Genomic DNA, 110,019 nt, shown 5'->3' with positions numbered 1-110,019 from the left:
CAACGAGGACTTTAGAGGAGCCCGGTTGAAAGTGAAGGCCGAGCGCCGCGTCGTTAAAGCTGCCGAAGCCCTAAGGGCGCGCTGTATTGCAGCCCGTCACACAAATCTTGTCGTCGAATTCTGCGAGGAAGCGGAAAAGATCGGCGCCAAGACGACTATCCAGCCGGGACGATACGTCCTTGCCAAGATGCCGGACGGCCGCAACATCGCCGTAGTTCCCGCCGTTGGCGTCCCCGACGCGCTGCGCTACCACGAAGCGAGCGCTCGATTCCCTCAAAAGGGTCAGCTCGCGGATGAAGCGGTGCTGATCTACGATCACCGGGGAATGCTGCCGGCCTGGACGTCGTTCTTGGATTGGCTGGATGACTATCTGCCAGTACGGGGACTTCGCGTTACGGACACCGCTGCCAAGTTCGGGAGAGCGGCACCATGATGACGGTCTTCCTTTCGGCAAGCATTCCTGATCCCAACCGTCATCCTCGATACTACGGCACTGCGGACAACATCGCGATACGCGATGCAGTGCGTGCCTTGGCGACCGTAGTGTTGCCGCATGCTGCGCTTCACTGGGGCGGGCATCCTGCCATTACCCCGTTGATCAGGGTCGTAGCAGAAAGTGTCGGGCTAACCTCGTCAGACAGGGTGCAGCTTTATCAGTCAGCATGGTTCTCATCGATATTTCCGACGGATAATGCCGCTTTTGAGAAATACCATCTGACACCGAGAGGCTCGTCGCGGGAGGAGAGCCTAGCTACGATGCGCGATACCATGCTTACCTCTGTCAAATACGATGCGGGGATATTCATCGGCGGCATGGAAGGCGTCGAAGAAGAGTTCGATATGTTCCAATCGATTCACCCAAAGGCGCTCCTTCTGCCTGTTGCCACGACCGGGGCGGCAGCCCGTATCGTGTATGAAACACGCCGTCGCTTTCAGTTCCCGACGGAGCTAGCGACGGAATATGCCTACCCCTCGTTGTTCAGACGGCTGCTTAGGATTCGCAATCGGCCACGCTAGGACGCCCGAAAGGTCGCGCAGATCCTGGCGGCGGCGCTTCGACCGAGTCGGTCTGCTCTTCCTGCCTAAGCCGAGTCTGGCAGAGATCGACCGCACCGTCGACAGCGCATTAGAGCTGTACATGGCGAGCTGAGGTACAAAGCAGAAGCGTGATGCCTCTGCGCCAGCCTCCGCGGGCGTTCATCGGGCGGCTCCCGGGATGCCGGGGGGGGGCGCAGTGTCTGCTTCACGGCAGATCAGCAATGTCAGGTATTGGAGCGATGCAGACGATCACAAAATCCGGGCCTAGCTTCAGCCTCCGCCCAACTGAGCCTTCGGTTGTTAATTAGAGCAACGTGTCGCCTTAACGCAGAATTCGCCATATCTCGACCGTGTGATTGAGGGCCACAGCAATTATCTAACAAAACGAAAGGTATTCTCCTTTAATACATATAAATACGTAGCCACATCTGCGGTCAGATCAACCGCCGCAGCCACGCAACGCCAGCGACGACCCCTGCGATTTGCCACAATACTATAATTGTAAGGCAAAGGCCGCACCACCGCATCCAAAAGGCAATTTGCTTAAGATGATCCACGGGCGGATGAGCTTCGATCTGGCCGGCCAGATATTGCGCTTCGTATTCTTCGTATGCCTGAGCTTCTTTTAGTTTTTCAACTTCGTCTGCAGAGAACGTCATTTAGATCTCCGATGGAGCGACCGCTTCGCGAGCTTGCATGTGCCTGCAAGGCGGAAGGCCCTGCATGTGCACTATAGTGCGTAGCATCAAAATGCACATATCGCTCACCTCGCGCAATGGATGTGAAGCGGATCGTAGGCCAAAATGTCCGACGTTACCGATTGCAGGCGAACCTCACACAAGAGGATCTTGCGGTTAAGATGGGCGTGGATCGTGCTTATGTGAGCGGCTTGGAGACCGGGCGACGCAATCCGACTGTCGTAACGCTCTGGCACGCGGCGTTGGCACTCAACGTCAAGCCGGCCATGCTCGTCGCTGACGACACCGAAATCGCAGCGCTTAAATAAGTACCTTTGCAGGCATCTGCAATCGCTCATAGCTGAGGAATGCGGCATAAATTTGATTAATACGCATAAATATGAGTAATTATCTGAGAAATACACATATTTATTATCGGTAGATTCGATTCTGGATGATTGCGTCGTTTAAAACTCAGTGTTTACCTAAGTGCAGATTCTTCGCGCCGAGGTGCACACCATGGATTTTAAGCAGGCGACAAAAAGGGCGCAGCTCGCCAGACGGAAAATTGAAGAGGCACGCGCGAACGGTCGCCGCAAAGCGTTGCGCGATAGCGTCCGCTCGTACTTCAGAAATCCAGCCGTCAAGTATGAGGCGGCATACCGAAAGCTGGGGGTTGACGCATGCGAAGAAGTTATTGAGGCAGCCGTCGCGGGGCTGAACCTTTTTGAGGCGGATACATCGCGTATTTCGTACTGGCGAATTCCTAAACGGTCGGGAGGACACCGATCAATATGCCGCTTATCACCCCATTCTCGTATGCGTCAGGTAATACTGAAAGAAGCCCTAGAGCGCAGTTCGCAGCTTGGCTCGCATATTTATTTGGCAAAGAAGCGGGGCAGAGATCGAGAGGCGTTAGCCATTTGTTCAGCGCTCGCCTCTGGCTTTACTTTTGGGTATCAAGCGGACGTGCGGGACGCTTTTGGTAATACAAACATCCAGCAGGCGTGCCGTAATACAGCCGTCCCCGCCTCCGTATTACAAAACAATCTGCAATTTGCAGATTGGCAGTTTGATCACCGGGCAGAAAGGGAGGACGCTTACCAGGACAATGGCCATCATATACCTTCGTCTTCATCGGGAGGGCCTCGGGGTTTAATTCAAGGCGCCGCATCCTCATCCATGGTCTTCGCACTGCTGCTGAACGATTTACCGCTTAACTCCCAAGGGAACGTTCGGCTGTTCATCTATGGTGATAATCTTTTATTGCTCACCAGAAGCCGGGAAGAGCGCGCCGCGGCTCGTGCTTGCCTTGAGCACTATATGCTAGTGCATCCCGCTGGACCCTTCCGATTGACGAACGAGGACGTAGAGCTGCACCGCGGCTTCGACCGCATGGGCTATCGCTATCAACGTGGCATCACGTCTGACCGGATCGAGATATCGATAGATCGCGCACGACGATACGATTGTCTAGCGCGCCTAATAAGGCTCGCAGAAATAAATGCCCGGCACAGCCTCCCAGTGTGCATGGGATCGAGCGTTGTCTTTCGCAACCTTTTACGGGGCTGCAATGCGGTCAGTGACCCTAGAGAGATACGCGAAGATCTTCGCTTTTTCACCCGAGAGTATGCGGCAGAGTACAGGGCCGAGCTGCTCCTTGGCGTGCCGAATGCACGTCAGCCTGGGTATGATCAGCGGAATATGTCTTTCCACGGCCCGTAATCAATCTGCTGCAGGGTCGCGTTCAGCTGATCGATCCAACGGTCACTCAGCGCACCGCCGTATCGCTCCATTACCCCCTGATTCGAAGACCATCCTCCAAGCCGCCCGGCTATCTCCTCAGAAGCATTCACGTGACGGAGAGCCTGCCGAAAGGTGTGCCGAAAGGCATGAAAATCCACTCCCCGCGGATAATGAGCGGAACGCAGGTTGCGATTGAACCATTTTGAGAGCTTGCCGCTGTAATGTCCGTAGGCGGATTGTGTTACATCAGGAAATAACTTGCGCTGACCAGTGCCGCGTTGCACCTCGAAATACCGAAGCAGGCCCGCTTCGATCAATCGAGCGTGGATCGGCACTGCTTTCTTGCTAGGCGTATTTTTGAGCTGCTTGTCGTCGGCCTGGTCGTCGGCAAAGAAGTAATGCGTCCCCGACTTCGTACGGAGTATGTCACTCACGTCCAGCTGGCATATCTCGTTTTGCCGCATGCCTGTGAATAGCGCGATGCGTGGAGCCCAGAAACGAGTTGCCTCCGATAGTCCCCTCATGGGACCGGCTGCGGCGCTCATCCGATCGAGATTGCTCATGAACGGTTCGGCGAAGATCGCTTTGAGCAGATCATCGTCGTAATCAACTCTTGTGCGGGGGCGGTCTACCGCGAGCGATTTGAGCCCTTCCGCCGGGTTCCTGGAGATATGCCACTTGCCACTGGCCCATTCCATCATGCCGCGAAGTGCGCCTAGGTACGTTTCCTGTGTAGCTCTAGCGAGCGTTGGCAAACCGTCCGCCCGTGCCTCTTCCACAATCTGGTCCAGCTTTGCGCTATCTGAAAACCGCTTCGTAAGATCGCGAGGAAGCTCGGCAACGAGATCGCGAAATTGCTCGCACCACTGGGGTGTCAGAGACACAGCATCGGTGTCTGCGCCAAAATAGCGAACGATAAGGCTATGAGCAGCTGCAAGCTGAGCCTTCCGCTGAGCGCGAATGCTGCCTTTTGCGTGGTCGGCAAGCCTCATCTCCGAGAGTTTGGCTACGGTGATGCCCAATTGGCTGTTTGTGCCATCCGTGGGTCTCGCAGGCTGTGCAGCGGATCCATTCGCGATGAAGAGCTGATCCAGACCGCTTCCGGAAAAGTCCCCATCCAGGAAAGCTAGGCTGCGTCGCTCCACATCGAGCAGTGCCCGCCGCAGTCTCTCACGCGTTATTCCATGGAGGGGATCGAAGAAATTGTGGAGCTTCCCAAGTTCTGGCCGATCGAAGCTGTTCTCAGGGAACAATGCGATCGCCGTCATACGGAGCTGCTGGCGTGTGTAATCGTCGGACGGGTCTCGTAGCGCTTCGATCGTCGCTACGATCTCGCTGCGAGCCCGATCACGAGATCCCGGCTCCAGCTTCCACTTGCGAGCAGAAAGCTCGTGACGCCTTAACGCTGACTGCTGAGAGACATGTTCACGGATACGCGAGAGCAGCGCGTGGAGTTTAAGCGGGACTGGTTGCGCAGCCGGCAGCGTGTCTGCCTTGAGGCCGCTGCGCTTTTCCTCAATGAGCTGATCGTAAGTCACGTTCAGCGCATTAAGTCGGCGCTTGGCTTCGACAAAATCGCCTGTTTTCAAACTCTCTTTGAAGTGGTGGTACCCGAATGCCTCCACCAAATCCGACGGAACCCGACGTTGCAGATAATAAATACCGCTTCTGATGATCGTTCCGGGGATGCGTCGCACGTCGTCCATGCCCAATGTATACCACGTTCGTGGCCCAGGCCGACATAGAGACGTTGAATTTGCTAGATTTCTTGACCCACCAGGCGCTTAGAAGCGCCTGGTGGAGCTGAGGGCCGACGTACTGCCATCCACGCCGATCCGCCGGGGTCCGCTCGTGCCGGTTTCTCCAATATTCCGAGCATCTTAGTTTCTGCCGGCGACTTCCCTCGTCCGCGGACATGTGCCACCATCGGGAGACTAAACTAGGACGCCAAGTAGGACGCCCCATCGATGGCTTCTCGCCAGCTCAACAAACTGTCTGCGGTCCAAGTGCGCAACGCTAAGGAGCCCGGTCGCTACAGCGACGGTGGACGGCTCTATCTGGTGATCGGCAAGGACGGCTCGCGCAAATGGGTCTTCCTGTACATGTTGGGAGGACGGCAGCGCGAGATGGGGCTAGGAGCCGTCTCCGATGTCCCCCTGGCTGCCGCTCGCGATAAGGCTGCGGCACATCGCCTCACGATCGCCGCCGGCCTCGATCCCCTGGAGGCGAAGCGCGCGGAACGGGCGATCCCGACATTCGGAGAGCTCGCAGACAAGGTCGTCGAGATCGCGACAGCTTCCAGCCGCAACGAGAAGCACCAATTCCAGTGGAGGCATTCTCTCGAGGTTAAGGCCGAGGCCTTGCGCGACAAGCGAGTCGACCGAATCACGGTTGACGACGTCCTGAAGGTCCTGGAGCCCATTTGGGAGGTACAGAACGAAACCGCATCTCGCCTTCGTGGCAGGATCGAGCGCGTCCTGGACTACGCCAAAGCGCGCGGCCTGCGCTCCGGCGACAACCCCGCCGCCTGGAAAGGCAACCTCGACTCCCTGCTATCGGCACGGCGGAAGCTGACCCGCGGCCATCACGCGGCAATGCCGTTCGCCGACATCCCCACCTTCATTGCTAGCCTGAGGGAGCGACCGGCCGTATCGGCGAAGGCGCTGGAGTTCATTATTTTGACAGCGTCCCGATCGGGTGAAGTGATCGGCGCAACTTGGGCCGAGGTCGATCTGAAGGCTAAAGTCTGGACCGTGCCGGGCGAGCGGATGAAGACCGGGAAAGAGCATCGCGTGCCGCTCAGTGAGCGCGCCGTCGCCATCCTGAAAGAGATGGCGCTTCTTTCTCCCAAGGCCACCGCGGCGGACCTCGTTTTTCCTGGGCCCAAGCCCGGCAAGGCACTCTCTAATATGGCGACCTCCAGCCTGCTCGATCGAATGAAAATCGAAACGACGACGCACGGCTTCAGGTCGAGCTTCAGAGATTGGGCCGGCGAGATGACCAGCTTCCCCCGTGAAATCGCCGAGGCCGCTTTGGCGCATCAGATCGGGGATGAGGTCGAGCGCGCCTATCGACGCGGCGATGCCCTGGAGAAGCGTCGCAAGCTCATGGACGCATGGGCGGCGTTCATCGGGTCTCCCAAAAAATCGGCCGAGGTCGTCGGCATCGGTACCGGTCGTCGCAAGAAGGCGTCGGCCTGATGTCGAGCGGAGTTAAGCGTTCAAGGGAAATCGCCAGGGCCCGGGATTTGATCGAGGCCGTAATGGGAAGGCTAACATCGGAGCGCGATAGCCTTCGCGCGGCGGTAAAGGGCCGCGGTCGTCCGAAACGCGCTTTTCTTGACGACCCAGATCGGTTCGCGTTGGCGATGATATCGTGGATATTGGCCCAGAACGCAGAGGAGCCGACAGAACATAGGCAGTCGACTTATCAAGCCGCGTGGCATGCGGCCGCGCACTTGGCCCCCGGAAATCGCAGCATTGAGTGGGCTTTCCGTAGCGAGGATGGTGGCCTGGTTAAGGCCCGGCCGCTCATGTCTACCGCATCCGATCATCCCGCAGATCACGCTCATGATGATCGCGCAACTTACTTGGAGCGCAAATTCAACAAAGCTGCTGGCGTCGAGCTCTTTTGGGTTCACGCATCAGGGAAGTTCATGCGCCAAGCGGCTGAATTGCGCCAACGCCCGTATCGTGCGCGCTATGCACTGGGCATGCTGAGCCTACTTGGTTGGGATGAGTTACCCGCCGAGCGTGGGTACAAATTCCTCACTACTTTCCTTGGACCCGACAAATTGGACCCAGCGGGATCGCGATCCTGATTTAATTCCGGAAGCCCGGACAAATAACCTCGCTCATGATCGCTCCGTCAACAACAGCCGCTCGCGGCGAAAGACGGAGATCGAAATGCACAAATCCACTTCCCCCCTTCCTGAATATGCGGCCGCCACCGCGGTAGAGCAGACGATCGTCGTGTCGATCGATGAAGCGTGCGCCATCACCCGCAGCGGCCGGTCGGCGGTCTACGAATGGCTGAACGACGGCACGCTTGAAGGGATCAAGCTCGGCCGGCGCACCGTCGTCTTGTACCGGTCGATTCTCGACATGATCGCCAAGGCGCCGCGGCTGGGGGCGGGCAAGGCGGATGAGAAGGACGGCGAGCCCGCGTAGGCCGCCCCTCGCCCGCTGGCGGGGGCTTCGGTTCCCGCCGCCCGCACCCCGCGCGGAACACTTGCATGACCGACAATGATTGGACGGCCCAACAGGGCAGGCCCTCGCGCACAGCCGGCTCCTACATGGTGGTCGGACGCGATCCGGTTCCGCCCCCGGTGAGGTGGCTCGTCAAAGGCTTGATCCCCCAGGGCGGCGTTGTGGCTCTGATTGGAGCGCCAGGCTCTGGCAAGAGCGCTGTAACCGCCGCTCTGGCTATCGCCACTGCAACCGACTCTGACTGGCTTGGGCAGATCACTCGGCCCGGCGTCCCCATGATGGTGAGTTACGAGGCGGCAACTAGCACCCGGCGCCGTCTTGCGGTCGTGCTCGACGAGAGCCCGGCGCCCCCTCTGATAGTGTCCGTTGTCCCCGAGAGGACGCTCCTCGAAAAAGGAGCATATGAGGAAATCCGGGGGATGGTCCAGGATGCTGGGCGCGACTGCGGCGCGCCTGTTTCGCTCATGGTGATCGATAGCCTTCAGAGCGCGACCCGTGGCGCTGACGAAAATTCATCAAAGGAGATCGGAGCGGCTTTCGGGGTGCTGCAGCGCCTGGCGAAAGATTGCGATCTCACCATCATCGTCATCGCGCACAATGGCCGCGACGGCGGACGTCACGCCCGCGGCACAAGTTTCGTGCTGGGAGATGTAGAAGCCCAGCTCTTCGTTAAGCCGTCGGTAGGAGGCGGCACCATCGAGGTGGTGAAGTTGCGGGATGGCGAGCCAAGCCGGCCTCTGCCATTCGCACTGGTCTCCGCTGGCGGCGATCTCGTGAAGGCGGTTGCTGTCGATGGCATCCGTCCCGATCGTGTCTCGCCAGATCAAGCCGCCTTGCTGGGCCTGATCATCCAAGCCGGGGGCGCGATGCCGATCAGTGAATGGGAAAGCGGTTTCGATAACGCTCTGCTCGCAATCAAACAGCGCAACCGGCAGGCTCTCAGGACGGCCAAGTCTGCATGCAAAAAGAAGCTCCTGGAGACAGGCCGCATCGCCATCGAAGGCGATCTCGTCAGCGTTAGAAAATCGTCAGTATCCGGCGATCCTGACGCATCGCCCTCGCAAGAGGCGGACGACGCGACGGATGGAACTCAGACGCGCGTCAGCGGCGTCAGCAAGCGTCAGAATCCAGGTATTGCTGACGCCCAGAGAAGGCCAGAAGCAGCGTCAGCAGAGACCCTCCCCCCCTTTAGGGGGAGGTCTGCTAACGCGCTGACACTGGGAGCATTGGAAATTGCCCAGCGTCAGAATCCGCAGCTGCTGACAGGTGGCGGGGACGGCAGCTCCAGTTTGATCCAGCTGGCTCGCACGATGCTGCAAGCCGCCCTCCCCGCGGACGGTCGCTTCATCGATGAGGATGGGTGGGACCAGCAAGTGCGCCAGCTGATGGTGGATAGGTTTCCTGACCATACGTCTCAGGTCGGACGGGCGATCGCCTCTGCGATCAACCAACTGGATGCCGCCGGCATCACCGAGCCTGGCGTCGAGCACGGCGTCCATCTGGTCCGCCTGCTGCAGGTCGGCGATGTGGCCGGCTCCGCCCATACAAGCATCGAACAGGAGCGAGCGCCATGAGCGACACGCTTAGATTCCAGATCGGGACGGCGAACGGACATAACCTGCCGAACGGCCGGCAGTACATCCGCCTCGATATCGGCGGCCTGCGTTTAACCTTGGTGGCCGAACCCGATGACGAGCCGGTGCCCGGTGCGGTCATGAGCTACAGCGTTTGGTCATCGCCGTGTCAGAAACCCCTAGCCCGGCCACGCCGCAGGACTACACCGCAACCAGAGCCGGAGCTTGCCACGGCCCCCCCAGCCGAACCGGAGGTCCTGCGCGATCCTGCAGGGGCCGGCATCGTGCGAGGGCCGGCGAGCCTGTCTGCGAAGGCCCGAACGGAGGCCGCCGCCCTGGATATTCGGTTCTGGCACGGACCGCTCTTGGACGACGACCTGTCCGATATGACATTTGCTCAGAGCGAGTAGGGCTTTCCAAGCGTCTTGCTCAAGCCCGGAGGCCTGCCTGAGCCCTGCCCCGTTGCTGTGTCACGGTAATCGGTAATTGCGTCACGGAATACGCGAATCCTGTCACGGGCCGGGTTTCAGGGCGTGGGGCAGGTAGATCGGCCTGGTGATAGGTCGGGCCTGGCCATAGGTCGTGAGCATGTCCGATCGTTGCTGTGAGATCGAGATGCTCGGGCAGGTCTAGCCTGGCCTATGGCGGGTCAGGGCTGAGCTCTATTCCAGGTGAACCGGGGTAGCGGGTCAGTCGGGCGTGGGCGTCCTGGGCCGGGCCTGGGGCTGGGCGAGGTCGCCCAACAGGATCGTAGGGACCGTATCGGGCTCTTTTGAAGGCGAGCCGCCCCGTGGCCCCCGGTTTCGGTCCGGGCAAAGAACTCGCTTGCGGGCTTCCGGGTAGGTTTCGAAATATATTTTTGATCGAGACCGCCTCCAATTCAGATACGTACGGCCATCCATGGGTGACAACGGGCACAAGCGACTAGATACGGACAGTAATTATCTCGACTGACATAGTATTGACTCCGCTATTGCTGTCGGCAATGTTCAGTCAGTGTCAGTTGAAGGCAACATTCCGATGCATGAAATGCTTCTCAAGAGAGCTGAAGCGGCCGCGAAGCTCCGCGTTTCGCTCGCAACGCTCGATCGATTGATCCGGGCCGGCAAAATTCAGGTTCGCCGCATCGGCGGCTCGATCCGGATTGAGCCGGACGCCCTCGACGCGGTGGGCCGGTGAGGACTTTCAACCCGAACTGTCAGCGCGTCCGTCGAGCGACGCCCAACCTCGATGCTCAGACCAGGCGCGAGGCCTGGCCGGGTGGCATGTCTGAGCTGGCGCTCCGGGCCTTCGAACGTCAGGCCGGCATCGTCCCACCGCGGCCGAACGCACCTTCGACCCCCGCAGAAAGGTAATGCATATGGAGATTCTTCCCCACGATCATCCGCGAGTCATCGCATCTTCGCCGGCCATGACGCCTGGTGAACGACGGGCGATGTGGCCACGCGGTGTCCGTGCCGACGTGGTCGCGGTGTCCGAGCGGAAAATGGGCGTAAAGCCGCCCGCCCCGGCCTCCAAGCCCGCGCCGAAGCCCGCCGCCACGACGGTCGCGGCCAAGCCGACGCCCGCGCCCCCGGCTCAGGCCCCCGCTCCGGCTGCCAAGGCAGCGGCGCAGACCCCCACGCGGCAGCAGCAGCTCGACAGGGCGATGGAGAACGCGATCCGCGCGTTCAATCAAAGGAATCAACTGTGATGTTCAGCATCGACGACCAGATTTTGAACGACTATCGACGTCGTGCCGCGGCCGCCGCTGCAGCTTTGAGGGACGCCTACGACGGCTCGCAAGCGGCTCGCCAGGAGCGCGCAGAGACCCTGGCTCAGCATCACCGCAATCGCGACAACTTCGGCAGCGATCCGCATCCGGCCGATTTGGTGCGCTTGGCGAAACTCGATCGCGATCTCGAGGTCTATGCCGCCGACGAGCGGAAGCTCCGGCCCGAACTCGACTACGCCAACGCCCTGTTCGGCGTGATCCGCGACTTCGCAAAGGAAGCTGGCCATGATGTCGTCCGCTGATCTCCGCACTCGCGTTGCGGACGCCCGGCGCCGTCTTGAGGCCCTGAAGGCAGCTCGCTCTGCTGCTGAAACCGCGCCTGTCGATCGCGAGACAGCCATCACCCGCATCGACGAAATTCTCGCAAGCGCGCACGCCAATCGGGCCAACCACTTCGAATTTTTGTCGAGTCGAGCCGGCGGATTTTCACGAGACGCGTTTTCCGCGCGAGGTAGCGCCGATCTCTTGGGATTGCTGACGGTTCTGGCACCGTCGGCCATCCGCGAAACGATGATCGAAAATATCCGGCCGGGCGGTTTGACCGAAACTGAGCGCCTCGAAACGCTGGCCAAGATCGACGCGAGCACCATCGAGCTCGAGATCCAGGAAGAGCTCGACCTCCGCGATCTCGACACGACGGTCGGCCACGAGCATCGCCGGCGCGGCGCCAGCCCCGCCATACTCCTCGCGCCGATCGAGGAATTGATCGCCGCGGCGCAGCAGATGAAACCGCCGGCCCCGGCGGCTGCGCGCCGCACTGCATGAGCTTCGCGCGGGCGGATGTCGACCGTCTGCCCGCGCGAGTCCCCCCGCCGGTGATCAGCCATGGCTGGCTGGGGGGCGAACTTCCTATTCACAGCGCCAGTCCAGGCCGCCGCTGTGAGCCTCCCCTGGGGTCGTGGACAGCCCTTGGGGAGGCACCGATCGGCGCGGCATCGTGGGGGCGCCGCGCTGACAGCTCCGGGACCGTTTCTGCCCTGTGGCGGTCCCGGAGCCACTTTCCTCTCGCTGGAGATATGTGATGGCCACCACTCGACTCGCCCAGCTCATTGTCAGCTTGAAGGACGATATGTCCAAGGGCGCCAAGGCCGCTGCGGCAGGCTTGGACGGCCTCCGTGCCTCTGCCGACAAGCTGGCCGGGACCCGTAGTTTCGGCGGCCTCGAAAAGAGCCTCGACCGCTCGCGGACATCGATCCAGGCAATGGCGCGCGAACTGGCCTCGGGGACGATGGGCGGAGCCTTCAGTCGCAATCTTGAAAAGCTGAAGGTCGCACCTCGCGAATTCGACCGCGTCAGGTCGTCGTGGCGCACGCTCCAAGATGAGTTGGCCCGCGCGCCCGGTGGCAGGAAAGCCGCTTCCGTGCTCGGCGCCGAAAGCACCTGGCGTCGTCAGCAGCTTTCCGAACTGATCGCCTCCCGAGGCGAGATCGCTCGTCTCAGGGAAGAGTCTGCGCGTCCAATCAGCCTCCTCCGTCGCGGCGCGCGCTTCGCGGCGGGCGCGGCATTCGCAGGCGGCGCCGGCTACGCGGCACAGCGAGGCGCTCGTGCGACCGCCGCAGCCGGGGGGCAGGCTCTGCGGGAAGATGCGCGGGACTACCTGGCTGGCATGACGCCGGAGCAGACGGCCAAACTTCGCGAAATCTCCGATGCCCAGAGCGGCAAGTTCAAGTCGCTGACCTCGACCTCGCTGCACAATCTTTATCGTGAGACGGCGACCACTTCCCTCGGTATGGGCGGCATGGAGGCGATCGCTCCCGAGCTGGCGCAGGGCATGACCGTCCTGCAGTCGCTCAAGGGCAAGGACGCGGCCCTCGGCCAGCTCACCGGCTTCATGCGGGCGCTCGACACGCTGGGCAAGAACGTCAATCCGGCAGAGGTCCGTACACTCCTGGACGGCATGGCCAAGGCCGCTGGCGTGCAAGGCGTTGAGTATGACCCGGCCAAGATTTTCACTTTCGCGAAGCAGGCCCGATCTGCCGGCGGTGCGCTGAGCACCGACTTCCTCAACACGATCGCACCGAGCTTGATCGCCGACATGGGCCCGTCGGCGCCTGGAACGGCTCTGGCGACGTTGATGTCCTCTGTGATCGGCGGGACCCTGTCCGCGGGCAACACGCGCCAGAAGTTGATGGCACAGCGGGACCTTGGCCTGCGTGGCGCCGACAATCGCTTGAACCCGACCGATCGCGACATGCTCGCTCAGAATCCGCACCTTTACGCCTGGGACCGGATCATGCCGGCGCTGACGAAATCCGGTGTGGACGTCAAGAATGAAGGCGCCGTCGCCGAAGCGTTGAACCGGCTCTACACTCGGACGGTCGCCGATCTGTTCGCAAAGTTGATCTCTCAGAAGGACCAGTACCAGGTCACCCAACAGCGCTTGGCCAAGGCGCCTGGCCTGGCAGGGGCTGCCCCTCTGGAGAGCAAGGACCCCTATGTCGCCCTGGCCGGCGTGACGTCTCAGATCACGAACTCGGCCGCGACCATCGCCGAGCCGATCGTCGAGTCGATCCTGCCGGCGATGTCCGGGTTCTCCGCCATCTTGAGCCGGTTTACAGAGGCGAGCAAAAAGGACCCGGGGATGTCCAAGCAGCTCGGCGCCATCGGCGGCGGCGCTGTGATGGGCGGCGGCATCGTGGGTTCGATCCGTGCCCTCTCGGCGATGTGGAATGGTGGCGGCATGGCGGGCGGGATAGCCGGCCTGCTTCGCGGTGGTGTTCGTGGCGGCATCCTCGGCGGCATCGGCGGCGGTCTGTTGAGCCCGATTCTGGCTTTGCGCGACGCGGGTGAGATCAAGCGCCCCATGACCCCGACGCGCTTCAGGATGGACGCCGAAATCAGCCCCGATGCATGGGAACGATCCCGGCGCGTACGAGACGAGATGCTCCGCGATCCCGAGGGAGCGCGTGGGCGGGCACTCTCCAGGATCGGGACGGCGCCCACTCCCGACGCTATGGCACCCGAGAGCTACGGCCTCTCGCCTGCCTCGGCAGCCGGAGCAGGCCAGGAGGCGGGCTCTGCCGCTGGCCAGGGCGTCGCGTCTGGCCTTGCCGCTCAGGGCCCGGCTGTTGAAGCGCAGGCCCAGGGCATCTTGGATCGCATCAAAGCGCTCTTCGGCGCAGGCGCAACAGTGCCGGTCACGCTCAATACGGGAAGCGCCACAGCCGGCTCTCCCGCGGCAGACGGCGTGCCCTCCGCGCGCGCCTCGGGTGGCTCTGTCCATGCCGGCGGCGTCTATGCCGTCAATGAATATGGCACCGAGCTTTTCCAGCCGGCCGAGGATGGCCGGATCATCGACCCGCGCCGGAAGGGTGCCAGCCTAGGCGGCGCCAGTGCCGGGCCGACGACCTTCTCCGCTCCGATCACGATCAGCGTAAGCGGGAACGCCGATGTCCAGGCACTCGCATCCCAGGTCGCGAGCGAGCTCGAATCGACGTTTTCAGCTTTGATGCGAGGCTCTCATAGCGACTACGGCGTCGAGACCGCGTGACCCCCACCATCCGACCAGGGAGCACCTCCATGGCCCAAGAGCCCACCCAAGACGAGATCGAGGCCTTCATTCGTCAGGAGGCCTTTGCTTCCCTCACGCGCCAGTTGCACGAGGTGGAGGAGCATCACGGCATAGCGGGGGCGGTGGCGGCCGCCCTGGGCTTTACGGCCGCGATGACGCAATGGTCTGAAGATGCGACTGGCGTGACGGTTGCCGAGGCCATAGCGAGGCAGCAGAGCAGTGGCCGATCCTCTTAGGACCGGCTTGGAATAGCGCATTCATCTGCGTCAATGGGCTTTGCGCCGGGATTTGGTTCGACAACGATCGGTGTGCCCACCAAGACGGTGCTATCCATGACCGTCGTAATATCTGAGATGTCGCCTATCTCGAGAAAGATGGCATCCTCATGCAGCCCTCTCGTATCTAGGATCGCCAGCCTCCATTCACTCTGAAAAGCGAAGGCGTTTGACTTGCGAAACGGGCCGAAATGGCCGTGGTGCACCGTCATGTCGACATAATCAACGATGCCATCGCAGCGCTCCTGCCCTCGATGATGCGCAAAATACCCTCTTCGTGAGAGGTCGTTTTGGATACGGCGTTTGAATTCTTTGACGTCGCGAACGATCACGGCCTTGTCGCCTAGCCGGGCTAGGCGGGAGTCGAGCAATAGTGAGCCCTGGCCGGCATTTAAACTGCGGTCGGTCACAACGGTCATGCAGAGCAGATAGGTCATTTCATCAGTCCCGTGTCTGATCTCGACCGGCCCCGCCAGACCTTCTACTTCAATATCATCGATCTTCATGACGATGCGCTCTGGCTGGAACATGCTTGCCAGGTTTTCAAGCACATCCTGTCTGCCACCATCGTCATGGGCGTCATCACGGCGGAAGCTGGCGACGGAACCCATTCGAATGCGACCGCGCCGAAACTCTTCAACCCATTCCTCGCTGATAAACTTTACGAGGGAGAAGATTTGAGGATGCGGACCTTCTTCTATCAACACGACGGCCATCCGTGACCTCCCGGCATCGAACGTTCGCGCCGGCTCCGCGCGTCACTCTCGATCAAGGTTGTACGACGCGGCTGGATCGAAGGTCAGTGGCATTCTCTTTAGAACCTCGTGCCCCATCGCATCGTAGTCCCCCCATTCCGGCTTGTGCTCGACAAAAGACAGACCATAGACGGTGGAGAGGCCTAGCGTGACGCACATTGGCTCGCCCCATGGCCTGCGAACCATGGAGTGCCGGAGAAATTGCCAGTCGGTGTGTCTTAGCCAGCCCCGAACCACCTCAAAGCCTTCGTTCTGGGCTACCCAACGTGCTGCATTTTGGTGGCATTCTCCCAATCTGGGCTGAAAGCCGTCCAGCTCGGAAAACTGCGCAACGCGATATTCGAGCGGTTGCGCGTCGATCGCCTGCTCCATCAGACTGTGCAGATTGGCTTTAAGATCAATCACGGATTCTGGATCGATCGTTGGTGGTGATCGGGCATACGCACTACGCTCCCTTCAGAGCATATTTCCGCCCCATGGGCAGCGACGCATCCGCCCTAGGGTGGCAACTGAGAGGCTCGCGCTCGCAATGATAGAGAAACGCGTAGGAAGGCCACAGGCCGGCTTCTTTGGATCGCATGAGCCCGGAGTCGCCGAACGCGCTATCCCCGACTCAGCGGCCTTCTGTGGGCGAATTCGCGCCAATCCTTGACGGGACGATAGTCGCGGAGTCATGCTGTTGATGCGGGAGGATTCGTTCTACCGCATAAACGGAAAAACCGGAGCCCTGGCAGGCTCCGGCTTCCATCACCGCGAAAGCCCTCGAAAGCTCGCGGATCGTCGTTTCGACAGCCGCAGCATATGCGGCAGCGACTTTCTGTCAAGCTTTTGAGGGCTCCATCTTGGAGACTCAGAGCTATGACTTGCCCATCACTTAAATTCGAAGATGCCGTTGAAATCTGGCTCGCCCATTGGTCGGGCGAGATTCAGAGTCGCATTGCTGCGCGGTTCGACGTCAACCAGGGCCGCGTCAACGAGGTCCTGAAAGAGCGTCGTCACCTGGGGAGCCGCGAAGCGGCATCCCGGCGCCGCAGCGCAGCGTGAGGCCAGCTATGGCAACGAAAATCGGACGCAGCGCGATCACAGGACGCTTCACCACGAAAGCGACGGCGGCCGCAAAGCCGACAACGCACATCATCCAAACGATCAAGACTTCGAAACCCTCGAAGCGCTGATCATAATGGGGGAGCCGGCGGGTCGATCCCGGCTCCCTTTTCACGGAGCGTGCTCAACCGTCAGACGCTGGAGCCCATGTAGCGTCACCGGACCGACCGAAGCCAATGACGACGGAAAGCTCGGGCTTGTCGCGGTTTTCCACCACTGCCGGCGGATGCTTGCCGAAGCGCGAGCGTGACCTGGCACGAGGCCTTCGCCGGCCTGTGGCGGCTCCAGGTGATGATCTGGCGCTTACGATGGATGTGCGTCAGATTGGCATGGGCTAGGTTTTATTTGTCCCTGGCGCCGAACAAATAGCCGAGCGCCAAGCCGACAGGACCGAGAGCCACCGGCACGATCCGAAGCAACTGGTCCATATCTGTTTTGAGGTCTAGCCTAAATAGCGCGACGGTCATGACGGTGAAGCAAAACAGGATGACGATAATTGCAGCGTTGCCCGGCTTCTCAGAGCCTGACCCGATACATGCCCCCACCCAGCCGCGGTTGAGCTGATGCATATCCTTGGCGTGTGCAAGATTGGCCTTGAGCTCATCGATAGCCAAGGGGTCCGGGGGCCGAACTATCGGTTCAACCCCCTTTGCGTCAGCAGCAGAAACGAGCGGCCTATCGGGTAGCGAGTCCAACAAAATAATCCCTGATCATCTCGTTGGGAATGAAGGCCAGGCCATTGCTTTTAGCTATGTCCCACGGCGACCCGGGCTCATGTGTCATCGCCGAAAGATTCACAGCGGGAATGCCAATGTACTTTTCCCAAGCTATGTCCAAGGACTGATAAAGGTCGGTTCGGTTTCGATTCACCACCAGCGGCGGCTGGCCCGCGCCTTCAGGAATATAGGTCGAGACCATTCCGCCGCCATAGCCTTTAAGGTCGTGGTAGATCACACCTACGACGGGGCCGTAGGGCCAAACCTCAAAAGGCTGATCAATCGCAGGCAGACCGGTTGTCGCCAGATGCCAGCCATGTGTGTAGAAAAGCATCTTCTGCGCCTTCATAGGCGACATATCAGAGCGACCTTCGCGGAAGGCGCGCTCCAGAAGTGAATTCATCACATGGCGTGTCGAGTAAGGCACCGGCTCCCCTTTAGGGCGGGGGCGTACCGCCCAGCTACTGAGCGAATCTCGCATCAGCGGATTAACATGTGGTGCTGTTTATCCCCCTTGTCCACAGGTGCGCACGAATTGTTGTCGAACGATGTCAGCAGCGGCCGCGCTAAGAGCCTCGCTATTGCTGGCGCCCGGGCTGATCTGTGGGCAGACGATCGCGCCAGAGCTTCTCACCCCGTTCATAAACCGAATCTGGTGTGAGCTTGTTGAATGCTGCCAGAACCTTTTTTCCTACGCACAAGTTACCCGCAGCGTCAAAGTAAGCCAGCGTCTCATCCCTAAGAAAAAAAGATGAGATGCGGCTTCCTCTTGATAGAGGAAGCGTTTTGCCCGGTATTGTCCTAGCATCCACTCCGCCGCCTGCTCGGGGTTCATTTTTTTGAAGCAGTGGCAGCGTCGGGCGCGGTGTAAAGCTGCAGCACGCCTTCAATATAGGCGCCTTGGGCCGCGGTTGCGCCTTTAAACCAACGACATCCATATAAATCGCTAGTCGATCCAGGCGAGCTCGAAATCGTCATAGGTGGCCCGCCCGATTTGAGCATAACCACATCACCAATCTTGAACTTGTTCGCCATTGCCCAGCCTCTGCGCATTTACTGACGAAGCATTTCACGTTATCTCGCTGCGGGCAATGTCAACGCCGTTGGAGCCCGCAGCACGTTGCCCGCTTCATCCAATGCAGCCCCTTCGCCTTCGCTGGGCGCGCAGCGCGCTTCGTCTTCCGCTCCGGCGGTGACGGTTCCGGTTGATGCTGTCCGGCTAGACCGCCTCATCCTTCTTCACGCCCCGCGCGACCTCCAAGAGCGCACCGTCTGTTAGAGGCCGCTGCAGCTCCTTGGCCTGCTCCCACGGCGCTGTCATCCACGTCTCGATCTCTTCCGGCTCGGTCAGGATCACCGGCATCGCCTTGGGGTGAATGGAGCCGACCTCGCGATTGGGTTCGGTCGTCAGGAAGGCGAACAAGTCTGCGGTTTCCATGCCGGTCTTGATCTTGCGCACCCCAGTCCATTGAGGGGTCCAGATGCCAGCAAAGAAGGCCAGTGGCCGATCCGGCGCGAGCGCGAACCAGACGTCCTGCTTCGTGCCGTGGTCGAACTCAGAGAACGAGGTCAGCGGCACGACGCACCGGCTCCCCACGCCGAGCCATGGCTTCCAATGGCTGCTCGAGGTGTTGCGGACGTTCGTGGTTCCGCCGTCCGGCTCCATCCGCAGCAACTCGTCAAAATCAACAGGCTTGCCCTTCGCCTCGAGCTTGCCGGCGCGCTTCTTCGCCGCCTCGAAGATCGCCCGCTTCGACGACGGCATGCCCCACCGCACCATGGCGAGCTCGCGCACGCCGTCAGGGGCGCTTCTGACGATCGGGGCGGGGTAGTCAGGGAAGATACCGGGGAGAGGTGGCAAGTTGCCTGTCGTGTCCCGCATAGCCCGCGCCATAGCGATAATAGCTGCCTGGCCCTTGGTCATTGAATACAGGTTGCACATCGGCTCAGGTCTCCGGTCGCCAGAGGTCGCGAGGATCGGCCGCACTGGCGGCCTTCTCATCCTCCAGCCCTCGATGCTGTATCCGCGCTTCGATAAGGGCCGTCTCCAGGAAATAGGCGAGAGTGCCGAACCCGCGCTTGTCGGCGTCGGCTTTGACCGCCTCCAACCGCTCGATCAGATCGTCGACACGACGAAGCGGGACCAGTGGAACGACCGACATCACTCGTCCTCGCCGCCGATGCGTCGCCGACGCTCGACCGGCGCCGGTTCGGAAGGGAGCATGTCCGCCTTGCCGCCCTCGATCAAGGTGAGACCCGCCAAGCTCGGTGGCAGGTCCGGCGGGCGGGTGCTGCCCAGGTCGGGGCAGTAGCCCCCGCACGGCGTATCGCTGAGCACGACGCGACCGTTCCTCTTCTGCGGCCGATGGGGGCAGTTTCGCTGGAACATCTCGATCAGCCTGCCGACGGTCTGGGTGGCGCCGAACCGCTCCGCCAGCACGGCCAGCCTGACGTTTGAATAGACCCGGCAACGCGTGCAGGCGAACCGCAGCACGACCCAAGGATAGTGCTGCAACGTGGTATGCGTGTTCGGAGGCTCGCTCACAGCTCCTCATCGACCGCCTGCCGGCGCGCGCCCTCTGAGAACAAGCCGCGGACAAAGCCGCGCGAGACGGCTTGCTCCGCATCAGCGACAAGCGCGGCCTGGTCGTGCAGCAGCGCACGGATCGCCTCGCGCGCATCGCCCCCGAACTCGGACAGGACCTCGTCGATCTCCTCTTCCGTGACGGATGGGATGGGCGATCGAGCGACCTGGACAGCCATGGCATTGCGTTCTCCGAAACGTGAACGTAATGAGAACATCGACGCAGAGGGAGTCAAGCCGTGGCTAGTGTCGAGACGTTCTTTATCCAGCCGTTCAAGACGCATCGAAAGCGGCTGATCCCAGGCCAGCGCGTCCTGGCGAAGACCAAGCATCACGCCCTACGGGATGGTGAGCGCCTGGGCCGCACGGCGGAGGGATTGGCTGTGATCCATGTCACTGCCGACGATGAAACCGGAGAGGTCAGCGCGCTGGAGGTTCTGGCTCGGCACGGCGAAATTCCGGAGGCGTTCGAAGAGGAGATTCGGGCGCTTTAGCGCGAGCGCGGCGCGTCTGCCTTCGACCTTGCCGGACATTGCGAACGCCCGCTCAGCAGATTGTGGATCAGCACTTCCTGCCGTGCTGGTGGCCGGATCAGTAGGGGTGGCAGGCCGCTATCGGTTTACCGGTCGGGTCGATCTCCATCAACACGCCTCCAACAAATCCGAACAACCGGCGCCCCGGAAAGTCAGCCGCCACATCGGCGACAGTAACCGGAAATGGATAGGGGCCAGGAGGGGAAACGCCGAGCGCTTCCGCGTCCTTCACGGAAATTAGCCGCGCGACGCGGAGCCCCATCTTGAAGTTAAGGAAAACCCCGACCACATCGCCGCCGGTCAGCACCCATTCGTTGTGCTCAGTCGAGTGGGCGAATGTTCGATCTACTGCGAGGCTGCTCAATGGCTCGCCAAAGCCGTCTCCGTCTTCGAGAGTGCCGGCGTCCCCTGTGGACAGGCGCACGATCTCACCGACGTTACGAGGCTTCACGATGATCCCGATCTCACCGAAGGTGTCTTGATGGGTTGGCCACACCACCGAGCACGACACGGCACGAACGCCTCCCGTCGCGAGATCACGGATCGTGTCTGCCAAATCGTTCGGGTACAACGGCTTGGGCTTGAGTTCGCCGCCTCGGTTTGAACGAGCGCAATGAACGATCAAAGCCTCTTTTGAATTCAGGATGTGCAAGAGATTGGTCAAGATCATCCGCAGGGTTTCCGATTGTGACAGCTTTAGCTACGCCAAGGACCGCTAACGACCCATAGCCGTCACGGCGAGCCAGGTCTCTCGATCACAAAAATCTCGCCAGCATCTGCGGCCTCCCGCAGGCCCTTATAGGAGGCATGCCGGCGCTTCCAATCGCCCGTCGAAACCCGATCGCTGCAGGCAGGGCGGGCGTAACCCACCTCATGCCCTTCTTGGCCAAACCTGGGATGGCCGGCTTTATCGATCACCCGGCAGGGCCTTTCGTGAATCGCTCCGTCCAGCATCGAAAGCCTGCGACATTATGCCAAGGCATTCCGCTTTCAGCCGCGGATGACCACCTACATCCACCGCCAAAACTAGGACGCAGACTAGGGGAAAGGTACGCAACGGGAGAGAATTCGCATTAAGTTCAAGAACTTAATGGAAGTGCCTGGTGGAGCTGAGGGGAATCGAACCCCTGACCTCTGCAGTGCGATTGCAGCGCTCTCCCATCTGAGCTACAGCCCCAAGGCGCTGGCCTTCTAGGCCGTGCGTCGCGTGGATGTCAATCACCCGCACCACGACTTCGCGCATGACGTCGTCGCGGAGTCGGCGGAAATATCGCGCTGCCGTTCAACACTGATTCCAAGAGGAATGCCGATGCGTGCCGTTCTCGATGTGGTGATGCTCGCCTTGAACATCTACACATGGCTCCTGATCGCATCGGCTGTGCTGAGTTGGCTGATCGCCTTCAACGTCGTCAACACGCGCAACCAGTTCGTCGCGACGGTCTGGGATTCGCTCTACAAGATCACCGAGCCGGCTCTGCGGCCGATCCGCGAACGCCTGCCCAGTCTCGGCGGCATCGACATCTCGCCGATCATCCTCCTGCTGCTGATCTTCTTCATCCAGAGCGTCATCGTCCGCTACATCTACCCCGCCGTCTTCTAAAGTTAGAGACTGCGTGCCGGCTTGGCGCGAATCGCAGGCCGGCCTGCTCCTCTGCGTCAGGCTGACGCCGCGCGGCGGGCGCGATGGGCTCGACGGCATTGAGACCCTGGCCGATGGGCGCGAGGTCCTGAAGGTCAGGGTCCGCGCCGCTCCCAGTGATGGGCAGGCCAATGCGGCGCTGGTCGCGCTGCTGGCCAAGCTTATGGGCCTGCCGCGCTCGCGGGTGATGCTGGTCGCTGGCGCCTCGGCCCGCTTGAAGAGCGTGCCGCTGGAAGGCGATTCGGCAACGCTTCTGGCGCGGCTGGAGGCATTTCTCGCAGCCGGGTGACTGGTTTCTGCCCAACGCTGCGACGCAACATGCGCTTGACGAAAGCCCTCGCATCCTGTTCGAGAGAGGCATGGACAAGCCAGCGGCCCCATTCCCCGAGCGCCTGACCGAAGGCTACCGCAATTTTCTCGACGACCGCTTCGATCGCGAGAGAAGCCGTTACGAGGAACTCGCCGATAGCGGGCAGACGCCGAAGATCATGCTGATCGGCTGCTGCGATTCGCGCGTCTCGCCCGAGGTGATTTTCGATGCACGCCCGGGCGAGATGTTCGTCGCCCGCAATATCGCCAACCTCGTGCCGCCCTTTCAGCCGGACGACCAGCTCCACGGCACCTCCGCCGCGCTCGAATATGGCGTACAGGCACTCCGGGTCGAGCATATCGTTATTCTCGGCCATGGCCGTTGCGGCGGGATTCGCGCCTTTGCCGACGACGCGCAGGGGCCGTTATCCTCGGGCGATTTCATCGGCAAATGGATCACGCTGATCGGCCCCGCCGCGCAACGCACCGGCGGACGCGGCCGCAACGAGACCTTGGAAGACTATGTCGAGCGGCTCGCCTTCGCCTCGATCCAGCAGTCGATCAACAATCTGCGCACCTTCCCTTGCGTGCAAATTCTCGAAGGGAAGGGCAAGTTGCATCTGCACGGCGCTTATTTCGCGGTCGCTACCGGCGTGCTGATGCTGCTCGATCCGGCGACCGGGCAATTCGTCCCGGCTGTCGGCGAGATGCCGAAAAAGGTGCAGATGATCCGCTGCGACGAACCGGGCTGAGAGCCTCGCGCGAGTGGCCTCGCGCGGGTGAAGGAATGCAACTTCGGGTGCGATAATTTCCTCTCGCGCCCCCGATGACGGCCGGGCTGGCTTGCGCTAGATTGCTGCCTTCCGATCACCGCATTCTTGAAGCTCCATGTTCGATCGTCGCAAGCCTCCCGCTGCCCAGCCTTTCGTCACCCACGAGAATATCGAAGCCAAGGTCAAATGGTTCGACCCCGAAAAGGGGTTTGGTTTTGCGTCGCCGGCCGACGGCTCCGGCGACGTTTTTCTGCATGTTTCGGCCCTTGGCCCACTCGACCAGCAGGACCTTCAGCCCGGCGCAACGATCATCGCCGATCTCGGCGAAGGCCGGCGCGGCCTGCAGGTCGTCGCCGTTCACGAGATCGACGCCTCGACCGCGCAGCCGGCGGCGCCCCGGTCCGACCGCGCGCCGCGTCCCTTCTCGCCGCGCCCGCCGCGTGACGATTTCGGCGGTGGCGGTGGATATGGCGGCGGCGGCTACAATGATCGCGGTGGCGATCGTGGCGGCTATGGCGGTGGTGGCGGCTACAACGACCGCGGCGGTGATCGCGGCGGCTTTGCCAGCCGCGACAGCGGCCCGATGGAAGGCCCGTTCGACGGCGCCGTGAAGTTCTTCAACTCCGATCGCGGCTTTGGCTTCATCGCCCCCGACAAGGGCGGGCCGGACGTGTTCCTGCACGTTTCATCGCTCGGTCGCAGCGGCCTGCAGCCGCCGATGGACGGGCAGCGCGTCCGCTTCTCGATCCGCGCCGGCAAGAAAGGCCCCGAAGCAGCCAATGTCAGCTTCATCTGAGACGGCGACTCGATAGATATCCAAGCCCGCCGGGTCGCGCCGGCGGGCTTTTTTTGGTCCCAGGCTCAGCTGGCTCGGAACCACGTCGTCATCCCGGACAAGCGGCGAAGCCGCGCGGATCCGGGATCCATCATAGGGCATGGACGGCGCCCTATGATGGATCCCGGGACGACCTCCGGCCGCCCAGGATGACGGCGTGTTTCAGAGTATGTGTGGCGATCCTAGGAGTTGCGGCGGCGCTCAGACCCGCTCCAGCGCCCGATGCGGCTGCGCCGGCAATGTGACGCCCACCGAATCGCCGGGGCGGATCTCGCCGGCCGCCAGCACGATCCCCATGATGCCGGCCTTGCGGATGAGCTTGCCGGTCTCGTCGCGGCCGAGCACGGCGGCGAGAAGCTTTGGCCGGAACGCCTCGATCTGCGCGCAAGGATTGCGCAGGCCGGTAATCTCGACGAGCGCGTCAGGTCCCAACTGCAATCGCGCCCCGACCGGCAGGCCGAGCAGATCGAGCCCGCGCGTCAGCACGTTCTCGCCCATCTGCCCGGGCGCGACGTCGAAACCCGCCGCGTTCAATTCGTCGAGCAGTTCGGCCTGGAGCAGATGAACCTGGCGCAGATTGGGCTGCGTCGGATCGACCGCGACACGCGAGCGATGCTTTACCGTCTCGCCGCAATGGGCGTCACCCTCGACGCCGAGGCCGGCAAGCAGGCGGATCGAAGGCAGGTTCGGCTTGCTGAAGGCATGGCCCAAAGCCGCGCTCACCGCGATGACTTTCGCTGCCAAAACCTGCGCCGCCATGACCAGACCTCCGCTTGCCCTGCAATGGCCGCCTTCTGCCACGGCTCTCGTGCGCTGACGAGCCCGCAGGCCATCTGGTCAGGATCAACTGCGTCGCGCGCCGCGCAAGGCTGCCATCAATCTGCATCGACGCAGTCACCCGCCATCATTCCGGACGGAGCCCCCCGGGTCCGACCTTCGATCGGCCCAAGGATAAACTCCGCAAAGCCCCCTGCTCCAGACACGAAAACGCCGGAGCCGCATGGCGGATCCGGCGCGGGATCGAGAGGAAAGGACGAAGGCTCAGTGGCCTTCGTCGAGCCCGCCGACATGCTTCTGGGTGTAGAGTTCCAGACCGATGCGCCCGATCAGTTCGAGCTGCGTCTCCAGGAAGTCGATATGGCCTTCCTCGTCCTTCATCAGCGCCTTGAACAGTTCCTCCGACGGGTAGTCGCCGACCTCGCGGCAATACTTCGCCGCCTCCTGATAGAGCGCGCGCGCCTCGATCTCGGCCTTGAGATCGCATTCGATCAGTTCGGGAACGGTCTCGCCGATGCGCAGCGCATCCAGCGTCTGCATGTTCGGGAAGCCTTCGAGGAAGAGAATGCGGTCGACGAAGCGGTCGGCATGGACCATCTCCTCGATCGACTCCTTCTTCCAGGTCTTGGCCATCTCCTTCAGACCCCAATTGTCGAGGATCCGGTAATGCAGCCAGTACTGGTTGATCGCAGTGAGCTCCGAGCGAAGCCCCTTATTGAGATATTCGATGACCTTCTTGTCACCCTTCATGGCGGAGTTCCTCAGTACACTGGAATGATCCCAATGTAGACTGAGCTTTTACAGAAGGAAAGACCGTAAGTCGCGCAAAAAGCGCTTTTCTGCGCGCGCTCAGGCCGCGACGCGGTCGCTCGCAATCTCCAGCCCGTCCATCATCTGGCCGACGGAGATATGCACGGCGCATTCGATGTCGCGGCTTGCGCAGGAGCCGCACTGGCTCATGCAGGCGGCGCGTGCCTCGGCCAGGATCGCGCGGACCTGGCGGGCGCAGCCGCCGCAGCTCGCGCTGCAGCCAAGGCAGTCATAAGCCTGGTTCGCCGTCGCCGGGCCACTGCCATCAGGAGCGATCGTGCCCTTGATCTGCCGGCACGACAAGACGTTACAGGAGCAGACGATCACGCGTGACGGCCCCCAGTCATGCGCGTCTCGATTTCCTCGCCATCGGCGCGGCGCAGCCGGACGATGACCTCGACCGAGGAGATCTCCATGCCTTCCGGCGCCTGCGGCAGGCCGGCGACCTGGATCGTCGAGCCCGGAATGTCGACGACCGTCTCGTCGTCCTCATTGTAGAAGTGGTGGTGCTCGGAGACATTGGTGTCGAAGAAGGTCTTCGGCCCCGAGACCGAGACCTGGCGCAGCAGCCCGGCTTCCGAGAACTGGCGCAGCGTGTTGTAGACGGTGGCAAGCGAAAGCGGCTCGCGGGCGCGGATCGCCTCCTCATAGAGCATCTCGGCGCTGACATGGCGGTCGCCCTTGGCGAAAAGCAGCCAGCCCAGGGCCATGCGCTGGCGCGTCGGCCGCAGGCCCGCGGTGCGCAGGCGCGCCTTCACCGCGCTGATCGGGCAGGAGGCCGGGCTTTTCTGCGGCCACGGGATATGGTCCGCGGCAATGCGGGGCTGACCCAGGTCCTTCGCAGGCAAAACACTCATGAATAACGCCTTCCAACAATACCGGCTGACCGGCTCCGCAGTTTAGAAAACATCTAAACTACTGATATTGTTGTTATATTTGTCGGATCGATAGCCAAATGTCAATCTGAGCAGGTGCGACATGACGCCATCGTGTCTCGGCTCGCGTCATTGCGAGGAGCCTAGCGACGAGGCAATCCAGAGGCCGCGATGAGCCACGAGGGGCCGCAGAACGAACTCTCCTGAATTGCTTCGCGGAGCCTGTGCACGGGCTTGCCGAAGCAAGACCCGGGTGCTCGCAATGACGGGGTTGCGCCGCAAGTTACCGCCACGCCACCGTCAATGCCCTCCGCCGCCGCCCGCCGGCGCGACCTTGGGCGGCTTGCTCATGAACAGCGCCATCAGCACGAGCGCACCGAAGATCAGGGTCAGCCCGAGGAAGACGTCGCCGAAGGCCATGATCAGCGCCTGCTTGTGGGCGCGCTGGTTGATCAGGGCCAATGCCATCGACTGGGCGGCGTCGCCGAAATCGGAAAAACGCTGCGTCAACGCCGCGATGTTCTCCTCGGCGATCTGGCGACCCGCAGCGACCATCTCGTGCAGCCGTGTGATGTGCAGGTCGGTGCGCGTGTTCAACACCGTGTTGATCAGCGCCAGGCCGACGGCGCCGCCGAGATTGCGGGTCAGATTGTAGAGGCCCGAGGCATTCTTGAGCTGATGCGGCGACAAGGTGCCGAGCGCGAGATTGTTGATCGGCACCATGCACAGCATCAGCGAGCAGCCGCGCAGGATCTGCGGGACCAGCAACTCGTAGAAATCCCAATCCGCCGTGATCGCGGAGGCGATATAGGTGCCCAGCGCAAAACCGCCGAAGCCGATCATCATCATCACGCGCGGGTCGAGCTTGGTCGAAAGCCGCCCGGCGATCGGCGCGGTCAGGAACATGCACAGGCCGGTGACGAACATCGTCTCGCCGATCATCAGCGCGTCATAGCCGCGGATGCGCCCGAGATAGACCGGGTAGAGATAGGTCAGCCCGTACAGCCCGATGCCCATGCAGAAGGAGAACAGCGAGCCGAAGGCGAAGTTGCGGTTTGTGAAGGCGTAGAGGTCGACCAGCGGATCGTCCCGCGTCAGCGCCCGCCAGAAGAACAGGATCGCACCGGCGACCATGACGAAGGAGAAGAACACGATCTCGTGGCTCTCGAACCAGTCGAGCCGCGTGCCTTCCTCCAGCACGTATTCGAGGCTGCCGAGGAAGGAGGCCATGCCGATCAGGCCGAGCCAGTCGAAGCGCTTCAGCAAACCGGCCTGCGGCTTGTCGAAATCGATCAATGTCCAGGCCGCGATCGAGACGCAGATGCCCGGCACGACATTGACCAGGAAGAGCCAGTGCCAGGAGAAGGCATGGCTGAGATAGCCGCCGACGGTCGGTCCAATGGTCGGGGCGAGCGTCGCGACAAGGCCGATGATCGGCGAGACGATCGGCCGCTTGGACGGCGGAAAGATGGTGAAGGCCGCGGCGAACACGCCGGGGATCATGCCGCCGCCGATGAAGCCCTGGACGGCGCGCCACAGGATCATCTCGTTGATCGAGGACGACATCGCGCAGAGCACGCTCGAAATCGTGAAGCCGGCAGCCGCAATCGAGAAGAAAACCCGCGTCGAGAAGGCGCGGCTCAGATAGCCCGAGAGCGGGATCATGATCACTTCGGCGATCAGATAGGCGGTCTGGACCCAGGCGATCTCGTCCGAGGATGCGGACAGGCCGGCCTGGATCTCGGCGAGCGAGGCCGAGACGATCTGGATGTCCAGGATCGCCATGAACATGCCGAAGACCATGGCGATGAAGGCGAAGATCCGCCGCCTCGGAATGGCGTCCTCTTTCGGAGGGGCGCCGGCTGGACTGGTCAGCGTCGCGGTGGCCATGGCGGCCCGCCTTTCAATTCGCTCGGCGAGTATTGGGAACTCGAGCCCTCATCCTGAGGAGCGCCGAAGGCGCGTCCCGAATGATGTTCCAGGGGGCGCTGGACCATCCCTCGAGACACCATTTCCAGTGAAATGGCTCCTCAGGATGAGGGCTCGAGAATTTCGAACCGATGCCTCAGCGCTGCGAAGCAGGCCGCGGATCGATGCTCACCACGACCGACATGCCCGGGCGCAGCACATGCTTGCCCGCTGATTCCGGCGCAAGCGCGATGCGCACCGGCACACGCTGGACGATCTTGGTGAAGTTGCCCGTGGCATTGTCGGGCGGCAGCAGCGTGAAGACCGAGCCCGTTCCGCCGGCGATGCCGCTGACCTTGCCCTCGAAGACCTGGCCGGGCAGCGCATCGACCGTGATCGAGGCCTTGTCGCCGATCTTCAGCGGGCCGACCTGCGTCTCCTTGAAATTCGCATCGACATAGACCTGGTCGAGCGGGACGATCGACATCAGGCGCTTGCCGGCGCTGACAAGATCGCCGAGCTGGACATTGGTGTTGGCGACGAGGCCGTCGATCGGCGCGGCGATCCTGGTGAAGGTGAGGTCGCGCGCAGCCTTCTGCTCGGCCACCCTGAGTTCGTCGGCCTGGCGAGCCGCCTCGACGCTCTGCGCCTTCAGCACCTCGACATTGGCGTCGGCCTGCACGACGCCGGCCTTGGCGCTCGCCAGAGAGGCGACAGCCTGGTCGCGCGCCGCCCTGGCGCCGTCGAGCGTGGCCTGCGAACCATAGGATTTGGCGGCAAGGCTGTTGGCACGATCGAAATCGGCAGCCGTGCGGGTGACAGCCGCTTCGGCCGAAGTCTGCTGGGCGCGCGCCTGCACCAGCGCGGCGCGGCCGGCTTCGATCTGGCTGTCGATGCGCAGCAGCGTCGCGGTGGCGGTCGCGCTCTTGGCCTTGGCGCTGTCGAGCGCAAGGCGCCAGTCGCCATCGTCGAGTGCCACCAGCGGCTGGCCGGCCTTGACCTCCTGGTTCTGCACCACGGAGACCGTCGCGATATTGGCCGCGAGCTTGGCCGAGATCGTCGCCATCTCGGCGCCGACATAGGCGTCGTCGGTCGAGACGATGAAGCGGCCATTCTTCCACCAGTCGACGCCGTACCAGGCACCAACGCCCACCGCAGCCGTTGCCAGCAGCATCAGGCCGACCCGGCGCACCCCGCCGCGCTTCGCCTTCGGCGCGGCAGTCGTCTCCGCCGCGGGGGGCGCTGCCTCGCCAGTCTGGCGGGCATGGGCAGGTTGTGTGGTATCCATTGCGGGGTCGACCAGCTTCAGCCGGTCGCGACGCTGCTCGGTGATGGTCTCGGCGGACATGGAAACATCCTGGCGATATTCAATTCGAACCGGTAGGTTCGATTTCGGTTGAAATAGCGCCATCGATGACGCATATCAAGAGGAATCGAACCAGCTGGTTCGATTCTTTTTTCAGAGGCGGCCGAGAGGCGCCGGACGGGCAGTATGAGCGAAACACTTGAGCGGGCGGTTAAGCCGACATCGCGAAATCGGCGCATCGCGGGAGCAGACCCCGACAAGCGCCGCCAGATTCTCGATGGCGCGCACGAGGTCTTCACGGCGCGCGGCTTCGATGCGGCAAGCGTGAGCGACATCGCGGCCGCCGCGAATGTCTCCAAGAGCACGCTCTATGTCTATTTCGAGGATAAGGAGCATCTCTTCGTCGCGCTGATCGAGCGCGAGCGCGAGGCGCAGAAGCGCGGCCTTTACGAGATCTTGAATAGCGATCTCGATCTCGCTCATGGGCTGACGGGCTTCGGCGAGGGGCTGGCGCGCATGCTGGTCGGCGATTTCGCCGTCAGCGCCCACCGCATCGTGCTCGGCGTCGCCGAGCGCATGCCCGATCTCGGCAAGGAATTCTACGAGCGCGGCCCTGGATACGGCACCCAATGCCTGGCGGGTTACCTTGCCCGCCAGGTCGAGAAGGGCGTGCTCGACATCGACGACACCGAGCTCGCAGCCGTGCAATTCGCCGATCTCTGCCAGTCCACCCTGGTGCGCCCGCGCCTGTTCAACGCCAAGCGCAGCCCCGCCCCCGAGGCCGAGATCAAGCGCGTCGTCGCCTCGGCCGTCGCGATGTTCCTCGCCCACTATGCGCGAGACGCTGGAAAATCGAAGGCTTGAGCCCCCTCGGCCCTCATCCTGAGGAGCGCCACAGGCTTAGTCTCGAAGGATGCTCCCGATGGTTCCGGAGCCGCCAGAACCATCCTTCGAGACGCCGCTTACGCGGCTCCTCAGGATGAGGGCTGATCTTTCCAATTGTCCTTGAGCCGATTTGCCACGAGGCCTCACCGCCAGATCCCGCTTGACCCCGCAGGCCCGCACGATTTTAAGCGGTTGCAAGCCTAGCATTCCAGCGAAAGACCCCCGATGAGCGATTCCCGCGTTCTGTCAGATGCGTTCATTCCGGAACTGCCGAACCGCTACAACGGCAAGGTCCGCGAGAATTACGATCTGCCCGATGGCCGCCGCATCATCATCGCGACCGACCGCCTGAGCGCCTTCGACCTGATCCTGACCGCCATACCGTTCAAGGGGCAGGTGTTGACCCAGACGGCGCGCTACTGGTTCGAGGAAACCGCCGATATCTGCCCCAACCATGTGCTCGCCTATCCCGACCCCAATGTCGTGATCGGCACCAGGCTCGACATCCTCCCGGTCGAGATCGTCGTGCGCGGCTATCTCGCCGGGACGACCAGCACCTCGATCCTGACGAAATACAGGAACGGCGAACGCGAGATGTACGGCTTACGCCTGCCTGACGGTCTGCGCGACAATGAAAAGCTGCCCGAAGCCATCATCACCCCAACCAGCAAGGCCTTCGACGGCGGCCATGACGAGCCTTTGTCCGGCGCCGAGATTCTGTCGCAGGGGCTGTTGAGCCAGGAACAGTGGGACAGCGTCTCGCGCTATGCGCTGGCGCTGTTTGCGCGCGGCCAGGCCCGCGCCGCCGAGCGCGGCCTGATCCTCGTCGACACCAAATACGAATTCGGCACGGATAAGACCGGCGCCATCATCCTCGCCGACGAGATCCACACGCCCGACAGCAGCCGCTACTGGGTCACTGAGAGCTATGAGAAGAGCCTGACTGAGAGAACGCGACCGGTCAGCTTCGACAAGGACTTCGTCCGTGCCTGGGTCGCGGCGCGCTGCGACCCCTATAAGGACCCGATCCCGGCGATTCCCGCCGAGCTCGTCGAACAGACCTCGCGCGTCTACATCCAGGCCTATGAGATGATCACGGGCCAGAGCTTTGCACCCGATCTCTCCGGCGCAACCGTCCTGGACCGCATCCGGGCAAATCTCACACCGTATTTCACCTGACCGGCGGGCCATCCCACGGGCGCTGACATCTGCGCGGCGCCCTGGTTCGGAACCACACCGTCATTGCGAGTGCAACGAAGCAATCCAGGGGACGTAGAGCGAGCCCTCCTGGATTGCTTCGTCGCTGACGCTCCTCGCAATGACGATTCAAGCGGTGCAGTCTAACGCGCGCTCAAACGCTTCGACGGCTCGTATTGATCCTCGAGCCGGTTCGCGTGCCGGTGCAGCAGGCGCCAGCCGCCATCCTCGAACCGGAACACATGGGTGACCCGGTTCGACCATTGCGTCGGCTGCTCCATGCCGGACATTTTGACGCTGAAGGTCTCGATATCGGTCGTATAGGCAAGATCGGCCCCCACCACGGTGGTGATGTTCCTGTGGCTGACCGTGCCGCCCTTGAAGCGTTCCGCCGCCCAGTCCCAGCGCTGCGAGACCTCGTCCCAGCCCTTTTCATACCCGCCCCAACCATAGAAGCTGGTCGCGTCGTCGCGATGCGAGTAAAACGCCTTGATCGGTCCGACATCGCCATTGGCGACATGGGCGAGCGCCGTTTTCAGCGTGCCAAGGGCAGCCTCGAAAGCCTCTCTCGCCGATTGTGATGCGCTGTCCATTCCGACCTCCTGCAAGTCCGTGAGGCTAGCATGACCGGCAGGGCGTCAGGCAAGGGCGGCCATCGCGAACCCTCATCGGCAAACCGAGACGGCTGTCTTTCGGAAAATGCTGCGCTTGCATGATTCATAATATCCATTAATCTGGATATATGGAATCAGAAGCAGCCATCATTGCGCTCGGCGCCTTGGCGCAGGCGACCCGCCTCGACAGCTTCCGACTGCTGGTTCGCCATGAGCCCGCAGGCCTGGCCGCCGGCGAGATCGCCCGCCTTCTCCAGGTGCCGCAGAACACCATGTCGGCGCATCTGGCGACCCTGTCGCGCGCAGGGCTCGTCAGGTCGGAAAGGCATAGCCGCTCGATCGTCTATCGCGCCGATCTGGATGGCTTGCGCGCGCTGACCCTCTTCCTCGTCAAGGATTGCTGCGCCGGAAAGCCCGAGCTCTGCGCGCCGTTGATCGCCGAGCTGACCCCGTGCTGCTGAGTGGCCCCCCCATGAGCACCGATATCGTCATCTACCACAATCCAGCCTGCGGCACCTCGCGCAACACGCTGGCGCTGATCCGCAATGCCGGCATCGAGCCGCATGTCGTGGAATATCTGAAGACGCCCCCGGCAAGAGCGCTGCTGGTCGAGCTGATCGCCCGCGCCGGCATGGCGCCCCGCGATCTGCTGCGCGAGAAGGGCACGCCCTATGCCGAGCTTGGCCTTGGCGACATGTCCTTGCCCGGTGATGCGCTGATCGACGCGATGATGGCGCATCCCATCCTGATCAACCGGCCGCTGGTGGTCTCAGGCCTCGGCGTCAGGCTCTGCCGGCCCTCGGAAGCCGTGCTGGACCTGCTGCCCGCGGCCCAGAAGGGCGCTTTCGCCAAGGAGGACGGCGAGCGCGTCATCGACGAGACCGGAACGAGGATTTCGGAATGACGACCACGCCTGCGCCCGAAAGGCTCTCCTTCCTCGATCGTTACCTCACGCTCTGGATCTTTGCGGCGATGGCGCTCGGCATCGCCCTGGGCACGGTCTTCACCGGCCTGCCCACCGCGCTCGAGAGCCTCTCGATCGGCACGACCAACATCCCGATCGCGATCGGCCTGATCCTGATGATGTACCCGCCGCTGGCGCGCGTCCGCTATGAGGAGTTGCCGGCCGTCTTCGCCGACAAGCGCGTTTTGGCGCTGTCGCTGGTCCAGAACTGGCTGATCGGCCCCGTCCTGATGTTCGCGCTGGCGGTGATCTTCTTGCGCGACCAGCCACACTACATGACCGGGCTGATCCTGATCGGGCTCGCGCGCTGCATCGCCATGGTGCTGGTCTGGAACCAGCTCGCCAAGGGCGACAACCAATATGTCGCCGGCCTCGTCGCCTTCAACTCGCTCTTCCAGATCCTGTTCTTCAGCGTCTATGCCTGGTTCTTCCTCAGCGTCCTGCCGCCACTGTTCGGGCTGGAGGGCAGCGTCGTCGCGGTCAGCTTCTGGACGATCGCGCAAGCGGTTGCGATCTATCTCGGCATCCCCTTCCTGGCCGGTTACCTGACGCGGCGCATCCTGACCGCGCGCCGAGGCCAGGAATGGTACGAGGGCACCTTCCTGCCGCGCATCGGGCCAGTCACGCTGGCCGCGCTGCTCTTCACCATCGTCGCGATGTTCGGCCTGAAGGGCGGCGATCTGGTGCGCCTGCCTTTCGACGCGGTGCGGATCGCAATCCCGCTGGCGCTGTATTTCGTGCTGCAGTTCCTGCTCAGCTTCGCCATGGGCAAATGGATCGAGGCCGACTATCCCCGCACCACGGCCGTCGCCTTCACCGCCTCCGGCAATAATTTCGAGCTGGCGATCGCGGTTGCGATCTCCAGCTTCGGCCTCGCCTCGCCGGTTGCCTTTGCTGCCGTGATCGGCCCGCTGGTCGAGGTGCCGGTCCTCGTCCTGCTCGTCCATGTCGCGCTCTGGCTCGGCCGCCGCTGGTTTTCCGCACCGATTCCGGCGACCGACCTCCCGGCGGTCGCCGGGCCGGCAGCGCCCTGACATTGGTAGCGACGCGCGAGGTTATGTTCTGAGCCTGGCCTTGCCCGGAACCGACAGAAGCCGGTTCGACGTCGTCGCCTCCAGGATGACCATCGTCGAGGTTTCGGCGACGCAGGGGATCGATTGCAGCGCCTCGGTGATGAAACTCCTGAGCGCCTCGATATCCTTGACCCAGACTCGAACAAGATAATCGACATTGCCGGTCACCAGCAGGCATTCCGTGATCTCGGGCCGTCCCTGGATCGCAGTCAGGAACTGGCTCGCCGCATCCGGGCTTTGCTTGGCGAGGCGCACGCTGACCATCACGCAAATGCCGAAGCCGAGCGCGGCGGGGCTGATCCGCGCCGCATAGCCCTCGATCACGCCGGTTTCCTCGAGGCGCTTGATGCGCCGGCTGCACGGCGTCGGCGACAGCCCGACCTGCTCGGCCAGCTCCAGATTCGAGATCCGCCCATTGGCCTGCAGGGCGGCCAGGATTCGGCGGTCGATCTGATCCAATTCGACCATGAGGTTTTTTCGCTCTCAAAGATCGGGTTTCGAGCGATTAACGCTCTATCACCCGGCACTTGCGCGAAACATTGCACGGACTCTCTCCGATCGCGACCGCTATTGTCTGCCAAGCAGGAGCAACAGGACATGACGATCTCGAAAGGCCCGGCAGCCGGGAAACGCCCGGACTGCGCGCAATGGCTCAAGACGAGCAACAGCATCTCCCAGCAATTCCTCGCCTTTGGTGGCCGCCCCGATGTGGTGAGCCTCGCCGGCGGCCTGCCCGCGGCAGAGCTCTATCCACTCGCGGCGATCCAGTCCGCGACGCAGCGTGCGCTCGAACGGCACGGGCCGGCGGTCCTCGAATATGGTGCCATCGAGGGCTTTCCTGCCCTGCGCCGGCTGATCGCGGCGCGCATCTCGGCCGAGACCGGCGGGCATTTCACGCCTGAGAACGTGCTGCTGACCAGCGGCTCGATGCAGGGGCTCGATCTGATCGGCAAGGTGCTGGTCGATCCCGGCGATCTGATCGTTGCGCAATCGCCGACCTATCTCGGCGCGCTCGACGCCTGGCGCCCGCGCGCGCCGCTCTACCACACGCTCGACTGGGATCTGCAGGAACCCGGTTTCGACGATGCCCTCGCCCGGGCCAAATTCGCCTACGCTGTACCCAACTACTCCAACCCGACCGGGGTGCTGGTTTCACAGGAGCGCCGCGCCGCCTTGCTCGACAAGGTGCTGACTGCCGGCACATGGCTCGTCGAGGACGATCCCTACAGAACGATCCAATTGGACGGGCCGCCCGGCCAGAGCATCCTTGGCCATTATGTCGCGCGGCATTCGCGCGCCTATGACGGCCCGGTGATCTATCTCGGCACCGTCTCCAAGAGCCTGGTTCCCGGCCTGCGCGTCGGCTGGATCATCGCCGAACCCGGCATGATCCAGGCGCTGACGCTCGCGAAACAGGCGACCGATCTCAGCAGCAGCATGCTGACCCAGGCGATCACGCTCGAACTGCTCGAACAGGATTTCGACAGCGAGCATGCCAAGGCAATCGTTCCGCTTTACCGGGAGCGGCGCGACGCCTTGTGCCATGAGGCGACCCTGCGCCTGAGCGAATGGTTCGAGTGGGAGGTGCCGGTCGGCGGCATGTTCGTCTGGATGCGGGCCAGGAACCAGGCGATCGACACTGACGAGCTCTACCGCTTCGCCGTCGAGGAGAAGGTCGCCTTCGTTCCCAGCAGCGTCTTCGATTTCACCGGCCAGGACCGCTTCGCGATGCGGGTCAATTTCACCCGGAGCTCACCGGAGGTCATCACCGAGGGGGTGCGGCGCCTGGAACGCGCCATCGCCAGTTACGTCTCATCGCGCACTCAGCTTCAGCGCCGGGGTGGGCCGGAAGCCTCGATGCGTGATCAACGCATCGAGGCCTGAGCCTGCGGGGCGCCTAGAGCAGGATGCGAAAAAGTGGAACCGGTTTTCGCATTGATCCTGCTCGAACTCCTCGATGAGAGCCCTGCAGCTCCGCGTTACTTCAGGCCCTTGAGGCTATTGATGATGCTGGAGAGGTCCTTGAGATTCTCGGTCTCGCCCTCGGGCGAAGCCCAATAGGTCAGGACGAGGCCCTTGGTATCGGTCACCTGCAGCAGCGTCAGGCTGACATGCGTCGGACCATCCTCGTCCTTGCCGTTCCATTTGACCTGGACACCTTCGAGGCCGTTGATCGAGAAAGGCTTCTGCTCCTGGCTCGCCTGGTCGATGACGACATCCTTGCTCTTCAGCCATTTGACCGCGTCGGCGATCGCCTGCGCCGCATCCTTGAGCTCGGTGACCTCGACGGAGACATAGACGGTCTCGTCCTCCGAAGTAGACTGCACGCCCTTGTCGATCTCGCTCGATTCCCAACCATCCGGCAGCGTGATCACCGCGACCGGATTGGGGTCGGGGATCGAATAGGTCTTGGCCTCTGCGAATAGCGGAGACGCGACGAGGCAAGCGGCCGTCACAACGGCGCGGATGAAAGCGGATGGCATCGAGACTGTCCTTGAGAGAGGGTGCCTGCTTTTCACGCCGGCCCCGCATATTACAGGACTATACGGCCTCCGCCTAACCCAGCACCCCGCTGCGGTGACCCGCGCCCCGGAGCGAGCAGGATGCCGGAAGCGGTCCGGTCTCAGACGCTCAGCAGCCGCGCCTTGATGCGCTCGCGATGCGCGGTGTAGAGGCCTGACCCGGCGATGATCACCGCGCCGACCAGCGTCCAGATGTCGGGCAGGACGGCGAACAGGAAAAAGCCGAAGATCGCGGCCCAGAGCAATTGCATATAGGAGAACGGCGCCAGCAGCGAAGCGTCGGCGTGGCGGAAGGCCTGCACCACCAGCCAGTGGCCTACCGTCGAGGTGGTACCAACGAAGACGCCGAGCCAGAGCATCTCCGCCGTCAAAGGCTGCCAGGCGAAGGGCATCACCGCGCTGACGATCGCAAAGCCGATCAGCGCCGAATAGGCCAAGGTCGTCAGCGGGCTCTCGGTCCGGCTCATCATCCGGGTCACGATCAGCGCGAAGGCCCAGGTCGAGGCCGAGACGACCGGCAGCAGCGAGGCGAGCTGGAAGCCGGCCCCGCCCGGACGCACCACGATCAGCACGCCGAGCAGCCCGACCAGCGTCGCGGTCCAGCGCCGCCAGCCGATGGTTTCGCCCAGGATCGGGATCGACAAGGCCGTGACGAACAAGGGCGCGATGAAGCTCGTCGCCGTGGCGTCGGCGATCGGCAGATATTTGAGCCCGATCACGAACAGGATCGAGGAGGCAGTGACTCCGAGGCCGCGCAGAAATTGCAGCATCGGCTTGCGCGTCCGCAACCGCTCCAGGCCGCCGCTGCGCGCCACGATGGCGAGCATGATCACGGTGAAGACGCCGTAGCGCAGCCAGGTGATCTGCAGCGGCGGCACCGTGATGGTGAGCAGCTTCGAGACCACGTCCGACGCGGTCAGGAAGAAAGTCGACAGCAGGATCAGCCCGATGCCGCGAAAGGCATTGTCGCGACGCGGCGGCAACGCCGCCGTCACAGGCGGCAAGGGTGTCGGTTCTGGGTGGGGAGCGTTTGGCAAATCATCGACGCGCAGGATTGAAACGCGACGCTAATCGATTTGATCGGCCCCGCGTTGCGCAAAGATCGAACGGCGACCATGCATGGCCGCGCCCGGGCATGGCCACAGCCACAGGACCCATCAAGACAAAGGCGGGCTCATGGCCCGCCTCGATCAGCCGATGACTGCGCCTCGCTTCACGCCGCCTGCTTGCGCGGCTGGATCAGCTTGCGGTTGATCAGCACCTCGGCGATCTGCACCGCGTTCAGCGCCGCGCCCTTGCGCAGATTGTCGGAAACGCACCAGAAGGCGAGGCCGTTCTCGACCGTATTGTCCTCGCGGATGCGCGAGATATAGGTCGCATCCTCGCCGGCCGCCTCATGCGGGGTGATGTAGCCGCCAGGCTCGTGCTTATCGATGACGAGGATGCCGGGAGCGGTGCGCAGCACCTCGCGCGCCTCATCGGCCGTGACCGGCTTCTCGCACTCGATGTTGACGCTCTCGGAATGGCTGATGAAGACCGGCACGCGCACGCAGGTCGCGGTCAGCTTGATCTTCGGATCGAGGATCTTCTTGGTCTCCGCCATCATCTTCCACTCTTCCTTGGTGAAGCCGTCTTCCATGAAGACGTCGATCTGCGGGATGAGGTTGAAGGCGATGCGCTTGGGGAACTTCTTGGTGGTCATCTCGCCGGCGGCGAAGATCGAGCGCGTCTGGTTGAAGAGCTCGTCCATCGCCTCCTTGCCGGCGCCGGAGACCGACTGATAGGTCGAGACGACGACGCGCTTGATCACATACTTGTCGTGCAGCGGCTTCAGGGCGACGACGAGCTGGGCGGTCGAGCAGTTCGGATTGGCGATGATGTTCATCTTGGTGAAGCCTGCGGCAGCAGCGGCGTTCACCTCCGGCACGATCAGCGGCACGTCGGGATGCATGCGCCAGGCCGAGGAGTTGTCGATCACGACGCAGCCCTGCGCGCCGATCTTGGGCGACCATTCCTTGGAGACCTCGCCGCCGGCCGACATCAGGCAGATATCGGTATCGGAGAAGTCGTAATGCTCCAGCGCCTTCACCTTCAGGACCTTGTCGCCGAAGGACACCTCGGTGCCGATAGACCGGGACGAGGCGAGCGCTACGACCTCGCTGACCGGGAAAGCGCGCTCGGCCAGGATATCGAGCATCTCATGGCCCACATTACCCGTGGCGCCGACAATCGCGACCTTGAAGCTCATTGTGATGGTCCTTTTGGATGAAACCGGTTTGGTCTCCCCTGGGGTGCCGGCCCGCTCGATGATGTGAAGCAGGTTCGGCGAATATCCCCGCCGGGGGGAGAGAACCCGGAACCGAGGCGAAGGTCAGCGCGACGTAACCGTTTTACCGGTCGTCGTTTTGGTCGTGCGTTTCGTCGTCTGACGGACGTTCACAGGGCCAATCCCGAAGGGCTGAAGGCTTCGCGTCGGCGCAAGGCAGGTTTCCCCGCGCGCCTTGCGCCAAGTCAAAACACCCAAGGCGGCCAAAAGTCAACGTCCCCCGCGATTAACCCTGCTCCTTGACCTCGGGTTTACGCTGTTTCCGGATCGCCCGCCGGCGGTAACCCGGCGCTGACTCACAGCCGGCCAGTCTCCGAGCGGGTGAAGCCGAGCCGCGCACACGACGCGGCCACTAACCACTAAGGTGAGTTCCGGTCGTGTCGCGTCATCTCGCATCGCTCCTGTTCGGCAGGCTCCGCTCGTATTGGCCGGCTGTCGCAACCGCTGCCAAGGCTACCGGCCGGATCGCCTCCGCCGCGGTTGATCGCAGCAGGCCTCGCCTCGCTCGTTTCGACGGGGTCGCGACTCTGATCCGCTGCGCCGATGCGATCGAGACCGGCTTCGCCATGCTGCTGCGCGGCGCCTTCGCCGCCTTCGGCCGCCGCGGCCTCGGCCTGACCGGCGGATTGATCTGGCGCGGGCTTGCCGCCCTGACCGGCATCGGCCTGACGGCGAGCCTCATCACCGCCTTGTCCGCTGCCGGCGACAGCGAGCCGCGCCTCGCCAGCCTGACGATTCCCGCCGCCAGCGAGAGCCGACCGGTCCGCGACGTGCTCCTGGAGCCGCGCCAGCAGGCGCTCATTGGCGACAATTGGCTCAAGATCGCCCGGCCGATCGCGATGTTCGGCCTGGAATCGCCCGAGCTCGACCGCCAGCAGCCGAGCTATGAGGCGATGCGCAGCCAGGACGGCGCCCGCCGCCAGGACACGCTGAGCTTCGGCGCCTTTGATGCCGACAAGCCACATCTGCGGTTGCGCCTGCTCGTCACCCATAACAGCGAGGCGCGGCCCCAGCCCTTCGTCATAGCCTTGGTGCGCGAGGCCTCCGAGCGCGGCATGTCGATCCAGCGCAGCGGCGTTGCGACCTCGATCGAGACCCGCTTCGGCACGGTTGAAACAGCCGATACGACGCTGAGCGACGGCGACGCCAGCCGCCCTTGCATCGCCTTCCGCAAGAGTCCCGGTGACATGAAGAGCACCGGCGACCTGCCGCTCGGCCTCAGCGGCTGGTGGTGCGGCGCGCCCGGTCGCCCGGCCGACCGCCAGCAATTGGTCTGCCTGATCGACCGGATCGACCTGCTCGCCGCCGGCGAGGACAAGGCCCTGCGCTCAGCCTTTTCGCGCACCGAGCTCGCCCGCCAGCCGGCCTGCGCGCCGCCGCGCCTCTCGGCCACCGGCCGCAAGGCATCCTGGCTCGACGCCGACGGCACCGCCCCCGCGCTGAAGACCGCCGCTAGACGCTAACGCTGACCTCAGAACGCGCGAAGTCCCTATCCTGAAGAGCGGACGAAATCCGCGTCTCCAGGGGTGTTTCCGCGCTCTCTGAAACGCCCTTCGAGATGTCGTTGCGCGGCTCCTCAGGACGGGGGCTGTGTGTCCCAAAACGGCCCTTGAAATCGCTAGAAACGCAAAATCTCACTTTCACGTGCGTTGCCTCTGGCGGGCGCGAACAAAAGCGTTAACTACGAAGGTGTATCGTCGCGTCATCCCGCATCGTGACCGATGCCCCGCCGCCCGTCGCCTCAGGAGACCTTTCGTCATGCGTTCCTTCCAGCGTTTCGCCGCCGGCTTCGGCCTCTCGCTCGTGGCGCTGACCGTCGCGACGACGATCGCCGAGGCGCAGAATCGCCGCGGCCCGCTGCGCATCACCGTGCAGAAGCGCAGCTATTTCGACCTCGGCAATGTCGTGCCGGTCGGCTCGATGAATAATTACGCCAGCCAGCATTTCGCCGCCGCCCCGGTCTATGCCAGCACCGGCGAATTCTACGGCGAAGGCACCTTGCCGAGCCGCGTCGGCTCCGGCGCCAACCCCTTCGCCAACAGCTTCTCGACCCCGCGCTTCTGAGCGCGATCGTCATGGTCGGGCTTGACCCGACCATCTCGAAAACCAGCATCTTGTTGTCATGGGATTCTCGGGTCGGCGCTATGCGCCGCCCCAGAACGGCGCCTGATGCTTACGGCAGCGCCTTCAGATAGCGCACCGGCCGGCCCGGAGCCGCAGCCTGGGCGGCATGCACGATCGCATTCGCGTCGATGCCGAAATGGCGGTAGAGGTCGGCGACCGTGCCGGTCTGGCCGAAATGCTCGACGCCGAGCGCCTTCTGCTTGTGGCCATGCACGCTGCCGAGCCAGGCCAGCGTGGCGGGATGCCCGTCCAGCACCGAGACGATGCCGCAATCGCGCGACAGCTCCCCGAGCAGGCGCTCGATATGGCTCGTCGCCTGCTGGTTGCCGCGCTGGCGCGCCCGCTCGGCCGCCTGCCAGCCGGCATTGAGCCGGTCGGCCGAGGTGATCGCGAGCAGGCCGACATCCCGCCGGTCCTCGCCGAGCAACCCGACGGCCTCGATCGCCTCCGCCGCGACAGCGCCGGTATAGGCGACCACCACCGAGGCGTTGGGGCCGGGCTTGCGCAGCCAATAGGCGCCGTCGATGATCGCGTGCTCGAGCTCCGGCGTCATCGCCCGCTTCGGCTGCTCGAGCTGCAGCGTCGAGAGCCTCAGATAGACCGAGCCGCCGGTCTCGTCGCGCAGCCAGGTCCGCTCATTGGGATCGCCCTCGCCATCCCTCTGCAGATAGTCGAAGGACCAGCGCATCATTACCGAAAGCTCGTCGACGAAGGCCGGCTCGAAGGCGCACAGCCCATCCTGGCTCATTCCGATCAGGGGCGTGGCGATCGACTGATGCGCGCCGCCCTCGGGCGCGAGCGTGACGCCCGAGGGCGTCGCCACCACCATGAAGCGCGCATCCTGGTAGCAGGCATAGTTCAGCGCATCCAAGCCGCGCGAGATGAACGGGTCGTAGAGCGTGCCGATCGGGATCAGGCGCTCGCCGAAGATCGAATGCGACAGCCCCAGCGCCGAGAGATTGATGAACAGGTTCATCTCGGCGATGCCCAGCTCGATATGCTGGCCCTTGGGCGAGAACTCCCATTTCTGCATCGAGGGGATGCGCTCGTCCTTGAAAGTGTCGGCCATCTCCGCCCTGGCGAACAGGCCGCGCCGGTTGACCCATGGCCCGAGATTGGTCGAAACGGTGACGTCGGGCGCGGTCGTGACGATGCGGTCGGCCAAGGGCCCGCCGCGCTTGGCGAGATCGTCCAGGATCTTGCCGAAGCCCATCTGGGTCGACATCGTTGCCTGGATGCCGGCCTCCAGCGTCTCGGGCACCGGCAATTTCGGCGCGCTCTTGCGGCGCCGGCCCTCTGCGAAGAACGGCACCTTGTCGAGGAAGGTGCGGATCTGGTTCTCGGGCAGGTTCAGCCCCTCGAACAGATCCCATTCATGGCCGGGCCGGACCGTATTGGCGGTCTTGAAGCCCTCCATCTGGTCCTTGGTCATCAGCCCGGCATGGTTGTCCTTGTGCCCGGCCAGCGGCAGCCCGAAACCCTTGACGGTGTAGGCCAGGAAACAGACCGGCCGGTCATGGTCGATCGCCTCGAAGGCTTCCAGGATCGAGGGCAGGTCATGGCCGCCGAGATTGCACATCAGCCTGGACAATTCGGCATCGGAGCGGCTCTCGATCAGCTTGGTGACCGGCCCCTGATCGCCGAGATCGTCCATCAGCCGCTTGCGCCAGGCCGCCCCGCCCTGGAAGGTCAGGGCGGAATAAAGCTGGTTCGGGCAGGAATCGATCCAGGCCTTCAGCCGCTCGCCGCCCTTCTCCTTGAAGGCGGCCTGCTGCAGCGAGCCGTATTTCAGCGTGACGACATCCCAGCCGAAATTCCTGAACATCTGCTCGAAGCGGTCATAAAGCCCTTCGCGGATGACGGCGTCGAGCGACTGGCGGTTATAGTCTATCACCCACCAGGTGTTGCGCAGGCCGTGCTTCCAGCCCTCCATCAGGGCCTCGAAGATGTTGCCTTCGTCGAGCTCGGCATCGCCGATCAGCGCGACCATGCGGCCGTCCTGGCGCTTCTCGCCCCAGCCATGCGCCTTGACGTAGTCCTGCACCAGCGAGGAAAACAGCGTCTGCGCGACGCCCAGACCAACCGAGCCGGTGGAGAAATCGACATCGTCGATGTCCTTGGTGCGTGAGGGATAGCTCTGCGCGCCCTTGTAGCCGCGGAAATTCTCCAGCTTCTCGCGCGTCTGCAGCCCCATCAGATAGTTGATGGCGTGGAAGATCGGCGAGGCATGCGGCTTCACCGCGACCCGGTCCTGCGGCCTCAGCGCCGCCATGTAGAGCGCCGTCATGATCGTGCAGAGCGAGGCCGAGGAGGCCTGATGCCCGCCGACCTTCATGCCGTCCTCGCTGGCGCGGAGGTGATTGGCGTTGTGGATCGTCCAGGAGGCGAGCCAGAGAATCTTCTTTTCCAGCTCGGCGAGAATGGGCAGGCGCGGGTCGGACATGCATGTGCCTCCAAAAGAGGCCGTGATCATGCATGGTTTCCGCAGCGTTGGCAGCTAAAGACGTGAGCCGCACCTTCCTCAATTGGTGGTTTCCGCTAATCCTGGGCAGGAACGCGAGAGACTATGCCAGAGCACAGATTAGACGACATCGACCGCCGCATCGCCCCCCCCTCCAGGCCGACGGGCGCATCAGCATTCAGGATCTCGCGGGCAAGGCCGGACTCTCACCAATCACTTGGGCGGCGGCGTCGGGCCCGGCCGCTGCAGGAGCCAGCTCGTGAAGTCCTCGGCGAAATTTCCCGTCAGCCGATCGATCGGATCGGGCAGGAAGGCCGCGTCGACGAACGTGCCGCCGATCCCCTCGCCGGCGCGTGCGATCGCCCGCAACCCTGGGTGGGACAGGATCGGCCTGCCGCTCTTCGCGTCGACGACCGTTACGCCCGCCGTCATCTCATGAGGTCCACCGACCAGGATTCGCTGGATGATTGAAGTCACGCGGAGATTGCGCAAAGTCACCATGACCTTGACGGGCTGTTGGCCGGCGAGCGCCGGCTTGAGCTCGCGTTCAAGCGCAGCGGCAATCTTACCCTCTGCGGCCTTGGCGATGAAGGCGCGTGCCTCCGGCGTCTTCGACAAGGCTTCCGACTCCGTTTCCGGCAGACCCTTGCTGCGGGCATAGGCCCGGTCGCCATCGCCCCACCACAAGGTCGCTGCCGGATCGACCTCGACGGCGACGGAGGCTAGCCGCAGCGCCTCGCGCTGTTCCTGCGTCAGCGGGTTCGACACGGTGACGCAGCCAGCGAGCCCGACTGCGAAAAACGTTGCGACAATGAGACGGACGAGCATGTGGCCTCCCCGGAAACAGAGAGACCGCCGGTAGTTGAGCCGCCCGCTTTCAACAACCTGCACTCACAGCGGCAAAGCCGAGTTCCTGCAACTGTTGCGGGAAAGCGACAGCCTTCGCACCCGAGGCAATGAAACGTGGAGGCGATGCCGCGCAAGAGCAGGATGCGAAAAAATGGGCACCGGTTTTTCGTATTGATCCTGCTCTCACTCCTGGATGAGAGACGGATTCAGATGTCAGACGGAGTCACTTTGTGACACCGTCTGACATCATCCGGCTCTAGCGGCTCGTGCTATCACCGGGCCGGAAACAGCGAACCATGCCAGATCATAAGCTCGACGACATCGACCGCCGCATCGTCCAGGCTCTCCAGGCCGACGGGCGCATGAGCATTCAGGATCTCGCCGGCAAGGTCGGGCTCTCGCCAAGCCCTTGTGCGCGGCGCGTCCGGCTGCTGGAGGAGGCCGGCGTGATCAAGGGCTATGTCGCGGTCGTCGACCAGGACAAGCTCGGCCTGCCGGTCTCGGTCTTCGCCTCGATCAAGCTCGAGCGCCAGCGCGAGGAGGAGCTCGACCGCTTCGCCGCCATCGTCGCCCGTTGGCCCGAGGTCGCCGATTGCTATCTGATGACCGGGCCGCGCGATTACCTGCTGCGCATCATCGTCAGCGACCTCGCCGCCTATGAGCGCTTCCTCAAGGACAAGCTGACCCGACTCGACAATGTCGCCTCGATCGAGTCGAGCTTCGCGCTCGGGCAGGTGAAGCGCTCCTTCTCGGTGCCAGTGGAATTGGGCAAGGGCGCCTGAGGTAAAGATGCCTGAGGCACTTGAGGACGGAGCGGCCATCGGCAATGAAGTAATGCAGAGACAGCATATCAGCGCAATTATATGACGACAGACATGCGTTCAGCGCATTGATTGCCAATCGGCTTTCCGCTATGGCCGCCAGCTTCCCAAGCTCGCTCATCGAAAGCCGTCCCGTGTCGTCCCCCGTTGCCGCTCCCGCCAATTCGCCGGCCCGCATCCTCTTCGCCAGCCTCATCGGCACGACGATCGAGTTCTTCGACTTCTACATCTACGCCACCGCCGCCGTGCTGGTGTTCCCAAAGCTGTTCTTCCCCGGCGGGGACGCGACCTCGGCGATGCTGCAATCGCTGGCGACCTTCGCGATCGCCTTCTTCGCGCGGCCGATCGGCGCGGCGATCTTCGGGCATTTCGGCGACAGGATCGGGCGCAAGGCCACGCTCGTCGCCGCCCTGATGACGATGGGCCTCTCGACGGTCGTGATCGGCTTGCTGCCGACCTATGCCAGCGTCGGCGTCCTCGCTCCACTGCTGCTGGCGCTGTGCCGTCTCGGCCAGGGCCTCGGGCTCGGCGGCGAATGGGGCGGAGCCGTGCTGCTCGCCACCGAGAACGCCCCTCCCGGCAAGCAGGCCTGGTACGGCATGTTCCCGCAGCTCGGCGCGCCGATCGGCTTCATCTGCGCCACCGGCAGCTTCCTTTTGCTGACCGACCTGCTCAGCGACGCGCAGTTCTATTCCTTCGGCTGGCGCATTCCCTTCCTGGCCAGCGCGCTTCTGGTCTTCGTCGGGCTCTATGTCCGGCTGCGCCTGACCGAGACGCCCGAATTCCAGAAGGCGATCGACAAGCATGAGCGCGTCCGCATGCCGATCGTCGCGGTGGTGTCGCAGCACAAGGCCCATCTCCTGCTCGGCACCATCGCGGCGCTGGCGACCTTCGTGCTGTTCTATCTGATGACGGTGTTCTCGCTGAGCTGGGGCACCACGGCGCTGGGCTATGCGCGCGGGCAGTTCCTGCCGGTGCAGATGATCGGCGTCGTCTTCTTCGGGCTGGCGATCCCGCTTTCGGCCCTGCTCGCCGACCGCTTCGGCAATCGCCGGGTGCTGTTCTGGACCACGCTGGCGATCGCGGCCTACGGCTTCCTGTTCACGCCGCTGTTTATTCCCGGCAACCTGACCGCGATCACGCTGTTCTTCGTGCTCGGCTTCGGCTTGATGGGCTTCACCTACGGCCCGCTCGGCACCGCGCTGGCCGAGCTCTTCCCCACCGCCGTGCGCTATACCGGCGCCTCGCTGACCTTCAATCTCGGCGGCATCGTCGGCGCGTCGCTGGCGCCCTATATCGCGACCTGGCTCGCCAGCAATTACGGGCTGTCGGCCGTCGGCTGGTATCTCACGCTCGGCGCCCTGCTTACCGCCGCCGCGCTTGCGGCGATCGGCGCCGTGGTGCGCGCCCGGCTGCCGGCTGCGGCAAAGATGGCCTGACGGTGCGCTCCACTTGGAGCGTTTTCCACACAGCTTGAAACGTCGTTGCGAGGAGCAAAGCGACGAAGCAATCCAGGAGGACTCGCTCAGCGGCCCCTGGATTGCTTCGCTGCGCTCGCAATGACGGGTGACTTGGATGGAAAGCGCTTACCGCCGCTCGAAATCCCTGTGCACGTCATGCGCCACGATTCCGGCGCCGTCGGGCGGGATCGTCAGCCAGTCCTTGCGGGTCAGCGTCTGCTTGGTGTCCTCATAGCCTGACTTCCAGTGTTCCTGCATCGAGGTGCGCGAGAACTCGTAATCCTTGGCATGGCCCTCATAGGATTTCTGCTGGTAGATCAATTGCAGGATGGTGTGTTCGGGCATCAATGCGAGCTCGTCGCGCAGCGTCCGCTCCTCCTCGCTCAGGCTGTCATCGGGCACTTTCGAGAGCGCCTGATGTGTCTTCTTCTTCCAGTTCTGGATCAGCGCGAACAGATCGGTCGTCAGGCGCGTGCGCGAGGAATAGGTGATGTCCTTCTGCCGGCCCATCACATCCTGCAGCGTGCGCGGCAGCGGACCACGTGCCGAGAACAGGTCGACCTGGAAGATCAGCGAGTTCAGCGTGTCCTCCTGCGCCAGGAGATGCTGCAGCGGCGTGTTGGAGACGATGCCGCCATCCCAGTAATGCTCGGTGCCGATCTGCACGGTCGGGAAGGCCGGCGGCAGCGCACCAGACGCCATGACATGCTCGGGCGCGATCGCCTCCTGGGCGTTGTCGAAATAGACGAAATTGCCCGAGGCGGCATTGACCGCCCCGACCGAGAACCTGACCGCCTTGCGGTTGATCAGATCGAAATCGACCAGCTCCAGCAGCGTCTCGCGCAAGGGCGAGGTGTCGTAGAAGCTGGTGGCGTCGGTCGCGCCGGCTGCCGCGAAGAGCGGGCTCGTCCGGCGTGGCTCGAAGAAGCCGGGCTGGCCCAGCAGAGTGGTGAAGAAGGACGAGGTCGCGTTGCGCGCCTGGCGGTAGATGTCGCCCTCGGGCGTGAACCACCAGACCTTGCGATCGGTGATGCGGTCCCAGAACGCCCTGAGGCGCTCCAGCCGGCGCTCGCGCGGATTGCCGGCGATCAAGGCTGAATTGATTGCGCCGATCGAGACGCCCGAGACCCAGTCCGGCTCGATATCGGCCTCGTGCAGCGCCTGATAGACCCCCGCCTGATAGGCGCCGAGCGCGCCGCCGCCCTGAAGCACGAGTGCGACGCGGTCGCAGCGCTCGGGCCGCCAGCCAAGATAGCGGCTATCCGAGAGGGAGACGGAGGGAGGAGCGTTCATGGCGCGGATGTCCTCAGGCTGATCGCACTGCAACAATGATAATGCCGATGTCGCCCAGGAGACAGCGATATCAGGTGACAGCGATATGACGCCAAGACACCGTCATCATCCCGCAAGCCGCTGTCATCGTCCCGTCAGGCAAGCTTCATCGCCGCGTCAGCTTCCCCCGCCACGCCTCAGGCACGGATTTTGCGGCGCAGCATGCGCCGGCGGACCGATCCGGACTTTGGAGGGAGAGAGCAGCATGCTGAAGGGCAAGACCGCCGTCGTCACCGGCTCGACCTCCGGAATCGGCCTCGCCATCGCCCGCGCCTATGCGGCTGAGGGCGCCAACATCGTCATCAACGGTTTCGGCGCGCCAGACGCCATCGAGAAGGAGCGCGCCGGCATCGAGACCGATTTCGGCGTCGCCGCACGCTATTCCCCCGCCGACATGGCCCATGGCGGCGCCATCGCCGCGATGATCACTGATGCCGAAAGCGAATTCGGCTCGGTCGACATCCTGGTCAACAATGCCGGCATCCAGTTCGTCTCGCCGATCGAGGACTTCCCCGTCGAGAAATGGGACGCGATCATCGCGATCAACCTCTCGGCCGCCTTCCACGCCATCCGCGCCGCCCTGCCCGGCATGAAGGCGCGCAAATGGGGCCGCATCATCAACACGGCCTCGGCCCACGCGCTCGTCGCCTCCCCGTTCAAATCGGCTTATGTCGCGGCCAAGCACGGCATCGCCGGCCTGACCAAGACGGTCGCGCTCGAGGCCGCGACCTTCGGCGTCACGGCGAACGCGATCTGCCCGGGCTATGTCTGGACGCCGCTGGTCGAGAAGCAGATACCGGAGACCATGGCGGCGCGCGGTCTCACCAAGGAACAGGTCATCAACGACGTGCTGCTGCACGCCCAGCCGACCAAGCAGTTTGTCACCAGCGAGGAGGTTGCCGCGCTTGCCGTCTTCCTCGCCTCGGACGCCGCGAAATCGATCACCGGCGTCATCCTCCCGATCGATGGCGGCTGGACCGCTGAATAGGCCAGAGCATTGCGCGAAAAACAGGGACCGGTTTTTCGCGTGCGCAATGATCAAAACCTCCAAGGGGCGACATCGTCATGAATCGCAAGGACATCCTCGATCTGCCCTCGATGCCGCTGGCCGGGCCGAGCTACCCGGCCGGGCCCTACCGCTTCGTCGACCGCGAATACATGGTCATCAGCTACGAGACCGACCCCGAGGCGATCCGCCATCAATTGCCCGAGCCCTTGATGCCGTTGGCGACGCCGATCGTCAGCTATGAATGGATCAAGATGCCCGATTCCTCCGGTTTCGGCAGCTACACCGAGAGCGGCATCGTCATCCCCTGCAAGTTCGGCGAGGAGGAGGTCTCCTTCGTCTCGCAGATGTATCTTGACGACGAGCCGCCGATCGCGGCCGGCCGCGAGATCTGGGGCTTTCCCAAGAAATACGCCCATCCCAAGCTGGAGGTGGTCAAGGACACGCTCACCGGCACGCTCGAATATGCCGGCCAGCAGGTCGCCATGGGCACGATGGGCTACAAGCATGAGAGCCTGGCCGGCAATGGCGTCAGGACGACAGCGATGCTGACGAAGACGCAGGTCAACCTCAAGATCATCCCCGGCGTCGATGGCGAGCCCGAAATCTGCCAGCTCGTGGCGCTGAACCTCACCGACATCACGGTGAAGGGCTCCTGGATCGGCCCCGGCCGCCTCCATCTGATCCCGCATGTCAACGCGCCGGTCGCCGACCTGCCGGTGCGAAAGGTGATCGGCGCGCACCATTTCATCGCCGACCTGACCTTGCCCTTCGGCCGGAAGATCCATGACTACATGAAGGGGTAAGTGGGCAGATCAGGCCACTTACCCCGGCAGGAACGCGACCCGCCCATCCGCGCCCCGCACGGTCTCGATCGCGACCCCGTAGAGTTCAGCCAATCGTTCCGGCGTCAGCATCGCGGCGGCTTCGCCCGTCGCGATCGCCTGCCCCTCGCGCAGCAGCAGCACCCGGTCGGCATCGGCCAGCGCCTGGTTGGGATCATGCGTGGTGAAGAGCACGCCGAGCCCCTCAGCCGCGAGCCGCCTGATCTGGCCCATCACCTTGCCCTGATTGCCGAAATCGAGGCTCGCCGTCGGCTCGTCCAGGATGACATAGGCCGGCTCCTGCGCCAGCGCGCGGGCGATCAGGACGAGCTGGCGTTCCCCGCCCGAGATCTGCGTATAGGGGCGCTGCGCCAGCTTCGCGATGCCGAGCCGCTCCAGCATGGCCTGCGCGACCTCGCGGTCATGGCGGGACGGCGCGGCAAACAGCCCGCCATGCGCGGTGCGCCCCATCAGCACCACCGAAAACACCGTGAAGGCGAAGGTGCCGGCATGGGCCTGGGGCACATAGCCCAGCGCCCGCGCCCGCTGGTTGACCGAGAGCGCCGCCAGCGGACGGCCGTCGAGCGTCAGCGTTCCGCCTTGCGGCGGCAGGAGGCCGAGCAGGGTCTTGAGCAGCGTCGTCTTGCCGCCGCCATTGGGGCCGAGCAGCGCCAGGACCTCGCCGGCTTTCAGATCGAGCCCGATGCCGCTGCCGATCCGGCGCTCAGGGTAGCCATAGGCGAGATCGGCCGCGCTCAGGCTCACGACCAGCCTCCGCGCGCCGAGGCCAGCAGCCAGATGAAGAAGGGCGTGCCGATGACGGCGGTGAGGATGCCGAGCGGCGTTTCGACCGGGGCTGCGGTGCGCGCCAGCGTGTCGATGATCAGGAGATAGCCGCCGCCGAGGATAGCCGCCGTCGGCAGGAGCTTGCCGAAATCGGGACCGACCAGGAAGCGCGCCAGATGCGGCACGACGAGCCCGACCCAGCCGATGATGCCGGCTGCCGCGACGCTCGCCGCCGTAACCAGCGTCGCCGCCGCCACGATCGCGATGCGCAAGGGGCCGGTGTTGAGCCCGAGCGCGCGCGCCTCTTCTTCCGGCAGCGACATCACATTCATCCGCCAGCGCAAGGCGACGAGCACGGCCGTGCCCAGCAGCACCGGGCCGAGCAGCGGAACGAGGTCCGGCTTGGCCGTGCCGGCGAGGCTGCCGAGCAGCCAGAAGGTCATGGCGGGCAGTTGGTTGTAAGGATCGGCCCAGTATTTCACCAGCCCGATGCCCGCCCCCAGCAGCGAGCCGACGACGACGCCGGTCAGCACCAGAACCAGCACCGGGTCGCCGCGCCGGATCGTCGAGCCGATCGCATAGACCGCGCCGACCGCGACCAGCCCGCCCGCGAAGGCCGCGAACTGGATCGCGAACAGCCCGAGCGAAAAATAGATGCCCACGACCGCCCCGAGCGCCGCGCCCGAGGACGCACCCAGGATATCGGGCGAGACCAACGGGTTGCGGAACAGCCCCTGGAAGGCCGTGCCCGCGACCGCCAGCGCCGCCCCGCAAAGCACGGCAGCGACCACGCGCGGCCCGCGAATGTTCCAGATCACGGCCTCGATCTGCGGCGACAGACCCGAGGGCTGACCGCTCAGGACCGCCCAGACGAGCCGCGCCAGATCGGCAGGTCCGACGGGAAAGCGCCCGAGCCCGAAAGCGAGCAGGACCGCGACGCCGAGCAGGCCAAGCGCAAAGGCGTTTCCGCGAAGGGAGGATGGCGGCATGGCGTCAGCGCATTCGGTATGGAAACGCGCCGTCATCCCGGGCGCAGCGAAGCGGAGACCCGGGATCCATTCCTGAACCTTGTCCGGATAGGCTCGGGAATGGATCCCGGATCGGCGCCGCTTCGCGACTTGTCCGGGATGACGGCGCGGGGAATAGAATGTTGGAACCGATGGCGGAAGAGTGCACGCCGTCACCCCCGCCCCGACAGGATCAGGTCGAGCTGCGCCTCGCTCGGCGTGACCTGATAGAACAGGGTGTGGAAGTCCCGCGCGATGGCCCGGATATCCTCGGGAAACTGGGCCGGGTAAAGCAGCTTCGCCAGCCACCACAAACCGACCATGCGGTTGACCGAGGGCGGGAAATCGACCCAGCCGAAGGGCAATTTCGGCGAGAGATGCACCCGCCCCGCCTTCACCGCCCGGATGCTTGACCAGGCCAGATCAGCGCGCACACTTTCGGCAAAACCGAGATCGATGGTGACGATCACCTCCGGATCCCAGGCCATGACCTGTTCGAGCGAGACTTGCGCCAGGCCCGAGACTTGCGCCAGGCCATTGCCGGGCTGCTCGGCTGCGACATTGCGCGCGCCCAGAAAGCTCAGCGTCTCCACATTGATCGAACCGCCCAGGCCGGTCTCGAGCCCGCGCGGCCCGCGCGCGTAATAGACCGAGGGGCGCTGTTCCGGAGGAATCGTCGCGATGCGGCCCTTGATCGCCGTCATGGCACTCTCGCACCAGCGCGCCAGCGCCTCGGCCCGCTCCGCGCGCCCGGTGAGCTGGCCGAGGATGCGGTAGCTTGCAGGGATAGCCTCGAAGCGCCCGTCGAGCAGCGCATAGGGAATGCCGGTCTGGCCCTGCACGCGTTCGGCCAGCTCGACATAGTTGCGCCCGGTCGAGCCGGCATCGACGATGAGGTCGGGCTTCAGCGTCAGCACCGCCTCCAGATTGGCGCTGTTGCCGCGCCCGGTGATACGGCCGATCTCGGGCTTGTCGCCGATGCCCGGCAGCAGGAAGGGCAATTCCTCGGGCCGGTTGGCGCGCGGCCAGCCCAGCAGCAGGTCCGGCGCCAGCGTGTAGAGCTGGATCGCAGCCGGCGGCCCGGCGGGGAAGACGCGCTCGACCTTGGCCGGTACAGCGATCTCGCGGCCGGCCCCGTCGCGGATGGCGGCTGCCCAGGCCCCGCGCGGCACCGCGAGCGTGGCAAGCCCGGCCAGAACCAGGCGCCGGTCAGGATGCGGCATGGCGATGCTCCTGCGCTGGCGACTGGGCGCAGCGATTCGGCTTAACATCGAGCAGGGGCGTGCCGTCCAAACAGTCGAGCCCGCGCACGATCAGCGCGCCCTCCTCGACGCGCAGCAGCCGCACCCGCGACAGCGCGATCGGATTGGGCCGCACCGGCGAGCGCAGGGCGAAGGTGCCGAGCGGCTCGGCCCCGCGCGGCGTCTGGGTCACGAGATCGCGCCGCGCCTGATGCATCCAGTAGAGCAGATCGAGATGGGCGAAGGCCGCGATCCCCATCAAGGCCGCATGCCAGGGCGCGTCGATCTCGACACGGCATTCCGGACCGTTCTCGCTGTCGCCCTGGCGCGGGCACTGGTCGCGCGTCGCGAAAGGCGTAGCTATCCGGCCGATGAAGACGAGATGCGCATCCTGCCTCTCGGGCAAGGAAGCGGATGTTTCGCCCGGTCGCGTCGCCTGCCAATCCATCCGCGCTTGCTCCGTTCAGTTCGTGTCGCGCGGCAGGGTCGGCGCGGCGAAGCCATGCTTCGCCAGGATCTCCTGCCCGGCTCGCGAGAGGATGAACATGGCGAGCCGCCCGGCATTTGGCGAGGCCTCGGCCATTACGGTCAGGCCATAATCGGCCCCGACCGACAACGCGGCCGGCAAGCGCACCAGCCTGAGGCCGGGCTGTTCCCGCGCGATCGCCTCGGCATTGGTGCGATAGGCCAGGAACAGATCGGCCGCCCCCGTCGCCAGCTTGTGTCCGTAGACATTGACGCCGGAGGGGGCCGCGATGCTCGCCGGCCCGCCGGTCAGTTGCAGCGCCTTGGCCTCCAGCGCCGCCCTCGCTCCGGCTTGCAAGGCCTCCGCCCGGGCGAAAACCTGGAAGGCGTAGTCGCCGGAGGGGTCGGCCTTCGGTGTCGAGGTGCCGAGCTTGATCGCCGGATCGAGCATGCGCGCCAGCAGGGTCTCAGGAGAAACCGCAACCTCCGGCCGCGCGAAGGCGCAAAGCTCGTTGCGCGCGAACAGCACGACCGGCCCGGCCAGCCCCGCTTTCGCCAAAGCTTCGGGGTTGCCGAGATCGGCCGAGGCGAAGAGATCGGCCGCCTCGCCCTGGGCGATCCGCGCCTTCAGCAGGCCCGACGCGCCGCAGATCAGTTCGACCGCCTGTCCGGTCTTGGCTTCAAACGCCGCCGCGACTTCGCCGAGCGCCGCGCGCAGGCTGCCCGCGGCCAGGAGCCGGATCGGCGCGGGGACCGCGGCCATCACCGTCAACTGCCCTCGCGCGGCGCGGTCGGTGCGGTGAAGCCGTGCTTGGCAAGGATGCGCTGCCCCTCGGGCGACAGGATGAACATCGCCAATCGGTAGGCATTGGTCGAAGCGCCGTTCATCACGGTCATCCCGTAATCGGCGCCCACGGCAAGCGCCGGCGGCAGCCTGACCATGCGCTGGCCCGGCTGTTCGCGCGCGATCGGCAAGGCATTGGTGCAATAACCCAGGAAGAGATCAGCCGCCCCGGTCGCCAGCAGATGGCCCGTGCCGTTCCTGTCGGCCGGGGTCGGCGCGCTATTGGGACCGCCGACGAGCTGGAGCGCCTTGGCCTCCAGGGTCGCCTTGGCGCCGGGCTGCAACGCCTCGGCGTTGGCGAAGATCTGCCAGGCATAGTCCCCGGACGGATCGGCCTTCGGCGTCGAGGTGCCGAGCTTGACCGCCGGGTCGAGCATGCGCGCCAGCAGCGTCTGCGTCGTCACCTCCAGCCCCGCGCGGGCAAAGGCGCAGGTGTCGTTGCGGGCGAAGAGCACGACGGGACCGGCCTTGCCCTCCTGCGTCAGGGCAAGCGGGTGGCTCATATTGGCGGAAGCGAAGACCTCGGCCGCCTCGCCCCTGGACAGGTTTTCGCGCAACAGGCCCGACGGTCCGAAGCTGGTCTTGACCGGCAGCTTGCTCGTCGCCTCGAAGGCCTGGGCGACCTCGGTCAGCGCATTGCGCAGGCTGCCCGCAGCATGAAGCAGCACGGGCTGTTCAGCCTGCGCGGCGGAGCAGGAGAGCCCGAAGAGGGCGGCAAGGATCAGACGGCGCATCGATTCAGGCTCCCGCCTGCGTCGCATTCGGGAAGAATAGCTGCTGCCCGTCGATCTTGTACTCGGCGATCGCCTTCTGGCCTTCCGGGCTGACGAGCCAGTTCACGAAGGCCTGGCCGTCATTGACCTTCACATGCGGATGCTTGGCCGGGTTCACCGCCATGACGCCATACTGGTTGAACAGGCGCCGGTCACCCTCGACCGCAATCGTGAGATCGCCGCGGTTCTTGAACGAGATCCAGGTGCCGCGATCGGAGAGCACATAGGCGCCCATCCCGCCCGCCGTGTTGAGCGCAGCCCCCATGCCCTGGCCGACATCGCGATACCAGGAGCCCTTCTTCTGATCGAGATCGATGCCCGCGACCTTCCAGAGCGCCAGTTCGGCGGAGTGAGTGCCGGATTTGTCGCCGCGCGAGACGAAGGGCGCAGCCTTCTCCTGGATCGCCTTCAGCGCCGCGACGATGTCCTTCGTGCCGGCGACGCCGGCCGGGTCGCTCTTCGGGCCGATCAGGACGAAGTCGTTATACATCACCGGCTTGCGCTCGAGCGCGAAGCCCTCAGCCAGGAACTTCTCCTCCTGCGCCTTGGCATGGACGAAGACGACATCGGCATCGCCGCGCCGCCCGGTGTCGAGCGCCTGGCCGGTGCCTTGCGACACCACCCGTACCTCGATGCCCGTCTTGGCCTGGAACAACGGCAGGATATGCCCGAACAGCCCGGAATCCTGCGTCGAGGTCGTCGAGGAAACGATGATGAAGCGCGTGCCCGCCACTGCCGGGGCCGCTGCCGCCGGCGGCGCGACCGTGGTCGTCTGGGCGAGCGCGAGGCCGGCAAAAGCGGCCGAGAAGCCGGCAGCGAGCAAGAGGCGTCTGGTCCTGATCATGGTCGTCTCCTCATCATGGTCGTCTCCTGGAGTTTCTGGTTTTGGGAGCGATCGGTTTCTCGGAAAGAGCGTCTCACCAGATCAAGTCCCCGGCGAGGAAAGCGCGGGCCTCGATCGTCTGCGGCTCCGCGAAGAAGTACTCGGCTAGCGAATCCTCGATCAGCCGGCCCCGATGCAGGAACAGCACGCGATCAGCCAGCCGCTTCGCCTGGCCGAGATCATGCGTCGACATCAAGACCGTGATGCCCTCCGCCACGAGACCGGTCAGCAACTCCTCGATCTGCCGCGTCGCGGCGGGGTCGAGCTGCGAGGTCGGCTCGTCCAGAAAGAGCAGTTCGGGCCGCAAGCTCCAGGCGCGAGCGATGGCGAGGCGCTGCTGCTCGCCGCCCGAGAGCAACCGCGCCGGCTGCGTCGCGCGCTCGGACAGGCCGAAGCGCTGCAGCGCGGCCTGGGCCCGTTCGCGCCGCTGCGCGCGCGCGACGCCCGCCGCCGCCAGTGCATGATCGATATTGGCTTGGACCGAGCGGCGCAGCATGATCGGCTTCTGGAACACCATGGCATGGCGTTTCGCACGCCCGGTCGCGCTGGCTGCCCAGTGCACGCGGCCTTCGCTCGGCGTCAGCAGGCCGTGGCAGAGCCTGAGCATCAGCGATTTGCCGGCGCCATTGGGCCCGAGCAGCACGGTGACCCCGCCCGCAGGCACGACGAGGCTGACCGCATCGACCAGTTTGCGCCCCGCCCCGAGGAAGGAGACGGTCTCGAGGCTGAGCGGCAGGATCGAGGTCACGTCACGCATCATCTTCATCCGGCATAGCGGGCGCCGATGCGGCTCGCCCCGAAGGCGACCGCATTGATCGCCAGCGTCAGCGCGATCAGCACGAGCCCGAGCCCCAGCGCCAGCGGCAGGTCGCCCTTGGAGGTCTCCAGCGTGATCGTCGTCGTCATGGTGCGGGTGTAGCCGGCGATGTTGCCGCCGACGATCAGCACCGCGCCGACCTCGGCGCTCGCCCGGCCGAAGCCGGCGAGCAGCGCGGTCGCCAGCGCAAAGCGCCCATCGAAGAGCAGGGTCGGGATCGCGCGCATCCCCTGCAGCCCGACCGAACGCAGATGGTCGCGATACTCGCTCCACAGGTCCTCGACCGTCTGGCGTGTCAGCGCGATCACGATCGGCAGGACCAGGATCACCTGAGCCGCGATCATCGCGCTCGGCGTGAACAACAGCCCGAGCGGGCCGAGCGGGCCCGAGCGCGAGAGCAGCAGGAAGACGAAAAGCCCGGCCACGACCGGCGGCAGGCCCATCAGCGCATTCAAGCAGACGATGACGACCGAGCGGCCGGGAAAGCGCGCCAGCGCCAGGGCCGCCCCGAGCGGCAGGCCGATCAGCCCCGCGATCAGCACGGCGGTCAGCGTCACCTTGAGCGACAGGCCCACGATCGCCAGGAAACCGGGATCGAGCCCGACCACCAGCGCGAAGGCCGCCTTGAAGATCGCCGCGAAGTCCACCGTCCGTCGCGCTCCCCGAAGCCCAGATCTGCCTGAAAGCTCAAGCCTGCGGACACAAGACCTGCAGACACTTGTGATTTCTAGAGTTCAATGCGACCAATTGCCAATCTCGGAACAAAGACATCTCAGCACAGCCTAATGCAGGACCGAATTTATCTGACCACTGAGGAGGCCGCCGCCTATCTGCGGCTCAAGGAGCGCAAGCTCTACGAGCTCGTTGCCCATAGTGCCGTGCCCTGCACCAAGGTCAGCGGCAAATGGCTGTTTCCGCGTGCAGCGCTCGACCGCTGGCTCGAGGCCGGGCTGGCGCGGCCCGAGGGCATGCAGCCCACAAACCCGCCACCGATCATCGGCGGCAGCCAGGATTCGCTGCTCGAGGTCGCCGTGCGTGATTCCGGCTGCGGGCTGGCGCTGTTGGCGGAAGGCTCGCAGGCCGGGCTCGACCGGCTGACGCGCGGCGAGGTCGCCATCGCCGCGATCCATCTCCATGCGACGCCCGATGATGACGCGGCCAATCCGGCCGCGATCCGGGCGGAGCCCGGCCTGTTCGACGCGGTGGTGATCGGTTTCGCCCGGCGCGAGCAGGGCCTGCTGACGGCGCCCGGCAATCCGCTCGCCCTTGCCGGCATCGCGTCGGCTGTCGAGCGACGCGCCCGCTTTGCCCGCCGCCAGCAAGGCGCCGGCGCGCAATTGCTGCTGACGAGCCTGATGGCGCGCGACGGCGTCTCCGACGGCCGCATGGTCATGGCCGAGGGCGTCTGCGCCACGGGCCAGGACCTGGCCCTGGCGATCCGCACCGGCCGCGCCGATTGCGGCATTGCCTCACGCGCCATCGCTGCCGCCTTCGGCCTCGATTTCCTGCCGCTGGTCTGGGAGCATGTCGATCTGGTGATGCGCCGCCGGACCTATTTCGAACCGGCGACGCAAACCCTGCTCGCCTGGATGCGCAGGCCCGACATGGCGGCAAGGGCGCGTGAACTCGGCGGCTATGACCTGGCGCAGAGCGGCGAGGTCAGGCTGAACCGCTGAGCGAGGGCGGGCAGGGGCCGGCGGAACTTTCGGTATGGACGGTCACGGTAAAGCGCGGGGAACCCCTCTCCTGTAAGGAGAGGGGCAGGGGTGAGGTGTAGGCCCCTGGACCAGTTACGTGAAAACCTCACAGCGAGGCAGCGATGAGGTCACGGCCAAAGCGTCAAACGGCCGACCCCTCACCCTGCCCTCTCCCTACGGGAGAGGGTTCCCCGCGCTAGCCAGTTTTCACACAGAACCACCAAAATTCCGCCAGGCGCAGACCCGGTGCACCGCCTCCCGGTCCCCGCCGATCTCCCCGAACGGCGAGACCGGCCAGTCCCAGCTCTCATCCGGCTCGGGCAGTGCGACGCCGCGCATCAGATCGAGCCGCTCGATCACCGCCCCGCCCCTGTCGCGCTCGACCATCTCGACATCGCTGAGCAGGACGACGCGCCCCTGAAAGCGCGCGAGATCGTCGAGATGCCAGGCGATGCAGCGCGCCGGCAGATCGACTGGGAAAGCGGCGGCCCGCTCCGGATTCTCCTCAAGCCAGTCCTCCACCGGCCAGGCGAGCTGCGAGAGCATATTGGCCGAAACTACGAGATCGATGCTCGCATCCGCAAGCAGGTCGGCGAGCGGGTCGATCCGTTCCTCGCTCTGCCCGGCGAGCCAGCCCATCACGCCGCTGAGATCGCGCGTCATCAGCGTGACCTTGCGGCGAAAGGCCATGCGCAGCCTGACCGGCGGCAAGTGCACCGCGTCGACCAAAAGCACGCGCGCAAAGCCTGCGCAGAGCAGGTCGAGCGGCACATCACGCACCAACCCCGAGCCGAGCACGACGGCGCAGCGTCGGGATGGCAACGCCGCGACCACATCCGCCACCACGGCATGGCAGCGCCCATGATGCGCGGCCCAGGCTTTGCGATGGCGAAGGCCGCGCGCCCATAGGGCCGTGCTCTCCGACAGCAGGCCCAGCCGCCGCGTCATCCGCCCGGCCGGTGTGATCAGCCTGAGCGCGAGTTCGGCGAGCATCGCTTGCGCCGGGATGGCTTCAGGTCAGCGCGCCGCGCGCCGCCACCGGCCAGAGCGCCTCTACATGGGCGTCCGGCCCGTGCATTCCGCGCACGCAGACATACCAGTCGTGCAGGTTCACCGTCGGGTCGCAATGGCCCGGCACGAGCAGGATATGCTCGCCGCGATGCGGCAGCGCGATCGGGTCGCCGGTCAGCACGCCATGCTCGTCGGAGGGCTTCGTGTAGACGGCCCCCTCGCGTCGGAACGGCATCGGCATGCCGGAATCGATCGCCGCCGCCTTGTGGCCGGCATCGACGACCGCGCGGTCGGGCACCGGCTTGCTCATCACCCCGGTCAGGATGAAGAGCGCATGCTCGAAGGCACGGAACGGCGTGCCGTCGGCCTGCCGGTTGCGGGCATAATCGGCGTCCATGAAGATGTAGGAGCCGGCCTGGATCTCGTTCCAGATGCCCGAGGCGGTCTCGATCTCATAGGTGCCGGTGCCGGCCCCGCTGACGACGCCGCAGCTCAGGCCGGCCTGGGCCAGGCGTTCGACCGTGTTGCGGGCCGAGAGGCCGGCGCGCTCGATCGCCTCGCGCCGCTCGTCGATCGAGCGCATATGCTGGGCCGTGCCGTGATAAGCCTGCAGGCCGCCGAAGCGCAAAGTGTTGCTGCGCGAGACCGCCTCGGCGATCCTGACTGCCGCCTCCCCGGGCGCGACGCCGCAGCGCCGCCCACCGACGTCGATCTCGACCAGCACATCGAACACGACATCATGGCGCGCGGCGGCTTCCGCGGCCTCGCGCACGCCGTCGAGATGGTCGACGCAGAGGCTGATCTTGGCGCTGCGAGCGAGCTGCGCCAGCCGGTCGAGCTTGGCGGCGCCCGCGACCTCGTTGGAAACCAGCACGTCCTGCACACCGCCCGCGACCAGGATCTCGGCCTCCGAGACCTTCTGGCAGCATTGCCCGACGGCGCCATGGGCGATCTGGCGCAAGGCGATCTCGGGGCTCTTATGCGTCTTGGCATGCGGCCTCAGGCGAATGCCATGGGCCTGCGTATAGGCCGCCATGGCGACGAGGTTGCGTTCGAAGGCATCGAGGTCGAGCACCAGGGCAGGCGTGTCGATCTCGCTGAATCTCTGGCCGGCTTGGGCCGGCGGATGCAAGGGCATGGGCTGTCGCAATCTCCTGAATCGGTTGTGGCTATCGGACGCCAGCTTCGTGTCTGGAGCAAGACCTCGCTGCGCGTGCCTACCTTCCGCGCTGCGCGTGCCTGCCTTGCGAAGGCTCGAATCCTTCGGAAACACGAAGCCCGGTAGCGCTTGCGCCAGCGTCGTGATAGGCCCCGCGCCATGAAGATCGGCCGCGTTACCGACGACACTTTCGCGCTTTTCGCCCGCGTCTGGCGCGAGCAGGGCAAGACCTACCTGCCACAGATGGCGATGATCATGGGCCTCGTGGTCGTGATCGCCGCGACGACGAGCTTCTATCCACTGCTGATCAAGGCGGCGTTCGACGCCTTCGCCGACCCGCTCAGCGCCGAGGCGACCGGCTTCGTGCGCCGGATGGAGCGCCTCGTCTCGAAATCGATCGACATCGAGATCGGCGTCGTCAACGCCGTCGCGATCGTCGTCGTCATCGTCACCGCGATCAAGGGCTTCTCCCTGCTGACGCAGACCGTGATGACCAACAGCGTCGTCAGCCGCATCGAGGCCGACATGCAGACGCAGCTCTACGCGCATCTGATCGACGCCGACCTCGCCCAGCTGCAAAAAGAGAACCCCGCCTCCCTCACGCAGCGCTTCACCACCGACTTTACCTTCGTCAAGGAGGCGCTGACGCGCCTGGTCAACATCGCCGTGCGCGACGTGCTGACCGCGATCGCGCTCGTCGGCGCCCTGCTCTGGATCGACTGGCAGATGACCCTGGTCGTGCTGCTGATCGCGCCGATCGTGGCGCGGCCGATCGGCCGCATCGGCAAGAAGCTGCGCCGCATGGCGGTGTCGCAGCAGGAACAGACCGGTGTGATGGCGAGCCTCGTCACCGAGAGCCTGCAGGGTGCGCGCGCCGCCAAGACCGATTCGCTCGAGCCCTATCTCAAGGCGCGCGCGGCGGCCGCCTTCGAATCGATCCGCGCCGTCAAGATGAAGTCGGCCAATGCGCGCGGCCGGCTCGACCCGCTGCTCGAGGTTGCGGGCGGCATGGCGGTCGCAGGCGTGCTCGCCGCGATCGGCGTGCGCATCACCTCGGGCAACTCGACGGTCGGCGATTTCACCGGCTATGTCTCGGCGCTGCTGCTGGCGGCGCAGCCGATGCGCTCGCTCGGCAACCTCAACGCCATCGTCCAGGAGGCCGGCGCCTCGCTGAAGCGCTATTACGCCCTGATCGATGAAAAGCCGGTGATCACGCAGCGCCCCGACGCCAAGCCGCTCGCGGTCGGGGCCGGCGAGATCGCCTTCAAGGGCCTGCGCTTCCGCTATCGCGACGATGCCCGCGCGCTGGAGGGTATCGACCTCACTGTCCAGGGCGGCAAGATGACGGCGCTGGTCGGCCGCTCCGGCTCCGGCAAATCGACCTTGCTCGCCTTGGTGCCGCGGCTCTACGACCCCAGCGAAGGCCGCGTCGAGATCGACGGGCAGGATCTGCGCGACCTCACGCTCGCCAGCCTGCGCAGCCAGATCGGCGTGGTCAGCCAGGACGTCGTGCTGTTCGACGATACGGTGCGCGCCAATATCAGCTTCGGCCGGCCCGACGCGACCGAAGACGAGATCGTCGCCGCCGCCAAGGGCGCCGCCGCGCATGACTTCATCATGGCGATGCCGGAGGGCTATGACAGCCAGGTCGGCGAGCGCGGCTCGAAGCTCTCGGGCGGCGAGCGCCAGCGCATCGCCATCGCCCGCGCCATCCTGAAGGACGCGCCGATCCTGCTGCTCGACGAGGCGACCAGCGCGCTCGACACCGAATCCGAGCGGCTCGTCCAGCAGGCGCTGGCCCGCTTGATGCAGAACCGCACCACGCTGGTGATCGCCCACCGTCTCTCGACCGTGCGCGAGGCTGACCTCATCGTCGTGCTCGACGAAGGCAAGATCGTTGAGACCGGCAGCCACGACGCCCTGCTGGCGCGCGACGGCAGCTATGCCCGGCTGCACCGGCTGCAATTCGTCGAGAGCTGAGGCGCTCGAAAAACCAGGTTAGCGCGAAACCGCGCCGTCATCCTGGACAAGCCGCGCAGCGGCGCTGCTCCGGAACTCTACGATGGATCCCGGGCCGACCTTCGGTCGCCCAGGATGACGCGACGGTTCCTTGCGAAGCGATTCGCGCTCAAGGCTCCCTTGCCAGCGCATCGGCCGCCGCCTGGAAGCCGCGGAAGGAGAACGGCAGTATCACCGGCCGGTTCGCCGCGTCCTGGAAGCGCAATTGCCCGCCTTCCGAATAGCCGCGCCAGCGCTTCAGCATATCCTCGCTCATCGACACCTCGGCGAAGCAGCCGCCGGGAATGCAGCGTGAATACGCAGCCAGCGTACCCTCATCCTTTTCGCCCAGCGCGACGCGCACGCCGGCATTGGGACCCAGCGTCACATTCGGCGCGACCTGCACGACGAGCTTATAGGGTTCGGTCTTGACCGGCCGGCCGACCGCGACGAGCGCCACCGGACCCTGCTGCCCCTGGACCTGCAAGGTCTGCACGACCTCGCAGATGCGGGTGCCGACGCCCTGCTGGCAGCGATGCGTCCAGTCGCCATAGGTCGCGGTGGTGTTGTCGGGCTGCGAAACGCCGCCGGGAGCGGGAGCCGCCGCCGCCGCCGCCGGGCGCTGTTGCCCTTGGGCCGCCGCCGGGCTGCGTTGCGCCTGGGCGAAGGCCGAGCCGGCGCAGATCAGGGCCAGCAACACGGTCGGGGAAGTGAGGTTCTTCATGTCGCGGCGTTTCCAGAGATTTCGTTGGAAACACTATTGCCGCGACGCCGTGCCCTTAGGCAAGGGCCGCCGCCCTCTTGGGAACGGCGGTTCGCAATTCTGTCAACGAACAGCCATCACGGCCGCCAACCCGTCTCCTCGACAGGGGCGTTCTCGCGCGCCTCGTCCTTGCGCGCCTCATCGACGATCGCAAACAGCGCCCGCAGCGCCGCCTCGACGCCCTCGCCCGAAGCCGAGGACAGGATGATCGGCATGCGCTTGCAGGCCCGCTTCAACCGCGCCACCTGCTCCTTGAGCAGTTCGGGACTGAGCGCATCGACCTTGGACAGCGCCACGATCTCGGGCTTCTCGTCCAGGCCTTCGCCATAGAGGCTGAGCTCCTGCCGCACGGTCTTGTAGGCCTTGCCCGCATGTTCGCTGGTGCCCTCGACAAGATGCAGCAACACGCGGCAACGCTCGACATGGCCGAGGAACCGGTCGCCCAGGCCATGGCCTTCATGCGCGCCCTCGATCAGGCCGGGAATATCGGCAAGCACCATCTCGCGCCCGTCGACCCGCACCACGCCAAGGCCCGGATGCAGGGTGGTGAACGGATAATCGGCGATCTTGGGCTTGGCCGCCGTCACTGTGGCGAGGAAGGTCGATTTGCCGGCGTTCGGCAGCCCGATCAGCCCGGCATCGGCGATCAGCTTCAGCCGCAGCCAGACCCAGCGCTCCTCGCCGATCAGGCCCGGATTGGCATGGCGCGGGGCCTGGTTGGTCGCGGTCTTGAAATAGGCGTTGCCGAAGCCGCCATTGCCGCCCTTGCACAGAACGAAGCGCTGCCCGGCCTGCGTCAGGTCGGCGATCAAGGTTTCGCCATCCTCGTCGAAGATCTGCGTGCCCGGCGGCACCTTCAGCACCTTCACTTCGCCATTGGCGCCATGCCGGTCGGCGCCCATGCCGTGCCCGCCGATCTTGGCCTTGAAGTGCTGCTGGAAGCGGAAGTCGATCAGCGTGTTGAGGCCTTGCACGCATTCGATCACGACATCGCCGCCGCGCCCGCCATCGCCGCCATTGGGCCCGCCGAACTCGATGAATTTTTCGCGCCGGAAGGAGACGCAGCCCGCGCCGCCATCGCCCGCCTTCACATAGATTTTTGCTTGGTCGAGGAATTTCATAGCGCTTCAGTAGTGGGACGGGCGCGGAAGGGCAATGCGGCTCTCTTCCCTTCTCCCCTCGCGGGAGAAGGGAAGGCGCTCACGCCGCCAGCCGCGGTGCGGCCATTTCGTCGCGCAGCGCGTCGGCAAAACGCCTTGCCGCGAGCCCCGGCTGCGGCCCGATGATCAGGCCGACCGAGAGATCGAACAAAGCAGGCAGGCCCTCCGCCGGGCCCAGGCGTCGCAGGCTCGGCGGAATCGCGCTCTCGGTCAGGGCGGTGACGCAAAACCCCGCCTCAACAGCCGAAAGCATGCCCGAGGTATGCGAGCAGGAGAACACCAGCCGGTGCGCCTTACCCGCCGCGCCCAGCGCCTGGAGGATGCGCGGGCGCGCCCGGCAGCCCTCCGAGAACAGCGCCAGCGGCAGCACCTCCTGCAGTTCCGGGCGATGGCCGCGCCCCGCGACCCAGATCATCGCCTCGCGCCGCAAGACCTCGCCGATCGGCCGGTTGGGATCCTGCGTCACCACGGCGAGGTCGAATTCGCCGGCCGCCAGCGCCGGCTCGATCCGCTTCGAGAGATCGCAGCGCAATTCGAGCTCGACCTTGGGGTGCTCGGCCGCGAAACGCGCGATCAGCGGGCGCAAGTATGCGTCCATGTAGTCATCGGGAATGCCGATGCGCAGCCGCCCCGAGGCCGACGCGCCGCCGAGATCGGCCAGCGCCTCGCGCTCGATCGCCAGAAGCCGGCGTGCATGCGCGATCAGTCGCTCGCCCGCATCGGTCGGCGTCACGCCCCGGCGCGAACGCTCGAGCAGGCGATGGCCGACCTGGCTCTCGAGATCCTGGATGCGCACCGAGATCGCCGATTGCGTGCGGCCGAGCCGGGTGCTTGCGGCGGTGAAGCCGCCGGTCTCGGCGACCGCGACCAGCATGTCGAGCGCGGCGAGATCGAAATGCGCCGTCATGAGGCACTCTCCATCGATCGATTTTAAGAATGGTTAAATCAGAATAATCCGTTTTTCCGATTGATGGAAGTTGACTATATCGCGGGCGATTGCTCAGGAAGTCGCCAGATGTCCACGCCCGCCCTCGTCATGCCCCGCCCCGCCGCCCCAGCACTGGCGATGTTCGTCGCGCTGCTCACCGGCGCGACCTGCATCGGCTTTTCCGGCGTGTTCATGCGCCTTGCCGATGTCGGCCCGGCCGCCGGCGGCTTCTGGCGCATGCTGTTCGCACTTCCGGTGCTGGCGCTCTGGACGGCGCTGGAACAGCGCAAGGCGGTCTCGGGCGTAGTCCGTCCCGGCGCTCTCATCCCGATTGCAATCGCCGGCCTCACCTTCGCGATCGATGTGGTGCTCTACAATGCAGCGCTCGGCCACACCACCATCGCCAACGCCTCGCTGCTCGGCAATCTCTCGCCCGTCGCGGTCGTGCTCGGCGGCTGGCTCCTGCTCGGGGAGAAGCCGACGCAGCGCATCCTCGGCGCGCTTGCGCTCGCGCTTGGCGGCGCGCTGATGCTGGTGCTGCCGAAATTCATCGGCGCCCCCGGCGCCGCCCCGCCCGGCGGGCTCTTCGGCGACATGCTGGCGACCGGCGCAGCCTTCTCCTATGCCGGCTACATCCTCGCCGTGCGCCGCGCCCGCGAGCGGGCCGATGCCGGCCGGATCGGCCTGATCTCCAGCGCGCTCTGCGCCGTCTTCTGCCTCGCAGCGGCGCTCGCGCTCGGCGAGACCATCATCCCGGCAAGCCTGCAGGGCTGGCTCGCGGTGATCGCGCTCGGCCTGGTCTCGCATGCGCTCGGCCAGGGCCTGATCACGCTCTCGCTCGGCAGCTACGGCGCCAGCGCCGCCTCCCTCGTCATGGTCTGGCCGGCGCTGGTCAGCGTGCTCGCAGCCTGGGCGATCTTCGGCGAGCAGCCCTCGCCGGCGCAGGCCTTTGGCGGCGTCGCGATCCTGGCGGCGGTGCTGCTGGTGCGGCGCGGCTGAGCCGCGCCCGCTTCGCCGCTCAGCTGCTCAAGAAGCCTTCCGAACCGGCGGGTCATAGGCCTGGATCGGCGGCAGGTTGCCGTCGAAGCGCTCGACCTGGACGGTGGTCAATTGTCCCGTGCAGCCCTGCGCCAGCGCCGAGGTGCCGACATCCCGGGTCAGGACGTTGGGATTGCCGTGGACGCAGAGCGGCTTGTCCTCCTCGGGGTCGACAGGATCGTACCAGGCGCCGGTCGGTAGCTGGACCACGCCCTGGCGGATGCCGTCGGTGACATGGACGCCGGCCAGGCAGGCGCCGCGCTCGTTGAAGATGCGGATGATGTCGCCATCAGCGATGCCGCGCTCGGCCGCGTCCGCGGGATGCATGCGCGCGACCTCGCGGCCGCGATGCTTGGCCCCGCTGCTGTGGCCGCCGAAGTCGAACTGGCTGTGCAGCCGCGTGCGCGGCTGGTTGGCGACGAGGACGAAGGGCGAGGCCGCGTCGGGCACATTGGTCTCCCCCAGCCAGGTCGGATGGCCGGGGCAGTCCGCCTCGCCGAAGCTCGCGATCGTCTGCGAGAAGATCTCCAGCTTGCCGCTCGGCGTCGGCAAGGGATGCGCGGCCGGGTCGGTGCGAAAAGCCCGCAGGCGCCCGCCATCATCGTCCTGCTGGGGCATGTCGTAGCCCTCGCTCGCCTGGAACTCGGCAAAGCTCGGCGCCGGCAGGCCAGCCTCGGCGAGCGCGGCCCGCGTCGGCTCATAGAGATGCTCGAGCCATTGCCGGACCGTACGGCCCTCGGTGAAGGCCTGTGCCGTGCCCAGCCGCTCGGCGAGATCGGCGAAGATCGCGTAGTCGTCGCGCGCCTCGCCATAGGGGGCGATCACGGGCCGCATCGGCACGAGCAGCGGATCGTTGGCATTGCCGCCGATGTCCTCGCGCTCCAGCGTCATCGTGCAGGGCAGGACGATGTCGGCGTGGCGGGCCGTCGCCGTCCAGGCCAGCTCGTGGACGACGAGCGTGTCGAGCCTGGCGAAAGCCTGCTTCAGCCGGTTCAGGTCCTGGTGATGGTGAAACGGATTGCCGCCGGCCCAGTAGACCAGCTTGATCCCAGGATAGGTCCGGGTCTGGCCGTTATAGCGGTAGCTCGTGCCGGGGTTCAGCAGCATGTCCGAGATGCGCGCCACCGGAATGAAGTCGGTGACGGCGTTGCGCCCCTGCGGCAGGGTCGGCATCGGCACGGCGTTGTAGCGCCGGCCGTAATAGCCGATCGCACCCAGCGCATAGCCATAGCCGCCGCCCGGCAGGCCGATCTGGCCGAGCGCGGCCGCCAGCACCATGCCCATCCAGACCGGCTGCTCGCCATGCTCGGCCCGCTGCAGCGCATGCGCCACCACGACCAGCGCGCGTTTGCCGTGCAGCCGCCTGGCCAGCGCCGTGATCGCCTGCGCCGGCACGCCGGTGATCGCGGCTGCCCAGGCGGCATCCTTGGGCTGCCCGTCGGTCTCCCCCAGCAAATAGCGCTCGAAGACCGGCCAGCCGACGGTGTAGCGCTCCAGGAAATCGCGGTCGTGCAGCCCGGCGACGACGAGGCTGTGGACCAGCGCCATCATCAGCGCCGTGTCGGTACCCGGGATGCTGGAGAGCCATTCGGCGCCGGCTTCCTCCGGCAGATCGCCGCGCAGGGGACCGACCAGCACGAAGTCGCAGCCGCGCTGATGGGCGCGCTGCATCGCGCCGCGCTCGACATGCTTGCTGCTGCCGCCGCCGGTGACCATGCTGTTCTTCAGCGCCATGCCGCCAAAGGCGAGCACGATCTCGCTGTGCTCGGCGATCTGCTCCCAGGAGACGTTGCGCTTCACCAGATCCTCGTAGTCGCCGATGATATGCGGCACGAGGACGGAGGAGGCGCCCGAGGAGTAGCTATTGACCGATTTCACATAGCCGCCGGTCGAGGTGTTGAGGAACCGATGGACCTGGCTTTGCGCATGGTGGAAGCGCCCGGCGCTGGACCAGCCATAGGATCCGCCGAAGATCGCGCCCGGGCCGAAATCGTCGCGCACCCGCCTGAGTTCGCCCGCGAGCTTGTCGAGCACGGCGCTCCACGACATCGGCACATACTCGTCGCGGCCGCGGCGCTCATCGGGTCCCGGCCCGTTCTCCAGCCAGCCCCGGCGCACCATCGGCTGCGCGATGCGGGCGCGGTGGCGCAGCGCGCCCGGAAAATTCTGGATGATCTCGTTGGGATCGGGATCGCCGGCATGGGGCCTGACCTCCAGCTCGCCATCCTTCATCCGCGCCGAGAACACGCCCCAATGCGAGGTGTGCGGCCGGAACCCCTCGTCCAGCGGAGCCTCGGAGATCGGAGCGGTCAACGTCGTCATCGTGGTGCTTCCAGCTGCCGGACAGGTGACGGGAGCCTAGGACATCTTCGCTGGGAGAACGAGAGCCGTGGCGAAAGGGGGGAATGCGTCCCGCGGTGGTCTGGGCGCGCGGTCATTCACTACTGCCACGCCGCCTCTTCCCTTATCCCCTCGCGGGAGAAGGGTTTTCTGCGCCATTCGCGTCATGGTCGGGCTTGTCCCGACCATCCACGTCTTCCTTCGACCCGACCGGGCACAGCTCTCGAAAGCGCTCCCACCACCATCAGCGTCGCAAGACGTGGATGCTCGCCACAAGGGCGAGCATGACGGGAGAGGCCTTCAATCGAGGCGCTTTGCGCCGCAAGCGCCTCGACGAAGGCGGAGAGCGAATGGCCCAATTCTACCCGAATCTAGGCATCTGCAGCATCGCGCCATGCCGTAGCGGGCCTACAGGCTAAGCCCACGCGATCGACGGAACCGGCACGAGAACCGCGCACGAAGTCGGATGGCGGCCAACCCGGCTACAATCGAGACCTCGATATCGACACGCGGCCAAGGCCTGCCCCCCAAATACGAAGTCCTCTTTGGGAGATTCGGCGCTATAGAATTAGTACTTCCGTCGGGCTCAGATCGAGCTACAATTAACTCTGAATGATGGCCTGAGCGCAGGTTTCCGGATGGACACAATCACCATCGCATTCGCCCGGCAATACGCTGAAAATTCTGAATAAATAGGTCGATGAACTCAGGGTCGCCTTTGGCGAAGCCTGCTCGGATAAGCGACGTTTTCATCGGCTCTGTCTGTATCTCTGCAAACAGCTTATCGGCATTGGAACTATGCCAGCCGGCACGGCCGACTGGCATAAATGCCCAGCTGTTGTGCGCGCTGCCCGCCAATGCCTGCTGAACAGTCGCCTTGTCATTCCGCTCTAAGTGAGCGAGTGAGCCAAGCATCTCAAAGCGCTCGAACATCAGTTCGAAATCAGGTGTCAGCCCAGCAAAGCGCTTGCTCCATTCAGACAGTAAACTGAGAAGATGGTCGCTCAGCGGCGTCTTGCGTTGCTCCAAGCCCTCAATCTGCTTCCAAGCATCGTTTTCTGTACCCTTCCACGCCCACAAGAACAGAGTTTCGATCGCGCGGACAGGTTCCCTATGCAGCCGGTCAACGGCGAAGTCGAAAAGCTGGTGAAGTACCTCCCAACGGCCGGCACGCGTTAGGCCCAACCCGTACGCTGTGAAGACAAGAACGGCTGGGTAGGAGCGGATATTGAGATAGACGGTGAGGCCGTTGCCGATTCTTTCCGCCTGCGCGTGAAGACTCCGGATCATGTCGAATACGAGCGGTAGCTCGCTTCCATCTCCCCACCTGCCGAGCACGCCACACATAGTGGCAAGCGCCTCGGACGCAGCTTCGTACTTCCGGACACGAGCCCTAAAGGCAGCTTGGTCCCATTGGGATTGCAGGGCAAATTCTGCGCCATCGAGCTGCGCGATCAGGCGGTCCGTTTCCTGAGTGAATAGCTCGTCAAGCTGAATCCGGTATTCTGGTTTTGCTAGGAAACGCTTCGTGCTGTTGACGAGCAACTCGATACTAAGCGGGTTCGGGCGCTGACTTTGCTCAAGGGTCTCAACACGCACCTTTAATGCCGCGAAGAATCTGTCGGCGTCGGTGATCGGAATAAGTCGCGCTTGCCGATGCTCCAGAAGCTCCTGAGCACCGCTTCCGAGATTCCCGCGTGCGGCCCAGAACACCGAGTAGCGGCGGTTAGGGGCGCGGAGGAAGGCTGCCCGAAGAGCATGGTCCCATTCCCCTGACCAGCCAGCAACGATCAGCCCGTGCTCGTCGAAGATCCGGTCGAGCAGCGTGTCGTACTGTGCGGGATAGCCACTTAGCTCCGCCTCTGTATTGAGAATTCGGGCGTCTTTGTAATCTCCGTGAAGCTTCAGAATGTAGCAGGCGCTGTGGGTAAGCGGCTCCGCGCCGGCAAGCGCGTCGACAGAAGAAACAATTGTCGGTTCGATGCCCCGCTCGCGTAGCGCATTCTCCATCAAACGGTCGAAGTTCGTCGTGACTATCACGCGGATATAGCCGCCGCGCACGAGATCAGCGATCGCATGATGCGCCGCTGTCGGAACTTTCCGGCCTTCCTGCCTGTCCTCTTCAGTCGGCTCGATATAGCTATGCAGGATAGAGCGGCGCTCCTCCGGCGAGGAAGCCAGCTCCTCAAGAAGGCCAGAGTAGCTCGGCTCCTCACCGGTCTTTTCCCGATACCAGGCCGCCCAATCAGGTTGTTCCTCGACGCCTTGTGTCAGAGCGACTCGGCGGACAAGATCGAGCGTAATTTCCCAGCCGGTCGGAATTCCCGCTGAGCGTGAGAGCCCCGAGCCAAGCAAGACGGCAAAGACGCCCTTACTTTCGTAAACCGAAAAGGCGAGCTGAGTTAGAGGATCGTTTATCAAGAGACTTACGGGCACTTCAATACTTCTCACAAATCTTGTTAATGAAAGCAGTGTTGGCGAACGGTATCCGTTCGGTCAATAGCACCAACTGAGTATCGGATCATCTATGGCTTGAGTTTTCACGAAAGGGCTTTGCTTGAGGCTGTGAGACCGCGAATTGTCCCACCGCCTATCTTATCCCTCACTCCGCCGCCACCTCCGCACTCGCCCGCCCCCCACATTCGCCACATCCCGGGATTGCGATAAGCCGCGCCAGCCTTCATCCTTGCAGCCCCTACCCGCCGAGGCGAGCATGATGCGTGGAGTTCTCCTGGCTTCGACCCTGCTGCTTGCGCCGATGGCGCAGGCTGCAGGGCCCTATGGCAAGGTCGTCGTCGGAAACTGGTCGGGCGGCGCCTTCACCAACGACGCGACAGGCGCCTTCTCGCATTGCGCCGTGAATGCCGCCTACAAGAACGGCACGCGCATGCTCACCTCGATCACGGCCGACTTCAAATGGCTGATCGGGTTCTCGCACGCCAATTGGAAGCTCAAGCCGGGCGAGAGACTGGCGCTGCAGCTCGTCTTCGATCGCACCTCGCGCATCGACGTCACCGCGGACGTCAAGACGCCGGTCCTGATGACGATCGCGATGCCGGCGGATTCGCAATTGATCAACGCCTTTCGCCATGGTGGCTATCTGGAGCTGGTCGCAAACGACCGGCGCCTGGCCTTCGCCCTGACCTCGACCGCGGAGATGTTGCCCGCGCTGGTCGAATGCGCCCGCCAGAGCGCCAGCATTCGCGGGCCGGTCAGCTCCTCACCTGGCCAGACCGCGCCCCGGCCAGCGGAGGCCGATGCGCAGGCTAGGGCGGAGAAGAAGGCGGTTCTCGAAAAGACTCGCGATCTGATCCGCGCCAGGGCGCTGGCCTGCATCGGGCGGGAAGGCGGCCCGATGCTGCTGACCGACGAGAAGGCCGAGGTCGTCGCCAAGGCCGCGATGATCTTCTGCAAGGCGGATGTCGATGCGCTGGTGCAGGCGACCATCGAGATCATCGAGCTCGACGGCGCCCGCCCGACGGACAGGGAAGCCGTCCGCCGCGCCGCCGAGCAGCGCGTTCAGGATGTCGTCATGGCGCAGATCATCCGCTCGCGCGGCGAGATGCTCAATCGCCGGAACCAGCCGCCGCCGGCGCCCTCCAGCGGGCCGTCGCCCTCCATTTCGCCGACGCTATAGGGCGGGCAATCTTATTCTCGGAACCACGCGTCATCCTGGACAAGCCGCGTAAGCGGCGCAGCTCCGGGATCCATCGAAGGGCTCTGGAACTCTACGATGGATCCCGGGACTTCGCTGCGCGAAGCCCAGGATGACGGCGTGGTTCCGAGCCAGGGCAACACAGGGCGTTGGCCGCGAGGTCCGGCGCCCCTTACTCCGCCGCCAGCCGCGGCGGCGGCAGCTTGGCCATCGCCCTGGCGCTCGCTTCGCCCGGCGTAGCGTGCTCGTCGATCGTCTCCCAGGCGCTCTCATCCTCGGGCTTGCTGAAGAAACGGCCGAAGATCCAAGCGGTCAGGCGCGAGAGGTCGTCCATCACCGCGTAGAAGGACGGAACGAAGACGAGCGAGAGCACGGTCGAGACGATCAGGCCGCCGATCACCGCGATCGCCATCGGCGCGCGGAATTCGCCGCCGTCGCCGACGCCATAGGCCGAGGGCATCATGCCCGCCGCCATCGCGATCGTCGTCATCACGATCGGCCGGGCGCGCTTGCGGCCGGCCTCGAGCAGAGCGGTGCGTCGGTCCTTGCCGCGCGCCATCTCCTCGACCGCGAAATCGACCAGCATGATCGCGTTCTTGGTGACGATGCCCATCAGCATGAGCAGGCCGATATAGACCGGCATCGAGACCGGCTTGTCGGTGGCAAGCAGGGCGATGACGACGCCGCCGAAGGAAAGCGGCAGCGAGAGCAGGATCGTGATCGGCTGGAAGACCGAGCCGAAGAGCAGGATCAGCACCGCCAGCACCAGCATCAGGCCGGTTGTCATCGCGGTGATGAAGCCCTGCACCACCTCGCCCTGGATCTCGGCGTCGCCGGTCGTGGCGATGCGCACGCCCGCGGGCAGGCCGACCTCCTTGACGATCTGCAGGAAGGTGTCCTGCGCCGTGCCGAGCTCGAAGCCGCGCTTGAGATCGGCGCCGATCGCGGCCCGGCGGACGCGGTCATAGCGGTCGATCGAGCTCGGCCCCTCGCCGAAGCCGATCTCGGCCACCGCCGTCAGCGGGATCGAGACGCCATTGCCATTGGTGACGCGCAGGGCCGCGATGTTGCGGATATCGGCGCGGGCCGCCTCGTCGAGCTGGACGCGGATCGGCACCAATCGGTCGCCGGCGTTGAACTTGGCGAGATTGGCCCCGACATCGCCGATGGTGGCGACGCGCACCGCCTCCGAAATCGATTCCGGGGTGACGCCGAGATTTGCGGCCTGTTCGAGCTTGGGCGTGACGCGCAGTTCCGGCCGGCTGAGCGAGCCCGAAGTCGCGACATTGAGATAGCCGTCGATCTTGCGCATGCGGCTTTCGATCCGCGCCACCGCCTCATCCAACGCCGCCCCGTCCTTGGACAGGATCGAGAAGGCCATCTCACGCTCGCCGCGCTCATTGACATACCAGGCGCGGGTGTCGGGCACGCCGGCGAGCTTCTGGGCGATGACGACCTTGAGATCCTTCTGGCGCGCCTTGCGCTCGGCCTTGGGCAGGAGCTTGATCGTCACCGCGGCGCGGCGGACCTCGCGCTGGCCGGTCGGCGAGGAGCCGCCGAGCACGAAGACCTGCGTTACCTCGGGGATCGTGCGCAGGCGATCGACGATCAGATCGGTCGCGACGCGGGTATCCTCCAGCGTCGAGCCCGGCGGCAGTTCGACCGAGGCTACGACACGCGAGGTGTCCTCATCGGGAATGAAACCGGTCGGCAGCAGCGACGTCGCCTGGATCGAGGCGAAGAGGAAGCCGAAGCCGATCAGCAGCGTGACATAGGCCATGTTGAGCGGCAGCTTGCGCCACCGGCCAGAACCGTCGAAGCGCGGCAATAGCGGGATTTCGCGCCGCGCCAGCGTGCCGCGCAGCAGGCCGACATAGGCCCCCATCACGACGCCGTCCTTGGCGTCGGCATGCTTCACCGGCTTCATCAGATAGGCCGCCATCATCGGCGTGATCAGCCGCGCGACCAGCAGCGAAAACAGCACCGCGACCGCGACGGTGAGGCCGAACTGGCGGAAATACTGGCCGGCCACGCCGCCCATGAAGGAGACCGGTGCGAAGATCGCCACGATCGTCAGCGTGATCGCGATGACGGCGAGCCCGATCTCGTCGGCAGCCTCCATCGCGGCGCGATAGGGCGATTTGCCCATCTTCATATGCCGGACGATGTTCTCGATCTCGACGATGGCGTCATCGACCAGGATGCCGGTGACCAGCGTGATGCCGAGCAGGCTGACGAGGTTGAGCGAAAAGCCCATCAGCTCCATCGCCCAGAAGGTCGGGATGGCCGAGAGCGGCAGCGCGATCGCCGTGATCAGCGTGGCGCGCCAGTTGCGCAGGAACAGGAAGACGACGAGCACGGCCAGCGCCGCGCCCTCGATCAGCGTCTCCATCGCCGCCTTGTAGTTGCCGTAGGTATAGGCGACAGCGTCGTCGATCGGCTTGATCACGATGTCTGGGTAGCGCTTGTTGAGCTCGGCGATGCGCGCCGCGACGACATCCTTGACCGATAATTCGCTCGAACCCTTCGAGCGGAACACCGCGAAGGAGACGACCGGGACCTTGTCGAGCCGGCCGAAGGAGCGCGGCTCGGAATTCGAATCCTCGACGCGGCCAAGCTCCTTCAAGCGCACCTCGCGGCCGCCGGTCAGCGTGATCTTGGATTCGGCGAGCTCCGCCACCGTGCGCGCGCTGGCGAGCGTGCGGATCGCCTGCTCTTGCCCGCCGACCTCGCCGCGCCCGCCGGCGAGATCGACATTGGTGGCGCGGATCTGGCGGTTGACCTCGCCTGCCGTGGTGCCCAGCGCCAGCAAGCGGTCGGGATCGAGCGAGATGCGAATCTCGCGATCGACGCCGCCGAAGCGGTCGATCCGGCCGACGCCCTTGAGGCCCTGCAATTCGCGCGCGACGACATCGTCGACATGCCAGGAGATCTGCTCCAGCGTCATGCCCGGCGAAGACGCGCCGAAGGTCATGATCGACTGGCCCTCGACATCGATGCGCTGGATGATCGGCTCATCGATGGTGCGCGGCAGATCCGCCCTGATCTTGGCGATGGCGTCCTTGACGTCGTTGACGGCGCGGTCGGTGTTGGTTTCGAGCCGGAACTCGATCACCGAAACCGAGGAGCCGTCGGTCAGCGTCGACATCACATGCTTGACGCCGGTGATGTTGGCGACCGCGTCCTCGACGCGCTTGCTGACCTGGCTCTCCAGCTCGGCAGGCGCGGCGCCCGACTGGGTCACCGTGACCGAGACCAGCGGCACGTCGATATTGGGAAAGCGCGTCACCGGCAGCTTCGAGAAGGAAAGCAGCCCGAGCACGCAGAGCACGACGAAGAGCAGGATCGCGGGAACCGGCTTTCGGATCGACCAGGCGGAGAAATTGATGTCCACGATCGTCTCCGTCAGTTCGTCGCGACCGGCGTGATGACGTCGCCGTCACGCACGAAGGTGCCGGCCCGGGCCACGACGCTCTCGCCCTCAGCAATGCCGGAGACGATCTCGGCGCGGCCATCGCCGGCCAGGCCGAGCTGGACCTTCTTGGTCGTCACCTTGCCGTCGCTGACGCTCTGCACCGTCGCGCCCGAGCGGGCATAGGTGATCGCCGACAGAGGCAGCGTCACCGCGTTCTTGCGGCCGGTCTCGATCAAGCCGCGTGCAAAGGAGCCGATCGCGACGGGCGGATTGCCCTTGAGCGCGACGCGCACGCGGCCGAGCCGCGACTGCTTGTCGACCTCGGGCGCGATCAGCCGGATTTCGCCCGCCAGCGCCACGCTTGCGCCCGCCGGCGTCACCGCGACAGGCTGGCCAAGCTTGAGGCCCGGCAATTCGACCTCGGCGACATCCGCCTGAAGCTCGATCGCACCATCGGCGATGATGCGGAACAGCGGGTCGGCCGCGGCCATCGCCACCATCGCGCCGAGCCTTGCATAGCGCTTGCTGATGAGGCCCGCCGTCGGCGCCCTGATCTCGGTGCGGCCCAGCTTGACCTCGATGTCGCGCCCCTGAGCCTTCGCCAGCGCGAGATCGGCTGTCGAGATCGCCAGCGCCTGCCGGGACGAGTTCAACCGCGCGCTGGCCGAACGGGCGGCCGCGTCGCGCTGGTCATAAGTCTCGTTGCTGGCATTGCCGCTCTCGCGCAGGGTCTTGGTGCGGTCGAAGGCGTTGCGGGCCTGGACGAGATTGGCCTCGGCCTCGACGATCTGCGCATTGGACTGGGCGATCGCCGCCTCGGCGCGCGCGATCTGCGCGTCGTTCTGGGCCTTCTGCACCTCCAGCGTCGTCCGCGACAGGCGCGCCAGAACCTGGCCGGCCGCGACCTTGTCGCCTTCCTCGGCCACCAGCTCGACGACCTGCACGCCGTCGAGTTCCGGCGAGACCAGGACCTCGTCGCGCGCGATCATCGAGCCGGACACGACGACGCTCTGCACGATCTCGCTGATCTTCGCCTTGGTGATCGTGACGGACGGTCCGGCGCCAGGCGCCGGCTGGGCCGAAGTCTGTGCCTGTGCCTGCAGCGGCGCAGCCCAGCCGAGAGCGAGCGCCAGCAGCGAAACGGAGAGAAGACGGGACATCGGGCGGACTTTCGCAGCGGAAACGGGTTTGATCATGGCGGAGATGGCAGTCATGGCCGGGCCTCGTCCGGCTCGGGCAGCAGCAGCACCTGCGCCAGGCCGCGCATGGCGGCAAACAGGGTCTCCGCCCCCGCAGCAGCATCGAATTGCGGATCGACGGCGCGCCGGCAGAAGAAGCCGTCGGCCATCATGAAGATCGCCTGCAGGAAACGGGCATCGTCGAGATTGGCTGGCAATTCGCCGCTCGCCTTGGCCCCAGTGATGGCGGCGACGAGCCCGCCGATCACCGTCTCGTCGATATCGGCGCACATGCTGGCCATTGCCGGATTGCGCGCGGCCTCGGCCCAGATCTGCAGGGCGATGACCGCCTTTTCGCGCGGCTTCTCGGTCATATGGCGCCGGCCGAGCGCCTCGAGCTGGTCGAGCACCGCACCCTTGGCCGGGTCGAGCTGAGTGAAGTCGGCCGCGATCTGGGCTCGGTCGCGCTCGGCCATGCCGGCGATGATCGCGTCCTTGGATACGAAGTAACGGTAGAGATTGCCCGGGCTCATCCCGGCTTCGGCCGCAACGTCATGCATCGTCGCGGCATGGAAGCCCGCGCGCGCAAAAACGCTCTCGGCAGCGTCGAGAATACGGATATGGCGCTCCGAGAGAGCGTCAATCGGCGGTGGGGCAGCGATTGATGTCACGGTATGTCGATCAAATGAGAATGAACGTTCATTCTCATTTGCCTAACGGCACCCGCAATGTCAAGCCCATTTACATTGGCGGCTGGAAAGGGCCCGCGTCATGCCCTGATCGCCACTGCCGCATACCAGCCATGCCCATGCCAGGCATGGCTTACAATTTGCTTGCCTCGTCCCGATTGGAACCGCATTCTCCGGATATGGCATGGCGATGCGCATATCTTCCTTCCCTGACCGCGCGCCAGCGACCGAAAACCTCGCGATGAACGATCAGTCCCTTCGTTTCCGTGCCGCCCGCCCCACACGCTCGCCGCTCGCAGCCCGACGCACCCTGCCGGCTCCCAAACCGGTCCTCATCGTGCTGCATCAGGAGCATTCGACGCCCGGTCGCGTCGGCCGCCTGCTGCAGGCGCGCGGCCATGCGCTCGACATCCGCAAGCCGCGCTATGGCGACCCGCTGCCGCAAACGATGCGCGACCATGCCGGCGCGGTGATTTTTGGCGGGCCGATGGGGGCCAATGATTCCGACGATTTCGTCAAGACCGAGATCGACTGGATCGGCACCTGCCTGAAGGAAGATGCGCCCTTCCTCGGCATCTGCCTTGGCGCCCAGATGATGGCGCGCCATCTCGGGGCCAGGGTCTATACCCATGGCGAGGGTCGCGCCGAAGTAGGCTATTACCGGCTCGACCAGACGCCGGCCGGGCGCTGCCATGCGAATGAGGCCGGCTTTGCCTGGCCTGGAACCGTCTATCAATGGCACCGCGACGGCTTCGATTGTCCCAGCGGGGCGGAATGCCTCGCCACCGGCGGCGATTTCCCGGTGCAGGCGATCCGGGCCGGGAGCAAGGTCTACGGCATCCAGTTCCACCCCGAGGTCACCCCGGCGATGATGTGCCGCTGGTCGATCCGCGGCCATGAGCGCACGCTGATGCCCGGCGCACAATTGCGCCATCTGCATCTCGAAGGCTGGTATCAGTACGACCCCGCCATCCGGGCCTGGCTCGACGGCTTCCTCGACCATTGGCTGAAACAGCCAGCAGAGACGGCGCCAAACCTGTCATGAATCGGAATGTCATCGTCCTCGGCGCCGGCATGGTCGGCGTCTCCTGCGCGCTCGCCTTGCAGAAGCGTGGCTTCACCGTGACGCTGCTCGACCGGCGCGCGCCCGGCCAGGAGACCTCCTACGGCAATGCCGGGGTGCTGGCGCGCTCCTCGATCGTGCCGCTCAACAATCCCGGCCTCTGGTCGAAGCTGGCGAGCTATCTCGGTAACAGCCATCCGGCGCTCAATCTCGACTGGCGCCGCGCGCTGACACGGCCCGGCTGGCTCCTGCGCTTCCTCTGGGAATCCAGGCCCTCGCAGGCCGCCGCCCGCATCGCCGCCTTGGATTCGCTGACGGCGAGCACTGTCACCCGCCATCGCGAATTGATGGCGGCGGCGGGCGTCTCGCACCGCCTGCGCGAGACCGGCACGCTGAAACTCTGGCGCGGCGAGGACGGCCACGCCGCGGCCTTGGCCGAGCAGGATTTCCTCAAGCAACACGGCATCGCCTCGGAGGTGCTCGACCGCCAGGGCATCTCGGCGCTGGAGCCCGCGCTGAAGCCGATCTTCCCGGCCGGGCTCTTGACCCCCTCCAACGCTTCGGTCGATTCGCCCGGCGCCGTGACCGCCGCCTATGCCGCGCTCTTCGCGCAGCGCGGCGGCAGGATCGAGCAGGCCGAGATCCGCGCGCTCACGCGCAAGAGCGATGGTTGGCAGGTCGAGACCGACAAGGGAGCCTATGAGGCCGCCCTCGCCATCGTCGCGCTCGGGCCCTGGAGCGGCGACCTGCTCGCACCGCTTGGGCTGAACCCCAGGCTCGATGTCGAGCGCGGCTATCACCGCCATCTGCGGCCCGAGGCGGGCGCCGCCCTGTCGCGGCCGGTCTTTGATGTCGATGGAGCCTATTTCATGGCGCCGATGGAGCAGGGCTACCGCGTCACCAGCGGCGTCGATCTCAGCCTGCGCGACGCGCCCGACAATCACCGCCAGATCGACCAGGCGACCGCGAGCGCCCGCGAGGCTTTTCCGTTTGAGGAGGTCGTCGGCGAGACCTGGCGCGGCTGCCGGCCGACGCTGCCGGATTCACTGCCGATGATCGGCGAAGCGCCGCGCCATCCCGGCCTCTGGCTCGCCTTCGGCAACCAGCATATCGGCTTCTCCACCGGACCGATCACGGGCGAGATCATAGCCGCCCTGATCTGCAGCGAGACGCCGCCGGCGGATCCCAAGCCGTTTGCGCCGGGGCGGTATATTCGCTGATCGTCATTGCGAGCGCAGCGAAGCAATCCAGGAACCGTCGAGCGAGCCCTTCTGGATTGCTTCGCTGCGCTCGCAATGACGGGAATGTCGGCTCCAACATCAAAATGACGCCCGCGGCTGAGGCGAGCGCGAATGCGCTGGCGTGAGTCGGCTGGCGTGGCGGCCGAGAACCGGAGCGGAGCGTACATCGGTACGTGAGCACCGGAAGCGCAGGCCGTCGCGTCAGACGGCCGCGCCAGTAGCATTCGCGCCGGCTCAGACCTGGCGCGCCACCATCATCTTCTTCACTTCCGCAATCGCCTTGGCCGGGTTCAGGCCCTTCGGGCAGGCATTGGCGCAGTTCATGATGGTGTGGCAGCGATAGAGCCGGAAGGGGTCTTCGAGATTGTCGAGGCGCTCGCCGGTCGATTCGTCGCGCGAGTCGATCAGCCAGCGATAGGCCTGCAGCAGGGCGGCGGGGCCAAGATAGCGGTCGCCATTCCACCAATAGCTCGGGCAGGAGGTCGAGCAGCAGGCGCAGAGGATGCACTCATAGAGCCCGTCGAGCTTCTCGCGGTCGTCCTTGGCCTGCTTCCACTCCTTCTCCGGCGCCGGCGTCGTCGTCTTGAGCCAGGGCTCGATCGAGGCGTGCTGGGCGTAGAAGCGGGTCAGGTCAGGGACGAGGTCCTTGATCACGGGCATATGCGGCAGCGGGTAGATCGCGACCTTGCCCGCGCTCTTGCCATGCCCGGCGCATTCATCGATGCCGGTGGTGCAGGCGAGGCCGTTCTTGCCGTCCATGTTCATGGCGCAGGAGCCGCAGATGCCCTCGCGGCAGGAGCGCCGGAAGGTCAGCGTCGGGTCGATCTTGGACTTGATCCAGATCAGCGCGTCCAGAACCATCGGCCCGCAATCCTCGCGGTCGACGAAATAGGTGTCGGTGCGCGGGTTCTCGCCGGTGTCGGGGTTCCAGCGATAGACCTTGAACTCGGTCAGCTTCGCGGCCCCGGCCGGCTTCGGCCAGGCCTTGCCCTCGGTCAGGCGGGAATTTTGGGGAAGATTGAATTCGGCCATAGGATTTCAGTGCCTCATATCGCGCGGGCGAGTTTTACGCTGGCGAAGCCGGTGACAAAACTGGTGCCGATCAGCGCGATCACCGCACCGAAGGCGAGTTCCTGGGGCGACTGTGCGGGCGAGAGCCGAGCCAACACCGCGGGTAGCGTCAGCAGCATGACACCACCCCCGCTGAGCGCCAGCAGCAGGAAGGCAAGCCATAACGGCATCACGCCGAAAAAGGCTCCGACCAGAAACATCAGCAGCGCCAGCAGCATCGCTCCGCCGAAGATGAAAGCCCGATAGTCGATGCTCGCTCCGTGCCGGCTGGCGCTGCGGGCAAGCGGATTGGAGGCGAAGTTCAACGAAAAGATATCCGCCACCCACGTTGCGAGCGAGCCCGACTTGCCGAAGGACGTCACCAGGTCGCCGGCGACACGGCCCATCGCCTGCAATCCCACCCCGTAATTGCTGACATCGCCACCGAGCGCGCTCGGTACGAAAAGCAACGGCGCGGCGAAGACATAGGCGCCGCCCGCCAGCAGGAAGAGGGCAAACTTCAACATCGCGGATCGCTTCGAGGCGGCTCAATACACCCGCGCCTTGGGCTTGATGTACTCGATGTCGTTCGAGAGCGTGTAGGTGTGCACCGGGCGGTCGTCGAGCGTGACGGAGCGCTTCTCGTCGTCGATCCAGGACAGGGTGTGCTTCATCCAGTCCTTGTCGTCGCGGTTCGGATAATCCTCGCGGGCATGTGCGCCGCGGCTTTCCGGACGGTTCAGCGCCGAATCCATGGTGACGACCGCCTGAGTGATCAGATTGTCGAATTCCAGCGTCTCGACGAGGTCGGAATTCCAGATCAGCGAACGGTCGGTGGTGGCGATGTCGGTGATGCCGCCCCAGACCTCATGGATCAGCTTGTGGCCCTCTTCCAGCGTCTCGCCGGTGCGGTAGACCGCGCAGTTGTCCTGCATGGTCTTCTGCATGCGCCCGCGCAGTTCGGCGGTCGAGGTGCCGCCCGAGGCGTTGCGGTACTTGTCCAGGCGGATCAGCGCGAGATCGGCCGAGTTCTTCGGCAATTCCGGCTGCTTCTCGCCAGCCGTCACGGTTTCGGCGCAGCGCAGGCCCGCGGCGCGGCCGAAGACGACGAGGTCGATCAGCGAGTTGGAGCCAAGACGGTTGGCGCCGTGCACGGAGACGCAGGCCGCCTCGCCGATCGCCATCAGGCCCGGCACCACCGTATCGGGATTGCCGTCGACCTTGGTCAGAACCTCGCCGTGGAAGTTCGTCGGGATGCCGCCCATGTTGTAATGCACCGTCGGCAGAACCGGGATCGGCTCGCGCGTCACATCCACGCCCGCGAAGATCTTGGCGCTCTCGGAAATGCCCGGCAGGCGCTCATGCAGGATCTTCGGGTCGAGATGGTCGAGATGCAGGTAGATGTGGTCCTTGTTCTTGCCCACGCCGCGCCCGCCACGGATCTCCATGGTCATCGAGCGTGAGACGACGTCGCGCGAGGCGAGGTCCTTGGCGCTAGGTGCATAGCGCTCCATGAAGCGCTCGCCCTCGGAATTGGTCAGGTAGCCGCCCTCGCCGCGCGCGCCCTCGGTGATCAGGCAGCCCGCGCCATAGATGCCGGTCGGGTGGAACTGCACGAACTCCATGTCCTGCAGCGGCAGGCCGGCGCGCAGCACCATGCCGCCGCCGTCGCCGGTGCAGGTATGGGCCGAGGTTGCCGAGAAATAGGCGCGGCCATAGCCGCCCGTCGCCAGGATCGTCTGCTGCGAGCGGAAGCGATGGATCGTGCCGTCATCGAGCTTCAGCGCGATCACGCCCCGGCAATGGCCGTCCTCGTCCATGATCAGGTCGATGGCGAAATATTCGATGAAGAACTCGGTGTTGTAGCGCAGCGCCTGGCCATAAAGCGTGTGCAGCATGGCGTGGCCGGTGCGGTCGGCGGCGGCGCAGGTGCGCTGGGCCGGCGGGCCCTCGCCGAATTCGGTGGTCATGCCGCCGAAAGGCCGCTGATAGATCTTGCCGCTCTCGGTGCGCGAGAACGGGACGCCCCAATGCTCGAGCTCATAGACGGCGGCCGGCGCATTGCGCACGAGATATTCGATGGCGTCCTGGTCGCCGAGCCAGTCCGACCCCTTGACGGTGTCGTACATGTGCCACTGCCAGGTGTCCTTGCCCATATTGCCGAGCGAGGCGGCGACGCCGCCCTGAGCCGCGACGGTGTGCGAGCGCGTCGGGAACACTTTTGAGATGCAGGCCGTGCGCAGGCCGGCCTGCGAGCAGCCGACGGTGGCGCGAAGGCCGGCGCCGCCGGCGCCCACCACGACGACGTCGAAGGTGTGGTCGGTGATCGGATAGGCCTGACCGGCATAGGTCGCGGTTGAACGGGCTCTGGTGATCGCCATCGGATCAGCCTCCAAACGAGAGCTTCAGCACCGCGAAGACGCAAGCGGCGCCGATCGCGATCGCGAAGAAGGTGTTGGCCATCACGGCGGCGATCTTGAGGCCCTCGCCATGGATGTAATCCTCGATGACGACCTGCATGCCGATCCGCATATGCACCACGCCCGAGACGACGAAGAGCAGCATCAGGATCGCGACGAGCGGATGCGACAGCGTCGCCATCGCAGCCGGATAGGGCTTGCCGAAGAGCGAGATCACGATGCCGAGGAAGATCACCGTCAGCACGACATTGGCCACCGCGGTGACGCGCTGGAGCCAGAAATGCCCGGTGCCGGATTTGGCGGAACCCAGACCGCGAACGCGGCCGAGCGGCGTACGCATGGAGGAGTTGGACTGCATGGTGATGCTCCTCAGCGCAGGGCGTAGGCGAGGATCCAGACGAGCAGAGTGAGCCCGCCCGAAACGACAACGCTGTATTTCGCCATGTTCATCCGGGTCTGCGGCTCATAGCCATAGCCCATGTCCCAGACGAAATGCCTGAGGCCCCCGACCATGTGGTGCAGCAGCGCGAAGGAATAGCCGAACAGCACCAGCCGTCCGAGGATCGAACCCGCAATCCATTGGGCGGTCTCGAAGGCGGCAGGCCCCGAAGCGGCGGCGACCAACCAGGCCGCGATCAGCACGGTGCCGGCATAGAGCGCACAGCCGGTGACGCGATGCGCGATCGACATCGCCATGGTCCAGGACCAGCGGTAAATCTGCAGATGCGGCGAAAGCGGGCGCGCCGCCTGTTTGACCTCGGCCAAATTCACTCTCCGACTCTGCCGCCCATCAGCGGGCGTTTATCCATTTGGGATCGTTCTAGAGTGATTGGCTCTGTAACGAAACCGGTCCCGCGCTGCAATGCGGCATGCGGGATACGAAGTTACAGAAATCGAAATCTGTAACTTTTTGTTCGTCGCGACGCGCCGCGACACGCCTAGCTCTCATTGCGGCGGGCCGTAAAGCCTACGCCCGGGATGCCCGCATTGATGCGGGCCTCAGCGCGGCAGCAGCGCCCAATAATCGAAATCGAGGATGATGCCGTCATCATACTGGTCGCCATGCTTGAGCGGAAACTCGCCGCAGGGCCGGTTCTTCGTCGCGATCAAACGCAGCCGGAGCGCGCCGACATCGCTGCGCCCGGGCAATTCGGCGGCTTCCAGCACCTGGCTCCAGGCGAAGACCGTGTCTCCAGCGAAGAGCGGCGAGACATGACGCCCGCCATTGATCGCAGCGATGTGGAAGGCGTTGCCCAGGCCGTTGAAGGACAGGGCCCGCGCCAGGCTGATGACATGGCCGCCATAGATCAATCGCTTGCCGAAGCGGCTCTCGCGCGCGCCATAGGCGTCGAAATGCACCTTCGCGGTATTCTGGTAGAGCCTGGTCGCGATCTGGTGCTCGGCCTCCTCCACCGTCACGCCGTCGACATGGTCGATCTGCTCGCCGGCCGCATAAGCGCCCCAGCGGAAGGGCGAGCCCGCCAGCGCGTCGTCATAGGCCGTAAGCTCGATCGCCGGGCAGCCCTGGCCGAGCTCCTCCGGCAACACCGCCTTGGGCAGCTCCGGCACCTGCTCGGCATGAGCCGGCGTGCCCGGCTGGCGCTTACGCACCAAGACCCAGCGCGCATAGCTCAGCACGATTTCGGCCCTCTGGTTGCGGCCGATGGAGCGGACATAGACGATGCCGGCGTCGCCGGCCGAGGTCTGCTTCAGCCCGATCACCTCCGAGGTGGTCGAGAGCGTGTCGCCGGGAAAGACCGGCCTCAGGAAGCGCCCATCGGCATAGCCGAGATTGGCGATCGCGTTCAGCGAGATGTCGGGCACCGTCTTGCCGAAGACGATGTGGAAGACGAGCAGATCGTCGATCGGAGCGGCAGGATAGCCCAGCGCCTTGGCGAAGGCGTCAGAGGATTGCACCGCGAAACGCGGGCCGTAAAGCGCCGTGTAGAGCGAGACGTCGCCTGTTGTAACCGTGCGCGGCGTTGCATGCACGATGGTCTCGCCGAGGTTGAAATCCTCGAAGAAGCGGCCGGGATTGGTTTTCGCGACGGGCTCTGACATGGGGCTCACGCTTGAATGGGCTTGGCGGAGTGTGCGCTGCCGCATGGCGAGCCGTCCAGTCCCTGGCGAGTCCCAACGAAGAACAATGAGGTGCGGGGAACCCTCTCCCGAAGGGAGAGGGCAGGGTGAGGGGTCGGCCGTTTGACCCGTTAGCTGGAGCCCAACCGCAACTTCTACTGGAGCTTGGCTGGTCCAGGGACCGACACCTCACCCCTGCCCCTCTCCTTACAGGAGAGGGGTTCCCCGCGCCCTGTTCATCAACCGACAAGCCCAGCTAGCTTCCCCAGATCGACATTCGCCCCGCAGACCAGCACGCCGAGCCGCTCGCCCGGCGCAGGCTTGTAGGCCCCACAGAGCAGCGCGCCCAGCGCCGCCGCCCCACCGGGCTCCACCGCCAGCCGGAAATCGCGCCAGAGCGTGCCCTGCGCCTGGGTGATCGCCTCATCGGGCACCAGCACGACATGGTCGACCGTATCCTTGCAGATCTCATAGACCAGCGGGCCGACATTGCGCGCGCCCAACGAATCGGCTGCGACCGAGGCGACGTTGACCTCGACCGGCCCCTTCGCCTCCAGCGCCGCCTGCAAGGCACGCGAGCCGGCGGGCTCGACACCCACGACCTTGACCTTGCTCCCGGCGAACCAGGCAGCGATGCCCGAAATCAAGCCGCCGCCGCCGACCGCGACCAGGACGGTGTCGAGATCGGGCTCCTGGAGCTGCCATTCGCGCCCGAGCGTGCCCTGGCCGGCGACCGTTTCCTTCGCCGCGAAGGGATGGATCTTGAGCGCGCCGGTTTCCGCGACGAAGCGATCGCAGGCTGCCTGCGCATCGTCATATTGCGCGCCACCGATGACGACCTCGGCGCCAAAGCGGCGAATCGCCTCGATCTTGGCGGCAGGCGAGATCTCGGGCACAAAAATCGTCGCCTTGACGCCGCGCTCGCGCGCCGCATAGGCGACCGCCGCCCCGTGATTGCCGCCAGAGGCGGCAGCGACGCCCGCCGCCGGCACCGGCAGCGAGAGCAGGTTGTTGAAGGCGCCGCGCGTCTTGAACGAGCCGGCATGCTGCAGGCATTCGAGCTTCAGCGAGATCGCCGCCGGCGAGCCGAAAGCGCCGGCCCCGAGCCGCATCACCGGTGTGACGCGGGCATGGCCGGCAATGCGTTCTGCAGCCGCCTCGATCATCGGGCGCGGCACGGGTCGTTGGGTCATGACGGTGTCCTATGAAGGCAGGCGCTCGGGCGCAAAGGTCCAGATCGCGATGGGAAGCCCATGGCTATCGCGTCCCGGCGGATCGGGAAAGGGCGCTCCACGCCCGGCCAGGATGTGCTGGGCGACGACCAAAGCGGCAAGCGCGTCGAGCGCGTCATCGGCGGCGGCACCTTTCGGCGGCCGGGCCTCGACGATCGCAGCCGGCAGCCCTGCCGCGATCAGGAGCGCCCGGCGCTCGGCCATGCCAAGGGGATTGATCGCGCCCTTGATCTTCTTGGGCTGCGTCAGCGCCGCGCCGCGCATGGTGCGGAAGGCGAGCTCGGGATGGACCTCGAAGATGCGCTCCCGAAGCGTGGGCTCCGTCCTGAGCAGGGTGTCGATCTCGCGGATCCTCGGAAACAGATGGAAGCCCTGCTTGGAGACCTTTCGCGGCGGCTCGGAGGTTTCGAGCGCCAACCGGCAGGCCTCGCGATAATCCGCGCAATAGACGGCGGACCGCGCCGGGATCGAGAACACCGAGGATTGCCGCTCGCCCAGGAGCGGCCTGACCAGGCGCTCGGGCCCACGCCCCACGCCGGAAACCCGGTCCGGCAGCCCAATCGGCATGTCCACGGCCAGGATCGCCGGCGGGTTTTCGCTGGCAAGCAGATCGGCCAGCTTCGGGACCACGCGCAGCGAGGGCGGCTCTTGGGCGGCAGTATCGACAAGCGCCGCAATCCAGCCCGCCCTGCAGCCATCCACCCCCGCGATCCACGCCATCCGCGCGCCCTCCCGCATCCGCCTTTTGCAGAACTGACGTTGCATGTGCGTCGCGTCTAGTGTGCAGTGCAGCGAAGAGCGGCAGCGATGCCGCCCGAGCTGGATGCGAAACAGCGATAACCGGCCTTTCGCGTGAGTCCCGCGTTAGATTTGAGAGATTGCCATGACCACAATCCGCCCCCGCCGCAGCGTCCTCTACATGCCCGGCTCCAACGCCCGCGCGCTCGAGAAGGCCCGCGAGATCGCCGCCGACGCCCTGATCCTCGACCTTGAGGACGCCGTCGCGCCCGATGCCAAAGAGACCGCCCGCGCCCAGGTCTGTGCCGCCGTGAAGGCCGGCGGCTATGGCCGGCGCGAGCTCGTGATCCGCACCAACGGCCTCGACACGCCCTGGTTCGCAGCCGACCTCGCCGCCGCCGCAGAGGCCAGGCCCGACGCCATCCTGATCCCGAAAGTCTCCTCGCCCGAAACCTTGCAGCAGGTCGGCACCTTGCTCGACGGTCTCTGGGCCGCCCCCGAGATCCGAATCTGGGCGATGATCGAGACGCCGCTCGCCATCCTCGACGCCGAACGCATCGCACGCGCGGTGCAGGACCGCCGGACGCGGCTGGCCTGTTTCGTGATGGGCACCAACGACCTCGCCAAGGAGACACGCGCCCGCTTCGTGCCCGGCCGCGCGCCGATGCTGCCCTGGCTGACGACGGCGATCCTCGCCGCCCGCGCCTATGGCATCGACATCGTCGACGGCGTCTATAACGACCTCAAGGACGAGGCCGGCTTCACGGCGGAATGCGAGCAGGGCCGCGATCTCGGCTTCGACGGCAAGACGCTGATCCACCCCGGGCAGGTCGCGACCGCCAACGCGGTCTTCGCGCCCGACGACGCCGAGCTCTCGCGGGCGAGGGCGATCATCGCCGCCTTCGACCAGCCGGAGAACACCGACAAGGGCGCGATCCAGCTCGAGGGCCGCATGGTTGAGCGACTGCATGCCGAGATGGCCAAGCGCGTGGTGGCGCTGGGTGAGGCGATCGGGGCTTAAAGCCTGCTGTGTATGCTCGCAAACACGCCGTCATCCTGGGCGACCGCAGGTCGTCCCGGGATCCATCGTAGGGAACTGCACTCTACGGTGGATCCCGGATCTGCGCGGCTTCACCGCTTGTCCAGGATGACGCGGTGGTTCCGAGGATGAGCGGTATGCGAGCCCCTTCTCCCACCGATGTCGGATGTTTCCGACATGGGCATGAGCTTTGCCAAGATCGGGCAAGCCCTATCTTGGTGGGGAGAAGGGTTCAGGTGGGGAGAAGGGTTCAGCCCTTCTTCGCCGCCTTGGCGCGATCCATCGCCTCGAGGATGAGCTGCTTGGCCTTGGCGGCGTCGCCCCAGCCGGTGAGCTTCACCCATTTGCCGGGCTCGAGATCCTTGTAGTGCTCGAAGAAGTGCTGGATCTGGTCGAGCGTGATCTTCGGCAGATCGGTGTAGTTGTGCACGTTCTCATAGCGCTTGGTCAGCTTGGGCACCGGCACGGCGATGATCTTCTCGTCGCCGCCGCCCTCGTCCTCCATCATCATCACGCCGATCGGCCGCACGGCGATGTAGGAGCCGGGGATCAGCGGACGGGTGTTGGCGACCAGCACGTCGCAAGGATCGCCATCCTCGGACAATGTATGCGGGATGAAGCCGTAATTCCCGGGATAGCGCATCGGCGTATAGAGGAAGCGGTCGACAAAGAGCGTGCCGGCCTCCTTGTCCATCTCGTATTTGATCGGCTCCCCGCCGATCGCCACTTCGATGACGACATTGACTTCGTCGGGAGGATTCTTGCCGATGGAAATGGCGTCGAGGCGCATAAGTCTTGACCTGTGGAGATGGAAACTGGCGGGTCTTATGCGGGTTTGGACGCAAAAGTCCAAGTTAAGATTAAAAGCCGGGCCCGGCTCAGCTCACCTTGAGGCCGAGTTCGGCCAGCATCTGCCCGGCCTGCTGCCGTGAAATCGTCGCGCCCCGGAACAAGGCGGCATCGCCGAGCCGCAAGCCGCCGAGATCCGCGCCGCGCAGATCGGCCCCCTCAAAACGGGCGCCGGTCAGGTTGGCGTCGCGCAGGCTGCAATCCTCCAGAACCGCTTCGCGAAAATCGGCTTTCCTGAGATCGGCCTGGCTGAAATCGAGCCGCTGCAGCCGCATCTTCCGGAAGGAGAAACCCGGCAGCTTCGCGGCAACCAGCAGCGTCTCCTCGAAGCTCGCGCCCAATGTCTTGGCCTCGGACAGATCCGCTCCCGTCAGCTTGCAGCTCCGGAAAACCGCGGAGGCCAGCAGCGAGCGCCGAAAGCTCGCATTGTTGAAGTCGCCAGCTTGAAAGACCGCTTCGGTCAGGGTGCTGCCGCTGAAATCGGCGAAAGCGCCCCGACAGCCCGACCAGCGCGAGCCTTCGAGGCGAGCGCCCTTGAAGCTGGTCCGGCGCAGCAGGCAGCGCTCAAACGCCCAGCCGGCCAGGCTGAGGCCAGCGAGATCGGCGCCCTCGATGTCGCAACCGACGAGCAGCGCGCGCCCTTCCGCCGCCAGCGCCTCGACGGCCGGACGGGTCAGCGTCACCTCGGTGATCGATCGCGTGGGGGAGGGTGTGACCATCGCCCCATCCCTAGATCAGGATGCGAAAAAGTGGGAACCAGTTTTCGGAACAGGCCGATGCAAAATCAAGGCGCAACTGCCGCTGCGCCCGATGCGCCCAAGGCTCGCTCGCGGCGATCCGCAGCCGAACCGCATGTCGCTGCGGATCCGCAAATTTGCACCGCGCGCCCGGCACTGGTATCGGGCGCGCTATGACCTTGGATCAGACCAGCTCCCGCGAGACCCGTCCTTGCTGAACCGCCTGCGCCCCGACGAGGACCGCTATGCGCGCCGCATGGCCCGCATCGCGCGCTGGGACCGGCCGATCGGCGGCAAGGCCGACCGCCTGCGCGCCTGGGCCAATATGCTGCTGGTCGATCACGGCATCTTCCGGCTCGCCTATCTCAACGCCCATCGCGTCACGCCACAGCTCTGGCGCGCGGCCCAGCCCGCGCCGGGCCAGATCGCGAAATTCGCCCGCGAAGGCGTCAAGACCATCGTCAATCTGCGCGGCGGGCGCGAGCACGGCTCCTGGCCATTGCAGCGCGAGGCCTGCGAGCGCCACGGGATCACCCTCGTCGACTTCGTCCTGCGCTCGCGCGGCGCGCCCGAACGCGAAACCATCCTGGGCGCCAAGGCTTTCTTCGCTGGGCTGACGGAGCCCGCGCTGGTGCACTGTAAATCGGGCGCCGACCGCGCCGGCTTCTTCGCGGCGCTTTATCTGCTGATCCATGAGGAGCGGCCGCTCGAGGAGGCAACCCGCCAGCTTTCGCTGCGCTACGGTCATTTCCGCTTCGCCAAGACCGGGATTCTCGACGCTTTCTTTGAGACCTATCGCCGCGAGGGCCACGCCAAGGGCACGCCCTTCCTCGACTGGGTCGCGAAAGACTACGACCCCGAGCGGCTGGAGCGCGAATTCAAGCCGGGCTTCCTGTCCTCGCTGATCGCCGACAGGCTGATCCGGCGGGAATAGAACGCCTGGAGCATTTTCGAGCGAAGTGGACACCGGTTCGCGTGAAGAAAATGCGATAAAACAAGAAGATAGACCACTTGCGAAAAAAGGCAGGTACTGCTTTTTCCGCGAGGAGCAATGCTCTCAACTCCTGGAAGCGATCATCCCCGTGCGACGGCAAACCCGTCCACGCCGAAGCGCGTCCAGGCGAACTGGACATGCGCCAGCATCCGCGCCAGCGAGACCAGGCCGATCGCCCCGAGCAGCGCCAGCGACAAGGTGCCGAACCAGGCCATGACGAGCCCCGCAGTCAGGAGCGCGACCGCGTTGGTGAGGACCTGGCGGCGCGGATAGCGCGAGAGCGAGGCGATCTCGTGCAAGGGCGTGACCAGCGCGATGCCACCATAGAACAGCGCCATGATCGCAACGGTCTCGCCGACGCCTTCCCATTGCGTGCCGTCCAGCAGCACCGCATCGGCGCCCATGGCGACGAGCGCGATAGCGGCAAACAGCGCCGCCGCCGCGGCCATCAGGCCAAGCGTCACGAAACGGACCCAGGATTGCCGGCTCTCGGCGGCGCGCGCACGCAGGCTCGACAGCACGAGCGGCACCGAGACCGCGGAGAACATCTGGGTCGGCACCTCGAGCAGGCGCATCGCCAGCGCGACATGGGCCGCCAGCAACGGGTTGCTCGCATAGGGCAAGGCGAGCAGCGGCGCCACCATGAAGCCGAAGGAGAGCAGCGCGGAGGGTAGCAGGAAACGCGGCGCGGTGCGCCAGCGGCTCGCCGATTCGCTCAGCTCGAGCCGCGACCAGGCCGCGCGCCGCACCAGACCTGCCAGCGCCGCGCGCCGGCGCCAGACCAGATAGCACGCCGAGACGACATGGCCGATCGCGTCGGCTGCGAATAGCGCGACCGAGGTCGCGCCCAGCGGCCAGATCAGCAGGACCATCATGCCGGGCTGGACCAGCGCCTGGACGACATTGCTGTTGCCGATCGCGGCGAAATCCCCCTCCGCTGTCGCCTCCGAGGAGACCAGCCGGATCACCGCCCGCCCGGCGAGCGAGACCAGGAACAAGGCCCCATAGGTCGCGACCACCCAGCCGGCCGCGCCCGCCACGGCGATGGCCAGCGCGGCCACAGTGAGGAAGGTCCCCCCTGCCGCAAGCGCCAGCCGGAACGCCCGCGCCAGCCTGTCCTGGTCGCTGCTCTGGAAGAACACCGCCTCGAAACGCAGCAGCGTCGCGATCGAGATGAAATTGGCGAGCGCCGAAAACAGCGCGAAATCGGCGAAAACCTGCGCCGGGCACAAGGCCGCGGCCGCAAGCAGGCCCCAGACGGAGAGAAAGCGCGCCTGAACGAAGCGCAGGGCCAGCATCAGCCCCGAGGCCAATCCGGCCCGGGAGGCGGCGGAGCCTTCGGCCGCGATCTCCTCGGCAAGCGCAACCGGCGCCGACGGCGCGACGCCGACCGGAAACGCCGTCCGCTCGAGGATCAGGTGCGTGGCCATATCCACATCCATGCTCGGGATATCGGACAGGTCATCGCCGCTGGCTTCCCGGAGGTCACGACGAGAGGACGCAGCCGCCAACGGATCAGTGGGCCTGATCACGAAACACAGCTCTGCCCGAGACACGGTGCGCCTTCATGGTTAACGAATTCTTATGCAGGCGAATGACCACGGAGCACGCCCCAGAGAGAACAGGGCTCTCGGTCAAGTCCATGGCCAAAAAATGGCGCAATTTGACGCAAGGTCAGACAGAATTGCCTTCTTTTGTTTGGAAAACCTCCAAAAAATGAGCATTTTCAGACAAAATTTGGCAAAGCCTCCCCTAACGTCATCATCGCCAGGAAACAGAGCGACGGGGTCTGCCACCGTCTCCAGGACCAACTCCGAAAACCTCCTTCCTCCCCGGCTTTCGGGGCCGATTTAATCGATGCGATCGCGCTCACCGGCACGAATCGGCACGACAAGACGGTTCTCGTGAGGCGAGAGCGGACAGACCCAGGCTTCCGAATAGGCACAGGACGGGTAGTAGGCGAAATTGAAATCGAGGATCAGCCGACCGTCCGGCGTCGCGCCGAGATCGGCGCTCTTGATCGTGTCGAGCAAATAGCGGCCACCGGCGAATGTGTCGCAGCCATTGCTCGCATCGCCGAAGGGCAGAAAGGTGCCGCCGCCATAGCCGGCGATCCAGTACAACGTCAGTTCCCGGCCGAGCGGCCCCGCCAAACCGTCGCTCAACGCATAGGGAACGAGCGTCATCAGCCCATCCTTGCCGGCCTCGACCGGAATCGTCTGGCGATCGACGGCAGGCACGAGGCCAACCTCGAAACGCAGGGCCGGATCGTAGGGAAAGCAGGCGATGCCGGTGAATTCGGCTCGCCTCTCCGGCGCCAAAGGCGATTGCGGGTGCTCGCGAAACAGTCCGTCGCGCGCCGCCCGCCAGCGCTGCCAGCCGGCCTGCGGCGGCAGCGCCCTCACCTCCGCGTAAACATCGGCGATCTGCCGGCGCCAATCCTGCAGCGTGCTGAAGCGCGCGAAATCGGCCACGGGAGCCGTGGGAGTGGACAAGGCCATGGCGCGTATAGTCATCGCAAATCCTCGCGGGCTTCGCGTCTCCTGCAGGCAACGCCGAGACGGCGCGCCCGTTCCATGAGACGGCTCTGAGCGAGGTCTAGCCCCTGGCGCTGCCAGAACCTGTCAGCGGGCGGGGTGGGGTGTCGCTTGCCGCCCAAGACGGCTGTCACGAATCCGCGAGGCGGGCGCATTCGCGCCGTCGAGTCCGCCTTGATCGCGCGGCGCCATCATTTTAAGCTTAAAATATTGGAGCTCTGGAATCGGGACTGAGATCATGTCGGAGACGGCTCGCAGACTGTCTTATGGCAGCTATCTCCAGGTCGACCGGCTGCTCTCCTGCCAGGAGCCGGAGAGCCTGAAGGCCGGCGCGCCGGCTCATGACGAGATGCTCTTCATCATCGTCCACCAGGCCTATGAGCTGTGGTTCCGGCAGATCCTGCACGAGCTTGACCGGATCCAGGCCGATTTCGCGGCGGGCGCGGTCGCCGACGAGCATCTCGGCCGCATCAATGCCGGGCTCAGCCGCATCCACGAGATCCTGAAGCTGTTGGTCGGGCAGCTCGACGTGTTGGAAACGATGACGCCGGCGGGCTTCCTCGAGTTCAGGGACCTGCTGACACCGGCCTCCGGCTTCCAGTCCGTGCAGTTCCGATTGATCGAGGCGCGGCTCGGCCTGCATGACGACGCCCGCATTCGCATCGACGAGCAGAGCATGCGCGAGCGGCTCGCGCCGGAAGACCGCGACAAGCTGAGCGCGGACACAAATCCCTCGCTGCTCTCCCAGCTCGACGCCTGGCTGGCGCGCACGCCCTTCGTGGCGCTGGGCGACTACAGCTTTCGCGAGAGCTACCGGGCCGCAGTGGTCGCCGCATTGCAGCGCGACGCCACCAGCATCAGCGCAGACCCCGCCTTGCCCGAGCCGCAGCGGCAGGCCGACGCGGCCGCGATCGAGCAGGCTCTCGCCCGCTTCCGAGCCCTGTTCGAGCCCGACGCCACGACATCGACCTGGCGGATGTCGGCCCGCGCCATCGAAGCGGCCCTGTTCATCTCGCTCTATCGCGACATGCCGGTGCTGCAACTGCCCTTCCGGCTGCTGCAGGCGCTGATGGACATCGACGAGAGCCTGACGCTCTGGCGCCTGCGCCATGCCTTGATGGTCGAGCGCATGATCGGCGTCAGGCCCGGCACCGGCGGCTCATCGGGCTCCGGCTATCTCAAGGCGACGGCGGAGAAGCACCGCATCTTCATCGATCTCTTCCACCTCTCGACCTATCTGCTCGGCCCACGCGACCTGCCGGCCCTGCCCGACGCCTTGCGCCGGCGCATGGGCTTCAGCTACGGGGCGGCCTGATGGCCGGGGCCGGGGACTGGACGCAGCATTTCCGGCGCTTTCGCGGCGCTGCTCCTGAACGCATCAACCTCGCCGCGCACAGCCATCATGATTGGCCCGACGCCACCTTCGCAGCGCAGGGGATGGCATGGCTGGATGCGGCCGGGCGCGCCGGCGACAAATGGGATGTCGTCTTCGGCGAGGTCATTCCGGCAGTCCAGGCCGGCATCGCCCGGCATCTCGCTTTGCCCGATCCGGCGACGATCGCCTTTGCGCCCAATACGCATGAATTCCTGCGCCGCCTGCTCTCCTGCCTGCCCACGGCTAGGCCGCCCTGCGTCTTGACCACCGCAGCGGAGTTTCACACCGCAAGGCGGCAGCTCTCGCGGCTGGCCGAAGACGGGCTGATCGTGCTGGAGGAGGTCGCGGCCGAACCCTTGGCGAGCCTGCATGAGCGGCTCAAGGCGGCGATCGCGGCCGGCGGGCACGACCTGATCTATCTCAGCCAGGTCCTGTTCAATTCCGGCGCGACCAGCGGCGATCTCGCCGCTCTCGTCGATGCCGTGCCCTCGCCTGAGACCTTCATCGCCATCGACGGCTATCACGGCTATCTCGCTTTGCCGACAAACCTCGCCGCCATCGCTGAGCGCGCCTTCTACATCGCGGGCGGCTATAAATACGCCATGGCCGGCGAGGGTAGTTGCTTCATGCACTGCCCGCCGGGCTTTGGCCCGCGCCCGCGCGACACCGGCTGGTTTGCAGCCTTCGGAGCGCTTGCAGCACCGGCCGGCAGCACCGTCGGCTACCCCACCGATGGCGGGCGCTTCCTCGGCGCGACCTTCGACCCCTCCGGCCTCTATCGCATGCGCGCCGTGCTCGACTGGATGCAGGCGCAGGCTCTCGACGCCGCGCGCATCCATGAGCATGCGATTGCCCTGATGCAGCGCTTCCTCGCCGGGCTCGATGCGCTGGACTTGCCCGGGCTCACCCGCGACGCCGTCATCACGCCGCTGCAAGACCCCGCCGGTCACGGCAATTTCCTGGCCTTCAGGACACCCGCCGCCGGCGCCTTTGAGGCCGCATTGGCGAAGCTCGATATCGCCACCGACCATCGCGGCGACGTGCTGCGTTTCGGCTTCGGCCTGGCGCTCTCGGAAAGCGACATCGACGCCGCTCTGGAGCGGATGAAGGCGCTGCGGAGCTAACCGGGCAATTCACCCGCGATTCATCCTGAATCCAGGCTTCACCATATCGTTCAACCGCTGATTCACCGGCGCCGCGCGAGATCTGCCGCAACCTGGATTGCGGGAGGTTCAATCGTGACCAGACGCCATACTCCGATCGCCCTGCTTTTTGCCGCGGCGATGCCGCTGCTCTTCATCGCCTTCGCCAGCCGGCCGGCGCTGGCGCGCGAGCTCGTCGAGGCGCCCGATGCGCGCTACCTGCCCGGCACGATCGTGATCCGCACGGCCGAGCGCCGGCTCTATTTCGTCAACGCGCCGGGCACCGCGATCCGCTACCAGATTGCCGTCGGCAAGGCCGGCAAGCAATGGCGCGGCGTCAAATATGTCGAGGAATTGCAGGTCGATCCGGCCTGGAGCCCGCCCGCCTCGGTCAAGCGCGACAACCCGAACCTGCCCGACGTCATCCCCGGCGGCTCGCCGCGCAACCCGATGGGGGCGCGCGTCATCGGGCTCGGGCCGGGCGGCGAATATGCGATCCACGGCACCAATATGCCCAGGACGATCGGCACCTTCGCCTCCTATGGCTGCTTTCGCATGCATAATGAGGATGTCGTCGATCTCTACCAGCGCGTCCGCATGGGCACGCCGGTCGTCGTCCTGCCGTAGATCCCCAAAACTGGGAGCACTGCTCCCAGGCGCCTTAGAGACCATTAGGCAACTCCGCGAGCCCTCATCCTGAGGAGCGCTCCGCAGGAGCGTGTCTCGAAGGATGCTTCAGGAGGCTCCCGAACTATCTGGAGCATCCTTCGAGACGCCGCTACGCGGCTCCTCAGGATGAGGGCTCATATGTCCAAACCTGCTCTTGGCTCTTACAGCGCGACCGGCGAGAGCAGCGGCTTGCCCGCGAAATAGGCCTCCAGATTGCCGACCAGCAGATCCTGCTGGGCAAGCTGCGCCGATTCCGCATTGGCGGCGATATGCGGCGTCAGCACGACGTTCTCGAGCAGCTTGAGCCGCTCGGGCACCTGCGGCTCGTGCTCGTAGACATCCAGCGCCGCACCCGCGATCAGCTTCGTCTCCAGGGCCTCGCACAAGGCCTCCTCATCGACCGCAATGCCGCGCGAGATGTTGATGAGATGGCCCTCCGGTCCGAGCGCGCGCAGCACCTGCGTATTGATGGCGTGGCGGGTCTCGATGCTGGCGCGCACCGCCACGATCAGCACATCGGCCCAGTCCGCGAGCCCGAGCAGGCTATCGTGATAGAGATAGGGCAGCTCCGGCCGCGGCGAGCGGTTGTGATAGCCGATCGTCATGTCGAAGGCGGCCGCGCGGCTGGCGATGCGGGCGCCGATGGCTCCCAGCCCGTAGATCCCGAGCTTGCGCCCCGCCAAACCCGGCACATTGGGCATGCGCTCGACCGAATTGCCCTGCCAGCGCCCGGCCCGCACGAAACGCTCGGCGGCGCCGATCTGGCGGGCGGAGGCCAGCAGCAGACCCATGGCGAATTCGGCGACGCTCGTCGCATTGGCGTCGGCGGCATTGCACAGCTTGATGCCGCGCGCCCTCGCACAGGCCTGGTCCACGCCCTCGATGCCGGTGCCGTAGCAGGAGATCAGTCCGAGCTTCGGCAGCGCATTGATCAGCGCGGCGTCGGTCTTCAGCGATCCCATGGTGAGCAGCGCCTGCGCGGCCTCGGCGCCCTCCGGCAGGGCGTCAGGCGTGGAACGCTCCATCGGGCCCAGCAGCACATAACGCTCCTGCAAGCGCTCGACGAGGCGCGCGGGCATGCGCGGCGCCATCAGGATCGTCGGCTTCATCGGTCTGCAATCTCCAGTTCATTCGCATTGCATCGCAGCATTCCGGGAGCCGCACCTCAACCCGTCCTGGAGCGACAACGGACATATCGCCCACGCAGAACGAGAGGCCCATGATTGATGCGGCGCAACATGGAAAAAGCCCCGTCACGGCTTTTTCGGCCCTCGCCTGCGACAAAAAAGCGCGTTAACGTTTGCCCGCTCGACATCAGACACACGCCAAGCGCGCAAGCGCCGGGCTCACAAGGGGCTACAGATGGATCATCTCGCTGACGTCAAGAAATTCGCCAAGAAGCCGCTGAATGAGGCGGCGTTTGCCGGAATGTCGAAATCCTACGCCCTCGTCATGGGCAAGGCCGACACGCGCTACGTCGCCTGCTCCGACCCCGCCGAGCTGGATCGCGTTCGCGAGAATTTCCTGAAGAAGAAGCTCGGCCTGAAGACCGCCGATCTCGACGCCTCGATCAAGGCGGCATGCGAGCATATGAAGGCCGACAAGACCAAGTCGCGACTGACCTTCTACTACCTGCTGGCCGAGCATTACGGAAAGCTGGATCTCTTCGTGAAGAAATAACGCGCCGGGCGCGTCGCGGCCGGCCTCGAGCCGGCCAATTCACGACGAGACAAGCGACGGGGAGATGGCCGGCCCAAGACCGGCCATGATCTCAAGACCGGCCATGATCTCAGCCTGCCCGCGAATACAGATCCTCACGTGTCAGCGGCAGGCCCGAGGCGCCCTTGCGGCGCTTGGAGACCAGCGTCTGGTTGACCAGCGCGCCGCCGCGCTCGAACGCCAGCGAGCAGCCGGCGAGATAAAGCAGCCACATCCGGGTGCGCTCGGGGCCGATCTCGGCCTCGGCCTCGGCCTTGCGAGCTTCCAGCCGCTCCCACCAGAGCCGCGTCGTGCGCTGGTAATGCTCGCGCCAACCCTCGACATCATGCACCTCGAAGCCGTTTCGCTCGAGATTGGCGATCGACATGCCGAGATGGTCGAGCTCGCCGCCGGGGAAGATGTAGCGCACCAGAGCGCGGTATTCCGCCGGCATCTTGTTGAAGGCCTTCTCGGTCTTCTTGGCACGGCGCGAGATCGTGTGGTGCAGATATAAGCCGCGCGGGCGCAAGAGCCGGTTCACCGCCTTGAAATAGGCCGGGTGGTTGGCGATGCCGACATGCTCGAACATGCCGATCGACGAGATCTTGTCGAACTCGCCCTCCATCTGGGTGAAATCCTTGAGATGGAGCGTGACCTTCCCCTCGAGGCCGAGCCGCGCCACCTTCTCGCGCGCCAGGGCCAGTTGCTCCTCGGCCAGCGTCACGCCATGCGCCTCGACGCCGTAATGCTGCGCGGCATGGCAGATCAGCGCGCCCCAGCCGCAGCCGATATCGAGGAGACGGTCGCCGGGTTTCAGCCGCAGCTTGCGGCAGATCATATCGAGCTTGTCGCGCTGGGCGCGGTCGAGATCGCCATGATCCTCCGTGAAATAAGCGCAGGTGTAGACCATCTCCTCATCGAGGAAGAGCCGGTAGAAGGCGTTCGAGACGTCGTAGTGATAGGCGATATTGGCCTTGTTGGTGGCGGGCGCGCCATCGCGGGCGATCTCGTCGCCCTTGATATGGGCCACGGCGCTCGGTGCTTCGCCCGGCGCAAACAGGAAGCGGCGGACCACATCGAAGGCGGCCGTCTTCGAAATGCCGCGCGCCAGCCTGCCGACCTTGCCCTCCGGCCGCGCAGCGGCGAGATCGAAGATCGAGCCGTTGAGCAGCGAAATCCGGTCGGTGACGTGGAGGTTCAAAAGCGTGTCGAGCTTGGGCTTGCGCAGCAGCGCGGCGACGACGCCGGGGTCGCGGATGGCGATGCCCAGCCCGCTCTGCGGCCAGTCGGCCGGCACATGCGAGCCGTCCCAGAGCCGGAAGCCGAGCTTGAGCCCGAGTTTCTGATGCGCCTCGGTCAAAAGCCGCCGCAACGCGGCGAGGCGCTTGTCGTCGCTGTTCATCCGAGAAATCCGTGACATATGGACTTCGTCTTTGGCCGCAGCAGCGCGAATTGGCAACTACGCGTCACCGAGGATGCGTTCTGGCGCATCCTCAGAAATCACTCGCGATCCCCTTCACCTCCCAATCATTGTAGCGCGCCGGCTCCAGACCGCCGCGGCCATTGATCTCCTTGTCCTTGGCGACCTCGGCCGCGTGGGCGTCGATCTCGGCGCGCCGCGCCTGCGCCTCCGTAAGGGCGCGCTGCGCCGCCGGCGAAAGCGGCTTGGCAGGCGCGGCTTCCTGCGCGGCGGAGGGGAGCTGCTCGACGGGCTTTTCGGTCATTGGCGGCATCATCTCTTACGGCATCAACTCTTGCAGGATCGGCATCCACTTCACCACATAAGACGGAAATCCGCATCGCGGGAGGGGCGCAGCGCCTCCGGCCCGCATGATCTGCAAGGGAGCCATGATGAACTACGTCCGCACCTTCATGCTGATGGCTGGCCTCACCGCGCTCTTCGCCGTGGTCGGCTATCTGCTGGGCGGCCCGGGCGGCATGCTGGTGGCGCTCGCCATCGCGGCTGCGACCAATCTCTTCAGCTACTGGAATTCCGACAGGCTGGCGCTCGCCGCCCATAATGCGCAGGAAGTCGATGAAGCGAGCGCGCCCGAGCTCTATGGCATGGTCCGCGACCTCGCCGCCCGCGCCAACATGCCGATGCCGCGCGTCTATCTGATCCAGGAGGACCAGCCCAACGCCTTCGCCACCGGCCGCAACCCGCAGAACGCCGCCGTCGCCGCGACGGCGGGCATCCTGCGCACGCTCACTTATGAGGAGCTGGCCGGCGTGATGGCCCATGAGCTCGCCCACATCAAGAACCACGACACGCTGACCATGACGATCACCGCGACCATGGCCGGCGCGATCTCCTCGCTCACCACCTTCGGCATGTTCTTCGGCTCGCGCGAGAACCGCCCCGGGCTCATCGTCCAGATCCTGATTTCGGTGCTCGCGCCGCTTGCCGCCATGGTGATCCAGATGGCGATCTCGCGGTCGCGCGAATACGAAGCCGACCGGCTCGGCGGCGAAATTGCCGGCAATCCGGTCTGGCTGGCGGACGCTCTGGCCAAGATCGCGGGCGGCGTCGCGCATATTCCCAACGAGACGGCGGAGGCGAAGCCTGCTACGGCGCACATGTTCATCATCAATCCCCTGAGCGGACGCGGCATGGATTCCCTGTTTTCGACCCACCCCGACACCGGCAATCGCATCGCCGCACTGATGGAGCAGGCCCGCGCCAAAGGCCTCGGCACAATGGGCGTCGGCGCCGGCAGCGGCTTCACCAGCCAGGCCAGCCAGAGCCCCTGGAACAGCGACCGCACACCCGGTCCCTGGGGCTGACATGGTCAAGCAAGCAGATCTGAACCCGGAACTGAACGAGACCGCGGCGCAGACAGGCGAATCCGTGCCGGGCCTGCCGGCGCGCCGCCTTGCCGCGACGCTGATCGACGAGGTGCTCAAGGCCCGGCTCGCGCTGGACGAGACCTATGAGCGGCTCGCGCCGACATTCGGGCTCGATGCCGCCGACGCCGCGTTGGCGCGCGCCATCGCGATCACCGCCTTCCGCCGTTTGGGCACGATCCAGCACGCGATCAATGCCAGGCTCGAACGCGGCAGCCCGCGCAATTCGGGCCCCTTCGAGCCGATCCTCGTCGCTGCGGCAGCCCAGATCCTCTTCCTCGACGTGCCCGACCATGCCGCCGTCGATCTCGCCATCCGCCATCTCCATGAGGATGCGCGCTCCTCGCGCTATGTCTCGCTCGGCAATGCGTTGCTGCGCCGGCTTGCCCGCGAACGCGACGCCATCCTCAGCGAGGCGCTCGACCCCTTCCTCGACACGCCGGAATGGCTCGCCGAGAGCTGGATCGAGAGCTATGGCGAAGAGACCGCCGCGACCATCGCCGCCAGCCATCGCGACGAACCGCCGCTCGACATCAGCGTCAAGGACGACGCGGCTGGCTGGGCCGAGAAGCTCGACGGGCTCCTGCTGCCGACCGGCTCGGTCCGTCTGCGCGAACGCCAGAGCATCACCGGCCTGCCCGGCTTCGACGAAGGCGCCTGGTGGGTGCAGGATGCTGCAGCCGCCCTGCCGGTTCGCCTGCTGGCGCCAAGGCCCGGCGAGCGCATCGCCGATCTCTGCGCCGCGCCTGGCGGCAAGACCGCCCAGCTCGCCGCGGCAGGAGCCCATGTCACCGCCGTCGATCGTTCGGGGCCACGCCTGCGCCGCCTCAGGGCCAATCTGGAGCGGCTCGGGCTCTCCGCCGAGATCGTCACCAAGGACGCGGCACTCTGGCAGGCGGAGCCCTTCGACGCCGTCCTGCTCGATGCCCCCTGCAGCGCCACCGGCACGATCCGCCGCCATCCCGACGTCGCCTGGACCAAGACGCCGGAAGACCGCGACAAGCTTGCCGCCCTGCAGGCGCGCCTGCTGGAAGCCGCCGCGCGCCTGACCAGGCCCGGCGGACGCCTGATCTACTGCACCTGCTCGCTCGAACCGCAGGAAGGCGAAGAGCAGATCGAGGTTTTCCTGGCGGAAAATCCCGATTTCAAGCGCTCGCCCATCACGGCCGACGAGATCGGCGGTGTGGAAGGCGCGATCGACCGCCACGGCGATCTGCGGACCCTGCCGCACCAGCTGAAACATGACGGTCCACGTCTGTCGGGATGGGCGGGATTTTACGCATGCCGCCTGATCAGGCGAGAGCGGGACGACATCAAATAGAAATGCCTGGCGTTTCTATTTGATGTCTGAATCCGCCTCTTATCAAAAGCTTAGAGCATGACGCCGGCCGAAAGCCGGTTTCCACTTTTCAACATCATGCTCTATGACGAAGCCGGGATTCGCATGGTGGGACGCCATGCGCGGGTACGGGGCGTGCGTGGGCATTGAGCGGCTGGTCTGAGCGACGAGGACTTGCCCGGGCTGCGATCGGACGGGCGGCGCGGCGGACCCGTGGCCATCTCGTCGGCGTGGCGCGCAAGGCTTGGCCGTTCGGCAGAGCCCCGGCGACGCGGCTTTTGTTTGCGCCGCATGATTTGCGCACTGCCGACCCGACGACGGCAGGCGACATCTATTCCGGCTATTACGCCTTCGCCGGCCGCACCTTACGCACCCATGGCGAATCGCCCTTCGACAGCGCCCCGCCGAGCGATGCCTGGGCCGAGGCGCTGCACGGCTTCGGCTGGCTGCGTCATATGCGCTCCGCCGACACCGCGATCGCACGCGCCAATGCGCGCGCTTTGGTCGAGGATTTCATTGCCAGGAAGCGCGACCGCAACGAGGTCTCGCGCCGTCCCCATGTCGCGGCGAGACGATTGATTTCCTTCCTGTCGCATTCGCCGCTGCTGCTCGAAGGCGCCGACCACGCCTTCTATGAGCGCTTCCTGCGCCATATCTCGCGCCTGACCGACCGGCTGACTTTGGCCCTGGCCGGCGCGGTCGATGGGGTGGCCAGGCTGCAATGCCTGACCGCGGTCTCCTTCGCCACGATCTGCCTGGATGGGCAGGATGCGCGCCGCCGGCGCTATGATCTGGCGCTCTCCGACGAACTCGACCATCAGATTCTGCCCGATGGCGGGCATCTCAGCCGCAATCCCCGGCAATTGATCGAACTTCTGCTCGATCTCCTGCCGCTGCGCGAGACCTTCGCGGCGCGCGGGCTGGAGCCGCCGCGCGGCGTGCTGATGGCGATCGAGCGGATGATGCCGCATCTCAGGCTGTTCCGGCATGGCGACGGCGCGCTCGCTTTGTTCAACGGCATGGGCACGACGCCGCCCGATCTGATGGCGACCCTTGCCGCCTATGACGACGCCCGCGCCCGGCCGATCGAGCAGGCGGCCTATTCCGGCTACAGCCGGCTGTCGGGAGACCGCAGCATCGTCGTGGTCGATGCCGGTGCGGCGCCACGCGGCGCGCAGTCGATCGAGGCGCATGCCGGCTGTCTCGCCTTCGAATTCTCCAGCGCCGGCCAGCGCATCGTCGTCAATTGCGGCACCAGCCGCTTCGGCCCGCCGGAATTGCGCCTTGCCATGCGCAGCACCGCGGCGCATTCGACGCTCACCCTCGACGAGCGCTCCAGCGCGACCTTCGGGCTGGTGCTCGGCGAACGGCGGATCATCGCCGGCCCGCAGGATGTGCGGGTCGCGCGCCAGGACACACAAGCCGGGCCGGAATGGGTCGCAAGCCATGACGGCTATCGCCGCAGCCTGGGCGCCGTGCATACGCGCCGGTTGATGCTCGCCAAGGACGGCGCATCGCTCACCGGCGAGGACGAGATCGCCTTGTCCATCGAACGCGACACGCTGCCGGCAGTAGTGCGCTTCCATCTCCACCCCGGCGTCAAGCCGAGCCTGATCCGCGAGGGCGAGGGCGCGCTGCTGGCGCTGCCCTCCGGCGAGGTCTGGGCCTTCGACGCCGGCGGCCTGCGCGTGACGATCGAGGAGAGCATCTTCCTCGCCTCGGCCGATGGCGGGCGCCGCACCGAACAACTCTGCATCGATTTCGACGCCGTGGCGACGCCGCAGATCATCTGGCGTTTCAGCCGCGTCAGCGCCGCCCCGCCGCGCAGCGCCCGCCTCCGCAGCGAGCCGGCTCCGGTCGAATTGCCGCTCGACCCGCCGGCCGAGGCCTGAGCCTTAGAGCAGGATGCGAAAGAGTGGGCACCGGTTTTTCGCATTGATCCTGCTCTGACTTTTAGATGAGAGCGGCGACGAACTTTGCTTTGCGCGCTGCAGCATGATAGCTCGCGCGCAACAGTTTTTAAGCCAGCACCGGACTCAACCCAGATGCCGACAGAGCTTCGCCGCGTCGAACGCGCCCTCCTTTCCGTCTCCGACAAAAGCGGGCTGATCGATTTCGCCCGCGCCCTGCACCGCCTCGGCATCGCCCTGGTCTCGACCGGCGGCACCGCCAAGGCGATCGCCGAAGCCGGCCTGCCCGTGACCGATGTCTCGGACCTGACCGGCTTTCCCGAGATGATGGACGGGCGCGTCAAGACGCTGCACCCGAAGGTGCATGGCGGCCTGCTCGCCATTCGCTCCCATCCCGAGCACCAGGCCTCGATGCTCGGCCACGGCATCGCGCCGATCGACCTGCTCGTCGTCAATCTCTACCCCTTCGAGGCGACGGTTGCGGCCGGCAAACCCTATGACGACTGCATCGAGAACATCGATATCGGCGGTCCGGCGATGATCCGCGCCGCCGCCAAGAACCACAACGACGTCGCTGTGGTGGTCGAGCCGGCCGATTACGCCGCCGTACTGAGTGACCTTGAGGCGCATAAGGGCGCGACCACGCTGACGCTGCGCCGCAAGCTCGCCCAGAAGGCCTATGCCCGCACCGGCGCCTATGATGCGGCGATCTCGAACTGGTTCGCCAATGAGCTCGGCGACACGGCGCCGGCCTATCGCGCGCTCGGCGGCGCGCTTGCCGAGACGATGCGCTATGGCGAGAACCCGCATCAATGGGCGGCGTTCTACCGCACCCCGGAACAACGTCCCGGTGTCGCGACCGCGCGCCAGCTCCAGGGCAAGCAGCTCTCCTACAACAACATCAACGACACCGACGCTGCCTTCGAATGCGTCTCGGAATTCGACCCGGCGATCTCGGCCGCCTGCGCCATCATCAAGCACGCCAACCCTTGCGGCGTCGCGACCGGCGCCACGCTCGGCGAGGCCTATGCCCGCGCTCTGGCCTGCGACCCGGTCTCGGCCTTTGGCGGGATCATCGCCTTCAATCGCAAACTGGACGGGGCGACCGCCCGCGAGATCGTTAAGATCCTCACTGAAGTGATCATCGCCCCCGACGCCGATGAGGAGGCGATCGCGGTCATCGCCGGGAAGAAGAACCTGCGCTTGCTGGTGACGGGCGGCTTGTCGAACCCGCGAGCCGCCGGCCTGTCCCTGCGCACCGTCTCGGGCGGCTTCCTCGCCCAGGCTCGCGACAATGCCGTCGTCGACGACATGGAACTCAAGGTCGTCACCAAGCGCCAGCCGAGCGAGGCCGAACTCGCCGATCTGCGCTTCGCCTTCCGCGTCGCCAAGCATGTCAAGTCGAACGCCATCGTCTACGTCAAGGACGGCGCGACCGTCGGCATCGGCGCCGGCCAGATGAGCCGGGTCGATTCCTCGCGCATCGCGGCCTGGAAGGCCGGCGAGGCCGCCAAGGCGCTGGGTTCGAGCGAGAGCCTGGCCAAGGGCTCGGTCGTCGCCTCCGACGCCTTCTTCCCCTTCGCCGACGGCCTGCTGGCGGCAGCCGAAGCCGGCGCGACCGCGGTGATCCAGCCCGGCGGCTCGCTGCGCGATGACGAGGTCATCAAGGCCGCCGATGAGGCCGGCCTCGCCATGGTCTTCACCGGACACCGCCACTTCCGGCACTGAAGCCGCCCACCCGCTTCTCGCTCCACGTCATTCCGGGATGACCTACGGTCGCCCCGGGATGACGGAGCGTTCTCGACGAGGGGGTCGACGTCGTCCCCGACAGGGCCTTACTCTACCGCGAGGGGATGAGGGCAGCATGACGCAGGACCGAGGGGGACGGACGCTGCTGCGCGAACGCGTCGCGCATCAGCACAACAAGGTCTCGTTCGTCGAGCTGTTCTTCGATCTCGTCTTCGTCTTCGCGATCACCCAGATCTCGCACACGCTGCTGGAGCATTTTTCGCCGCTCGGCCTCGCCCAGGCGGTGCTGCTGCTCGGCGCGGTCTGGTGGGTCTGGGTCTATACGAGCTGGGTGACCAACTGGCTCGACCCCGAGACGACGCCGGTGCGGTTGATGCTGTTCGCATTGATGTTCGCCGGCCTGATTCTCTCGACCTCCCTGCCGGAAGCGTTCGAGGGGCGCGGCCTGATCTTCGCCTGCGCCTATGTGGCGACGCAGCTGGGGCGCAGCATCTTCGCCATGCTGAGCCTGAGAGCCCATAGCCCGGCGAATTTCCGCAATTTTCAGCGCATCACGCTCTGGCTCGCCTTGTCCGGGCTGTTCTGGATCACTGGGGGATTGGCTGAAGGCGAGGCGCGCTTCGGGCTTTGGGCGTTGGCGCTGGCTATCGAGTATGCCGGCCCCGCGCTCGGCTTCCGCATTCCCGGCCTCGGCCGTTCGACGACCAGCGACTGGAATGTCGAGGGAGCCCATCTGGCCGAGCGCTGCGCGCTGTTCATCATCATCGCGCTCGGGGAATCCATTCTGGTGACCGGCGCGACCGCGGCGAAGCTCGCCGCCACCCCGGCCAACATGCTGGCCTTCGCCAACGCCTTTCTGAGCTCGATCGCGATGTGGTGGATCTATTTCCATATCGGCGCCGAGCGCGGCAGCGAACGGATCGCCCATTCCGACGATCCAGGCGCGATCGCCCGCATCGCCTACACCTATATCCATCTGCTGCTGGTCGCCGGCATCATCCTGGTCGCCGTCGGCGACGAGTTCGTGCTGGCCTATCCCGGCGGGCACACCGAAGCGAAGGTCGCTATTGCCGTCATCGGCGGGCCCGGCTTCTACCTGCTCGGCAATCTGCTGTTCAAGAAGGTCACGGCCGGCTGGTATCCGCTCTCGCATATGGTCGGGCTCGGCCTGCTCGCCCTGCTGGCGCTGTTCCCGGGCGTTCTGCCGCCGCTGGCCTTCAGCCTCACGGCGACCGCCATTCTCGTGCTCGTCGCGGCCTGGGAAGCACTGTCCCTGCGACCGAAGGAGGCCTGAGCCCATGCATACCATCAAGGTCATTGCCGGCGGCTTCGCCCTGCTCGGCTTCCTGCTCTTCCTGGCGCCGCGGCTCGGCATCGCCGGGGGCAATCCGATCGCTTTCGCGGTCAAGCTGTTCATCCCGCTCTGGTTCGTCGCCGCGCTGGTCAATCTCTGGATCGGCGTCAATCGCGCCGGCTACAGCGTGATGGAGGAGTTGCCGATCGGGCTCGTCGTCTTCGGCGTGCCGGCGCTGGCGGCTCTGGTCATCGCCTGGATGTTCGGTAGGATGATGGGATGAGCCTCGCTTCCGTCCGCGCCTTCTTTTCCGAGCACGCCCCCGACATCGCCATCATCGAGACGCCGCAGAGCAGCGCGACGGTCGCGCTCGCGGCGGCGGCGCATGGCGTCGAGCCCGCCCGTATCGCCAAGACCTTGTCGCTGCGCATCGGCGAGCGCGTCGTGCTCGTCGTCGCGCGCGGCGACGCCAGGCTCGACAACAAGAAGGTCAAGGCCGCGCTTGGCGGCAAGCCGCGCATGCTCGAGGCCGAGGAGGTCGTGGCGATCACCGGCCATCCCGTCGGCGGCGTCTGCCCCTTCGGCCTGGCGACGCCGCTGCCGGTCTATTGCGACCTCTCGCTCAAGGCCTTCGACGAGGTCGTGCCGGCGGCGGGCTCGCCCCAGAGCGCCCTGCGGATCAATCCGGAGCGGATGGCGGCCCTGACCCAGGCGCAATGGGTCGATGTCTGCCAGGACATCGCCTGAGGCCAAATATCCTGAGGCCAAGCGTCCTGAGGCCGAGCGTCAGTCCTTCGCACCGACGCGCTCGATCAGCGCCATTGCGGCGGCGGGATTGCGGACCTTGTCGCCGCTGATGACATAGAGAAAGACGTCGCGCGGCGCAGCCGCCGGCCCAACTGAGGCGACCGCCTGCAGATCCGCCGGCGCCGCGCCACCGGCCCAGTCGCGTGCCCGCTTAGCCCAGGCATCGAGATCGTTTTCGGAATAGCCCTTCGGCTGCGCCTCCTTCGTGCCCATGATCCGGGCATAGACGAAGGGCGCGGTCACATCCGCGATCTGGGTGTAATCGGAATCGCCCGCCACCACGACGGCGACCTTGTATTCGCGCAGCAGGGCGATGAAATCGGGCGAGCGGAAGCTGTCATGCCGGACCTCGACGGCATGCCGGATCGCCTGGCCGTCGACCTGATGCGGCAAGAGCTTCAGGAAAGCCTCGAAATCGGCCGGATCGAAGCGCTTCGTCGGCATGAACTGCCAGTTGATCGGCCCGAGCTTCTCCTTCAGCTCGAGCACGCCGCCGGTGATGAACTTCTCGATCGAGGGCGCCGCTTCCGCGAGGATGCGTCGGTTGGTGATATAGCGCGAACCCTTGAGGGAGAAGACGAAGCCGTCGGGCGTTTCCGCACGCCATTTGGCAAAGCTCTCAGGCTTCTGCGAGCCGTAATAGGTGCCGTTGATCTCGATCGAGGTCAGCTTGCTGCCGGCATATTCGAGCTCGCGCTTCTGCGACAAGCCGTCGGGATAGAACGCGCCGCGCCAAGGCTCGAACACCCAACCGCCCGTGCCGATATGGATCTTGCCTGAATTGGAAGCCAGATCTTGATTGGGAGCCATGTCTTGATTGGGAGCCATGTCTTGTCCTCGCAGTTCTTGTCCTCGCGGTTGCGAGCGGCGCGCGGTTTCAAACCGGCTCGCCGACGTGGATTATTCCCGGTCGGGGCGGCGGGAGCCACCCGTTTCCGCGCCGCGTCGGGCGCATCCTGTCAATGGCGGAGGAGAGCGCCGAGTTGTGTCAGGAGCGCGACCGGGACGGATGTAGCCAAGCCATCGTGGATGTGAGCCCTGAACGCAAAAAGCCGCCCTTTGGGGGCGGCTGGAATATGTTCTGATTTTGGTTGCGGGGGCTGGATTTGAACCAACGACCTTCAGGTTATGAGCCTGACGAGCTACCGGGCTGCTCCACCCCGCGATAAGGCGTGTTTGGA

113 protein-coding genes and 2 tRNA genes (1 of these 115 only partly in view) are annotated in these 110,019 nt (G+C 65.2%); 50 read left to right on the top strand and 65 right to left on the bottom strand.

The features are described 5' to 3' along the window. Both J2Y55_RS22710 and J2Y55_RS22705 read left to right on the top strand, forming a co-directional pair. On the top strand, positions 1–433 hold the end of the coding sequence (locus J2Y55_RS22710) for a toll/interleukin-1 receptor domain-containing protein (RefSeq protein WP_310158208.1). 722 nt of this gene lie to the left of the window's left edge; only the last 433 of its 1,155 coding nucleotides appear in the window; the start codon falls outside the window, past its left edge; it ends in the stop codon at positions 431–433. Continuing rightward, positions 430–1,017 (top strand): SLOG domain-containing protein, encoded by a 588-nt coding sequence (locus J2Y55_RS22705; protein ID WP_310158207.1) that lies wholly within the window; start codon positions 430–432, stop codon positions 1,015–1,017. The genes J2Y55_RS22710 and J2Y55_RS22705 overlap by 4 nt, the downstream gene beginning before the upstream one ends. Before the next feature lie 455 nt (positions 1,018–1,472). Here the strand turns inward: J2Y55_RS22705 and J2Y55_RS22700 are convergent, their stop codons facing one another. After that, positions 1,473–1,697, bottom strand: coding sequence for a hypothetical protein (locus J2Y55_RS22700; protein ID WP_310158206.1), 225 nt, complete (start codon positions 1,695–1,697; stop codon positions 1,473–1,475). A 116-nt stretch (positions 1,698–1,813) separates the two neighbouring features. On the opposite strand from J2Y55_RS22700, the gene J2Y55_RS22695 reads away from it, so the two are divergent. Together J2Y55_RS22695 and J2Y55_RS22690 are read left to right on the top strand one after the other, a co-directional pair. Beyond that, a complete protein-coding gene (locus J2Y55_RS22695; protein ID WP_310158205.1) occupies positions 1,814–2,044 on the top strand; it encodes a helix-turn-helix domain-containing protein in 231 nt (76 codons plus the stop codon). Positions 2,045–2,234: 190 nt separating this feature from the next. Continuing rightward, the gene (locus J2Y55_RS22690; protein WP_310158204.1) at positions 2,235–3,440 is read left to right on the top strand and encodes a hypothetical protein; all 1,206 of its coding nucleotides are present in this window, start codon (positions 2,235–2,237) and stop codon (positions 3,438–3,440) included. Here J2Y55_RS22690 and J2Y55_RS22685 read toward each other — a convergent pair. Continuing rightward, positions 3,410–5,167 (bottom strand): DUF6538 domain-containing protein, encoded by a 1,758-nt coding sequence (locus tag J2Y55_RS22685; protein WP_310158203.1) that lies wholly within the window; start codon positions 5,165–5,167, stop codon positions 3,410–3,412. The two genes, J2Y55_RS22690 and J2Y55_RS22685, sit on opposite strands and share 31 nt — an antisense overlap. Before the next feature lie 261 nt (positions 5,168–5,428). Here J2Y55_RS22685 and J2Y55_RS22680 point away from each other — a divergent pair, with 261 nt between their 5' ends. The 10 genes from J2Y55_RS22680 to J2Y55_RS22635 all read left to right on the top strand — a co-directional run bounded on the left by J2Y55_RS22680 (position 5,429) and on the right by J2Y55_RS22635 (position 14,764). After that, positions 5,429–6,661, top strand: a complete 1,233-nt coding sequence (locus tag J2Y55_RS22680) for a tyrosine-type recombinase/integrase (protein ID WP_310158202.1) — start codon at positions 5,429–5,431, stop codon at positions 6,659–6,661. A 705-nt stretch (positions 6,662–7,366) separates the two neighbouring features. Further along, entirely contained in the window at positions 7,367–7,630 is a 264-nt protein-coding gene (locus tag J2Y55_RS22675; protein ID WP_310158200.1) for a helix-turn-helix domain-containing protein, read from the top strand. 65 nt (positions 7,631–7,695) lie between these two features. Continuing rightward, on the top strand, positions 7,696–9,243 hold the full coding sequence (locus tag J2Y55_RS22670) for an AAA family ATPase (RefSeq protein WP_310158199.1): 1,548 nt from the start codon (positions 7,696–7,698) through the stop codon (positions 9,241–9,243). Continuing rightward, positions 9,240–9,653, top strand: a complete 414-nt coding sequence (locus tag J2Y55_RS22665; protein ID WP_310158198.1) for a hypothetical protein — start codon at positions 9,240–9,242, stop codon at positions 9,651–9,653. Before J2Y55_RS22670 ends, J2Y55_RS22665 begins: the two co-directional genes overlap by 4 nt. A gap of 610 nt (positions 9,654–10,263) precedes the next feature. Further along, on the top strand, positions 10,264–10,422 hold the full coding sequence (locus J2Y55_RS22660; protein ID WP_310158197.1) for a helix-turn-helix domain-containing protein: 159 nt from the start codon (positions 10,264–10,266) through the stop codon (positions 10,420–10,422). A 175-nt stretch (positions 10,423–10,597) separates the two neighbouring features. After that, positions 10,598–10,936 (top strand): hypothetical protein, encoded by a 339-nt coding sequence (locus J2Y55_RS22655; protein ID WP_310158195.1) that lies wholly within the window; start codon positions 10,598–10,600, stop codon positions 10,934–10,936. Beyond that, a complete protein-coding gene (locus tag J2Y55_RS22650; protein WP_310158193.1) occupies positions 10,936–11,259 on the top strand; it encodes a hypothetical protein in 324 nt (107 codons plus the stop codon). Before J2Y55_RS22655 ends, J2Y55_RS22650 begins: the two co-directional genes overlap by 1 nt. After that, positions 11,243–11,782, top strand: coding sequence for a hypothetical protein (locus J2Y55_RS22645; protein ID WP_310158192.1), 540 nt, complete (start codon positions 11,243–11,245; stop codon positions 11,780–11,782). The genes J2Y55_RS22650 and J2Y55_RS22645 overlap by 17 nt, the downstream gene beginning before the upstream one ends. 256 nt (positions 11,783–12,038) lie before the next feature. Beyond that, a complete protein-coding gene (locus J2Y55_RS22640; protein WP_310158191.1) occupies positions 12,039–14,507 on the top strand; it encodes a hypothetical protein in 2,469 nt (822 codons plus the stop codon). A gap of 29 nt (positions 14,508–14,536) precedes the next feature. Continuing rightward, positions 14,537–14,764 carry a hypothetical protein gene (locus J2Y55_RS22635; RefSeq protein WP_310158190.1) on the top strand — a complete coding sequence of 76 codons (228 nt, stop codon included), beginning with the start codon at positions 14,537–14,539 and terminating at the stop codon, positions 14,762–14,764. Here J2Y55_RS22635 and J2Y55_RS22630 read toward each other — a convergent pair. From J2Y55_RS22630 to J2Y55_RS22590, 11 genes are all read right to left on the bottom strand, one after another. Then, positions 14,761–15,519, bottom strand: a complete 759-nt coding sequence (locus J2Y55_RS22630; RefSeq protein WP_310158189.1) for a hypothetical protein — start codon at positions 15,517–15,519, stop codon at positions 14,761–14,763. The genes J2Y55_RS22635 and J2Y55_RS22630 overlap by 4 nt on opposite strands. 42 nt (positions 15,520–15,561) lie before the next feature. Continuing rightward, positions 15,562–15,963: a hypothetical protein gene (locus tag J2Y55_RS22625; protein ID WP_310158188.1), complete on the bottom strand. Its 402-nt coding sequence runs from the start codon at positions 15,961–15,963 to the stop codon at positions 15,562–15,564. Between the two features lie 1,040 nt (positions 15,964–17,003). Beyond that, complete coding sequence (locus J2Y55_RS22620; protein WP_310158187.1) at positions 17,004–17,276, bottom strand: hypothetical protein; 273 nt, start codon at positions 17,274–17,276, stop codon at positions 17,004–17,006. A 61-nt stretch (positions 17,277–17,337) separates the two neighbouring features. After that, positions 17,338–17,781: a Panacea domain-containing protein gene (locus J2Y55_RS22615; protein ID WP_310158186.1), complete on the bottom strand. Its 444-nt coding sequence runs from the start codon at positions 17,779–17,781 to the stop codon at positions 17,338–17,340. A gap of 175 nt (positions 17,782–17,956) precedes the next feature. Further along, positions 17,957–18,079 (bottom strand): hypothetical protein, encoded by a 123-nt coding sequence (locus tag J2Y55_RS30140; RefSeq protein ID WP_404979008.1) that lies wholly within the window; start codon positions 18,077–18,079, stop codon positions 17,957–17,959. Beyond that, entirely contained in the window at positions 18,070–18,186 is a 117-nt protein-coding gene (locus tag J2Y55_RS30135) for a hypothetical protein (protein ID WP_404979015.1), read from the bottom strand. Before J2Y55_RS30135 ends, J2Y55_RS30140 begins: the two co-directional genes overlap by 10 nt. A 23-nt stretch (positions 18,187–18,209) precedes the next feature. Further along, a complete protein-coding gene (locus J2Y55_RS22610) occupies positions 18,210–18,413 on the bottom strand; it encodes a YodC family protein (protein ID WP_310158185.1) in 204 nt (67 codons plus the stop codon). A 184-nt stretch (positions 18,414–18,597) separates the two neighbouring features. Continuing rightward, positions 18,598–19,320 carry an SOS response-associated peptidase gene (locus tag J2Y55_RS22605; protein WP_310158184.1) on the bottom strand — a complete coding sequence of 241 codons (723 nt, stop codon included), beginning with the start codon at positions 19,318–19,320 and terminating at the stop codon, positions 18,598–18,600. A 4-nt stretch (positions 19,321–19,324) separates the two neighbouring features. Further along, positions 19,325–19,540 carry a hypothetical protein gene (locus J2Y55_RS22600; protein WP_310158183.1) on the bottom strand — a complete coding sequence of 72 codons (216 nt, stop codon included), beginning with the start codon at positions 19,538–19,540 and terminating at the stop codon, positions 19,325–19,327. After that, positions 19,540–19,923 carry a hypothetical protein gene (locus J2Y55_RS22595; protein ID WP_310158182.1) on the bottom strand — a complete coding sequence of 128 codons (384 nt, stop codon included), beginning with the start codon at positions 19,921–19,923 and terminating at the stop codon, positions 19,540–19,542. Before J2Y55_RS22595 ends, J2Y55_RS22600 begins: the two co-directional genes overlap by 1 nt. Next, positions 19,920–20,141: a hypothetical protein gene (locus J2Y55_RS22590; RefSeq protein ID WP_310158181.1), complete on the bottom strand. Its 222-nt coding sequence runs from the start codon at positions 20,139–20,141 to the stop codon at positions 19,920–19,922. The genes J2Y55_RS22595 and J2Y55_RS22590 overlap by 4 nt, the downstream gene beginning before the upstream one ends. Before the next feature lie 60 nt (positions 20,142–20,201). Between J2Y55_RS22590 and J2Y55_RS22585 the strand changes: the two genes are divergently transcribed. Next, positions 20,202–20,456 (top strand): hypothetical protein, encoded by a 255-nt coding sequence (locus tag J2Y55_RS22585; RefSeq protein WP_310158180.1) that lies wholly within the window; start codon positions 20,202–20,204, stop codon positions 20,454–20,456. Positions 20,457–20,553: 97 nt separating this feature from the next. Here the strand turns inward: J2Y55_RS22585 and J2Y55_RS22580 are convergent, their stop codons facing one another. Both J2Y55_RS22580 and J2Y55_RS22575 read right to left on the bottom strand, forming a co-directional pair. Continuing rightward, positions 20,554–21,165: a hypothetical protein gene (locus J2Y55_RS22580; RefSeq protein WP_310158179.1), complete on the bottom strand. Its 612-nt coding sequence runs from the start codon at positions 21,163–21,165 to the stop codon at positions 20,554–20,556. A 431-nt stretch (positions 21,166–21,596) separates the two neighbouring features. Further along, a tRNA-Ala gene (locus J2Y55_RS22575) sits at positions 21,597–21,672 on the bottom strand. Positions 21,673–21,804: 132 nt separating this feature from the next. Between J2Y55_RS22575 and J2Y55_RS22570 the strand changes: the two genes are divergently transcribed. From J2Y55_RS22570 to J2Y55_RS22555, 4 genes are all read left to right on the top strand, one after another. Beyond that, the gene (locus J2Y55_RS22570; RefSeq protein ID WP_310158177.1) at positions 21,805–22,095 is read left to right on the top strand and encodes a YggT family protein; all 291 of its coding nucleotides are present in this window, start codon (positions 21,805–21,807) and stop codon (positions 22,093–22,095) included. Between the two features lie 13 nt (positions 22,096–22,108). Continuing rightward, on the top strand, positions 22,109–22,423 hold the full coding sequence (locus tag J2Y55_RS22565; RefSeq protein WP_310158176.1) for a DUF167 family protein: 315 nt from the start codon (positions 22,109–22,111) through the stop codon (positions 22,421–22,423). Between the two features lie 70 nt (positions 22,424–22,493). After that, on the top strand, positions 22,494–23,195 hold the full coding sequence (locus J2Y55_RS22560; RefSeq protein WP_310158174.1) for a carbonic anhydrase: 702 nt from the start codon (positions 22,494–22,496) through the stop codon (positions 23,193–23,195). A 136-nt stretch (positions 23,196–23,331) separates the two neighbouring features. After that, positions 23,332–24,012: a cold-shock protein gene (locus J2Y55_RS22555; protein ID WP_310158173.1), complete on the top strand. Its 681-nt coding sequence runs from the start codon at positions 23,332–23,334 to the stop codon at positions 24,010–24,012. 240 nt (positions 24,013–24,252) lie between these two features. Here the strand turns inward: J2Y55_RS22555 and J2Y55_RS22550 are convergent, their stop codons facing one another. The 6 genes from J2Y55_RS22550 to J2Y55_RS22525 all read right to left on the bottom strand — a co-directional run bounded on the left by J2Y55_RS22550 (position 24,253) and on the right by J2Y55_RS22525 (position 29,769). Continuing rightward, the gene (locus J2Y55_RS22550) at positions 24,253–24,810 is read right to left on the bottom strand and encodes an MOSC domain-containing protein (protein ID WP_310158172.1); all 558 of its coding nucleotides are present in this window, start codon (positions 24,808–24,810) and stop codon (positions 24,253–24,255) included. 282 nt (positions 24,811–25,092) lie between these two features. Then, on the bottom strand, positions 25,093–25,578 hold the full coding sequence (gene bfr, locus J2Y55_RS22545; protein WP_310158170.1) for a bacterioferritin: 486 nt from the start codon (positions 25,576–25,578) through the stop codon (positions 25,093–25,095). 99 nt (positions 25,579–25,677) lie between these two features. Continuing rightward, entirely contained in the window at positions 25,678–25,965 is a 288-nt protein-coding gene (locus J2Y55_RS22540; protein ID WP_310158168.1) for a (2Fe-2S)-binding protein, read from the bottom strand. Continuing rightward, the gene (gene irrA / locus J2Y55_RS22535; protein ID WP_310158167.1) at positions 25,962–26,495 is read right to left on the bottom strand and encodes an iron response transcriptional regulator IrrA; all 534 of its coding nucleotides are present in this window, start codon (positions 26,493–26,495) and stop codon (positions 25,962–25,964) included. The genes J2Y55_RS22540 and irrA overlap by 4 nt, the downstream gene beginning before the upstream one ends. 318 nt (positions 26,496–26,813) lie before the next feature. Beyond that, positions 26,814–28,403 carry a DHA2 family efflux MFS transporter permease subunit gene (locus J2Y55_RS22530; protein ID WP_310158166.1) on the bottom strand — a complete coding sequence of 530 codons (1,590 nt, stop codon included), beginning with the start codon at positions 28,401–28,403 and terminating at the stop codon, positions 26,814–26,816. Between the two features lie 175 nt (positions 28,404–28,578). After that, a complete protein-coding gene (locus J2Y55_RS22525) occupies positions 28,579–29,769 on the bottom strand; it encodes an HlyD family secretion protein (protein ID WP_310158165.1) in 1,191 nt (396 codons plus the stop codon). A gap of 144 nt (positions 29,770–29,913) precedes the next feature. Here J2Y55_RS22525 and J2Y55_RS22520 point away from each other — a divergent pair, with 144 nt between their 5' ends. Next, positions 29,914–30,591, top strand: a complete 678-nt coding sequence (locus J2Y55_RS22520; RefSeq protein ID WP_310158164.1) for a TetR/AcrR family transcriptional regulator — start codon at positions 29,914–29,916, stop codon at positions 30,589–30,591. A 246-nt stretch (positions 30,592–30,837) separates the two neighbouring features. Further along, positions 30,838–31,791, top strand: a complete 954-nt coding sequence (locus J2Y55_RS22515; RefSeq protein WP_310158163.1) for a phosphoribosylaminoimidazolesuccinocarboxamide synthase — start codon at positions 30,838–30,840, stop codon at positions 31,789–31,791. 161 nt (positions 31,792–31,952) lie between these two features. On the opposite strand, the gene J2Y55_RS22510 is transcribed toward J2Y55_RS22515, so the two are convergent. Beyond that, positions 31,953–32,402, bottom strand: coding sequence for a YybH family protein (locus J2Y55_RS22510; RefSeq protein ID WP_310158162.1), 450 nt, complete (start codon positions 32,400–32,402; stop codon positions 31,953–31,955). Between the two features lie 149 nt (positions 32,403–32,551). Here J2Y55_RS22510 and J2Y55_RS22505 point away from each other — a divergent pair, with 149 nt between their 5' ends. The 3 genes from J2Y55_RS22505 to arsB are packed head-to-tail and all read left to right on the top strand — an operon-like array spanning position 32,552 to position 34,421. Further along, positions 32,552–32,884, top strand: a complete 333-nt coding sequence (locus tag J2Y55_RS22505; RefSeq protein ID WP_310158161.1) for an ArsR/SmtB family transcription factor — start codon at positions 32,552–32,554, stop codon at positions 32,882–32,884. 11 nt (positions 32,885–32,895) lie between these two features. Further along, entirely contained in the window at positions 32,896–33,327 is a 432-nt protein-coding gene (gene arsC, locus J2Y55_RS22500) for an arsenate reductase (glutaredoxin) (RefSeq protein ID WP_310158160.1), read from the top strand. Further along, the gene (arsB, locus tag J2Y55_RS22495; protein WP_310158159.1) at positions 33,324–34,421 is read left to right on the top strand and encodes an ACR3 family arsenite efflux transporter; all 1,098 of its coding nucleotides are present in this window, start codon (positions 33,324–33,326) and stop codon (positions 34,419–34,421) included. Before arsC ends, arsB begins: the two co-directional genes overlap by 4 nt. A gap of 21 nt (positions 34,422–34,442) precedes the next feature. Here arsB and J2Y55_RS22490 read toward each other — a convergent pair whose 3' ends face one another. Continuing rightward, a complete protein-coding gene (locus J2Y55_RS22490) occupies positions 34,443–34,928 on the bottom strand; it encodes an Lrp/AsnC family transcriptional regulator (protein ID WP_310158158.1) in 486 nt (161 codons plus the stop codon). A 129-nt stretch (positions 34,929–35,057) separates the two neighbouring features. Here J2Y55_RS22490 and J2Y55_RS22485 point away from each other — a divergent pair, with 129 nt between their 5' ends. Further along, positions 35,058–36,344 carry an aminotransferase-like domain-containing protein gene (locus tag J2Y55_RS22485; protein ID WP_310158157.1) on the top strand — a complete coding sequence of 429 codons (1,287 nt, stop codon included), beginning with the start codon at positions 35,058–35,060 and terminating at the stop codon, positions 36,342–36,344. Positions 36,345–36,439: 95 nt separating this feature from the next. On the opposite strand, the gene J2Y55_RS22480 is transcribed toward J2Y55_RS22485, so the two are convergent. The 3 genes from J2Y55_RS22480 to J2Y55_RS22470 all read right to left on the bottom strand — a co-directional run bounded on the left by J2Y55_RS22480 (position 36,440) and on the right by J2Y55_RS22470 (position 39,230). Then, positions 36,440–36,943 (bottom strand): hypothetical protein, encoded by a 504-nt coding sequence (locus J2Y55_RS22480; protein WP_310158156.1) that lies wholly within the window; start codon positions 36,941–36,943, stop codon positions 36,440–36,442. A gap of 140 nt (positions 36,944–37,083) precedes the next feature. Next, positions 37,084–37,977: a DMT family transporter gene (locus J2Y55_RS22475; protein ID WP_310158381.1), complete on the bottom strand. Its 894-nt coding sequence runs from the start codon at positions 37,975–37,977 to the stop codon at positions 37,084–37,086. A gap of 218 nt (positions 37,978–38,195) precedes the next feature. Further along, positions 38,196–39,230: an aspartate-semialdehyde dehydrogenase gene (locus J2Y55_RS22470; protein ID WP_069688946.1), complete on the bottom strand. Its 1,035-nt coding sequence runs from the start codon at positions 39,228–39,230 to the stop codon at positions 38,196–38,198. Positions 39,231–39,685: 455 nt separating this feature from the next. Between J2Y55_RS22470 and J2Y55_RS22465 the strand changes: the two genes are divergently transcribed. Next, a complete protein-coding gene (locus J2Y55_RS22465) occupies positions 39,686–40,771 on the top strand; it encodes a hypothetical protein (protein WP_310158155.1) in 1,086 nt (361 codons plus the stop codon). Between the two features lie 295 nt (positions 40,772–41,066). Continuing rightward, on the top strand, positions 41,067–41,372 hold the full coding sequence (locus J2Y55_RS22460; RefSeq protein ID WP_310158153.1) for a hypothetical protein: 306 nt from the start codon (positions 41,067–41,069) through the stop codon (positions 41,370–41,372). A 109-nt stretch (positions 41,373–41,481) separates the two neighbouring features. On the opposite strand, the gene J2Y55_RS22455 is transcribed toward J2Y55_RS22460, so the two are convergent. Both J2Y55_RS22455 and J2Y55_RS22450 read right to left on the bottom strand, forming a co-directional pair. Beyond that, positions 41,482–43,875 carry a transketolase-like TK C-terminal-containing protein gene (locus J2Y55_RS22455; RefSeq protein WP_310158151.1) on the bottom strand — a complete coding sequence of 798 codons (2,394 nt, stop codon included), beginning with the start codon at positions 43,873–43,875 and terminating at the stop codon, positions 41,482–41,484. 231 nt (positions 43,876–44,106) lie between these two features. Then, the gene (locus tag J2Y55_RS22450; RefSeq protein WP_310158149.1) at positions 44,107–44,721 is read right to left on the bottom strand and encodes a hypothetical protein; all 615 of its coding nucleotides are present in this window, start codon (positions 44,719–44,721) and stop codon (positions 44,107–44,109) included. Positions 44,722–45,038: 317 nt separating this feature from the next. Between J2Y55_RS22450 and J2Y55_RS22445 the strand changes: the two genes are divergently transcribed. Together J2Y55_RS22445 and J2Y55_RS22440 are read left to right on the top strand one after the other, a co-directional pair. Beyond that, on the top strand, positions 45,039–45,524 hold the full coding sequence (locus J2Y55_RS22445; protein WP_310158147.1) for an Lrp/AsnC family transcriptional regulator: 486 nt from the start codon (positions 45,039–45,041) through the stop codon (positions 45,522–45,524). A 131-nt stretch (positions 45,525–45,655) separates the two neighbouring features. Then, positions 45,656–47,002: an MFS transporter gene (locus J2Y55_RS22440; RefSeq protein ID WP_310158145.1), complete on the top strand. Its 1,347-nt coding sequence runs from the start codon at positions 45,656–45,658 to the stop codon at positions 47,000–47,002. Positions 47,003–47,149: 147 nt separating this feature from the next. On the opposite strand, the gene J2Y55_RS22435 is transcribed toward J2Y55_RS22440, so the two are convergent. Further along, positions 47,150–48,316 (bottom strand): patatin-like phospholipase family protein, encoded by a 1,167-nt coding sequence (locus tag J2Y55_RS22435; protein ID WP_310158144.1) that lies wholly within the window; start codon positions 48,314–48,316, stop codon positions 47,150–47,152. Between the two features lie 244 nt (positions 48,317–48,560). On the opposite strand from J2Y55_RS22435, the gene J2Y55_RS22430 reads away from it, so the two are divergent. Then, the gene (locus J2Y55_RS22430) at positions 48,561–49,343 is read left to right on the top strand and encodes a 3-hydroxybutyrate dehydrogenase (protein WP_310158142.1); all 783 of its coding nucleotides are present in this window, start codon (positions 48,561–48,563) and stop codon (positions 49,341–49,343) included. Between the two features lie 77 nt (positions 49,344–49,420). Then, positions 49,421–50,167, top strand: coding sequence for an acetoacetate decarboxylase (locus J2Y55_RS22425; RefSeq protein WP_310158140.1), 747 nt, complete (start codon positions 49,421–49,423; stop codon positions 50,165–50,167). A gap of 18 nt (positions 50,168–50,185) precedes the next feature. Here the strand turns inward: J2Y55_RS22425 and J2Y55_RS22420 are convergent, their stop codons facing one another. The 9 genes from J2Y55_RS22420 to J2Y55_RS22380 all read right to left on the bottom strand — a co-directional run bounded on the left by J2Y55_RS22420 (position 50,186) and on the right by J2Y55_RS22380 (position 57,648). Continuing rightward, the gene (locus tag J2Y55_RS22420; RefSeq protein ID WP_310158139.1) at positions 50,186–50,950 is read right to left on the bottom strand and encodes an ABC transporter ATP-binding protein; all 765 of its coding nucleotides are present in this window, start codon (positions 50,948–50,950) and stop codon (positions 50,186–50,188) included. Then, entirely contained in the window at positions 50,947–51,960 is a 1,014-nt protein-coding gene (locus tag J2Y55_RS22415) for a FecCD family ABC transporter permease (RefSeq protein WP_310158137.1), read from the bottom strand. Before J2Y55_RS22415 ends, J2Y55_RS22420 begins: the two co-directional genes overlap by 4 nt. A 191-nt stretch (positions 51,961–52,151) precedes the next feature. Beyond that, positions 52,152–53,201, bottom strand: coding sequence for an iron ABC transporter substrate-binding protein (locus J2Y55_RS22410; protein WP_310158136.1), 1,050 nt, complete (start codon positions 53,199–53,201; stop codon positions 52,152–52,154). Next, positions 53,188–53,667: a tRNA (N6-threonylcarbamoyladenosine(37)-N6)-methyltransferase TrmO gene (gene tsaA, locus J2Y55_RS22405; protein WP_310158134.1), complete on the bottom strand. Its 480-nt coding sequence runs from the start codon at positions 53,665–53,667 to the stop codon at positions 53,188–53,190. The genes J2Y55_RS22410 and tsaA overlap by 14 nt, the downstream gene beginning before the upstream one ends. A 15-nt stretch (positions 53,668–53,682) precedes the next feature. Continuing rightward, complete coding sequence (locus J2Y55_RS22400; RefSeq protein WP_310158132.1) at positions 53,683–54,447, bottom strand: molybdate ABC transporter substrate-binding protein; 765 nt, start codon at positions 54,445–54,447, stop codon at positions 53,683–53,685. A gap of 5 nt (positions 54,448–54,452) precedes the next feature. Further along, positions 54,453–55,262, bottom strand: coding sequence for a molybdate ABC transporter substrate-binding protein (locus J2Y55_RS22395; protein ID WP_310158131.1), 810 nt, complete (start codon positions 55,260–55,262; stop codon positions 54,453–54,455). A gap of 4 nt (positions 55,263–55,266) precedes the next feature. Continuing rightward, positions 55,267–56,145, bottom strand: coding sequence for an ABC transporter substrate-binding protein (locus J2Y55_RS22390; RefSeq protein WP_310158130.1), 879 nt, complete (start codon positions 56,143–56,145; stop codon positions 55,267–55,269). 73 nt (positions 56,146–56,218) lie between these two features. Then, positions 56,219–56,941 (bottom strand): ATP-binding cassette domain-containing protein, encoded by a 723-nt coding sequence (locus J2Y55_RS22385; RefSeq protein ID WP_310158129.1) that lies wholly within the window; start codon positions 56,939–56,941, stop codon positions 56,219–56,221. 5 nt (positions 56,942–56,946) lie between these two features. Continuing rightward, positions 56,947–57,648 (bottom strand): ABC transporter permease, encoded by a 702-nt coding sequence (locus J2Y55_RS22380; protein ID WP_404979007.1) that lies wholly within the window; start codon positions 57,646–57,648, stop codon positions 56,947–56,949. 138 nt (positions 57,649–57,786) lie between these two features. Between J2Y55_RS22380 and J2Y55_RS22375 the strand changes: the two genes are divergently transcribed. After that, entirely contained in the window at positions 57,787–58,677 is an 891-nt protein-coding gene (locus J2Y55_RS22375) for a substrate-binding domain-containing protein (protein WP_310158127.1), read from the top strand. Between the two features lie 228 nt (positions 58,678–58,905). Here the strand turns inward: J2Y55_RS22375 and J2Y55_RS22370 are convergent, their stop codons facing one another. Both J2Y55_RS22370 and J2Y55_RS22365 read right to left on the bottom strand, forming a co-directional pair. Then, positions 58,906–59,691 carry a hypothetical protein gene (locus J2Y55_RS22370; RefSeq protein WP_310158125.1) on the bottom strand — a complete coding sequence of 262 codons (786 nt, stop codon included), beginning with the start codon at positions 59,689–59,691 and terminating at the stop codon, positions 58,906–58,908. A 19-nt stretch (positions 59,692–59,710) separates the two neighbouring features. Next, complete coding sequence (locus J2Y55_RS22365; RefSeq protein ID WP_310158124.1) at positions 59,711–60,847, bottom strand: DSD1 family PLP-dependent enzyme; 1,137 nt, start codon at positions 60,845–60,847, stop codon at positions 59,711–59,713. Between the two features lie 180 nt (positions 60,848–61,027). On the opposite strand from J2Y55_RS22365, the gene J2Y55_RS22360 reads away from it, so the two are divergent. Beyond that, a complete protein-coding gene (locus J2Y55_RS22360; RefSeq protein WP_310158123.1) occupies positions 61,028–62,848 on the top strand; it encodes an ABC transporter ATP-binding protein in 1,821 nt (606 codons plus the stop codon). A gap of 148 nt (positions 62,849–62,996) precedes the next feature. On the opposite strand, the gene J2Y55_RS22355 is transcribed toward J2Y55_RS22360, so the two are convergent. From J2Y55_RS22355 to J2Y55_RS22345, 3 genes are all read right to left on the bottom strand, one after another. Next, positions 62,997–63,590, bottom strand: a complete 594-nt coding sequence (locus J2Y55_RS22355) for an invasion associated locus B family protein (RefSeq protein ID WP_310158122.1) — start codon at positions 63,588–63,590, stop codon at positions 62,997–62,999. A 116-nt stretch (positions 63,591–63,706) separates the two neighbouring features. Beyond that, positions 63,707–64,750, bottom strand: a complete 1,044-nt coding sequence (gene obgE / locus J2Y55_RS22350; RefSeq protein ID WP_092172299.1) for a GTPase ObgE — start codon at positions 64,748–64,750, stop codon at positions 63,707–63,709. 79 nt (positions 64,751–64,829) lie between these two features. Continuing rightward, positions 64,830–65,696 carry a LysR family transcriptional regulator gene (locus J2Y55_RS22345; protein WP_310158119.1) on the bottom strand — a complete coding sequence of 289 codons (867 nt, stop codon included), beginning with the start codon at positions 65,694–65,696 and terminating at the stop codon, positions 64,830–64,832. A gap of 108 nt (positions 65,697–65,804) precedes the next feature. Here J2Y55_RS22345 and J2Y55_RS22340 point away from each other — a divergent pair, with 108 nt between their 5' ends. Next, positions 65,805–66,716, top strand: coding sequence for a DMT family transporter (locus J2Y55_RS22340; RefSeq protein WP_310158118.1), 912 nt, complete (start codon positions 65,805–65,807; stop codon positions 66,714–66,716). A 27-nt stretch (positions 66,717–66,743) separates the two neighbouring features. Here J2Y55_RS22340 and J2Y55_RS22335 read toward each other — a convergent pair whose 3' ends face one another. Next, on the bottom strand, positions 66,744–69,077 hold the full coding sequence (locus J2Y55_RS22335; RefSeq protein WP_310158116.1) for a molybdopterin guanine dinucleotide-containing S/N-oxide reductase: 2,334 nt from the start codon (positions 69,075–69,077) through the stop codon (positions 66,744–66,746). A gap of 666 nt (positions 69,078–69,743) precedes the next feature. Next, positions 69,744–71,531: an SIR2 family protein gene (locus J2Y55_RS22330; RefSeq protein WP_310158114.1), complete on the bottom strand. Its 1,788-nt coding sequence runs from the start codon at positions 71,529–71,531 to the stop codon at positions 69,744–69,746. 280 nt (positions 71,532–71,811) lie between these two features. On the opposite strand from J2Y55_RS22330, the gene J2Y55_RS22325 reads away from it, so the two are divergent. Then, positions 71,812–72,732 carry a hypothetical protein gene (locus tag J2Y55_RS22325; protein WP_310158112.1) on the top strand — a complete coding sequence of 307 codons (921 nt, stop codon included), beginning with the start codon at positions 71,812–71,814 and terminating at the stop codon, positions 72,730–72,732. 190 nt (positions 72,733–72,922) lie between these two features. Here the strand turns inward: J2Y55_RS22325 and J2Y55_RS22320 are convergent, their stop codons facing one another. The 3 genes from J2Y55_RS22320 to J2Y55_RS22310 are packed head-to-tail and all read right to left on the bottom strand — an operon-like array spanning position 72,923 to position 78,014. Then, a complete protein-coding gene (locus tag J2Y55_RS22320; RefSeq protein ID WP_310158111.1) occupies positions 72,923–76,144 on the bottom strand; it encodes an efflux RND transporter permease subunit in 3,222 nt (1,073 codons plus the stop codon). Positions 76,145–76,155: 11 nt separating this feature from the next. Beyond that, entirely contained in the window at positions 76,156–77,379 is a 1,224-nt protein-coding gene (locus J2Y55_RS22315) for an efflux RND transporter periplasmic adaptor subunit (RefSeq protein WP_310158109.1), read from the bottom strand. Further along, entirely contained in the window at positions 77,376–78,014 is a 639-nt protein-coding gene (locus J2Y55_RS22310) for a TetR/AcrR family transcriptional regulator (RefSeq protein WP_310158107.1), read from the bottom strand. Before J2Y55_RS22310 ends, J2Y55_RS22315 begins: the two co-directional genes overlap by 4 nt. A gap of 259 nt (positions 78,015–78,273) precedes the next feature. Between J2Y55_RS22310 and J2Y55_RS22305 the strand changes: the two genes are divergently transcribed. After that, positions 78,274–79,077 (top strand): glutamine amidotransferase, encoded by an 804-nt coding sequence (locus tag J2Y55_RS22305; protein WP_310158105.1) that lies wholly within the window; start codon positions 78,274–78,276, stop codon positions 79,075–79,077. Further along, complete coding sequence (locus J2Y55_RS22300) at positions 79,074–80,315, top strand: NAD(P)/FAD-dependent oxidoreductase (protein WP_310158103.1); 1,242 nt, start codon at positions 79,074–79,076, stop codon at positions 80,313–80,315. Before J2Y55_RS22305 ends, J2Y55_RS22300 begins: the two co-directional genes overlap by 4 nt. Positions 80,316–80,570: 255 nt before the next feature. Here the strand turns inward: J2Y55_RS22300 and J2Y55_RS22295 are convergent, their stop codons facing one another. From J2Y55_RS22295 to J2Y55_RS22260, 8 genes are all read right to left on the bottom strand, one after another. Further along, entirely contained in the window at positions 80,571–81,368 is a 798-nt protein-coding gene (locus J2Y55_RS22295) for a succinate dehydrogenase iron-sulfur subunit (protein WP_310158102.1), read from the bottom strand. Between the two features lie 14 nt (positions 81,369–81,382). Continuing rightward, entirely contained in the window at positions 81,383–81,913 is a 531-nt protein-coding gene (locus tag J2Y55_RS22290) for a hypothetical protein (protein ID WP_310158100.1), read from the bottom strand. Between the two features lie 21 nt (positions 81,914–81,934). Further along, positions 81,935–83,767, bottom strand: a complete 1,833-nt coding sequence (gene sdhA / locus J2Y55_RS22285; protein WP_310158099.1) for a succinate dehydrogenase flavoprotein subunit — start codon at positions 83,765–83,767, stop codon at positions 81,935–81,937. 4 nt (positions 83,768–83,771) lie between these two features. Further along, entirely contained in the window at positions 83,772–84,164 is a 393-nt protein-coding gene (sdhD, locus tag J2Y55_RS22280) for a succinate dehydrogenase, hydrophobic membrane anchor protein (protein WP_310158098.1), read from the bottom strand. Between the two features lie 11 nt (positions 84,165–84,175). Beyond that, positions 84,176–84,577 carry a succinate dehydrogenase, cytochrome b556 subunit gene (gene sdhC / locus J2Y55_RS22275; RefSeq protein ID WP_404979006.1) on the bottom strand — a complete coding sequence of 134 codons (402 nt, stop codon included), beginning with the start codon at positions 84,575–84,577 and terminating at the stop codon, positions 84,176–84,178. A 228-nt stretch (positions 84,578–84,805) separates the two neighbouring features. Beyond that, on the bottom strand, positions 84,806–85,867 hold the full coding sequence (locus J2Y55_RS22270) for a MaoC family dehydratase (protein ID WP_310158094.1): 1,062 nt from the start codon (positions 85,865–85,867) through the stop codon (positions 84,806–84,808). 257 nt (positions 85,868–86,124) lie between these two features. Next, positions 86,125–87,078: a threonine/serine dehydratase gene (locus tag J2Y55_RS22265; protein WP_310158092.1), complete on the bottom strand. Its 954-nt coding sequence runs from the start codon at positions 87,076–87,078 to the stop codon at positions 86,125–86,127. 9 nt (positions 87,079–87,087) lie between these two features. After that, positions 87,088–87,837, bottom strand: coding sequence for a DUF429 domain-containing protein (locus J2Y55_RS22260; RefSeq protein ID WP_310158091.1), 750 nt, complete (start codon positions 87,835–87,837; stop codon positions 87,088–87,090). Between the two features lie 163 nt (positions 87,838–88,000). On the opposite strand from J2Y55_RS22260, the gene J2Y55_RS22255 reads away from it, so the two are divergent. Then, positions 88,001–88,876: an HpcH/HpaI aldolase/citrate lyase family protein gene (locus J2Y55_RS22255; RefSeq protein WP_310158090.1), complete on the top strand. Its 876-nt coding sequence runs from the start codon at positions 88,001–88,003 to the stop codon at positions 88,874–88,876. A gap of 268 nt (positions 88,877–89,144) precedes the next feature. Here J2Y55_RS22255 and ppa read toward each other — a convergent pair whose 3' ends face one another. Next, a complete protein-coding gene (ppa, locus tag J2Y55_RS22250) occupies positions 89,145–89,684 on the bottom strand; it encodes an inorganic diphosphatase (protein WP_310158089.1) in 540 nt (179 codons plus the stop codon). Positions 89,685–89,772: 88 nt separating this feature from the next. Then, entirely contained in the window at positions 89,773–90,462 is a 690-nt protein-coding gene (locus J2Y55_RS22245) for a pentapeptide repeat-containing protein (protein WP_310158088.1), read from the bottom strand. A gap of 229 nt (positions 90,463–90,691) precedes the next feature. On the opposite strand from J2Y55_RS22245, the gene J2Y55_RS22240 reads away from it, so the two are divergent. Continuing rightward, on the top strand, positions 90,692–91,414 hold the full coding sequence (locus J2Y55_RS22240; RefSeq protein ID WP_310158087.1) for a fused DSP-PTPase phosphatase/NAD kinase-like protein: 723 nt from the start codon (positions 90,692–90,694) through the stop codon (positions 91,412–91,414). Between the two features lie 140 nt (positions 91,415–91,554). On the opposite strand, the gene J2Y55_RS22235 is transcribed toward J2Y55_RS22240, so the two are convergent. Continuing rightward, positions 91,555–92,904 (bottom strand): hypothetical protein, encoded by a 1,350-nt coding sequence (locus J2Y55_RS22235; RefSeq protein ID WP_310158085.1) that lies wholly within the window; start codon positions 92,902–92,904, stop codon positions 91,555–91,557. A 420-nt stretch (positions 92,905–93,324) separates the two neighbouring features. Next, the gene (locus J2Y55_RS22230; RefSeq protein WP_310158083.1) at positions 93,325–93,990 is read right to left on the bottom strand and encodes a DUF1684 domain-containing protein; all 666 of its coding nucleotides are present in this window, start codon (positions 93,988–93,990) and stop codon (positions 93,325–93,327) included. Positions 93,991–94,249: 259 nt separating this feature from the next. Between J2Y55_RS22230 and J2Y55_RS22225 the strand changes: the two genes are divergently transcribed. The 3 genes from J2Y55_RS22225 to J2Y55_RS22215 all read left to right on the top strand — a co-directional run bounded on the left by J2Y55_RS22225 (position 94,250) and on the right by J2Y55_RS22215 (position 97,155). Continuing rightward, a complete protein-coding gene (locus J2Y55_RS22225; RefSeq protein WP_310158082.1) occupies positions 94,250–95,326 on the top strand; it encodes a tryptophan 2,3-dioxygenase family protein in 1,077 nt (358 codons plus the stop codon). Beyond that, positions 95,326–96,510, top strand: coding sequence for an aminotransferase class V-fold PLP-dependent enzyme (locus tag J2Y55_RS22220; protein WP_310158080.1), 1,185 nt, complete (start codon positions 95,326–95,328; stop codon positions 96,508–96,510). Before J2Y55_RS22225 ends, J2Y55_RS22220 begins: the two co-directional genes overlap by 1 nt. A 159-nt stretch (positions 96,511–96,669) precedes the next feature. Next, entirely contained in the window at positions 96,670–97,155 is a 486-nt protein-coding gene (locus J2Y55_RS22215; protein WP_310158378.1) for a L,D-transpeptidase, read from the top strand. A gap of 203 nt (positions 97,156–97,358) precedes the next feature. Here the strand turns inward: J2Y55_RS22215 and J2Y55_RS22210 are convergent, their stop codons facing one another. Continuing rightward, positions 97,359–98,306, bottom strand: coding sequence for a 2-hydroxyacid dehydrogenase (locus J2Y55_RS22210; RefSeq protein WP_310158079.1), 948 nt, complete (start codon positions 98,304–98,306; stop codon positions 97,359–97,361). A gap of 253 nt (positions 98,307–98,559) precedes the next feature. On the opposite strand from J2Y55_RS22210, the gene J2Y55_RS22205 reads away from it, so the two are divergent. Beyond that, the gene (locus J2Y55_RS22205; RefSeq protein ID WP_069688997.1) at positions 98,560–98,877 is read left to right on the top strand and encodes a DUF2853 family protein; all 318 of its coding nucleotides are present in this window, start codon (positions 98,560–98,562) and stop codon (positions 98,875–98,877) included. A 109-nt stretch (positions 98,878–98,986) separates the two neighbouring features. Here the strand turns inward: J2Y55_RS22205 and J2Y55_RS22200 are convergent, their stop codons facing one another. Further along, positions 98,987–100,297 carry a class I SAM-dependent methyltransferase gene (locus J2Y55_RS22200; protein ID WP_310158075.1) on the bottom strand — a complete coding sequence of 437 codons (1,311 nt, stop codon included), beginning with the start codon at positions 100,295–100,297 and terminating at the stop codon, positions 98,987–98,989. Positions 100,298–100,388: 91 nt separating this feature from the next. After that, on the bottom strand, positions 100,389–100,619 hold the full coding sequence (locus J2Y55_RS22195; RefSeq protein ID WP_310158074.1) for a DUF1674 domain-containing protein: 231 nt from the start codon (positions 100,617–100,619) through the stop codon (positions 100,389–100,391). 127 nt (positions 100,620–100,746) lie between these two features. Between J2Y55_RS22195 and htpX the strand changes: the two genes are divergently transcribed. From htpX to J2Y55_RS22160, 7 genes are all read left to right on the top strand, one after another. After that, the gene (htpX, locus tag J2Y55_RS22190) at positions 100,747–101,679 is read left to right on the top strand and encodes a zinc metalloprotease HtpX (RefSeq protein WP_310158073.1); all 933 of its coding nucleotides are present in this window, start codon (positions 100,747–100,749) and stop codon (positions 101,677–101,679) included. Between the two features lies 1 nt (position 101,680). Continuing rightward, positions 101,681–103,060 carry an RsmB/NOP family class I SAM-dependent RNA methyltransferase gene (locus tag J2Y55_RS22185; protein ID WP_310158071.1) on the top strand — a complete coding sequence of 460 codons (1,380 nt, stop codon included), beginning with the start codon at positions 101,681–101,683 and terminating at the stop codon, positions 103,058–103,060. Between the two features lie 164 nt (positions 103,061–103,224). After that, the gene (locus tag J2Y55_RS22180) at positions 103,225–104,970 is read left to right on the top strand and encodes a heparinase II/III family protein (protein ID WP_310158069.1); all 1,746 of its coding nucleotides are present in this window, start codon (positions 103,225–103,227) and stop codon (positions 104,968–104,970) included. Positions 104,971–105,123: 153 nt separating this feature from the next. Further along, on the top strand, positions 105,124–106,716 hold the full coding sequence (gene purH / locus J2Y55_RS22175) for a bifunctional phosphoribosylaminoimidazolecarboxamide formyltransferase/IMP cyclohydrolase (RefSeq protein ID WP_310158067.1): 1,593 nt from the start codon (positions 105,124–105,126) through the stop codon (positions 106,714–106,716). Between the two features lie 136 nt (positions 106,717–106,852). Continuing rightward, the gene (locus tag J2Y55_RS22170; protein WP_310158066.1) at positions 106,853–108,031 is read left to right on the top strand and encodes a low temperature requirement protein A; all 1,179 of its coding nucleotides are present in this window, start codon (positions 106,853–106,855) and stop codon (positions 108,029–108,031) included. Positions 108,032–108,035: 4 nt separating this feature from the next. Beyond that, positions 108,036–108,314: a hypothetical protein gene (locus J2Y55_RS22165; protein WP_310158065.1), complete on the top strand. Its 279-nt coding sequence runs from the start codon at positions 108,036–108,038 to the stop codon at positions 108,312–108,314. Beyond that, positions 108,311–108,778 (top strand): YbaK/EbsC family protein, encoded by a 468-nt coding sequence (locus tag J2Y55_RS22160; RefSeq protein ID WP_310158063.1) that lies wholly within the window; start codon positions 108,311–108,313, stop codon positions 108,776–108,778. The genes J2Y55_RS22165 and J2Y55_RS22160 overlap by 4 nt, the downstream gene beginning before the upstream one ends. A gap of 39 nt (positions 108,779–108,817) precedes the next feature. Here J2Y55_RS22160 and J2Y55_RS22155 read toward each other — a convergent pair whose 3' ends face one another. Then, positions 108,818–109,666 (bottom strand): DUF72 domain-containing protein, encoded by an 849-nt coding sequence (locus J2Y55_RS22155; protein WP_404979005.1) that lies wholly within the window; start codon positions 109,664–109,666, stop codon positions 108,818–108,820. A 260-nt stretch (positions 109,667–109,926) separates the two neighbouring features. Beyond that, a tRNA-Met gene (locus J2Y55_RS22150) sits at positions 109,927–110,003 on the bottom strand. Between the last annotated feature and the right edge of the window lie 16 nt (positions 110,004–110,019).

This window comes from Allobosea sp. BE125, from assembly GCF_031456075.1.
In the GTDB taxonomy this organism is placed as follows: domain Bacteria; phylum Pseudomonadota; class Alphaproteobacteria; order Rhizobiales; family Beijerinckiaceae; genus Allobosea.
Note: the sequence above shows the minus strand (reverse complement) of the source record. Positions and strands in the feature narration are given on the sequence as shown.

What these genes read in the sequence shown, in the direction of transcription:
- J2Y55_RS22705 (WP_310158207.1), top strand. Translation starts at nt 430, where the DNA reads ATGATGACGGTCTTCCTTTCGGCAAGCATTCCTGATCCCAACCGTCAT.
- J2Y55_RS22700 (WP_310158206.1), bottom strand. Translation starts at nt 1,697, where the DNA reads ATGACGTTCTCTGCAGACGAAGTTGAAAAACTAAAAGAAGCTCAGGCA.
- J2Y55_RS22695 (WP_310158205.1), top strand. Translation starts at nt 1,814, where the DNA reads ATGGATGTGAAGCGGATCGTAGGCCAAAATGTCCGACGTTACCGATTG.
- J2Y55_RS22690 (WP_310158204.1), top strand. Translation starts at nt 2,235, where the DNA reads ATGGATTTTAAGCAGGCGACAAAAAGGGCGCAGCTCGCCAGACGGAAA.
- J2Y55_RS22685 (WP_310158203.1), bottom strand. Translation starts at nt 5,167, where the DNA reads ATGGACGACGTGCGACGCATCCCCGGAACGATCATCAGAAGCGGTATT.
- J2Y55_RS22680 (WP_310158202.1), top strand. Translation starts at nt 5,429, where the DNA reads ATGGCTTCTCGCCAGCTCAACAAACTGTCTGCGGTCCAAGTGCGCAAC.
- J2Y55_RS22675 (WP_310158200.1), top strand. Translation starts at nt 7,367, where the DNA reads ATGCACAAATCCACTTCCCCCCTTCCTGAATATGCGGCCGCCACCGCG.
- J2Y55_RS22670 (WP_310158199.1), top strand. Translation starts at nt 7,696, where the DNA reads ATGACCGACAATGATTGGACGGCCCAACAGGGCAGGCCCTCGCGCACA.
- J2Y55_RS22665 (WP_310158198.1), top strand. Translation starts at nt 9,240, where the DNA reads ATGAGCGACACGCTTAGATTCCAGATCGGGACGGCGAACGGACATAAC.
- J2Y55_RS22660 (WP_310158197.1), top strand. Translation starts at nt 10,264, where the DNA reads ATGCATGAAATGCTTCTCAAGAGAGCTGAAGCGGCCGCGAAGCTCCGC.
- J2Y55_RS22655 (WP_310158195.1), top strand. Translation starts at nt 10,598, where the DNA reads ATGCATATGGAGATTCTTCCCCACGATCATCCGCGAGTCATCGCATCT.
- J2Y55_RS22650 (WP_310158193.1), top strand. Translation starts at nt 10,936, where the DNA reads ATGTTCAGCATCGACGACCAGATTTTGAACGACTATCGACGTCGTGCC.
- J2Y55_RS22645 (WP_310158192.1), top strand. Translation starts at nt 11,243, where the DNA reads ATGATGTCGTCCGCTGATCTCCGCACTCGCGTTGCGGACGCCCGGCGC.
- J2Y55_RS22640 (WP_310158191.1), top strand. Translation starts at nt 12,039, where the DNA reads ATGGCCACCACTCGACTCGCCCAGCTCATTGTCAGCTTGAAGGACGAT.
- J2Y55_RS22635 (WP_310158190.1), top strand. Translation starts at nt 14,537, where the DNA reads ATGGCCCAAGAGCCCACCCAAGACGAGATCGAGGCCTTCATTCGTCAG.
- J2Y55_RS22630 (WP_310158189.1), bottom strand. Translation starts at nt 15,519, where the DNA reads ATGGCCGTCGTGTTGATAGAAGAAGGTCCGCATCCTCAAATCTTCTCC.
- J2Y55_RS22615 (WP_310158186.1), bottom strand. Translation starts at nt 17,781, where the DNA reads ATGAATTCACTTCTGGAGCGCGCCTTCCGCGAAGGTCGCTCTGATATG.
- J2Y55_RS30135 (WP_404979015.1), bottom strand. Translation starts at nt 18,186, where the DNA reads ATGCTAGGACAATACCGGGCAAAACGCTTCCTCTATCAAGAGGAAGCC.
- J2Y55_RS22610 (WP_310158185.1), bottom strand. Translation starts at nt 18,413, where the DNA reads ATGGCGAACAAGTTCAAGATTGGTGATGTGGTTATGCTCAAATCGGGC.
- J2Y55_RS22605 (WP_310158184.1), bottom strand. Translation starts at nt 19,320, where the DNA reads ATGTGCAACCTGTATTCAATGACCAAGGGCCAGGCAGCTATTATCGCT.
- J2Y55_RS22600 (WP_310158183.1), bottom strand. Translation starts at nt 19,540, where the DNA reads ATGTCGGTCGTTCCACTGGTCCCGCTTCGTCGTGTCGACGATCTGATC.
- J2Y55_RS22590 (WP_310158181.1), bottom strand. Translation starts at nt 20,141, where the DNA reads ATGGCTGTCCAGGTCGCTCGATCGCCCATCCCATCCGTCACGGAAGAG.
- J2Y55_RS22580 (WP_310158179.1), bottom strand. Translation starts at nt 21,165, where the DNA reads ATGATCTTGACCAATCTCTTGCACATCCTGAATTCAAAAGAGGCTTTG.
- J2Y55_RS22570 (WP_310158177.1), top strand. Translation starts at nt 21,805, where the DNA reads ATGCGTGCCGTTCTCGATGTGGTGATGCTCGCCTTGAACATCTACACA.
- J2Y55_RS22560 (WP_310158174.1), top strand. Translation starts at nt 22,494, where the DNA reads ATGGACAAGCCAGCGGCCCCATTCCCCGAGCGCCTGACCGAAGGCTAC.
- J2Y55_RS22555 (WP_310158173.1), top strand. Translation starts at nt 23,332, where the DNA reads ATGTTCGATCGTCGCAAGCCTCCCGCTGCCCAGCCTTTCGTCACCCAC.
- J2Y55_RS22550 (WP_310158172.1), bottom strand. Translation starts at nt 24,810, where the DNA reads ATGGCGGCGCAGGTTTTGGCAGCGAAAGTCATCGCGGTGAGCGCGGCT.
- bfr (WP_310158170.1), bottom strand. Translation starts at nt 25,578, where the DNA reads ATGAAGGGTGACAAGAAGGTCATCGAATATCTCAATAAGGGGCTTCGC.
- irrA (WP_310158167.1), bottom strand. Translation starts at nt 26,495, where the DNA reads ATGAGTGTTTTGCCTGCGAAGGACCTGGGTCAGCCCCGCATTGCCGCG.
- J2Y55_RS22530 (WP_310158166.1), bottom strand. Translation starts at nt 28,403, where the DNA reads ATGGCCACCGCGACGCTGACCAGTCCAGCCGGCGCCCCTCCGAAAGAG.
- J2Y55_RS22525 (WP_310158165.1), bottom strand. Translation starts at nt 29,769, where the DNA reads ATGTCCGCCGAGACCATCACCGAGCAGCGTCGCGACCGGCTGAAGCTG.
- J2Y55_RS22520 (WP_310158164.1), top strand. Translation starts at nt 29,914, where the DNA reads ATGAGCGAAACACTTGAGCGGGCGGTTAAGCCGACATCGCGAAATCGG.
- J2Y55_RS22515 (WP_310158163.1), top strand. Translation starts at nt 30,838, where the DNA reads ATGAGCGATTCCCGCGTTCTGTCAGATGCGTTCATTCCGGAACTGCCG.
- J2Y55_RS22510 (WP_310158162.1), bottom strand. Translation starts at nt 32,402, where the DNA reads ATGGACAGCGCATCACAATCGGCGAGAGAGGCTTTCGAGGCTGCCCTT.
- J2Y55_RS22505 (WP_310158161.1), top strand. Translation starts at nt 32,552, where the DNA reads ATGGAATCAGAAGCAGCCATCATTGCGCTCGGCGCCTTGGCGCAGGCG.
- arsC (WP_310158160.1), top strand. Translation starts at nt 32,896, where the DNA reads ATGAGCACCGATATCGTCATCTACCACAATCCAGCCTGCGGCACCTCG.
- arsB (WP_310158159.1), top strand. Translation starts at nt 33,324, where the DNA reads ATGACGACCACGCCTGCGCCCGAAAGGCTCTCCTTCCTCGATCGTTAC.
- J2Y55_RS22490 (WP_310158158.1), bottom strand. Translation starts at nt 34,928, where the DNA reads ATGGTCGAATTGGATCAGATCGACCGCCGAATCCTGGCCGCCCTGCAG.
- J2Y55_RS22485 (WP_310158157.1), top strand. Translation starts at nt 35,058, where the DNA reads ATGACGATCTCGAAAGGCCCGGCAGCCGGGAAACGCCCGGACTGCGCG.
- J2Y55_RS22480 (WP_310158156.1), bottom strand. Translation starts at nt 36,943, where the DNA reads ATGCCATCCGCTTTCATCCGCGCCGTTGTGACGGCCGCTTGCCTCGTC.
- J2Y55_RS22470 (WP_069688946.1), bottom strand. Translation starts at nt 39,230, where the DNA reads ATGAGCTTCAAGGTCGCGATTGTCGGCGCCACGGGTAATGTGGGCCAT.
- J2Y55_RS22460 (WP_310158153.1), top strand. Translation starts at nt 41,067, where the DNA reads ATGCGTTCCTTCCAGCGTTTCGCCGCCGGCTTCGGCCTCTCGCTCGTG.
- J2Y55_RS22455 (WP_310158151.1), bottom strand. Translation starts at nt 43,875, where the DNA reads ATGTCCGACCCGCGCCTGCCCATTCTCGCCGAGCTGGAAAAGAAGATT.
- J2Y55_RS22450 (WP_310158149.1), bottom strand. Translation starts at nt 44,721, where the DNA reads ATGCTCGTCCGTCTCATTGTCGCAACGTTTTTCGCAGTCGGGCTCGCT.
- J2Y55_RS22445 (WP_310158147.1), top strand. Translation starts at nt 45,039, where the DNA reads ATGCCAGATCATAAGCTCGACGACATCGACCGCCGCATCGTCCAGGCT.
- J2Y55_RS22440 (WP_310158145.1), top strand. Translation starts at nt 45,656, where the DNA reads ATGGCCGCCAGCTTCCCAAGCTCGCTCATCGAAAGCCGTCCCGTGTCG.
- J2Y55_RS22435 (WP_310158144.1), bottom strand. Translation starts at nt 48,316, where the DNA reads ATGAACGCTCCTCCCTCCGTCTCCCTCTCGGATAGCCGCTATCTTGGC.
- J2Y55_RS22430 (WP_310158142.1), top strand. Translation starts at nt 48,561, where the DNA reads ATGCTGAAGGGCAAGACCGCCGTCGTCACCGGCTCGACCTCCGGAATC.
- J2Y55_RS22425 (WP_310158140.1), top strand. Translation starts at nt 49,421, where the DNA reads ATGAATCGCAAGGACATCCTCGATCTGCCCTCGATGCCGCTGGCCGGG.
- J2Y55_RS22415 (WP_310158137.1), bottom strand. Translation starts at nt 51,960, where the DNA reads ATGCCGCCATCCTCCCTTCGCGGAAACGCCTTTGCGCTTGGCCTGCTC.
- J2Y55_RS22410 (WP_310158136.1), bottom strand. Translation starts at nt 53,201, where the DNA reads ATGCCGCATCCTGACCGGCGCCTGGTTCTGGCCGGGCTTGCCACGCTC.
- tsaA (WP_310158134.1), bottom strand. Translation starts at nt 53,667, where the DNA reads ATGGATTGGCAGGCGACGCGACCGGGCGAAACATCCGCTTCCTTGCCC.
- J2Y55_RS22400 (WP_310158132.1), bottom strand. Translation starts at nt 54,447, where the DNA reads ATGGCCGCGGTCCCCGCGCCGATCCGGCTCCTGGCCGCGGGCAGCCTG.
- J2Y55_RS22395 (WP_310158131.1), bottom strand. Translation starts at nt 55,262, where the DNA reads ATGCGCCGTCTGATCCTTGCCGCCCTCTTCGGGCTCTCCTGCTCCGCC.
- J2Y55_RS22390 (WP_310158130.1), bottom strand. Translation starts at nt 56,145, where the DNA reads ATGATCAGGACCAGACGCCTCTTGCTCGCTGCCGGCTTCTCGGCCGCT.
- J2Y55_RS22385 (WP_310158129.1), bottom strand. Translation starts at nt 56,941, where the DNA reads ATGCGTGACGTGACCTCGATCCTGCCGCTCAGCCTCGAGACCGTCTCC.
- J2Y55_RS22375 (WP_310158127.1), top strand. Translation starts at nt 57,787, where the DNA reads ATGCAGGACCGAATTTATCTGACCACTGAGGAGGCCGCCGCCTATCTG.
- J2Y55_RS22370 (WP_310158125.1), bottom strand. Translation starts at nt 59,691, where the DNA reads ATGCTCGCCGAACTCGCGCTCAGGCTGATCACACCGGCCGGGCGGATG.
- J2Y55_RS22365 (WP_310158124.1), bottom strand. Translation starts at nt 60,847, where the DNA reads ATGCCCTTGCATCCGCCGGCCCAAGCCGGCCAGAGATTCAGCGAGATC.
- J2Y55_RS22360 (WP_310158123.1), top strand. Translation starts at nt 61,028, where the DNA reads ATGAAGATCGGCCGCGTTACCGACGACACTTTCGCGCTTTTCGCCCGC.
- J2Y55_RS22355 (WP_310158122.1), bottom strand. Translation starts at nt 63,590, where the DNA reads ATGAAGAACCTCACTTCCCCGACCGTGTTGCTGGCCCTGATCTGCGCC.
- obgE (WP_092172299.1), bottom strand. Translation starts at nt 64,750, where the DNA reads ATGAAATTCCTCGACCAAGCAAAAATCTATGTGAAGGCGGGCGATGGC.
- J2Y55_RS22345 (WP_310158119.1), bottom strand. Translation starts at nt 65,696, where the DNA reads ATGACGGCGCATTTCGATCTCGCCGCGCTCGACATGCTGGTCGCGGTC.
- J2Y55_RS22340 (WP_310158118.1), top strand. Translation starts at nt 65,805, where the DNA reads ATGTCCACGCCCGCCCTCGTCATGCCCCGCCCCGCCGCCCCAGCACTG.
- J2Y55_RS22335 (WP_310158116.1), bottom strand. Translation starts at nt 69,077, where the DNA reads ATGACGACGTTGACCGCTCCGATCTCCGAGGCTCCGCTGGACGAGGGG.
- J2Y55_RS22325 (WP_310158112.1), top strand. Translation starts at nt 71,812, where the DNA reads ATGCGTGGAGTTCTCCTGGCTTCGACCCTGCTGCTTGCGCCGATGGCG.
- J2Y55_RS22315 (WP_310158109.1), bottom strand. Translation starts at nt 77,379, where the DNA reads ATGACTGCCATCTCCGCCATGATCAAACCCGTTTCCGCTGCGAAAGTC.
- J2Y55_RS22305 (WP_310158105.1), top strand. Translation starts at nt 78,274, where the DNA reads ATGAACGATCAGTCCCTTCGTTTCCGTGCCGCCCGCCCCACACGCTCG.
- J2Y55_RS22300 (WP_310158103.1), top strand. Translation starts at nt 79,074, where the DNA reads ATGAATCGGAATGTCATCGTCCTCGGCGCCGGCATGGTCGGCGTCTCC.
- J2Y55_RS22295 (WP_310158102.1), bottom strand. Translation starts at nt 81,368, where the DNA reads ATGGCCGAATTCAATCTTCCCCAAAATTCCCGCCTGACCGAGGGCAAG.
- J2Y55_RS22290 (WP_310158100.1), bottom strand. Translation starts at nt 81,913, where the DNA reads ATGTTGAAGTTTGCCCTCTTCCTGCTGGCGGGCGGCGCCTATGTCTTC.
- sdhA (WP_310158099.1), bottom strand. Translation starts at nt 83,767, where the DNA reads ATGGCGATCACCAGAGCCCGTTCAACCGCGACCTATGCCGGTCAGGCC.
- sdhD (WP_310158098.1), bottom strand. Translation starts at nt 84,164, where the DNA reads ATGCAGTCCAACTCCTCCATGCGTACGCCGCTCGGCCGCGTTCGCGGT.
- J2Y55_RS22270 (WP_310158094.1), bottom strand. Translation starts at nt 85,867, where the DNA reads ATGTCAGAGCCCGTCGCGAAAACCAATCCCGGCCGCTTCTTCGAGGAT.
- J2Y55_RS22265 (WP_310158092.1), bottom strand. Translation starts at nt 87,078, where the DNA reads ATGACCCAACGACCCGTGCCGCGCCCGATGATCGAGGCGGCTGCAGAA.
- J2Y55_RS22260 (WP_310158091.1), bottom strand. Translation starts at nt 87,837, where the DNA reads ATGGCGTGGATCGCGGGGGTGGATGGCTGCAGGGCGGGCTGGATTGCG.
- J2Y55_RS22255 (WP_310158090.1), top strand. Translation starts at nt 88,001, where the DNA reads ATGACCACAATCCGCCCCCGCCGCAGCGTCCTCTACATGCCCGGCTCC.
- ppa (WP_310158089.1), bottom strand. Translation starts at nt 89,684, where the DNA reads ATGCGCCTCGACGCCATTTCCATCGGCAAGAATCCTCCCGACGAAGTC.
- J2Y55_RS22245 (WP_310158088.1), bottom strand. Translation starts at nt 90,462, where the DNA reads ATGGTCACACCCTCCCCCACGCGATCGATCACCGAGGTGACGCTGACC.
- J2Y55_RS22235 (WP_310158085.1), bottom strand. Translation starts at nt 92,904, where the DNA reads ATGGCCACGCACCTGATCCTCGAGCGGACGGCGTTTCCGGTCGGCGTC.
- J2Y55_RS22230 (WP_310158083.1), bottom strand. Translation starts at nt 93,990, where the DNA reads ATGACTATACGCGCCATGGCCTTGTCCACTCCCACGGCTCCCGTGGCC.
- J2Y55_RS22225 (WP_310158082.1), top strand. Translation starts at nt 94,250, where the DNA reads ATGTCGGAGACGGCTCGCAGACTGTCTTATGGCAGCTATCTCCAGGTC.
- J2Y55_RS22220 (WP_310158080.1), top strand. Translation starts at nt 95,326, where the DNA reads ATGGCCGGGGCCGGGGACTGGACGCAGCATTTCCGGCGCTTTCGCGGC.
- J2Y55_RS22215 (WP_310158378.1), top strand. Translation starts at nt 96,670, where the DNA reads ATGCCGCTGCTCTTCATCGCCTTCGCCAGCCGGCCGGCGCTGGCGCGC.
- J2Y55_RS22210 (WP_310158079.1), bottom strand. Translation starts at nt 98,306, where the DNA reads ATGAAGCCGACGATCCTGATGGCGCCGCGCATGCCCGCGCGCCTCGTC.
- J2Y55_RS22205 (WP_069688997.1), top strand. Translation starts at nt 98,560, where the DNA reads ATGGATCATCTCGCTGACGTCAAGAAATTCGCCAAGAAGCCGCTGAAT.
- J2Y55_RS22200 (WP_310158075.1), bottom strand. Translation starts at nt 100,297, where the DNA reads ATGAACAGCGACGACAAGCGCCTCGCCGCGTTGCGGCGGCTTTTGACC.
- J2Y55_RS22195 (WP_310158074.1), bottom strand. Translation starts at nt 100,619, where the DNA reads ATGACCGAAAAGCCCGTCGAGCAGCTCCCCTCCGCCGCGCAGGAAGCC.
- htpX (WP_310158073.1), top strand. Translation starts at nt 100,747, where the DNA reads ATGAACTACGTCCGCACCTTCATGCTGATGGCTGGCCTCACCGCGCTC.
- J2Y55_RS22185 (WP_310158071.1), top strand. Translation starts at nt 101,681, where the DNA reads ATGGTCAAGCAAGCAGATCTGAACCCGGAACTGAACGAGACCGCGGCG.
- purH (WP_310158067.1), top strand. Translation starts at nt 105,124, where the DNA reads ATGCCGACAGAGCTTCGCCGCGTCGAACGCGCCCTCCTTTCCGTCTCC.
- J2Y55_RS22170 (WP_310158066.1), top strand. Translation starts at nt 106,853, where the DNA reads ATGACGCAGGACCGAGGGGGACGGACGCTGCTGCGCGAACGCGTCGCG.
- J2Y55_RS22165 (WP_310158065.1), top strand. Translation starts at nt 108,036, where the DNA reads ATGCATACCATCAAGGTCATTGCCGGCGGCTTCGCCCTGCTCGGCTTC.
- J2Y55_RS22160 (WP_310158063.1), top strand. Translation starts at nt 108,311, where the DNA reads ATGAGCCTCGCTTCCGTCCGCGCCTTCTTTTCCGAGCACGCCCCCGAC.
- J2Y55_RS22155 (WP_404979005.1), bottom strand. Translation starts at nt 109,666, where the DNA reads ATGGCTCCCAATCAAGACATGGCTCCCAATCAAGATCTGGCTTCCAAT.